Here is a 114,936-nt window from a genome sequence, read left to right on the forward strand (position 1 = left end):
GTCTTTGGTCACGATCTTGCGCATAATCGCGTTTTTGTGGAGGCTGTCAGCCAGGCCTATGAGCGCATTACCCGCCACGGCGCGCGTCAGGCTGTTATCGAAACGTTAAATCTTTAACGATTATTGCGTTTAATGCGAACGGATGAGGCCTCCGTTCGCCCTTCCCCTTCTCACAGAGCACGTTTTTCGCCAGGATAGAGAATAGTGTTATAGCATCACCATTCTCATCCGGAGCGCACGTGACCAAAACCAACCTCATCACCGGTTTTCTCGGCAGCGGTAAAACCACCTCAATTCTCCATCTGCTGGCAAATAAAGATCCGGCCGAGAAATGGGCCGTGCTGGTCAATGAATTTGGCGAGGTGGGCATTGACGGCGCGCTGCTGTCATCCAGCGGCGCAATGATTAAAGAGATCCCCGGCGGGTGCATGTGCTGCGTCAATGGCCTGCCGATGCAGGTCGGGCTCAATACTCTGCTGCGTCAGGGCAAACCTGATCGCCTGCTGATTGAACCCACCGGGCTGGGTCACCCGAAGCAGATCCTCGATCTACTGACCGCCCCGGTTTACGAGCCGTGGATCGATCTGCGCGCCACCCTGTGCCTGCTCGATCCGCGTCAGCTTCTGGATGACAAGTCGCTGGCCAATGAGAACTTCCGCGATCAGCTCGCCTCGGCTGACGTTATTGTCGCGAATAAAGCCGATCGCGCCACGGCTGAAAGCCAGGCCGCGCTGGAGTCGTGGTGGCAGCATTTCGGCGGCAATCGCACGCGGGTGCAGGCCACCCAGGGGAATATTGATAGCGCCCTGCTTGACCTTCCACGTCTGAACCTCACCGCGTTGCCAGCCAGCGCGGAGCATGCGCACAGTCACCCGGTTAAGCAGGGCCTGGCAGCCCTGAGTCTGCCGGAGCACCAGCGCTGGCGCCGTAACCTGAACAGCGGTCAGGGATATCAGGCCTGCGGGTGGATTTTTGATGCTGAAACCGTTTTCGACACCATCGGGATCCTCGAGTGGGCCCGACTTGCGCCCGTCGATCGCGTGAAAGGGATCATGCGCACGCCAGACGGGCTGGTGCGAATCAACCGTCAGGGCGACGATTTCTTTATTGAAACGCAAAATGTGGCGCCGCCTGACAGCCGTATAGAGTTAATTAGTGCGGTTAACGCCGACTGGAATGCCCTCCAGTCCAGCCTGTTGAGGATTCGTTTAAGTTCAGGCGGCTAACGTTGCCCCTGTTTTCACACTATACAGAACGTTATGACAACTCGATTTCCCCTGATATTACTGCTTAATGTCGCCGGTCTGGCGCTTTTCTTCTCCTGGTATATCCCGGCGGATCATGGTTTCTGGTTCCCGCTGGATTCTGCCATTTTCCACTTCTTCAACCAGGAGCTGGTGAAGAGCAACGCGTTCCTGTGGCTGGTAGCAATTACCAACAACCGCGCCTTCGACGGCTTCTCGCTGCTGGCGATGGGCTGCCTGATGCTCTCTTTCTGGCTGAAAGAGGACAAAGCCGGGCGTCGGCGTATTCTGATTATCGGTCTGGTGATGCTGCTGTTTGCCGTCGTCATTAACCAGCTGGCCACCGCGATTATTCCGGTTAAGCGCTCCAGCCCAACGCTCTTTTTCACCGATATTTATCGCGTGAGTGAACTGCTGCATATTCCAACAAAAGATGCGTCGAAGGACAGTTTCCCCGGCGATCACGGCATGATGCTGCTTATTTTTTCCGCAATTATGCTTCGCTATTTCGGCAGAAAAGCGTTTGCCATAGCCCTGATTATTTTTGTGGTTTTTGCCTTCCCGCGCGTAATGATTGGCGCTCACTGGTTCACCGATATTGCCGTCGGTTCGCTCTCCGTTGCGCTGATTGCGCTGCCGTGGTGTTTGATGACCCCACTGAGCGACAGGATAATAGCGCTGTTCGATCGTTATCTTCCCGGTAAAGCGCAACAATAATTGAACAAATAACTAACCTAAATTAACGTGAGCTATCAGGGATCGACATGATCCCTGATAGCCTTCCCGCCACGATCTTTTCCCAGTGTCATATTCTTGTCATCACATTCATGATAAAAATGAAGCAATTGCGCGATAAAGCCTCGGATCTGACCGCATTTTAAGCAATTACGGATTTTTACTTTCTGTATCACATTTTCTTATAAAAAAAAGGCTTTTTTTACTCGCAATACCCCTGGCAATCGGTTAATCTCGAACTCGTTTTGCCCCATAGGGATAATTATTTCGATGGTGAATAATTTTGTGCGCTATGCCACAAATGTGACCAGAAAGAATTGTCTCAATGTGAACAGATAATTAGTCTCGTCACGTTTGGCATTTTTATAACGATATTTGTCGTTAAGGACTTCAAGGGATAATAAACAAAATGGTCAAATCTCAACCGTTTCTGAGATATATCTTACGGGGGATCCCGGCGATAGCAGTCGCGGTACTGTTATCTGCATGTAGTACATCGAACACCGCAAAGAATATGCATCCTGAGACGCGTGTTGTGGGAATGGAAGATTCCTCGTCACTGCAAGCCTCTCAGGATGAATTTGAAAATATGGTACGTAATCTGGACGTGAAGTCCCGCATTATGGACCAGTATGCTGACTGGAAAGGCGTGCGCTATCGTCTTGGCGGCAGCACAAAAACAGGTATTGATTGTTCCGGTTTTGTACAGCGTACGTTCCGTGAGCAATTTGGGTTAGATCTTCCGCGTTCAACCTATGAACAGCAGGAGATGGGCAAGTCGATTTCACGTACCAAACTGCGCACCGGTGATCTAGTCCTGTTCCGTGCCGGTTCTACAGGTCGACATGTTGGCATCTACATTGGTAACGACCAGTTCGTACATGCCTCCACCAGCAGCGGTGTGACCATTTCCAGCATGAATGAACCATACTGGAAGAAGCGCTACAACGAAGCACGCCGCGTACTGACCCGCAGTTAATATGACTATTGTATCGTTGGTTATCCCTTGGCTGACGATATGATGAAAAAAAGCACTGCTTCGGCAGTGTTTTTTTTTGCCCATTACACTGAATACATCCAGCGGCATTTCAGGAATCACGACGTCTATGCTCACCCGCTACTTCTCCAGTAATCGTAAGATACTGATCCTCAGTATTATCACGGGCCTCATCACCGCCCTGCTCCTGGGTTCACTGCAATTTTCCTGGAGTTACCACAAGCGGGAAGTCAAATTCGACACTCTGGTGAATGATGTAAGCGCCTATATGGGGAGCTATTTCGACGATTTAAAAAAAGCGGTCAATGTTCTCCAGCCCCTCACGCTGAACACGTGCCACGACGTCAATCAGGAACTCACCTCACGCGCGGCCTTCAGCATTAACGTTCGCGCCTTCCTGCTGGTCAGGGACAAGATGGCGTTCTGCTCTTCCGCCACAGGCCCGATGAATGTCCCGATGGAAACGCTGATACCTGAGCTGAATATCGATAAACCGATCGATATGGCGCTGCTCCCGGGTACCCCCATGCTGCCTGATGAACCTGCAATTGCGATCTGGTACCGCAACCCATTAGTAAAGGGCGGCGGTGTGTTCACTTCAGTGAATATTAATCTGACGCCTTACCTGCTCTACACGGAGCGCCAGGACGAGTTCGCGGGTATAGCCATCATCATCGGCGATAACGCATTGTCGACCCAGTCCAGTACCCTGGTTCATGCGCACGAATTACATGACATCCCGGTCCGCACGGCGACGCTGAAAGACGTCCCCCTGACCATCAACCTGTATGCGGACGCATGGACCAGCGATGAAATTCTCTACGCCGTGTTCTTCGGGCTGGTATGCGGCATTTGTGCCGGTTCGCTTAACTACTACATCCTCAGCATTCGGCTCAACCCGGGTAAAGAGATTTTAAGCGCCATTAAGCGCGGCCAGTTTTACGTGGTTTATCAACCCGTCGTTGATGCCAAATCGCTCAAAATGACCGGGCTTGAAGTGCTGATGCGCTGGAAGCACCCGACAATGGGGGAAATTCCGCCTGACGCGTTTATCAATTTTGCCGAAGCGCAGAAGCTGATTGTCCCACTGACGCTGCATCTCTTTGACCTTATCATTCACGATGCACCCGTGTTACAAACGCTGTTACCCCCGGGTGCCAAGGTGGGCATTAACATTGCGCCGGGGCATCTGCATGCGGAAAGCTTCAAGGACGATATGCGCACCTTCAAAGCGCTACTGCCGCCGGATTATTTCCAGATCGTGCTGGAAATTACCGAACGCGACATGCTGAATCATCGGGAAGCCAACAGCCTCTTCGAATGGCTGCATAACGAAGGGTTTGAAATCGCCATTGATGATTTTGGAACCGGCCACAGCGCGCTGATTTACCTTGAGCATTTCACCATGGACTACCTCAAAATAGACCGTGGTTTTGTTAATGCGATCGGTACTGAGACCGTGACGTCGCCGGTGCTGGATGCCGTTCTGACGCTGGCAAGACGACTGAATATGTCGACCGTCGCCGAAGGGGTAGAGACGCCGGAACAGGCGGCCTGGCTGCGCGAACATGGCGTTAACTTCCTGCAGGGATACTGGATTAGCCGTCCGATGCCGCTGGCGCAGTTCCGCGAATGGCGTCCTGATATTTCGCCCGAGGGCGATTAATTTCACATTGTCCGCGACGTCACTTATTATTCAGCTTAACCGAGCCGGTCTGTAAAAGAGGGAGCCGCCGCGAGATGCTTATGCGCTTTATGTTGCTGATGTTGGCATTCACCAGCCTGTCCAGCCAGGCGCAAGCCATCAAAGAAAATATCGCCTTCGCGGTGATTGGCGAGCCGAAATACGCGGTCAATTTTACGCACTTCGATTACGTCAACCCTGCCGCGCCGAAGGGCGGTAAGGTGACGCTTTCCGCCACGGGAACCTTCGACAACTTCAACCGCTTCGCCCTGCGCGGCGTGGCGGCGGCGCGGACGGAATCGCTTTACGATACGCTCTTTGTCACGTCTGACGATGAACCCGGCAGCTACTATCCGCTGATTGCCGAGAACGTGCGTTACGCCGATAACTTCACCTGGGCGGAAATCTCGCTTAACCCGCGGGCACGTTTTCACGATGGCACGCCGGTGAAGGCCAGCGACGTCGCGTTCACCTTCCATAAATTTATGACCGAAGGCGTGCCCCAGTTCCGCATCGTATATAAGGGCGCGTCCGTCAGAGCCATTGCGCCGCTCACCGTGCGCATCGAGCTGAGTGACCCCAACAAAGAGAACATGCTGAGCCTGTTCTCGCTGCCGGTAATGCCTGAATCGTTCTGGAAAAATCATAAGCTAAGCGATCCCCTTTCGACTCCCCCACTGGCTGGCGGCCCTTACCACATTACCGACTGGCGCATGGGGCAATATGTCGTCTATTCCCGCGTCAAAGACTACTGGGCGGCCAATCTGCCGGTAAACCGCGGACGCTGGAACTTCGACACCCTTCGCTATGATTACTACCTCGACGATAACGTGGCGTTTGAAGCGTTCAAAGCCGGGGCCTTCGATTTGCGCGTCGAGAGCAGCGCCAAAAACTGGGCGACCCGCTATATCGGCAAAAATTTCGCAAAAGGCTATATCGTCAAAGACGAGCACAAAAATGAGTCTGCCCAGGACACCCGCTGGCTGGCGTTTAATATTCAGCGTCCGGTATTTAATGACCGCCGGGTGCGGGAAGCCATCTCCCTGGCCTTTGATTTTGAGTGGATGAACAAAGCGCTGTTTTACGGGGCCTACAGCCGCGCCAACAGCTATTTTCAGAATACCGAATACGCCGCGCGCGATTACCCGAAAGCCGACGAGCTGGTCCTGCTGGCACCGCTAAAAGCGGAGGTTCCGCCACAGGTGTTCACCACCGTGTTTCAGCCGCCCGCATCGAAGGGTGACGGCTACGACCGTGACAACCTGCTGAAGGCCAGTAAGCTGCTGGATGACGCGGGCTGGCACCTGAAAAATCAAAAGCGTGTGGATGCCAAAACGGGTAAGCCGCTCAGCTTTGAGCTGCTGCTCTCGTCCGGAGGCAACGATCAGTGGGTGCTGCCGTTTAAGCACAATCTTGAGCGGCTGGGCGTGACCATGAACATTCGCCAGGTGGATAACGCGCAGATCACCAGCCGCATGCGCAGCCGTGATTACGACATGATGCAGCGCCTGTGGCCCGCCCAGCCGTGGCCCAGCTCGGACCTGCAAATCTCCTGGGCCTCCAGCTACATCGACTCCTCGTACAACGCGCCGGGGGTAAAAAGCCCGGCGATTGACGCGCTGATTGCGAAAATCGTGGCGGCGCAGGGGGATAAAGAAAAGCTCCTGCCGCTCGGGCGCGCCCTCGACAGGGTCTTAACCTGGAACTACTACATGCTGCCGATGTGGTATATGGGCGAAGATCGCCTTGCGCGCTGGGATAAGTTCTCCGTGCCTGCCGTGCGCCCTGTCTACTCCCTGGGCTTTGATACCTGGTGGTATGACGTTAACAAAGCCGCCAGACTTCCCGCTGAGCGGCGATAAGGAATTATCATGGGTGCCTATCTTCTCCGCCGTCTGCTGCTGGTCATCCCCACCCTGTGGGCCATCATCACGATTAACTTTTTTATCGTGCAAATCGCCCCCGGTGGGCCGGTCGATCAGGCCATTGCCGCCATTGAATTTGGCAACAGCGGCGGCATGCCCGGCGGCGGCGGTGAAGGGATGGGCGCCAGCCATGCGCGAACCGGCGTAGGGAATATCAGTGAAAGCCACTACCGCGGCGGACGCGGGCTGGATCCGGAAGTGATCGCCGAGATCACCCACCGCTACGGCTTTGACAAACCGATTCACGAGCGCTATTTCAAAATGCTCTGGGATTACATCCGCTTCGATTTTGGCGATAGCCTGTTTCGCAGTGCGTCAGTGCTGACGCTGATCAAGCAAAGCCTGCCGGTTTCGATCACGCTGGGGCTGTGGGGAACGCTGATTATCTATCTGGTCTCTATTCCGCTCGGGATCCGCAAAGCGGTGTACAACGGCAGCCGGTTCGATATCTGGAGCAGCACGTTCATCATTATTGGCTATGCCATCCCGGCGTTTCTGTTTGCCGTCCTGCTGATCGTCTTTTTTGCCGGGGGAAGCTATTTCGACCTCTTCCCGCTGCGGGGGCTGGTTTCCGCCGATTTCAGCTCCCTACCGTGGTATCAGAAAATCACCGACTACCTCTGGCATATCACGCTGCCGGTGCTGGCCACGGTCATCGGCGGGTTTGCGGCCCTGACCATGTTGACCAAAAACGCCTTTCTCGATGAAATTCGTAAACAGTACGTCGTCACGGCCCGCGCCAAGGGCGTGAGCGAGAAGCAGATCATGTGGAAACACGTGTTTCGCAACGCCATGCTGCTGGTGATCGCCGGATTTCCGGCCACGTTCATCGGCATGTTTTTTACCGGCTCGCTGCTGATAGAGGTGATGTTTTCGCTCAACGGCCTGGGGCTGCTGGGCTATGAGGCTACCGTGTCGCGCGATTATCCGGTGATGTTTGGCACACTCTATATTTTCACCCTGATTGGCCTGCTGCTGAATATCATCAGTGATATCAGCTATACGCTGGTCGATCCCCGAATCGATTTTGAGGGCCGCTGATGCCGCGTTTAAGCCCCGTCAATCAGGCCCGCTGGGCCCGTTTTCGCCACAACCGCCGCGGCTACTGGTCGCTGTGGATTTTTGCCGTGCTGTTTGCCTTAAGCATGTGTTCGGAGCTGATCGCCAACGACAAACCGCTGCTGGTGCATTTTAACGACCGCTGGTACGTGCCGGTTATCGCCAGCTACACCGAAAGCGACTTTGGCGGCCCGTTTGCGACCCCGGCTGAATATCAGGATCCGTGGCTTCGCGATCAAATCGACAGGCACGGCTGGGCGCTCTGGGCACCGGTGCGCTTTGGCGCAAACAGCATTAACTTCGCCACCACGACCCCCTTCCCTTCCCCGCCCTCCGCGCAAAACTGGCTGGGAACCGATGCGAACGGCGGCGACGTGCTGGCCCGCATCCTGTACGGCACGCGAATCTCGCTTCTCTTTGGGCTGATGCTGACGATCTTCTCAAGCGTCATGGGCGTCGTGGCGGGTGCCGTTCAGGGCTACTACGGCGGGAAAATTGACCTGTGGGGCCAGCGGATTATTGAAGTCTGGTCAGGCATGCCGACGCTGTTTCTGATCATCCTGCTTTCCAGCGTCGTACAGCCCAACTTCTGGTGGCTATTAGGCATCACCGTCCTGTTCGGCTGGATGGCGCTGGTCGGTGTGGTAAGGGCCGAGTTTCTGCGCACCCGCAATTTCGACTATATTCGCGCCGCGCAGGCGCTTGGCGTGAGTGACCGCGGGATCATCTTCCGCCATATGCTGCCCAACGCGGTGGTAGCAACGCTCACCTTCCTGCCGTTTATTCTGTGCAGCTCCATCACCACCCTCACTTCGCTGGATTTTCTTGGTTTCGGGCTACCGTTGGGTTCCCCGTCGCTCGGCGAACTGCTGCTGCAGGGCAAAAACAACCTGCAGGCACCGTGGTTAGGCATCGCCGCCTTTCTTTCCGTGGCCGTGCTGCTGTCGCTGCTGATTTTTATTGGCGAAGCCGTGCGCGATGCCTTTGATCCGAACAAGGCGGTATAAAATGACCCAGCCTCTTCTGAGTATTGATAACCTGTCGATTGCTTTTTCAACGCAGGGCGAGACGCGCACCGTGGTCACCGACCTGTCGCTGCAGATCCAGCCCGGTGAAACGCTGGCCCTGGTGGGCGAGTCGGGTTCAGGCAAGAGCGTTTCGGCACTCTCCATCCTGCGGCTGCTGCCTTCTCCGCCGGTGAGCTACCCGCAGGGGGATATTCTGTTTCACGGCAGTTCGCTGCTGCATGCCGACGAACAGACCCTGCGCGGCATTCGCGGCAACAAAATCGCCATGATCTTCCAGGAGCCCATGGTTTCCCTCAACCCGCTGCACAGCCTGGAGAAACAGCTCTATGAAGTGCTCTCCCTGCACCGGGGGATGCGCAAAGAGGCCGCACGGGGAGAAATTCTGGACTGTCTGGAGCGAACAGGCATACGTAACGCGGCCAAACGGCTGAATGATTTTCCGCACCAGCTCTCCGGCGGCGAACGCCAGCGCGTGATGATCGCCATGGCCCTGCTCACGCGCCCCGAACTGTTGATTGCCGACGAGCCCACAACGGCGCTGGACGTAACGGTACAGGCGCAAATACTGACGCTGCTGCGGGAACTGCGTGACGAGCTGAACATGAGCCTGCTGTTTATTACGCATAACCTGAGCATTGTGAGAAAGCTGGCCGACAGCGTCGCGGTGATGCAAAACGGACGCTGTGTTGAACAGAATACCGCGTCAACGCTGCTGAGCGCGCCGCAGCACCCCTATACGCAGCGCCTGCTTGACAGCGAACCCTCCGGCGACCCGGTTCCTCTCACGGCTGACAGCACACCGCTGCTGCGCGTTGAGGATCTGTCCGTCTCGTTCCCGATCCGCAAAGGTATTCTGCGGCGCATTGTCGATCGGAACACGGTATTGAAAAACATCCGCTTCTCGCTGCGCCCGGGAGAATCCCTGGGGCTGGTGGGCGAATCCGGCTCGGGTAAAAGCACCACCGGTCTGGCGCTGCTGCGCCTGATCGCCTCCCAGGGCGAGATCCTCTTTGACGATATGCCGCTGCACCGCTGGAACCGCCGTCAGATGCTGCCCGTGCGGCCCCGCATGCAGGTGGTGTTTCAGGATCCTAACTCCTCGCTTAACCCGCGGCTCAGCGTGTTACAGATTATCGAAGAGGGTCTGCGCGTGCATCAGCCCGGCCTGAGCGCGCAGCAGCGCGAGCAGGAGGTCATTCGGGTCATGGCTGAAGTGGGTCTAGATCCCGAGACGCGCCACCGCTACCCTGCGGAATTTTCCGGTGGGCAGCGCCAGCGTATCGCCATTGCCCGCGCGCTGATCCTGAAACCAGAGCTGATTATTCTGGATGAACCGACGTCGTCGCTGGACAGAACCGTTCAGGCGCAGATCCTGGCCCTGCTGAAAGGGCTTCAGGAAAAGCACCGGCTGGCCTATATCTTTATCAGCCACGATCTACAGGTGGTGCGGGCGCTATGTCATCAGGTGATAGTGTTGCGACAGGGAGAAGTGGTCGAGCAAGGTGATTGCCAGCGCGTATTTAGCGCGCCAACGCAGCGCTACACGCGCCAGCTGTTGTCGTCAGACTAGCGCTCAGAACGGGTACTGGCCGGAGAAAGGCTCGGCAATGGCAACGCCAAAATTTTTCAGACGGCAGGTGGCAGCAAACTCGTCCTGGCTTTTCACAAACAGGCACGGCTCACCTTCGCACTCCAGTACGGAGCTGTCCACTTCGATATCCGTCAGGGCCTGACTGAGGCGCTCCATCACCCGCCAGGCATTTTCGTCACTCGGGCTTAACAGCTTGAGCGCCACCAGGCAGTTTTCACAGCCCGCGACGTTTTGCGGAATCGGTTCAACTTTCGAACCAGCAAAACCCGCCGACCAGCGATAGCTCTGGGGCAAGCGATGGACAATAGAAAGTTGTAATGTATTCACGTTCGTTCCCCGGAAGCAAAATTTACTTCACAATTTATTTACATTTATAGTAACACATCATCGTCAGCCTGCACTATTCAGCGCTTTTTTATCCGTTTCCAGGCTCGCGTCGGCGCTATATGTACCCGTTTCTGCGATCTAACTCAACCTTTTTGAATACAATGATGTGACTTTTTACACAAATAGATTTTACATAAAATAAACAAACACGGGATAAACGAAGGGGGTTTGGTTGATATGCATCAACAAAAAAGGCCCTGCCGGGCCTTCTCTGTGTTTTAGTGGGCCGCTTTTCGCGGTCGACTGGCGTAAAGATAGAAGAGTATCGAGCTGGTTGCGCAAAAAGCCATCGCCCACAGCATGGGCCATGCCGTCGTAAAGGTGGCCATCGAAAGCAACGCGCCAACGATAGCGCCGATGCCGAAGCGGAACGTCCCTGCCAGAGATGATGCGGTCCCCGCCATGTGCGGGAACTCATCCAGAATCACCGCCATCGCATTGGATGATACCATCGACACGCAGCCGACAAAGGCCGCCACGCCGACCACCAGCGCCCAGAAGCCCACGCCCAGAAACGCGCTCACCACCAGCCAGATCGCCATCACAAACTGGATCCACAGCCCGGCGCGGAACATGTTCAGCGCCCCCACCCGCCGGACAAAGCGGCTGTTGATGATGGTCATGATGAACAGGAAGACGATGTTAAGCGCAAAGTAATAGCCGAAGTGCTGCGGCGAAACGTGGTTCAGTTCGATGTAGACAAACGGCCCGGCGCTCAGGAAGGAGAACATTCCGGCGAAGCTGAACCCGCTTGCCAGCATATAGCTGAGCACGCGCTTGTGGCGAAACAGCGAGGCAAAGTTGCCGATGGTGGTTCGGATGTGGAATTTCTGCCGGCGCTCGACGGGAAGCGTTTCATCAATAAAGAAGAAAATCATCGCGGAGGCCAGCAGCGCGGCCAGGGCCAGGATCCAGAAAATCACATGCCAGCTAAACCACACCAGCACCGCACCACCGGCCATGGGTGCCACCAGCGGCGCAATCGTCGTCACCAGCATCACGAAGGACATCATGCGGGAGAACTCTTCCTTCGGGTAGATATCGCGCATCAGGGCGTTAATCACCACGCTTGCCGCTGCCGCCGCCAGACCGTGGAAGAAGCGCATGACAATCAGATGATCGATGGTCTGCGCCAGCGCACAGGCAACCGCAGCGGCCGCAAAGACCAGCGTCCCGCCCAGAATGACAGGCTTGCGTCCAAGGCTGTCCGCCATCGGGCCATAAAAAAGCTGGCCGAGGGCAAAGCCGAGAATATAGGTGCTGAGCGTCATCTGCGCGCTGCCCGCCGGAACGCCAAACTGCGCGGAAATGACCGGCAGCGCGGGCAGGTACATATCAATAGACAGCGGCATCAGCATGGCCAGCAGGCCAAGAATGAAGACGATTTTGAACGACGAGTGTGGCCTGGTGGTCACAGAGTTCTCCTGAAATTAGTGCGAAGGCAGACCGACGCTGGCGATCTCTTCTTCCGTTAACGGGCGATATTCGCCAGGCGCCAGGTCGGGATCGAGTTCAATCGCACCAATCCGTTCGCGATGCAGGCCAACAACGTGGTTCCCCACCGCGGCAAACATACGTTTCACCTGATGGTAGCGCCCCTCGCTGATGGTCAGGCGGACCTCGGTCGGGGTGATGACTTCGAGCACCGCCGGTTTAGTCAGATCTTTTTCATTATGCAGCTGAACGCCTTTCGCGAAGTGCTCTGCCGTGTCATCCGACACCGGCGACTCCAGCGTCACGAGGTAGGTTTTCTCGCAGTGGTGTCGTGGAGAGGTGATGCGGTGCGACCACTGCCCGTCGTCGGTCATCAGCACCAGACCGGTGGTGTCGATGTCGAGGCGGCCTGCGGCATGCAGCTTGTGCGCCACCGGTTCGTCGAGGAAATAGAGCACCGTCGGGTGATCCGGATCGTCCGTTGAGCAGACGTAGCCTTCCGGCTTATTGAGCATGAAGTAGCGCGGACCGTGCTGCTGGGTCAGCGGATTGCCGTCATACTCCACCTGATGGTCAGGTTGCAGTTTGAACGCGCTGTCTCTCACAATGTCGCCATCCACGGTAACGCGGCTGGCGCGAATTTCGCGCCCGGCAATAGCGCGGCTTACGCCGAGTTGCTGAGCGATAAACTTATCAAGTCGCATGAAATCTTTTTAGCCTTAATGGTGCAGGAAGTCGGACAACAGGTCCGAAAAAAGAAGCAGTCTGGAACGGTTCAGTATAATGGTCTGGTTGCGCCACTCAAGGGAAAAAGTTTCGTGGCATACTATGTGCGGAATAACGAAACCGAGACCCCATGACTTTTACACTTCGTCCCTATCAGCAGGAAGCCGTTGACGCCACCCTCGCCTGGTTCCGTAAACATCGCGAGCCGGCGGCGATTGTGCTCCCGACCGGCGCAGGCAAAAGCCTGGTCATTGCCGAACTGGCGCGTCTGGCCCGCGGCCGCGTGCTGGTGCTGGCGCACGTTAAAGAGCTCGTCGCGCAAAACCATGCCAAGTATTGTGCGCTTGGGCTGGAAGCCGATATTTTCGCCGCCGGGCTAAAGCGTAAAGAGAGCCACGGCAAAGTGGTGTTTGGCAGCGTGCAGTCGGTGGCCCGCAATCTGGATCTGTTTCGCAGCGAATTTTCGCTGCTGATTGTCGACGAATGTCACCGCATCAGCGATGACGACGACAGCCAGTATCAGCAAATCCTGTCACACCTGAAAGAGGTGAACCCTCACCTGCGCCTGCTGGGCCTGACGGCGACCCCGTTTCGCCTGGGGAAAGGCTGGATCTATCGCTACCATTATCACGGCATGGTGCGCGGCGATGACAAGGCCCTGTTTAGCGACTGCATTTACGAGCTTCCGCTGCGCTACATGATTAAACATGGCTACCTGACGCCGCCTGAACGGCTGGATATGCCGGTGGTGCAGTACGACTTCAGCCGCCTGCAGGCGCAAAGCAACGGGTTATTCAGCGAAGCGGATCTTAACCAGGAGCTGAAAAAGCAGAAACGTATTACGCCGCACATCATCAGCCAGATAGAGGAGTTTGCGCAGACGCGCAAAGGGGTGATGATCTTTGCCGCCACCGTTGAGCACGCGCGGGAAATCACCGGGTTACTGCCTTCCGGCGACGCGGCGCTCATCACCGGCGAGACGCCCGGCCCGGAGCGCGACAGCCTGATTGACGCGTTTAAAGCCCAGCGGTTCCGCTATCTGGTTAACGTGTCGGTATTGACCACCGGCTTTGACGCACCGCACGTCGACCTGATCGCCATTTTGCGCCCGACCGAATCGGTGAGTCTGTATCAACAAATTGTTGGCCGCGGCCTGCGCCTGGCCCCCGGGAAAACCGACTGCCTGATTCTGGATTATGCAGGTAACCCGCACGATCTCTATACGCCTGAAGTCGGCGCGCCAAAAGGGAAAAGCGACAACGTGCCCGTGCAGGTCTTTTGCCCTGCCTGTGGGTTTGCCAACACTTTCTGGGGCAAAACCACCGCCGACGGCACGCTGATCGAACATTTTGGCCGCCGCTGTCAGGGCTGGTTTGAAGATGATGACGGGCATCGCGAGCAGTGCGATTTTCGTTTCCGCTTTAAAAACTGCCCGCAGTGCAACGCCGAAAACGACATTGCCGCTCGCCGCTGTCGGGAATGTGACACGGTGCTGGTTGACCCGGACGACATGCTGAAAGCAGCATTAAAGCTGAAAGATGCGCTGGTACTGCGCTGTTCCGGCATGGCGTTGCAGCCCGGCGCCGATGAAAAAGGCGAATGGTTGAAAATCACCTATTACGACGAAGACGGGGCGGACGTCAGCGAGCGCTTCCGGGTCCAGACGCCTGCCCAGCGAACGGCCTTCGAACAGCTGTTTATCCGCCCGCACACCCGCACCCCGGGCGTGCCCCTGCGCTGGATCACCGTGGCCGATATCGTGCGCCAGCAGGTGCTGTTGCGCCATCCGGATTTTGTGGTCGCCCGTAAGAAAGGCCAGTTCTGGCAGGTGCGCGAGAAACTCTTTGACTACGAAGGTCGCTTCCGTCGCGCCAATGAATTGCGCGGTTAGCGGGACTTTTCATTGATGTGAGGGGCATTTGAGTATAAAATGCCGCCCGCTTCACATCCGTGAGGCAGAACACTCACCTGCTGCTGGGTCGCCTGTAGTAGGGTTTTAAATACAGAGAGAAATCAATGTTTACTATCGAAGCAGAAGTACGTAACGTGCAGGGTAAGGGTGCGAGCCGCCGCCTGCGTACCGCTAACAAGTTCCCGGCTATCGTTTACGGTGGCGAAGCTGCTCCAGTTGCAATCGAACTGGATCACGACAAACTGTGGAACCTGCAGACCAAAGCTGAATTCTACAGCGAAGTTCTGACCATCGTTGTTGGCGGTAAAGAAGAAAAAGTGAAAGTTCAGGCTGTTCAGCGTCACGCGTTCAAGCCAAAACTGACTCACATCGACTTCGTTCGCGCGTAATCGCAAACCTGTCGAAAAAAACCCCGCTTCTGCGGGGTTTTTTGTGCCTGCTATTTACCGCCCGAGGTGCGGCGCTGAAGCTGATCGCGCAGATTCGGCGGCGTCCCCTTAATGGTCAGCGTATCGGTGGCCGGATCCCAGAAGATACGTTCCCCCAGCAGCATCGCATCAAAGTTGATTGTTAACCCGCCGCCGCTGCCGGCAAACTTGGTTAACTGGCGCAGCGTGCTGCGATCCGCCGGGAAGCTCTCTTCAAGCTCATAGCCCTTTTCTGCGGTAAATTCCTGGAAGCTGACTTCGCTGACGCCCGCCAGCTCTTTTGACAGCGACTCCAGCTCAATCTCTTCCCCTGCCTGCAGCTGTTCGTTGCAGTAGCTGTAAACCTGCTGGCGCACCGTCTGGCGCTCGGATTTATCGAGCTGCGCTTCTGCTGTGAAATCGTCAACCGCCTGGAGCAGCCCTTTGTTCTGCGCTTTGGCGTTAAGCCCTTCACTGGCACCGAGGAAGTCCATAAAGAAATCCGCCACTTTGCGGCCCACGCGCCCCTTCAGGAATGTCAGGTAGCGGGTCGACTCCGGGTTGGTTTCCCATTCGGTCAAATCAATACGCGCCACGATATCCGCATGGTTGATATCCAGATAATGCGTCGAGCTGATGTCCAGCTGCTCGTTCACGCGCATGCTGCTTAAGTTATTCAGTACAGTAACCAGCAGATACTCGACCGCCAGATAGCGGTAGTGGCAGAACAGCACGATCCCCCCGTCGACGAACGGATATTTCGCCAGCTCGTCGCGCAGACGCCCGGTTGCCGCACGGCTAAACGCCAGAAAATCCTCTTCACCCTGACGCTGCAGGCGCAGGCTATCGGCCAGCTCACTCTCTTCGCTGAACAGCCCATAGGCTTTATTTTTGGCGCTGTAGACGCGATGCAGCTCTGCCATCATCTCCACAACGGTCGCCGTGGGTTCCAGTAACGAATCGCGCAGCACCACTTCAAGGGTTTGCTCATCACGCTTGATAAGCTGGTGCAAGGCAATCTGGTTGATTTCCAGACTCATGATAAACTCTCCTTTTAGACCGGGCGGTATTCAACCACCACCAGGACATGTGTGCAACAACAGATAAAAAAGGGGAAAAAAAGCTGTTGCTACGGTAATATGTTGCCCTTTCATCAACAAACTGATTTTGATTTATGCCACAACATTCCCGCTACAGTGATGAACACGTTGAACAACTGCTCAGTGAGCTGGTCAACGTACTGGAAAAACATAAAACGCCGACCGATCTCTCCCTGATGGTTTTGGGAAATATGGTCACCAACCTGATTAACACCAGCGTTGCTCCGGCTCAGCGTCAGGCGATCGCAAAATCGTTCGCCCAGGCTTTACAGTCGTCCGTCAGCAACGACCCGGCCCATTAAGGGATACGAACAACAGTTTATGGTGACGAATCGTCAGCGCTACCGTGAAAAAGTCTCCCAGATGGTCAGCTGGGGGCACTGGTTTGCCCTGTTCAACATTCTGCTGGCGACGGTCATTGGCTGTCGTTATCTGTTTGTCGCAGACTGGCCAACAACGCTCACCGGGCGTATCTACTCCTGGATAAGCGTTGTCGGTCACTTTAGCTTTTTGGTTTTCGCCACCTATCTGCTGATCCTGTTCCCCCTGACGTTTATCGTCATGTCGCAGCGTCTGATGCGATTCTTGTCCGCCATCCTTGCGACGGTGGGGATGACGCTGCTGCTTATCGACAGTGAAGTGTTCACCCGCTTCCACCTGCATCTCAACCCCATCGTCTGGGAACTGGTGATTAACCCCGACCAGAACGAAACGGCCCGTGACTGGCAGCTGATGTTTATCAGCGTCCCGGTGATCCTGTTGATTGAGATGCTGTTTGCCACCTGGAGCTGGCAAAAACTGCGTAGCCTGACCCGCCGACGCCACTACGCGAAGCCCGTCGCCGCGCTCTTCTTCGTCTCCTTTATCAGTTCGCACATCATGTATATCTGGGCGGATGCGAACTTCTATCGCCCTATTACCATGCAGCGCGCGAACCTGCCGCTCTCATATCCGATGACGGCCCGTCGCTTCCTCGAAAAACACGGCCTGCTTGATGCGCAGGAATATCAGCGCCGTCTTATCGAGCAGGGTAACCCGGAAGCTGTCAGCGTGCAGTATCCTCTGAGCGACCTGAACTACCGCGATATGGGACGAGGCCAAAACGTCCTGCTTATCACCGTCGATGGACTGAACTATTCCCGTTACGAGAAGCAGATGCCTGCGCTGGCCAATTTCGCGAGTCAAAACGTCTCGTTTACTCAACATATGAGCTCCGGTAACACAACCGACGCGGGCATCTTTGGCCTCTTCTATGGCATTTCAGCCGGCTATATGGACGGCGTACTGTCTACCCGCACACCTGCGGCGCTGATCACCGGGCTGAATCAGCAGGGCTATCAGTTAGGGTTGTTCTCATCCGATGGCTTTAACAGCCCGCTCTACCGCCAGGCGCTGCTGTCTGATTTCTCACTGCCGACGGCACAAAATCAGTCTGATGCGCAGACCGCCAGCCAATGGATAAACTGGCTGCAGCGCTACGCCCAGGAAGATAACCGCTGGTTCTCATGGGTTGCCTTTAACGGCACAACGCTTGCAAACAGCAATAAGAGTGATTTTGCGCGCCGCTACGGCCGCGCGGCGGGTGATGTTGATGCGCAGATTGGTCGCGTGCTTGACGCGCTACGTGAGTCCGGCAAGCTTGATAACACCGTGGTGATCGTGACCGCAGGCCATGGCGTCCCGTTAGGTGACGAGACGAAGAGTATGAGCTGGTCACGCCCGAACCTGCAGGTTCCGCTGGTGATCCACTGGCCGGGCACCCCGGCGCAGCGCATCAATATGCTTACCGAGCATAAAGATGTGATGACCACCCTGATGCAACGCCTGCTGCACGTCAGCACGCCAGCAAACGAGTATTCGCAGGGCCAGGATCTCTTCAGCGCCGCGCGCCGCCATAACTGGGTCACGGCTGCGGGTAATAATACGCTGGTGGTGACTACGCCGAAGCTGACGCTGGTGCTGAACAACAACGGGAATTATCAGACGTATAACCTGCAGGGTGAACGACTGAAAGACCAGAAGCCGCAGCTGAGCCTGCTGCTGCAGGTTCTGACGGATGAGAAGCGCTTCATCGCTAACTGATTAATAATAAACCAGTTAGCGACGGATTCCCTTGCATTCAAAACGGAATCGAGTAGTATTCTTTTCATGCGTCGGCACGTAGCGCAGCCTGGTAGCGCACCGTCATGGGGTGTCGGGGGTCGGAGGTTCAAATCCTCTCGTGCCGACCAAAATCACATTGAAAACCAGCCTCTTATGGCTGGTTTTTTGTTACCGTAAAATTTTGATGGCGAAACGATGGTGAAATGATGGTTGAACCCTGCTTTAAATTGTCGGGCAATCATCGTTACCAACCCGGTTGAGACTGTGCGTTAGAACGCCATATACAGTTACATCATCCAGCGCGTCGCCTTCTATCGCTTCACCATCTTCAGTTATCAATGCTGCCCCGTATAGCTTTGCAAACTCGTTCCTGTTATCCATTCTTACCAGTAGCGTATCTCCCTGCTCAGGCCTCAGAGCAATGTTAATCACTGCCCAACCACAGGATGTTTCTATTACCCTGCAGTTCCCATCAATTCCGCATAGCAGATCGATAGTCAGTCTCTGTTCCTGATAATCCATTGCCGGTGAAGGAAATCCCATTAGAAAATCCTCCCCATGTTACGCAATATCCAATAGCGATTATCGCTTCCGTTTATCGTCTTATCGGCAAAATCTGGCTGGTATCGCTCAATCCATGAATTTGCATCTGCCTGGCTGAAATGCCAGTGCCTCTTCTGTAGTTCAGCGATGAATTTATCTGTATGCAGGTAGAGATAGCCCTTAGAGTTTTGCTGTATGGCTGCCCTGAAAGCGGTTTGTATATCTGCTATACGTGGCATAGTAACCTCAAATATTACTGTATGAATATACAGTAATATAGATAGGTGGCGTCGATCAATATGCAGGCAACAAAAAAACCCACCGAAGTGGGCTAATGCATTGCTAAATATGGTGTTTTAATTTCTCAATTCCTTAAGGAAAAGGAGGATTTTCGATGTCGCAAGGTTGACGAACATACCGGCAATACAACCAACTTCCACGCCTATTACTGGATGTACTGATACCATAAAACTATTAAGACAAAATTAAAAATATACTTCACGAATTTTTTAATGATTGCAGATTTTCAAGTGCTGATATTCTTGATTCCAAGCGTTCAGATCTTCTTCTCTGATAAGCTGCTTCCAGCCAAGCGCACTGATCAGGCCGAAGCCCCCATCTATCTCCTGCAGGCGCAACAACCTCAGGCTTACCATTTTTTGTTTCGTACTTTTCATCCCATTTGTCATAACAAAGTAAACCAAATTTTGTAGCGTCAATGCCATGACTCAGGAAAGCATCTCTAACCTGCTGGGCAACTGCACCGAAGTGCCAGCGGGCATCTTCACCCTTGCGATTTACCATTTCGATCCATTTAAAGGCCGAAATAGAAACGGTAGCCCATGCATCAAGAATAGTATCGATCTCATATTCCCCCAATTTATGGTCATCATTAAGAGAGGTTATTTGCGTCTTTTCTCTTTCATCAGATGTATTTATAGCCCCAGTGCCGCCATAAAAAACAGACCATCTATTTTCTGCATCACCATTCGGGGTATGATTATCATCACCAGGTGTGAACGCACTGAGAGTGGTAGCCTGAGGCTTTATTTTTGCTCTTACTGAACCACCTTGAATAAAAAGTATTGCTGTATCTTGGCTTACGCCAAGTGAAGCGCCTGAATTATCGGTATGCAAAAAACCGTAGTATGAAGTTGAAGGTGCAGAGCCACGGAAATGAATTGCAAAATTCGTATCAGCTTGCACTGGATCATACCCGAATCCTGCTGCACCCTTGTGGTACATTCTGGCGGAATTTGGCGCGTAGAACGTGTAACCAGTGGTTTGCCTAGTTTGATACGCTACGTTGATACCAGATGCTGCCTTTAAGTCTTCAAGATAAACGCCTGTTTGCTGTTCTAGTGTTCCTCCACCAAAAATAGAAACATCATTTATGAATATTCCTCTACGGTCTCCAACTGTACCTGATCCAGATATAGTTGGAGCAGAATAGTAACCATATGTATTATCAAGTCGATTAGATCCACGGTAACTAACACGGTCTTGGAAAGAGTGAGCATGATCCTGATGATGGCTACCGTAGATAATGACCGTTGAGTCAAATGCTCCGTAACCATCTATTGCAGTACCCTGACTTAAAACTGTTTTGTCAGAAAAGGCATGGCAGTTGAATGGTGTATTTGAAAGTAAGCGACTAACGTTTATAGAGTCACGTAATGAGTCTGGTAATGGCCAAACCGCGCCAGGTACCCCAACAGGCTGATCGCCAACTATAACATTGCCGAATGTTGATTTTACGGTAAGTGAAGGCATATCAACATGGCCTGTAAATTCATCTCCTGACTTTTTCACAGCCCCGTAAACAAGTGCAACACCCTTTCCTGATGCAGATGAGGCAAGTTCGGTTCTTAATGATGCATCACCTACACTGACCCATTTACCTGTACCAATACCCCCAGTGCTATCTGGTGTAGAACCAGGGGGGACTACTTTGGGTAGCGCCCCGTCCCATCGGTAATACTCGCCGTTGCTCTTCCACCGTAAGCACTCGTTAGCAAGGCTAATGGTGCTACCATCTTCAAAAGAATCCTTCGTGATATAGCCATAGTTCTGAATTGCCCTATTTACATCTTTTTCAAAACCATACCACGTTTTCCTTTGTCTCCCAAGGCGATCTGGATATGTCTCGTTTACCATGTCCAGAGATAAATTATCCAAATTTTCAGCGTTATCATATAGATCACGAGGGTCAATAGAACCAATCGGATTGCCTGTATTATAGGTTGTCATAGCTTCCTCAGAAATAAAAAAACCCGCCGAAGCAGGTTTGTTATTAACTATTATCTAAGCGACGTCGCCGGGGTAACTTGCATCGTCATACTGATATTTTGCTGGGTTGTACTGGATTGCCGTCACATCATTAGTTCCGTCACTTCCCGGTGATATCTCACCTATAAGAGCGTCATAACCAACGCGAGTTGAAGAACAGAACATCAGACGTGGTGGCTCAATTGAAGGATCCCCCATTATCCACGTTTCAGGCGATAGCGCGCTGCTGTATGGAACAGTCAGAGTAAAGTCATCTATCCGGGTTGGAACAAGCAGCGCTGATGCCATTCCCTCCTGATCACGAATTACAACCCGTGGATTTGGGAATGTCCAGTCAGGTGCTTCACTGAGTGTCAGCGTAATGATGCTGCTGTTATAACTCATCTCCTCAATCAGACAACTTAGCGTCTGGTTACCCGGTATATCATCTGTGAAAATTACCCTGTCCATAAACTCATAGCAGAGCGCGTCCATTTCAGTCGATGTGTCATGGGAAAGGCGCTGTAGCTGACCGCATCTGCAGAAAGCAAGCTGTCTGCCAGTCCCTTCGCCACAGCATCACTGCCACCGATATAGCTTTCCGCGTCCATCAGCTTCTGCACAGCGGCCATATCAAGGCCGGAGCGCGCGGCGTAGATGTCAGCCATAGCGGTATCGAAGGGTTCCAGTGACTGTGCCAGTTCTGCAAAATCATGGCGGTTTCCCATCGCGTAGACCCAGCAGTTGTGGATCATCAGGAAGGCACCGCGGCCAATCTGAATATCATCCCCGGCCATCGCAATTATCGAGGCGGCGCTGGCGGCAATGCCCAGCACCTTCACCGTTACACGGCCTTCGTATTCGCGGAGCAGGTTATAAATAGCCAGACCTTCGAACATGTCGCCGCCCGGTGAGTTGATATTCACCGTAACGTCGGCGCCGTTCATCGCCCGAAGCGCACCGGCAATACGTTTAGCGGTTACCCCTTCGCCCCAGTAGTCCTGCCCGATAACATCAAAAACAGAAATACTGTTATCGTCGGTGGCCGCCGCTTTGATCCCGCCGTCCCAGCGGTCCAGTGCGGACGGTAATGTTTCACAGGTAACGCGCGCGCAGGGGCGACCCGCCGGTGCTACCGGAAGTTGTTTTTTGCTCATCAGGAAAGTGCTCCTAAGCGGCCTGTTTCAGCGGAGATTGTTCAAAGGAAATATCGGGGAATACGTGGTTATGCAGCTCTCGCAGGGCCAGTGCCTGAACAGCAGGGTTGCTGCTTTCGAGATTTTTCAGTTGCGTCAGGTTGAGCTGAACAGTGTAAATATCGCCCCCTTCAATTGGCGGCATGTTCTCAAGACGACGAACGTCATTACGGGACATCCAGCCATTTTGAAGCGCGCTGGTATAGTATGCCGCGCGACCGGCACTATCGGCCCGCAGTAGACCTTCAACAGAGAACTCTGCAAACACTTCATCATCGCTGTCGAGTAAGCACCGGCCAATTTCCTGCTCAATATTCACCAGCAGCGGTCGAAGTGTATGAGTCAGAAACTGCAGGTTCATCCCTTCCAGGCTGGATGCCCAGCTGCTTTGTTTCGTGGTGTGACCAACCATGAAAGGCGGCACGCGAAACCAGCGGCAGATCTCCTCAATGCTAAATGCGCGGCTTTCGAGCATCTGAGCATCTTCCGGGTTCATGGTCACGCCCTGGTACGTCAAACCACCCTCAAGAACCATGATTTTCCCGGCGTTTTTCGAACCGGTAAACGCCGCCATGTAACCGCGAAGTTTTTCACGTTGAGTATCATCCAGAGCTTTATCAGAAGAGAGGAATCCTGAACTCTGCAGACCCTGTTCGAAGATTTTCGCCGCAGACTCTTCAACCGCCATTGCTGAACCGATCACATCCCGGCCAGTCTTCATCGGCATCATGCCGCAAACACCATCCAGACCGAACCCGCGAATGTGCATGATGCTTTTGACCGGAATGACGCGCTCGTTTCCGTTTTCAGTGTATTTGTATTCCAGCGCCCCGGTAGTGAGACGTTTAACCACCATGTTCTGCGGCAGTAAAGGCACCAGCGAAACCAGGCGGTTTGCGATGAATTTCTTCTCAATGAAGGCGTTCCCGCGCAGGCAAATACTGGCGACCACCATCAACATAAAGCGTGATGGTGTCATTTCTGAATTGGGTCGGCGGCACAGTATCGAATAGGCCGGATGATCGGTTGCCGCTTTACGCGAACCGTCAGGCTGTCGAACGTATATTTTCAGCGGAAGGGTTGAAATAGACTCGCTTAACAGTCTTACGCATGCCCACACAGCCGATAGCTGGATGGCTTTATCGGCCGTGACCACCTTTCCGCTGCTGCTGGTGCCAAACCATTCCTCCCAGAACGTGCCGGTAGTCAGGCTGATAGGCACACCAAGCCAGTTAAGCAGAGCGCTTTTCACCCTGCCTGGCTGTTTGTTTTTTTTCATCAGAAACCTACCATGATGGGATTATTGAAGAATCCGGAGAGATCCTGCTGGTCGTTGCCACCGTTAACCAGAACGCGGCTCATTGCAGTGAACAATGCCGCCGGGCCATCAATCTTGGCCTCTGGTGTGGACTTGTTAGGGAAAATGTTCTCGTTCCGGTCAGGTTTGACGGTTACGTTGGACATCATCCAGTTCATTACCGGGTGATCGCTGTGATGGAAGCGGCCACCGTATACCAGTGCTTCGACCTCTTTCATCGCCTCCGAGAAATTGCGAACCGTCTGCGGTACCTCCACCAGCGGCAGCCCTTCTTCTGCCAGCGCAAGGCTGAACTGCGTCGCACTCCACGGATCGAAGCCTATTTCTTTCAGACTTTCGCCAGCAACCCACACCTGCAGCTCTTCCTTAATCTGAGAATGGTCGATTACATCCCCGTCGGTAAGGATCAGCTTGTCCATCTCGGCCCACTTACGATAGAGCTCTGCCATCTGGCGTGAACACTTCTCAAGGCGTCCCTCTGGCAGCCAGAATTTAAAATCCGCATGAACGTGACCACCTGGCGCGCGCCAGACTTTAGCGGCTGCACAGATATCAATTTTGTTTGAAAGGTCAACGCCCACCCATGAGGGATAGGTTTTAAGTTCGTGCTGCGGGGCGATAAACTCGCATTTTTCCCATTTCATCATGTCCATCCAGGCAGATTCAGCGGTAACCCAGATATTCATGTGTTTGGTGAAAAAGTTAATCCTGGCCGAAACCTGCTCTTTCGCCTTTTTAGCAAGGCGGCGCAGGTCATCCCAGCGCTTACAGATACCCAGCCCCGGATTCGCCTTTTGCCAGACTTTTTCATCAAAGGGATCGTCACCTTCATCTAAGGTGTAGATGATGGCAAAAAACGTATCGTCTTTAACCAGGCCGCGCAGGACCTTGATTGCGTAATCGCGTAGTTCGTAACAGATACCTTCTTTGTTGAAGCCAGCGGTGGTGATACCGAAAAGCAGCGATTGCAGGCGCGCGCCGGTGGCCGTCTCCAGAACGTCCCAGACGTCACGGGTTTTATGAGCATGCAGCTCGTCGACGATGGCGCAGTGGATGTTCAGGCCGTCGAGGTTGTTCGCATCTGATGATAAAGGCTCGAATTTGGAGGCGGTTTGCTCCTGGTAGATAGCGAGCTTGTTGAATTCGAAGATCCGCCCAAGAGTGGCTTTCGCCTTCTTGACCATATTTTTCGCGTCTTCAAAAACAATTCGCGCCTGGTCACGGGTGGTAGCAGCGGAATAAACCTCCGCCCCGCCCTCACCGTCAGCGCCAGCCATATAAAGCCCCACACCGGAGCAAAGCGTTGATTTGGCATTTTTACGGGCCACTTCAACATCTGCTGTACGGAAACGCCGAACCATCACCGGCCGACCGCTGCCATCGTTACGCAGAACGGTTTCCCCCGTCTCTTCGTTAACCAGCGGGATAACAAAACCAAAAATATTAATCAGGATGAAAACATGCCAGTCCATCAGCTCGATAGGCTGGCCTGCCAGAGCGCCTTTTACGTGAGGCACAAAATTATAGAAATTCAGAATGTGCTGCGCGCGCGGCTCACTGAAGAAAATACCGCGCTCTTCGCCGTGTGCCAGATCGTCAAGAAAACGCTGACAGGAAAGGCGCACATACTCACAGGCAATAATTTCCCCCGCCACCACCCTCTCGGCGTAGCGGATGCCTTCTGCAACCTTAGCCATTAATCCCTCGCTTTCATAAACTCAGTAAGCGGATCAACCGCATCAGGACCTTTGGCATTCACCTTAGAGCGGCTGGCTGGCGTCATGCCAAACTCACCGAGCATGGCGCGCAGACGTTTCCAGGCATCAGCTTTCATAATGGCCGCCGGGTGAGCCTTGATCAGCACATCCCCGCTCTGCGTTTCGGTCCGGTAGGTGTAGCCCTCAACTTCAAGCGTGTCGCAGTGATGCCGGTATTCGGTATAAGCCTCAACCAGCAACTCAAGGGCTCTTGCGTCCAGCTGAGACATCACACCGATAGCATCAAGCTCGTCGGCCATCCGTTTAAACCAGTATTTCCCCTGCTTGTCGAAATGCTTCGGCGTTGGGGGTACCCCTGAAGGGGGTTTTGGTTCGTTCTCATTGATCGGGCGTTTTGATGGGTTACCCCTCACCAAACGTAGATGGGTCGGGGTTTTCGGTGGTCCAGACATAATCGAAAACTCCTATTAATCATCGAATGGGGGACCCCATAAAAAAGTTTTCTAACCTGCGGCGATGTGAAAAGAGGTTAGGCGGCGGTCCTTTGGCGCGTCGTTCCTGAACTTTCAACCCTCCCTCCCCCTCTTTCGATTCAAATGAGAATTGATGTCATTTGAGTCTTTCGACCGCTGTCTTCGCCCTGTGGCAAGGCTTGCAGAGGCTTTCGAGGTTGGACAGGTCATCGGTCCCCCCATTTGCTTTGGCGGTGATGTGGTCCACCGTCTCAGCGGGTGTATACCTTCCATTTCGCAGGCATTCCTGACAAAGGTGCTTATCTCTGTCGAGAACGAGTGGGCGCAGCCTGTCCCACTTGCTGCCATAACCTCGCTGATGCCTGCTCTGTCCTCGCTGATGCTGCTGCCAGCCTTCATTAAGGTGTTTGGGACAATAGCCTGAGCGGTCGGTGGTTGTGCCAGGGCAGCCACGCTTGCGGCATGCTCTCGGTATTAACGCAGGCATCAGGCTAACCTCCACGCCCGGCGGCGTTCTGTTCGTGGCGCTGAGTCAGGGTGACGCTCAACCGGTTCGCCGTCAGCATGATCCACCAGCGAGTAACACGGATAAACCACAGCGCCGCCATAGGCATCACCAACGGCATAATCCGCTGGCTTGCTGCTGTCCCATCGAGAAAGGACTCGTTCAATATTCTGAGGGGGTACGCTATAACAAACGCCGTGTATAAGCCGCTGCAGCGTGATGTAATCAGCCTGAGTCTTATCAGCAACAATCAGCCGCTCAGCTATCTGCATTTGATACTGAGGTGGTCGCCCCGTACCCAGGTAGAAACTCACCAGCGATTCCGGGAAGCGGTTAAGCCATTCGCTAACCTGCTCAATAAAATCTGGAACAGGCAATGCGTCATCTTCGATTATCACTACCCGGCAATCCTGCCATGAAGCCCATTCAAGCGCGCGGCGATGATTCCAGTTTGCGCCATGGTCTCCGCTATCAATCAGCAGTACATCTCCGAGAAGTCCAGCAAGGCGCGATGCCTGCTTATATCGGGAATGGTGTCCGATAACCGCAAACTTCACTTGTGTTTCCACCATGTAGCCTCCCCACCGATTCCATCAGTTTTGAAAACGGTATGAACCAGAGGTCCGGTGACCAGCCTGTCAGCGAATGACTGCGCGACAATACCGAACGCCAGCATATCGCCCACAGCAGCGCCAGCCTGTTCTTTCTTCCAGAAACGATAACTCTCGATCCGGTAGTAAAGACGGATGATGCCGTGAGCGAACGCCATTACATCAGCGCGGCTGCCACCCAGCAGACCAGCGTTAAGCATCACATCACCGCGGTGCGCTTCAATGAATTCCTGATAGATACGCTCAGGATGATTCTGTTTCGCCCAGGTGTCGGCGTAGGTCTTCGGTTCTGAACCTGCATAAACCTTACCTGGCTGCATCTCTTCCCACGGTGCGCGGAGCATTTCGACATCGGTACCATCAGTACACCAGACGAACCGGTATTCAGGGTGATCGCGCAGGTGCTGCCAGATATGCAGCCAGCGCCGGAAGTAGACATTCATCTTCACGTCAGGAACACGATACAGCTCAACGCCTGCCGGTGCCGTCTGCAGTTCATCCACCAGCGCGATACGGCCACAATTCCGAAGTGATGAGGCCCATTTAGCCAGCATGTCAGGTTCGGCCGCCATTTTCGTACCGCGCTGCGGGTCTGGCTGGCTGGTAAGCAACGTTGTTATTACCACATCGCGCTGAGATCTATATTCGGCATAGCCTGTATATCCTGAATCCCGGCGCTGCCCGTAAATCACAGCGTTCTTTTTATCGAGCGCTTCACGTTCAGGCCTCGGTATGCTGCGCGCGCCCTCTTCGTATTCATCCATCGAATGAATCAGCTTTTCAGAGCCAACCACATCAGCAAACGCCCAGGACGTTAAGCCAGCGTTATAAATCCGAAGCGCCAGATCAGGATGCTCATACATGCCCCGGCCATACACCGGATCGAACCCGCCCACCTTCTCGATGGCGCTGCGGTGGTAGTACAACATCACTCCGCGCTGCCCAGTGTAAGCAATATGCTTATCATCCCGGTACAGAACGGTCATATCGTTAATCTTTCGCGGACCAGCCAGATCGAGAAACTGATAAGCCAGGTGCGGCTCTGTAGATTCGATATATGGCAGGTGCCAGTTATCGGCGATCGGCCAGGCATCATCATCCCATAAAAAAAGATGCTCGCACCCGGCATCTATCAGGGCTGACAGGCTGGCGTTCTTCGAAGCAACAATGCCGAGTGATGTTTCATGGCGAAGCAGTTGCACGCCGTGTGGCACTACCGCTGCAGGCCTTGAACCGTCATCGATAACCACCATCAGCGCACCGGCTGGCAGGTGCTTCATGTGCTGTTCTAGCGTTCGTTTCAGAACGTCGGCGCGCTGGTGTGTCGTTATTGCAATCCCGATCTTCGATGAAATTGCGCAGACGGGTGCATATGGGACACCATCAATAGTGACCTGCATATTTACTCCAATTAAAAAGCCACTATCGGAAGTCAGTAGCTTCTGTCAGCGTGATTAACACCTAATTATTCATTAAGTGTTATATGTTAGGATTAATCTGATTAAACAAAACATATGTCAGTTCGGAGGGTTAAATGATCAAAATGACAGGTTGCAGCGCCGTAGACTGTGGGGTTGGATTTGTGTTCGGTAAAGGAGTTGATGCCGAACTCATCAATACAAATGCTCAATCATGCCGAATCGGCTTTTTGCAGCACGGTAGCGAGGAAGAGTGGCAGCTACTTTTAGATAAATTGCTCACAAAGCCAGAAGAACTGACTCAACTAGTAAAAGATTACAGTGAAGCTAAGTCTGAACAGAAAAAACAAGCCATTTCAAAGTCTGGTTTATTTGAATATTTATCAGCTTTTGCAAATGCATCGACTGTTTATCAATTCCTTGAAGGTCTTGTTACGTCATTCCTGAAAAATCCACAATAAAACTGACCAACTTGGCAACGCTTCATAGCATGGCTGACAGTGTTGGTATAGTGAAAACATTAATAGGCGGGCGATTTGACTTGAACATTTCGCCGCTGATTGATAACTCGACGAACTAGTTAAATCCAGTTCTATGCTTCTCTTTGGTGTTCTGGCAGTTCGCCTGCCACGCTTTGTTATGCGCCAGGATGTCTTTCTTCGTCTGGCGGTCCATGACGTCAATATCATGATCGGTCAGGTAGATTGGCTTTACCCAGTCACAGGCGGTATCAACCACCACCGGGACGCTCCCACGTGTCACGCAGCTCGCGATCAACATCGTCATCAGGCATGCGGTTAACAGTCTGCTGTACATTGCTGGCCTCTTTCGTTGCTTCTACCCGGCGTTCGGCTACTGCTTCAGTGGCTGCAGCCTTTTCTTCGGTGCGCTGCTTTTCTGCTTTGGCTTCCGCTTTGCTGGTTCCGCGTGAATGACCAATGCCAAAGGCACCCGCGATAGCAGCCATGACCAGCGCAGCAAGACCAATGATTGTTTCTAATTCCATATTAACCTCACACCAGTACCGTTTTGGCCTGACCGAAGCGAGCGCGACGATCTTCCAGTCCGTTCGTTCCGCCGTTGATAATCTTCGTCACCTGCAGCAGGTCGCCGGAATACTTCAGGCATCCCTTAGTGGCGAAGAACCACGCCGCGCTTCTGGCTGCGTAAACATCTTCGGCCAATAGCTCAGGCTGCTTAACCAGATCAACCTTCAGTCCGTTCCCGCAATCACGGTAGTTGTTGAGGCCGGTAAACCGAATATGACTACGACGAAATGCTCGACGTTGAGAGGGACTAACCCATGATCAACTTCACCAAAGAGCAGCTTATCGCTTCTGCGCACGCGCGTATTGAGTTTGCAGAAATGATGCTGGCAGGAGAGTTAGAGCCTCTCAAAGAACGCACATGGTCAATTGAATTGGAGCTGGCGCGTATCGCGCTGACATCGCTCGAAGCGGAGGCTGTGGCGTACATCTTCAAGCATCCCGCAGGCAGGCTGTTCTGGTCTCTTACTGACGAGAGCAATAGAGGGCAAAGCGACGTTATGCCTGTTTACTCTGCTCCAGTTCCGGCTTTTGTGCCTCCAGCCATTGAACCGGATTACGAGGTCATCAAAGGCATTCTTCCAACTGCTAACCCAGATGAATATGCGTGCTGTATTGCTGCTGATATGTGGAATGCCTGCCGCGCCGCCATGCTGGACCAGGAGAAAAGCAATGGATAATCGCTACGAAATAGCAGAGCAGAACGGGATGAGCCGAGAGTTTGTTGACTGGTTCTTTGATAACAAAAAGGCTGGCTGTGGAAACGTCTGGTTCATGATGATGGCGGCAATGTGGGAAGGATGGCAAGGACGAGCCGCCATGCTTCAGGGTGCCGAACCTGTAACGACGGATTACAAGTTGCCAGCCAATACGCCATGCAAGGATGCGCCAGAGCATATTTGGCTTCAGACTGCTGGAGTATGGCCGGAGAACGGCGAGTTCAGCGAATTAACGTGGTGCAGCGACAATCAGCACCCTGACGACACGCTATATGTTCGCGCCGACGTCGTGTCTGGCAACTCTCCGGTGATGCCGGATGGTTGGATTCCGGTAAGCGGGCGGATGCCGGAAGCTGAAGGTCGTTATTGGTGCTATGTCGAAGAACAGAATTGCCTTGGTAAAAGCCACTATCAATGGAACTGTTCATGGAATGGTGATCGGTGGTGGGTTGAAAGCGATAATGGCGGGCGCGTAACTCACTGGATGGAACTGCCAGCAGCACCGCAGCAGGAGGTGAAGTGATGGCTAACCTGCAGCTTGCTGTTAACGGTGAATACTTCGACCAGATGAAGTCCGGCGAGAAAACAGAAGAGTATCGCCTGGTAACATCATTCTGGAGCAAGCGGATTCTGGCAAGGAATTATGACCGCCTGATTATCACCCGTGGCTATCCAAAGCGCGATGACCTGAGTAAGCGCATCGATGTCCCTTACGGCGGCTACGAAGTGAAGGTGATAACACACCCGCACTTCGGGCCTGACCCGGTGGAGGTCTTCGCTATCAAGGTGAACATTGATGGCCAGTAAACTCAAACAGCGGCGCATGCGCCGCCTTAAAGCAGACGTAGCCTGGTGGCGCGAAGAGGCAGAGTATTGTCACTCCCGCATGCTGGATCTGGCCGGAGAAGTCGACAGGATCAAAAAGCTGGTTATCCGCGTGCCGATGCCGGTTCTCATGCCGAAAGAGATGGTCCACCAGCTCTATTACACCGAAACAAAAAGATGTCGTACCTGCAATGATGGTCTCCGTGGTGGTTGCTCATCTTGCATTTTCTATAAGAGATAGCCGGGTGCAGCCGGTTAAGTGGAGAATAGCCATGGCCAAGTTGATGAAGGCGAGTCTGTGGGGTAAGCGAGAGTTTGAACCAGGCTCTGTTCCAGATAACAGAACTATCCGACGCTGGATTGAAAACGGTAAGCTTCAGGGCCGTATCGTAGATGGTACGATCCTGGTTAGTTCCTCAGAAAAATGGGGCGTTGACTCAATTGTCAGTGAAAGAGTTCGTCAGTTAATTCAAGAGGATTAACATGGCCGCAAGACCACGCAAAAGGGAGAACCGCAATCTCCCTGACTTCCTGCTTTTTGATAAAGCAACAGGCCAATATCGCTTTACGCTTATAACCGGAAAACGTAAAAGCATTGGAACTGATCGCATAATGGCAATCGCCATTGCAAAAGAATACAACCTCAGAATGCGACCTGAAAATGTGCCATCAGTTGAAAGCTTGATTAGAGACTCGGGCGGAATTAATGGAGAAGCTCAACCATTCAGTGACCATGTTGACCGAATTATGTCCCGCGCCGTTGCCGATGAAAAACCATCACCAAGCACCCTGGATGATTGGAATAATGACGTGTTCAGGGTAAAGGAATTTTTTTCCAATATCCCGGCTTGTGACATTGAGCTTGAACACGTGAACCAATTTATTAATCGGTACCATGCTGATGCATCCGCTAACGTTCAAAACCGAAAGGTAAGCTTTCTCAAAAAACTTTTCTCTTATGCAGTTGATGAATCATTAATGATGGATAACCCGGCAGCGCGTAAAAAAATGCGACGTGTTGAAGAGAAGAAACGTAAGCGCCTTCCTTTTGATATCTTCATTGCAATGAGAAACGCTGCTGAGCCATGGTTAAAAACAGCTATGGATTTGGCGCTGCAGACGACACATGCCCGCCTAGAAGTTTCACGAATAAAATATTCGATAAGAGAACCGAAAAACGGCGTTTGTGGATGTGTATGGTTAGACGAACCTGAAAACGGGATATACGGTACGTTGTACATCCATCGTCAGAAGGTTCAAAAGAAAGAGGCATCACACGTAGCGATCCCAATTGGAGGGGAGCTGAAGAGGATTATTGACGATAGCCGGGATAGTGTTGCCAGCCCATATGTCGTACATCGAATACCTGAACGAAATAACAAACGTAGTAAAGAGGTTTCACACCCTACTCAGGTAGCACCTGATTATCTTAGCCGTTCGTTCTCTGCACTACGTGACAAGCTTGGATTATGTGACCATCTTCCAATGGATGAGCGCCCAACATTTCACGAGATAAGGGCGCTGGCCGCGCATTTGTTTGATAGTCAGGGTATCGATCCTCAAGGAAGGATGGCTCATAGTGACGCCAAGTCAACGAAGATTTATACCAGCAATCATATCGACTGGGTTATGGTCCCACACGGTGAGATCAAGGCAGGCTAGCTAATGGCGAAACTACCCCCTAACTCATTGATGTATATAGTGCAGATAATGCATAAAAATCACTGTTTGTTTACACAGTCAAAAAGGCTAGAAGCCAGTGGTGGCGCGGCTTAGAAGAATTTTACGCGGGTGTCATGGGGTGTCGGGGGTCGGAGGTTCAAATCCTCTCGTGCCGACCAAAATCACATTGAAAACCAGCCTCTTATGGCTGGTTTTTTTATTTCGCCTCGTCCGGGGTTTTGCGCAGGTACACCAGCGTAACCAGACAAATCACCGCTCCGGCATAGAACGTATATTCTGCGCCAAACGTCTCCCAGATGGCTCCTGCCCCCAGGCTGGCGACTAACAATCCCACGCCGCTGACCAGACTAAAAATGCCGTAGGCGGTACCGCGCAGATCCGCAGGCGCAGTTTTCGCAATCATTGCCGCCAGCAGCCCCTGCGTCATCCCCATATGCACTCCCCAAAGCGCAACGCCCAGAAGCATTCCAGCCCAGTGGGTGCTCAGCGCCAACACAACATCTGCTCCAATCAGCATCACCAGCCCCCACTGCAGTAATCGGGTGTGGCTCATCCCGTCAGATAACTTGCCAAACGGATAGGCAGAGAGGAAATAGAGCAGATTCATGGCCACCATCACCAGCGGGATCAGCGCCAGCGGCACACCCGACTGCTGAGCGCGAAGCACAAGAAATGCTTCACTGAAACGTGCGAGCGTGAAGATGGCCCCCAGACCAATAACCCACCAGCAGCCTTTCCCGAGGCGCCTGAGGTTCTCTTTTTTGATAGGGTTCGTTCGTTTATGCTCGACAGGGGTTTTAGGCTCATGCAGGCCGAAGAAAAGCAGCGCCACGGCGAGCGCGCCGGGGATCACCGCGATCCAGAAAATGGTACGAAAATCATCGTTCCACAGCAGCATTAAGCCTACGGCCAGCAACGGCCCGAGAAATGCGCCAATGGTGTCCATCGACTGACGCAAACCAAAGGCCGCGCCGCGGAGTTCCGGCGGCGTAACGTCAGCGACCAGCGCATCGCGCGGCGCTCCCCGGATCCCCTTCCCCACCCGGTCAATTAAGCGAGCCCCAAGGATCATGCCGGAGGAAGAGGCAATAGCGAACAGCGGTTTACTCAACGCGCCAAGACCGTAGCCCAGAACCGCCAGCCCTTTACGCTTGCCCAGATAGTCACTGATGGCGCCGGAAAACACCTTGATAAACAGCGCCGTGGCCTCAGCCAGGCCTTCAATCAAACCAATGAAAATCACGCTGGCGCCCAGCGTCGTAACCATAAACAACGGCAGCAGGCTATGAATGATCTCCGAAGAGATATCCATCAGCATACTGACGCCACCCACAACCCAGACTCCTTTCGGGATCCGGCTGAGCGTTGCAAACCGGGATAACATTGCGCATCTCCTGCTTTATGTCGAACAGTCTTGTTCGAAACAGAATATCCTGGAAATGCGAATAAAAATCATCTGATATAAAAAAAGCCAGCCCGCAGGCTGGCTTCATTATCTGAGGTGAAGGCTTAGTGCTTCTCACGTCCGCCCAGGAAGAAAATGCCCAGCGGGATGGCCAGCAGAACGGTGAACACCAGACTGTAGACGAAGATCATCGCCGATTGCAGGACATACATGCTGGTTGTCCAGGCAGAGAGAGGAATGTTGTACTGTTCGATGACGCCAACAATGGTGGCACGCCCCACGCATGCGGCAGCTATCATAAACACAACCAGCAGCGCCAGGAGGAATTTGCGGCCTTCAGGCGTTTTCAGTTTTGCTCGAACCATCTCTCTTCCCTTTTACAGATGAATAACATTATAGAGGATCTAAAATAACACAAACGCCTGCCGGACTCCACGCCAGTACAAACATCTACATAAATGGCAAATATGTGGTTTATTACGCTATTGATATTGAAAATGTAAGTAAATAACACCAATCATTCATAATTGATATGTTAACCTGTGCAGGATCGTTTTGACATAAAGGAATGACAATGAAAAACGCACCTAAATTTGCCATCGCACTCATCGCCGCCGCGTGTGTCAGCACCAGTGCTTTCGCCAGCGAAACACCTAAAGAGCAGCCGCTGGAAAAAGTCGCCCCGTATCCGAAAGCGGATAAAGGAATGAAGCGTCAGGTGATTCAGCTGCCGGCACAGCAGGATGAAGCGAATTTCAAAGTGGAGCTGTTAATTGGCAAGACGCTGGAAGTGGACTGCAACCAGCATCGCCTGGGTGGTCAGCTGGAAAGCAAAACGCTGGAAGGCTGGGGTTACGACTACTACGTCTTTGATAAAGTCACCTCGCCGGTCTCCACCATGATGGCCTGCCCGGATGGCAAGAAAGAGAAGAAATTTGTGACGGCGTATCTGGGCGACAATAGCCTGCTGCGCTACAACAGCAAGTTGCCGATCGTGGTCTATACGCCTGAAAACGTGGAAGTGAAGTATCGCGTGTGGAAGGCAGAAGAGACTGTCGGACAAGCGGTAGTACGTTAAAAGTCGGGTGGCGGCTTCGCCTAACCCGACCTACAAAACAACACCGAACATAGGCCGGGTAGGCGTCAGCGCCACCCGGCTTTTTTACCTTACAGCGCGATATCCGCAACCGGTTTGTTTTCCGGCTGAGGCTTCAGCTCCGCTTTTGGCGCAGCATCCGCAGCCTGCGGTTTGATGTACTGCAGCTGCAGTACGCGGCTGGTGTATTCCAGCTCCTGCTCCGTCGCGCTCACGTTACCATTCAGCTTCGTGCCATAGGATGGAATAATGGTCTTCAGCTTCGCCTGCCATTCCGGACTGGCGACTTTATCTTTAAACACTTTTTCCATCAGGTGCAGCATGATTGGCGCAGCGGTAGACGCACCCGGTGACGCACCCAGCAGCGCGGCGATGGTGCCGTCCTTATCGCTCACCACTTCGGTGCCCAGACGCAGCACGCCACCCTCTTTCGGATCGCGCTTGATGATCTGTACGCGCTGACCCGCCTGCCACAGACGCCAGTCTTCTTTCTTCGCCTGCGGATAGTACTCTTTCAGCGCCTCGAAACGATCGTCGTCAGAGAGCATCACCTGGCTAATCAGGTATTTCACCAGGTCGAAGTTATCCAGACCCACGTCCATCATCGGCTTGACGTTAGAGGTGGTGGTTGCGCTGAGCAGGTCCCACAGGGAACCATTTTTCAGGAACTTCGTGGAGAAGGTCGCGAACGGCCCAAACAGCACCACGCGTTTGCCGTCAAGCATACGGGTGTCGATGTGCGGAACAGACATCGGCGGTGCGCCAACAGAGGCCTGACCGTACACTTTTGCCAGATGACGGTTCACCACTTCCGGGTTATCGGACACCAGGAACTGACCGCCCACCGGGAAGCCCGCGTAGTCGTCAGCTTCCGGAATACCGGACTCCTGCAGCAGCTTCAGCGCCGCGCCGCCCGCACCGATAAAGACAAACTTCGCCTTGATGACGTGCTCGGCTTCGTTGTTTTTCAGATCGGCAACGGTCACGCTCCAGCTGTTATCCGCGTTGCGCTTGAAACCACGCACTTCAGTGCTGAGCTGCAGGTTGAAGTTCTCTTTTTTCTTCAGAGACGTCACCAGCTGACGGGTAATTTCACCGTAGTTAACGTCGGTACCAATTTCGGTACGGGTCGCCGCCACTTTCTGATTCGGGTCACGACCTTCCATGACCAGCGGAGCCCACTCTTTAATCTGCGCGTGGTCTTCAGAGTATTTCATCCCGCGGAACAGCGTGCTCTGCTGCAGAGCGGCGTAGCGCGCGCGCAGGAAGTTGACGTTCTGCTCACCCCACACAAAGCTCATGTGCGGTACGGTGTTGATGAAGGAGTGCGGGTCGTGCATCACGCCGCTGTTGACCTGATGAGACCAGAACTGGCGAGAAACCTGGAATGCTTCGTTGATCTCTACCGCCTTCTCGATACTAATGGAACCGTCCTTTTTCTGCGGCGTATAGTTCAGTTCCATGAGTGCCGAATGGCCGGTACCGGCGTTGTTCCAGCCGTTCGAACTCTCCTGCGCCACGCCATCAAGGCGCTCGACCATGGTCATTGACCAGTCCGGCTGCAGTTCTTGCAGATAGGTTCCCAGCGTGGCGCTCATGATACCGCCACCAATTAAAAGGACGTCCGTTTCCTGCTCTTTTGGTGCGTCAGCTTTCGCCGCCATGGAGACGGTGTTAAGCCCCACGGCCAGAGAAAAGAGCATGGCAGTCATTTTTTTCATAATTTATGCCTTAGTGTAAAAGTGCTTGATGCGTGGAAATTGCAGGTGAAAAAAGCTGCGGGGGCACGGTAACAACTTTTAAATATTGTTTAAAGGTTACGAAATTATTGTAATTGTGAAATTTAATGATGGATTGTTTGTGAGGAATTATCGATGCGTCTGGTAAAGCGCGGTTTTACTGGCTAGTATGTTGCGTTTTGTGATCGCGCGCACGGAAGCCTGCCCTAACCAGCGAACTGTTATGTCCTTACCCCATTCTGCTGTATCCCCCGAAGACCGCGTAGCCAACGTACTGCGTTCCCCTAAGCAGCTGACGCGTGAAACGCTGGCGGGCGTGATTACCGCCCTGGCGCTGATCCCCGAGGTCATCTCATTTTCGGTGGTGGCGGGCGTTGACCCGAAGGTCAGCCTGATCGCCTCCGTGGTGCTGTGTCTTGCCCTGTCCGTGCTGGGCGGTCGTCCGGCGATGGTCACGGCCGCGGCCGGTTCCGTGGCGCTGGTTATTGGGCCGATGGTGCATCAGCACGGCGTACAGTACATTCTTCCCGCCGTGCTGATGGCAGGCGTGATTCAGATTCTGTTTGGCGTGCTGGGCATGGCAAGGCTGATGCGCTTTATTCCCCAGTCGGTCATGACCGGGTTTGTTAACGCCCTCGGGATATTGATTTTCTTTGCGCAGGTTCCCCATTTCTGGAGCCGAAGCCCGCTGATTGTGGGCCTGTTCGTGCTGACGCTGCTGATCGTGCTGTGGGTGCCGCGCTATCTCAAAAGCATCCCTTCCCCGCTGATTGCGATTGTTGTGCTTACCGTGTTCACCGTTTCAACCGGTCAAATCCTGCCGACCGTGGGCGATGAAGGCTCCATGAGCGGCGGTTTACCGGGTCTTACCGAACTTCTGGTCCCCCTCAATGCACAGACGCTGAGCATTATCTGGCCGTGCGCGTTGAGCATCGCGTTTGTCGGCCTGCTGGAATCCCTGCTGACGGCAAAGCTGGTGGATGAGCTGACCGCGAAACCGTCAGGTAAACGCCGCGAAAGCATTGGATTAGGCGTCGGCAATATTCTGGCCGGATTTTATGGCGGTATTGCGGGCTGCGCGATGATTGGGCAAACCATCGTTAACGTGGAGATGGGAAAAGGCCGAAGCCGCATTTCAACCCTTGCAGCGGGCATTGTGCTGCTGATCCTGGTCACGGCACTCAGCGACGTGATGGCCAACATCCCGATGGTGGTGCTGGCGGGCATTATGGCGATCGTCGCCGTCAAAACCTTCAGCTGGCACAGCCTTCAGCCCGCCACGTTGAAAACGGCCCCGATTGCAGAAACGGTCGTCATGCTGGTCACCGTTGCCGCCACGGTATCAACCGGCAATCTGGCGATTGGCGTGCTGGGCGGGATTATCGTTATGGCGCTACTCCCCGCCCGCATTAAGCGTCGGCTTAAAGAAGAAAAATCGTCGCCAGCCCAAGAAAAATAAAGAAACCGCCGGTATCGGTGATGGCGGTGATCATCACGCTCGACCCCACCGCGGGGTCGCGCCCCAGTTTGGTCATCGTCAGCGGGATAATGACCCCCATCATTGATGCCACCAGCAAATTTAGCACCATCGCCAGCATCATCACCCCACCCAGCGCCATATCGTCATACAGCCACCAGGTAATGCCGCCCATAATACCGCCCCACACCAGGCCGTTGATCAGCGCCACGCCCATCTCTCTGAAGATCAGAAAGGCGAAGTTACCGGGCTGAATATTTTCCAGCGCCAGCGCGCGGACGATCATGGTGATGGTCTGGTTTCCGGTGTTGCCGCCTATTCCGGCCACAATCGGCATCAGCGAGGCCAGCGCCACCAGCTGCGAAATGGTGTGTTCAAAACCGTCAATCACCCGGGAGGCGATAAAGGCGGTACACAGGTTAATGGCCAGCCACGCCCAGCGGGTTTTCACCGCCTTGCCGACGGAGGCATGGACGTCATCTTCGGCGCTGATCCCCCCGAGCGCACGCAGATCGTTGTCGGTTTCTTCGTAGACCACATCAACGATCTCATCGATGGTCAGACGCCCCATCAGTTTGCCGACGGAGTCCACAACGGCGGCACTCACCAGGTCATCACGTTCGAAGGTACGCGCCGCTTTCTCCGCATCGTCTTCCGGGGAGAAGACCATCGGCTCGTTTTCCATCACCTCGCTCACCTTCCGCTGGGTGCTGTTGAGCAGGATGGTTTTCAGCTCCAGTTCGCCGAGCAGGGTTTTATCCCGGGAGGTGACAAACAGTTTATCGGTGTTGTCCGGCATTTTGCCCAGGCGACGCAGATAGCGCTGCACGGTGCCGAGCGTCACGTCCGGGCGCACCGTGATAACGCCGAACTCCATGATCGCGCCGACGCTGTTTTTCTCGTAGTGCATCACCTGACGCACGCGCGCGCGTTCATCGGCAGGCAGTGACGCCAGCAGGCGGCCGGTCAGGTTGCGCGGCAGGTGCTGAACGAGGTAAATCTGCTCGTCGATATCCAGGGTTTGCAGAGCGTCAAGAATATCCCGGTCGCTCATCTCGTCGATCAGGTCGTCCCAGACGTTTTCAGAGGCCTCGAGCAGCACCTGCCCGCGCTCGTGATCCTGCACCAGACGCCACAGGGCGTGACGTTCTTCCGAGGGAAGCGCTTCCAGGGTATCCGCCAGATCCGGCGGGGGTAAGTGAGCAACCAGCGCACCTACCTCAGCAATATCGTCGGCCAGGGTGCCGACATCATATTGCTCAGCCAGGGTCAGTTTGCCTAATAGCGTAGAGGTGACCGCTTTATCGGTCGTGAGAAGCCAGATCAGTCGCGCGCGCTCCTGGTCACGCTGTCTGGCGCTGTTTTTCTTTAATACCGACATCAATCATAAATCCATTAAATGAGTTGGGGTTAAGCATAGCGCGGGGATATGTAAATAAGAATAAACAACGGGGCGGGATGGAGAAAAAAGCGGCATTACGGCCACGATCTATCCCCTCTCCCTGTGGGAGAGGGTTAGGGTAAGGGCATCAGGCCGTGCGCGCCACCGCGTCACGCGAGGCTGCATCGCGCTCTTCACCGGTCAGCTCGCTCAGCCTGCCGTCGCGCATCTCCAGCAGACGGTCGGCATGAATAAAGTAATGATCGTCGTGGCTGATGGCGAAAATGGTTTTACCCATCTGCTGCATCAGCGGCAGCAGCACCTGATAAAACTCGCGGCGGAAGTGCGGGTCCTGATCCGCCGCCCACTCATCCAGCAGAATGATGTCACGCTCTTCCGCCAGCGCCAGCAGCAGCGCCACGCGCTTTTTCTGCCCTTTGGAAAGCTTCAGATTGAGGATCTTCCCGTCCTGTAACTCCAGCTTGTGCGACATCTGCAGCTGCGCCAGCCATTTTTCCACCAGCGCAGGATTGGCCTGCTGCCCTTCCGGACCCAGCAGCCGATCGAACAGCCAGACGTCGGTGAACACCGCCGAGAAAAGCTTGCGGTAATCCTCGGGTTTCTCCGCGCTCAGCGCTCTGCCATCCAGCAAAATCTCGCCCGACTGCGGCTGATAAAGCCCGGTAAGCAGCATCGCCAGCGTCGATTTACCGCTGCCGTTGCCGCCAATCAGAAACAGCAGCTCGCCGCGGCGGATCGTCAGGTTAACCGGCCCCACGGAGAAGGCGCTGTCCTGATAGCGGAACGTGACGTTACGCAGCTCCAGCGTCTGCCAGTTCGGGAAGGCCTGCGGGCGCGGAAATTCGGCCTTAAACGGCGCGAGATCGAATTTTTTGAGCTTATTAAAGGCCACCTGCGCACTCAGCAAGGTGGGCAACGCGCCGACCGCCGAGAGCAGCGGCGTGCGCAAAAACAGCAGCGTCAGCGAGTAGGTTGCCGCGACGTTGGTGTCCGCCCAGCCCAGGCTGTTCGCCATCCAGAATACCAGGCCAATGGCACCCAGCATCATGATATTTGACCAGTTCACCGCACTCAGGTGGAAGGTATCGGCGCGAATAATGTGATGACGATATTCTCGCGCGTCCGGGATATAGAGATGGTTAAAGATATACTCGGCGCGCTCGCGGTTCAGTGTGAGCTCTTTGCGCCCTTCCAGTACCGTCTGGTAATCGTTATAGAGCTTATCTTCGGTTTCACGCAGCACCGCCATGTGTTTGTAGACGCGCGACACCAGCACAAAGCCGCCCCAGATGGTAATGGCAATCCACAGCGCGGTCACCGCCAGCATTTTGCTGGAGAGCCAGGCGAGATAGGCCGCCGAGCCAAAGGTCAGAATGATCCCCTGCACCAGCTCCGGCAGACGAACGAACGCGATGGTAATGGCGCGCACGTCGCTGGTCAGCCCCGCCAGCAGGGAAGCGCTGCCGAGCTGCTCAACGCGCTCTATCTGAGTGTCCAGGATCCGCTTGATAAACTCACTGCGCAAACGGAAAACGAAATGGTGCCCGAGCGCGGTCAGCGCAAGCTGGGAACCGAGCGTAACCGCCATCAACAGGAGCAGCAGACCGAGAAACTCCGGCAATACGGAGAGCGAGGTGTCGACCATTTCAATCAACCGCACGTTAATAAACGCGATCAGGCCAATACCCAGCGCGGCGCTGGCAAGGCTTAACGCCATTACGGCAATGAAGGGCCAGCGATACTGACGCCAGACAAGGAGAAGTAGTTGCATGCAGGCAATCCGGACAATAAAAGTCAGCCAGCAGTGTAAACTGCCAGGCGCGTACATCAAGAATAATTCTTATTTTTGTTTACGCATCCCCGCCTGACGGAAGGTCAGGTTATAACGGTACTCGCCCGTGAGGGGATGGATCCCGGGTTTCAGCGGCTGAATGCCGTGATAATAAAGCCGAGATTCCCTGCCCCACACCACCACATCGCCATGTTCCAGCATGATGCGTTTGAGCGGATCGTTGCGGCGTAATCCCCCGAACTGGAAGACGGCGGGCAGACCTAACGATACCGAGACGATAGGCGCGCGCAGATCGGGTTCATCCTTGTCCTGATGCAGCGAGAGCTTCGCGCCAACGGCGTAGCGGTTGATCAGGCAGGCATCAGGGCGAAAGTCAGGATAATCTGCAGCCACGGCAGCCTCGTGACAAAGTGTCTGAAAAACCGCAGGCATGGGAGGCCACGGCCGGTCGGTCGTGGGATCGCTTGGAGCATACACATACCCACGTTCGTTTGTCGCCCAGCCCAGTTCGCCGCAGTTGGCCATGGCCACCGACATGGTGTAGCCGCCCGGCGTCACCATATGGCGAAACGGTGAAACCGCCGTGACCTCTTCAATACCGGCAAGCAGCGCCGCCGCACGGGAGAGTGCAAAGCGGCGCAGGATCGCTGCCCCCGGCGCAAGCGGCTCCTGCCAGGGTTCAGCATCCGCAAAAAGATCGAGCATTATCCCTCCCGGCGTTTCGCCTCATGTTTCAGTAATAGCGCTTTTCGCGCCGTCCCCCAGCGGTAGCCCGACAGCGCACCGTCATTACGAACCACCCGATGACAGGGGATCACAATCGCCAGCGTGTTTGCCGCACAGGCGCCTGCTACGGCGCGTACCGCACTGGGCTGGCCAATCGCCTGCGCCACCTGCTGGTAACTTGCCGTTTCGCCGCTGGGAATGTTGCGAAGGGCCTGCCAGACGCGCTGCTGGAACGTGGTTCCGCGAATATCCAGCGGCAGTGCAAGCGGTATATCGCGGTTATCAATACTGGCAATCACCTGGTGGATCCGCTGCACAAAGGCGTCGTCCAGCGGCGCGTGCGTAGCTTTTGGAAATTGCGTGGCAAGCTCTGCGGTGACTTCCGCATCGGTGTCACCCAGCAGAATCGCGCAGATCCCCCGCTCGCTTTCGGCGACCAGACAGCGTCCTAACGAACAGTCATCGATGGCATACCGCACGGCCACCTCTCCTTTACGGTACTGCTTCGCCGTCATGCCCAGCGCATCGTTGGCTTTACGATAATAGCTGCTGCTGTCGGGAAACCCCGCCGCCAGCACGGCGTCGGTAATTTTGTCTCCCTGCGCAAGCGCGGCGCGCAGGCGTTGGCCCCGCGCCGCCTGCTGCCAGGCTTTTGGCGTCATGCCGGTCACGGCCTTAAACAGACGGTGGAAATGGAAAGGACTCATGGCAACCTTCTGCGCCAACCCCTCCAGGGTTAGCGCAGGATCCTGCTCCAGAAGACGGCAGGCCTGTTCCACTTTCGCCAGCTTCTGCGCCTGTGGATCGCGTTTGTCCGGCATGCAGCGCTTGCACGGACGAAAGCCGGCCTGTACGGCATGATGGGCATCAGGATAAAAGCGGACATTTTTACGCAGCGCGTGGCGGGCACGGCATGACGGGCGGCAGAAAATACCCGTGGTCTGCACGGCGAAGACAAACTGATCGTCAGCGATCGGATCGCGGGCCAGCACGGCCTGCCAGCGATCCTCATCGGTAATAAAGGTTGAGTTTCTCATTATCGGCTCCTCTTACAAGCATACATAGAGCGTGCCTGAGCGCCACTGATAAAAAACCCGCAACCTTGCTTTTTAATTTTTGTCGCTGACCAGGAAACTGTTGAACTGCGGCGAGCTCCAGGTTTTGAACCCGTCGCCCTCTTTGGTGATCATATAAACCGCCAGCCCTTCCTGACAAACCACCTCTTTGGCTTTTTCCGGGCCGAGAACCATTAATCCGGTATCCCAGGCATCCGCTTCCAGCGCGGTGGGGGCAATGACCGTCACCGAGACCAGGTTATGCGTGATGGGACGTCCGGTCTGCGGATCGATAACGTGCGAAATACGCTTCCCCTCAAGCTCGTAATAGTTACGGTAGCTGCCGGAGGTACTGATCCCATGTCCGTTGATATCCACTATCGCCTGCACGGCATTTTGCCGATCGGTCGGCTTTTGAATCGCTACGCGCCATGGCTTATCGCTGGCGTTCATCCCCCGGCTGACCAGCGCGCCGCCCACCGAGACCAGATAACGGGAAATTCCTTCCTGGGCCATCAGCGCAGCAAGATGATCCGCCGCATAGCCTTCCCCGACCGTCGACAGATCGACAAACAGATCGGGGATATCTTTTTGCAGGTACTGCTGACCGTACTGGTTGATCACGGTCAGATGCTGTAGCCCTGTCCGGGCGCGGGCGTCATCAATGGCCGCCTGTTCGGGCGTCTTCACCGGCTGTTTATTCGGGCCAAATCCCCAGAGGTTTACCAGCGGTCCGACGGTCACATCCATCGCCCCGTTGGTTTTGTAACCCACGCGCATTGCCTCGGTCACGATATCGGCCATCGCCTCGCTCACTGGCCACAGGGAGGTGCTGGTTGAGAGGTTAAAGCGCATCAGCGCCGAGTCATTTTTATAGGTCGACAGCAGCTGATCGTCGGCGTCCAGCTGCGACTGGATTTTGCCGCGAAGTTCGTCTGTGCGTGTTTTATCGAGGTTCATCACGCTGACGCGCCAGAAGGTCCCCATCGTTTTGCCTTCGAGCACCGTCGCGGCGGGTGCGTCGGTTTTCGCCACGGGTGTGGGATCGTTACACGCGGTCAGGAAAAAAAGCATAGCCAGAAAGCTGGCGCGTAAAAAAGTCATGTCCATTCATTATTATCCTCATGCCAGGGCGGCAAGAGTACACCAAAACGGGTGAGTTGTGAGAATCAGAGAGGCACAAAAAAGGGGCCATCAGGCCCCTTACGTCACACGATGACGCGATTAGAACTGGTAAACCAGGCCCAGCGCGACGATATCGTCAGTACCGATACCCGCCTGACGGGTAAATTCATTTTCATCAACCAGGTTGATTTTGTAATCAACATAGGTGGACATGTTTTTGTTGAAGTAGTAAGTCGCACCCACATCAACATATTTCAGCAGATCCTGATCGCCGTAACCTTCGATGTCTTTGCCTTTAGACTGCAGGTAAGCCACGGATGGACGCAGACCGAAGTCGAACTGGTACTGAGCAACCACTTCGAAGTTCTGCGCTTTGTTAGCGAAGCCGTAAGCGGTAGTCGGGTTGCTGCCGTTAGAAGTACCGAAACGGGTTGCGTTGTAGGTCTGAGAGTACTGCGCTGCCAGATAGATGTTGTTGGCATCGTATTTCAGGCCACCAGAATAGACTTCTGCGTGATCGCCATTACCGTATACGCCAGCTGCATTCTGGTCGGCGGTACGTTTGGAGGAGGACATCGCACCACCCACGCTGAAGCCTTCGCCCAGGTTATAGGTCACGGATGCACCGTAGCCGTCGCCGTTCTGGTTCAGCAGGCTGCGACCGTTAGTGTTTTCACCCTCTACGCTGCCGTTTTTGCCCTGATACTGCAGAGCAAAGTTCAGGCCGTCCACCAGACCAAAGAAGTCCTGGTTACGGTAGGTCGCGACGCCGTTAGCACGTTGCTGCAGGAAGTTGTCAGCGCCGTAGGTATCGCCGCCAAATTCTGGCAGAACGTCAGTCCAGGAAGTTACGTCGTAGATTACGCCGTAGTTACGACCGTAATCGAAAGAACCCGCCTCAGCGAATTTCAGACCCGCGAACGCCACACGCGTCCAGGACTGATTGTCACCTTCAGTGGTGTTGCCCTGAATCTGGTATTCCCACTGGCCGTAACCGGTCAGTTGATCGTTAACCTGAGTTTCGCCTTTGAAGCCAAGACGCATGTAGGTCTTGTCGCCGTCGTTACCCTTGTCGTCAGAGAAATAGTGCAGACCATCAACTTTACCGTACAGATCTAATTTGTTGCCATCTTTGTTATAAATTTCGGCCGCATTTGCTGCGCCTGCCACCAGGAGTGCTGGTACCAGGAGGGACAGTACTTTAACTTTCATTTTATTAACCCTCTGTTATATGCCTTATAATTGCCACTGCTTACTGGTTAACCCTCATTAACCAGTCGGCAATTTCATTCTCCGCAAAATCACAGAATAATCCAATGCGAATATGATACGAAAACTTTGAAGATGTTTCATTTATCTATGAACATGTTTCAAAATGTAAATATCAAGGAACTTTTACAAAGCACAAATAGCTTATAAATTTAGCACTTATAATCAAAAGAAAAATAACACACATAAAAATCAACTATTTATAATAAAAATCGTTACAGCACTGAATGACAAAACAAGATCGCGCCTAATCTCTAAAATATCTCTCGCTATCATCATTAACTTTATTTATTACCGTCATTCAGTTTTGAATGTCTGTTTATCCCTAATTGAGCCGAATGCTTCGCATTCGGTTTTTTTTTACCTTTCTTTACGTAACTTCTCATTTTTTGTGCTACCGCACCGAAACTGTAACGACTATTAACTAAATCTTCACCGCTATCCTTCGCTGGCGAAATATTGATGTAAAACTTAATTTCTTGTTAATTCGTGCTATTTGCTGGCTAAGCGCACTTATTATTTGTACGCGCACGGCGTGTTTGTACATGTTTAGTGCGCCACCTGCCGCCGATATTGTCCGTTGAAAAAGTCGACTCTTCCCGGGCAGTGGCGCTGGAAATTCAGTTATTACCCTTTATACTGCCCTATCGCCACAGAGCATGACCATGACGGGTTAAAGATATCAATGAGTCAGACTGAAACTACCGCCCCGAGCAAATTTTCCCTCCTTCCCGGGAGCATCACCCGTTTCTTTCTTCTTTTGATCGTTGTGCTGTTAGTGACCATGGGGGTGATGGTACAAAGCGCGGTTAACGCCTGGCTGAAGGATAAGAGCTATCAGGTCGTCGATATCACCCACGCCGTGCATAAGCGCATCGATACCTGGCGCTACGCCACCTGGCAGATTTACGACAATATCGCGGCCGCCCCGGCCTCCTCGTCCGGAGATGGACTTCAGGAGACACGGCTTAAGCAGGATGTCTACTATCTCGAAAAACCGCAGCGTAAGACCGAGGCGCTTATTTTTGGCTCTCACGACAGCGCGACGCTTGAGATGACGCAGCGTATTTCGACCTATCTGGATACCCTCTGGGGTGCCGAAACGGTGCCATGGTCGATGTACTATCTGAACGGTCAGGACAACAGCATGATCCTGATCTCCACGCTGCCGTTAAAAGATCTCTCTTCCGGGTTTAAAGAGACCACCGTGGGCAGCATCGTCGATTCCCGCCGGGCAGAGATGCTGCAGCAGGCGAATGCCCTCGATGAACGTGAGAGCTTCTCTTCCCTCCGTCGTCTGGCCTGGCAAAACGGTCATTATTTTACCCTGCGCACTACGTTCAACCAGCCAGGACACCTGGCGACGGTGGTGGCCTTCGATTTACCGATTAATGATTTAATCCCGCCGGACATGCCGCTCGACAGCTTCCGTCTGGAGCCCGACAGCAGCACCCAGAACATGCGGGCGGCGTCTGACAAAGAGGCCGCAGAGAGCGTATCGATCTCCTTTAACGGCTCGAAAATCGAAATTGCCTCATCGCTGAATTCGACCGGTATGCGTCTGGTGTGGCAGGTGCCGTTTGGCACGCTGTTGCTCGATACCCTGCAAAATATCCTGCTGCCTCTGCTGTTAAATATCGGTCTGCTGGCGCTGGCGCTGTTTGGCTACAGCACCTTCCGTTTCCAGACGGGGCGTCAGAGCGACGCCTCTGCGGTTCCGGCCGGCACCAGCAATGAGCTGCGCGTATTGCGTGCATTGAATGAAGAGATTGTTTCCGTGCTGCCGCTTGGGGTCTTAGTTCACGACCAGGAGGCGAATCGTACGGTGATGAGCAACAAAATTGCCGACCATCTGCTGCCGCATCTTAACCTGCAGAACATCACCACCATGGCGGATCAGCATCAGGGGGTGATTCAGGCCACCATCAACAATGAACTGTACGAAATCCGTCAGTTCCGCAGCCAGGTGGCTCCCCGCACGCAAATCTTCATTATTCGCGACCAGGATCGCGAAGTGCTGGTCAATAAAAAGCTCAAGCAGGCACAAAGACTGTATGAGAAAAACCAGCAGGGGCGCGCCGCATTCATGCAGAACATTGGCGATGCCTTCAAGCAGCCGTTAAAAACGCTGGCAACCCAGGCGGCGGCGTTAAACACCGCTGAAAGCCACCAGCTTGCCTGCCAGGCCGATTCGCTGGTCAGAATGGTTGATGAGATCCAGCTGGCGAACATGCTGGAGAATGATTTCTGGAAGGGAACCCCAACCCTCTTCTCCATTCAGGAACTGATCGATGAAGTGGTGCCGGAAGTACTGCCCGTCATTAAGCGCAAAGGGTTGCAGCTGCTGATCAATAACAATCTCCCTGCGAATGACGAACGCCACGGCGATCGTGAAGCGCTGCGGCGTATTCTGCTAATGATTATTCAGTACGCCGTGACCACCACGCAGATTGGCAAGATCACCCTCGAAGTTGGCACTGAGGAGTCAGCAGAAGACCGCCTGACGTTCCGCATCCTGGACACCGGGGAAGGCGTCACCACGAGTGAAATAGATAATCTGCACTTCCCGTTCCTGAATGACACGCAAAGCGATCGCTACGGCAAGGCCAATGCCCTGACCTTCTGGCTGTGCGATCAGCTGGCGCGTAAGCTCGGCGGCCATCTGAATATCAAAGCCCGTGAATCCCTCGGCACCCGTTATTCTCTGCACGTGAAAATGGCGGCCAATCCGCAGGAAGAAGATGAAGAACGTCTGCTGGATGATGTCGTGGTGATGGTCGATGTGACCTCGAACGAGATCCGCAATATTGTCGTTCGCCAGTTAGAAAACTGGGGTGCGGCCTGCATCACGCCGGATGAAAGACTTGCAAGTCAAGAATTTGATCTGTTTTTAACTGATAATCCGTCTAATCTTACTGCCTCCGGCTTGCTTTTAAGCGATGATGAGTCAGGCGTGCGGAAAATCGGCCCTGGCCAGCTGCGCGTCAACTTTAATATAAGCAATGCGATGCAGGAAGCTGTACTACAACTAATAGAAGAGCAGCTGGCGCAGGAAGAGATAGCGGAATCCCCGTTAGGCGGCAATGAAAATGCCGAGCTTCACGCCAGCGGATACTATTCACTCTTTGTTGATACAGTACCAGATGATGTTAAGCGGTTGTATACTGAGTCCGCTGCGAATGATTTTGCAGCGCTGGCACAGACAGCACACCGGCTTAAAGGGGTGTTTGCCATGCTTAATCTGGTTCCCGGCAAGCAGTTATGTGAAACGCTGGAACATCTAATTCGTGAGAAAGATGCCTCTGGCATTGAAAAATACATCAGCGACATTGACGCCTACGTCAAAAGCTTGCTGTAGCAAGGTAGCCTTATACATGAACAATATGAACGTAATTATTGCCGATGACCATCCGATTGTACTGTTCGGTATTCGCAAATCACTTGAACAGATCGAGTGGGTGAATGTAGTCGGTGAATTTGAAGACTCTACAGCACTGATCAATAACCTCCCAAAGCTTGATGCACACGTGCTCATTACCGATCTCTCCATGCCTGGAGACAAGTACGGTGATGGAATCACGCTCATCAAATATATTAAACGCCACTTCCCGGATATCTCGATCATTGTTCTGACCATGAACAACAACCCGGCGATCCTGAGCGCGGTACTGGATCTGGACATCGAAGGGATTGTGCTGAAACAGGGCGCACCGACCGATCTGCCAAAAGCGCTTGCTGCGCTGCAGAAAGGCAAGAAGTTCACGCCTGAGAGCGTCTCTCGTCTGCTGGAAAAAATCAGCGCGGGTGGCTACGGTGACAAACGCCTGTCGCCGAAAGAGAGTGAAGTTCTGCGCCTGTTCGCCGAAGGTTTCCTGGTGACCGAGATCGCCAAGAAGCTGAACCGCAGCATTAAAACCATCAGCAGCCAGAAGAAATCAGCGATGATGAAACTGGGCGTGGACAACGATATTGCACTGCTGAACTATCTCTCCTCCGTCACGCTGAGCGCAACGGACAAGGATTGATCTCAACGGGTGTGCGGCCTGATGCCCTCACCCCGCCCCTCTCCCACCGGGAGAGGGTGAAAAGCTTAAAAGGCCCTTGCGGGCCTTTTTTATATTCTTGTTTTTCTCACGCGCTCCGCGTAAATCGACAATGTCTGCTTCAGCACGTCCAGCGTCACCGGTTTCGACAGACAGCTGTCCATGCCTGACTCCAGACAGCGCTGCTTCTCTTCCGCCAGCGCGTTCGCCGTTACGCCCACCACCGGCAGCGTCAGGCCCAACTGTCGGATGCGCTGCGTCAGACGGTAGCCGTCCATGTTTGGCATGTTGACGTCGCTAAGTACGATATCAATATGATTTTTACTCAGCACGTTCAGCGCATCCACACCGTCATTGGCCGTTTTGCACTGGTAGCCCAGCGATCCAAGCTGGTCAGCCAACAGGCGGCGGTTAATCGGATGGTCATCCACCACCAGAATCATCATATCGTCATTCACTGACGCCAGAGACTCGGGTGACGGCAATCCGCCCGCGCCGTCGCGCTCTTCCAGCTCCACTTTGTAGATGCGCGCCAGCAGGCTCAACAGCTCGTGCGGGGTTGCGACACTGTGTACCCATTCCCCAGGCGCACGCTCGACAGGAATGCCGATGTGGCGACGACAGAAGAGCACCGACCCTCTTCCCTGCCACGGCTGATCCGGCATCTCGTCGGCGATCAGCACATCGTCCACATCCGGCGTTTGACCTTCATAGCGACACACCCTCACGCCGCTGTGGGCAAGCAGCGCCGTCAGGTAGTCATTCAGCGAGGCGTTATGCACCGCCAGCCAGCAGCGCTTATCGCTCAGCCCGTCTACCGTGGATTTTGCCGGATACTGCGCCGAATAGAGCGGAATGCGGATGGTGAACTGGCTGCCCATGCCGGGCTCGGTATCCACCGAGATATCACCGTCCATCATGCTGACGAGCTTCTCACAAATCGCCAGCCCCAGTCCGGTTCCCTGGAAGTTACGCTGCACGCCGGTACCGACCTGGAAGAACGGATCGAACAGACGAACCACTTCTTTCGCCGGGATGCCGACGCCCGTGTCGCGCACGCGAATGCTCAGGTAATCCCCCGCCCGACAGACGTGCAGCACAATACAGCCGGTATCGGTGAATTTAATGGCGTTGCTGAGCAGGTTAGAGATGACCTGCTGCAGGCGCATCGGATCGCCGTGCAGCGTCAGCGGCACATCCGGCTCAATAAAGCAGTAGAGCCCCAGCTGTTTACGCACGACCAGTGGCAGATAGTTGGCGCTGATATGGTTCATGACCTCGCGCGGCGAGAACTCCCGCGGCTCGATTTTCAGCTGCTCAGACTCAATTTTAGAGAAGTCGAGAATATCGCTGATGATTTTCAGCAGCAGGCTGGAGGAGTTGTTCATCGCCGTCACCAGCCTGTCGACCCCTTTCGGCAGCTCTTTCGTCTGCAGCAGGTCGAGGTTACCGATGATCCCGTACAGCGGCGTTCGCAGCTCGTGGCTGACGGTCGCAAGGAACATGGATTTCGACTGGCTGGCCTGCTCTGCCGCCTGCGCCATCTCCTGCAACGACTCTTCCATTTTCACGCGCGCGGAGACATCCACCAGCACGCAAATCGCCACGTTTTCATTGCGATAGCGGGAATGGACAAAGCTAATCTGCAGGTTGGTGTGCGTGCTGGTAAGCACGTCGACAAAGTTAACCTGCTGACCGCAGATAATCTGCGTCAGCCTTTGCCGGTCCTCATGCGTCAGCATATTCAGGTAGTTATGCGCCAGTTCGTTACTCAGGATGTTGGTCCCGTCCTGGGTACGCAGAATACAGATCCCCACCGGCGCCGAAGCGACAATCTTCCGGTTAAACTGCTCGTGTTCCTCCAGCCGCTGGGCGTCGCTCTCGGCGGGAATAAAGATTTTCCGCTCATACATGCGCGCCAGGGTGAACAGCGCCCCACCCGCGATCAGGTTCAGCAGAATGGCATTCATGATGAGAATGCGTATCCGCTCAAGCACCATATCCACCGGCAGCGAATAGACGATACTCAGCGAGGAAGGCGGCAGGCTCTTCTTCAGCACCAGCTCGCGGAAACCCGAGGTATAGCCAAACCACGACCGCTCCTGCATCCAGTGGGGTTCGACGTTAAGCCGGTTATCCGGCCCGGCAAGCGAGATCAGCTGATGACCGTTTTCATCCAGAATGGTCACCCCCATGGGCAGGCTGCCCGGGGTGAAGAAGTTTTCCATGCGAATGGTCTGCTCAATCCCCAGCAGCGCCTGCAGGCGATTACCGAGATACACCGGCGTCAGGGCGTAGAAATAGCCTACGCCCGGGCGCGGGCCCTGGCTCACCCAGAAGATGTTATTCCCGCGCTCGTCCTGCGGCGCATTGCGATATTTCACAATACGTTCATGCAGGCTCTTCAGCGCATCGTCGCGCTCAACGGGCACGTCGCGCAGGCCAAAGTCAGCCATGCAGAGATTCTCGCTGCCAATCAGGAAGACGCGGTTCAGGTCATAGGCGGCGGAGAAATTGTCGCGCCAGTAGCGCATAAACCAGGCGAGGGATTCCAGCGACCCGCGCCAGGAATTGCTCATGGTGGAGCAATCGGAGTCCGGGAACAGCGGCTGGAAATCCGGGACTTCGGTTTTGTCATCACGCCCGCGAAGCGCAAGGATGCCATTTTCCGCCGTCAGACGATTTTCGGCAATATACTTCAGCTCCTTCATCACGTCAGACGTTCGCTGAATGTAGCGCTGGGCCTGGTCGGAGCTTAAGTTAAACTCCTGGCGGATCTCCGCTTCTTTCTGGTGCAGCGCGTTAACGATGTAAAACACCGAGAACAAGGCCACCAGCAGCCAAAGCAAGAGCGCCAGCGCCCGAAACAGATAGCGAGAGACTTTCAGCGTAGTACGAAAGGAGACGAGGTATTTCAAGGGGGCGAGGCTCCGCCGTCGGGGTCAAAAGAATGTGGTTAAGGTAGCGGTAAACGCGCCAGGTCGCAACGTTGACTTATCTGCTTATGCAAAAGAAAAGGGCCGGAATCCGGCCCTTTTTTGCATCAGAAGACATTACTCGTCAGCATCATCCGCTGCGTCATCGTCAGTGTCGACTTCCGGCGCGATATCATCATCGCCTTCCGCAACGCTACCGTCGATGGAGTCGAGCTCTTCGTCATCCACCGGCTCAGCAACGCGCTGCAGACCCACCACGTTCTCATCTTCCGCTGTACGGATGAGGATTACGCCCTGGGTATTACGCCCTACCACGCTGATCTCAGACACGCGGGTACGCACCAGCGTACCGGCATCGGTGATCATCATGATCTGGTCCGCATCGTCCACCTGCACCGCGCCCACAACGGAACCGTTGCGCTCGGTAACTTTGATAGAGATAACGCCCTGCGTGCCGCGAGACTTGGTTGGGTATTCCCCTTCCGCCGTACGTTTACCGTAACCATTCTGCGTTACGGTCAGGATAGCCCCTTCACCGCGCGGAATAATCAGAGAAACCACGCTGTCTTCGCCAGCCAGCTTGATACCACGCACGCCCGTCGCGGTACGACCCATCGCACGGACGGCGTTCTCTTTAAAGCGCACCACTTTACCGGCCGCAGAGAACAGCATCACTTCATCAGAACCGGAGGTCAGATCCACACCGATCAGCTCGTCGCCTTCGTTCAGGTTCACGGCGATAATACCGGCAGAACGCGGACGGCTGAACTCGGTCAGCGCGGTTTTCTTCACGGTACCGCTGGCGGTCGCCATAAAGACGTTCACGCCCTCTTCGTACTCGCGTACCGGCAGGATGGCGGTGATACGTTCGTCCGCTTCCAGCGGCAGCAGGTTAACGATTGGACGACCACGTGCGCCACGGCTCGCTTCCGGCAGCTGATAGACTTTCATCCAGTACAGACGACCGCGGCTGGAGAAGCAAAGGATCGTGTCATGGGTGTTAGCCACCAGCAGGCGGTCAATAAAGTCTTCTTCTTTAATACGTGCCGCAGACTTGCCTTTACCGCCACGACGCTGTGCTTCGTAGTCGGTCAGCGGCTGATACTTCACATAGCCCTGGTGAGACAGGGTGACCACCACGTCTTCGCGGTTGATCAGATCTTCAATGTTGATATCAGAGCTGTTCGCGGTGATTTCGGTGCGGCGCTCGTCGCCGAACTGATCGCGGACCAGCTCCAGCTCTTCACGGATCACTTCCATCAGGCGCTCTGCGCTGCCCAGAATGTGCAGCAGCTCAGCAATCTGTTCCAGCAGCTCTTTGTATTCGTCGAGCAGTTTTTCATGCTCAAGGCCGGTCAGTTTCTGCAGACGCAGATCCAGAATCGCCTGGGCCTGCTGTTCAGTCAGGTAGTACTGACCGTCACGCACGCCGAATTCAGGTTCCAGCCACTCAGGACGCGCTGCGTCATCGCCCGCACGTTCCAGCATCGCGGCGACGTTACCCAGATCCCACGGACGGGAAATCAGGGCAGCTTTCGCTTCCGCCGGGGTTGGCGCACGACGGATCAGTTCGATGATCGGATCGATGTTGGCCAGCGCAACCGCCAGCGCTTCAAGGATGTGCGCACGGTCGCGCGCTTTGCGCAGTTCGAAGATGGTACGGCGGGTCACCACTTCACGGCGGTGACGCACGAACGCGCTCAGGATCTCTTTCAGGTTCATGATCTTCGGCTGACCATGGTGCAGTGCAACCATGTTGATACCGAAGGAGACCTGAAGTTGAGTCTGGGAGTACAGGTTGTTCAGCACAACCTCACCCACCGCGTCGCGTTTGATCTCAATCACGATGCGCATACCGTCTTTGTCAGACTCGTCACGCAGCGCGCTGATGCCTTCAACGCGTTTTTCTTTTACCAGCTCGGCGATTTTTTCAATCAGACGCGCTTTGTTCACCTGATACGGGATCTCGTGAACAATGATGGTTTCACGGCCGGTTTTAGCGTCCGCTTCCACTTCAGCGCGGGCACGGATGTAAATCTTGCCGCGACCGGTGCGGTACGCTTCTTCAATACCACGACGACCGTTGATGATCGCCGCCGTCGGGAAGTCCGGGCCCGGGATGTGTTCCATCAGCCCTTCAATGCTGATGTCTTCATCGTCGATATAGGCCAGGCAGCCGTTGATCACCTCGGTGATATTGTGCGGCGGAATGTTGGTTGCCATACCGACCGCGATACCGGACGAACCGTTAACCAACAGGTTCGGGATCTTGGTGGGCATCACATCTGGGATGCGCTCGGTGCCGTCGTAGTTATCGACGAAATCAACGGTCTCTTTTTCCAGGTCGGCCATCAGCTCATGAGCGATTTTCGACATACGGATTTCCGTATAACGCATCGCCGCAGCGGAGTCGCCGTCGACTGAACCAAAGTTACCCTGGCCATCTACCAGCATGTAGCGCAAGGAGAATGGCTGCGCCATACGAACGATGGTGTCATAAACGGCAGTATCACCATGCGGGTGATATTTACCGATGACGTCACCGACGACGCGGGCAGATTTTTTATAGGCTTTATTCCAGTCATTGCCCAATACGTTCATGGCGTATAGTACGCGACGGTGTACCGGCTTAAGGCCATCGCGGACGTCCGGCAGCGCACGGCCAACAATGACCGACATCGCATAGTCCAGATAGGAGCTCTTCAGCTCTTCCTCGATGTTAACCGGTGTAATTTCTCTCGCAAGGTCGCTCATCTAACCGCTATCCCTCTACTGTATCCCGGATTCAAAGGTCGCAAATTATAACACAGCCGAGGTGATTGAGGTAAACCTATACGCTTTATTCACGGGGATTGCCTGATATACTCATTCGTCTTGCTAAATAAGGAGTAAAAGCGCCCATGAATGCCGAAAAATCCCCGGTGGTTCACAACGTTGACCACGAAGAGATTGCCAAATTTGAAGCGGTGGCGTCCCGCTGGTGGGATCTCGAAGGTGAGTTCAAACCGCTGCACCGTATTAACCCGCTGCGTCTGGGCTATATCGCGGAGCGTTCCGGCGGTCTGTTCGGTAAGAAAGTGCTCGACGTCGGCTGCGGCGGCGGCATCCTGGCTGAGAGCATGGCGCGCGAAGGGGCGAATGTTACGGGCCTGGATATGGGCTTTGAACCGCTGCAGGTGGCCCGTCTTCATGCGCTGGAGTCCGGTATACAGGTGGAATACGTGCAGGAAACCGTAGAAGAGCACGCGGCAAAACACGCCCATCAGTACGATGTGGTGACCTGCATGGAGATGCTGGAGCACGTTCCCGATCCGCAGTCGGTGGTGCACGCCTGCGCAAAACTGGTAAAACCGGGCGGCCAGGTCTTCTTCTCAACCCTCAACCGCAATGCTAAAGCCTGGCTGATGGCCGTTGTCGGCGCGGAGTATGTGCTGCGCATGGTGCCGAAAGGGACCCACGACGTGAAGAAATTCATTAAGCCTGCAGAGCTGTTAAGCTGGGTTGACCAGACGTGGCTCAAAGAGCAGCACATCATCGGCCTGCACTACAATCCGCTGACCAATAAATTCAAACTCGCACCGGGCGTTGATGTTAACTATATGTTGCACACAACCGCCAAAAACGACTAACGTCATTCGTTATTCTTATAAAGATTGCGCGACATCATGTTGCGCAATTCTGACCTCTCGTTGAAGAAATCAGCACTCGATCAAATTTTGAATTTTTTTTCTTAATTATTGACATGTCTTCCAGGCCTTACGGTACGAGGACTTAGCCTTTTTTACCCTTTCACAACCTCAATTTAACGTCAAAATCAACCCTTGTGCTGAAAAGATTCGATACTAGAATACTCACCATATAGCGTTTTTCTTATCGCAAACCCCCTATATGTAGTATTTATCCACAGAGTTAGTCACAAGACGGATCTGTGGATAAGCGGGGGATATTTTTTATTTCACGGACAGGTAAAACCCACATGAATCAGAGTCTGCTGGTGACAAAGCGCGACGGTACTACCGAGCGTATCAATCTGGACAAAATCCATCGAGTTCTCGACTGGGCAGCAGAAGGACTGAACAACGTATCTATCTCCCAGGTTGAACTGCGTTCTCATATTCAGTTCTACGACGGCATCAAAACGTCTGATATCCACGAAACCATCATCAAAGCGGCGGCAGACCTCATCTCCCGCGAAGCACCGGATTATCAGTACCTCGCTGCACGTCTGGCGATTTTCCACCTGCGTAAAAAAGCCTACGGCCAGTTTGAGCCGCCGAAGCTTTACGATCACGTGGTGAAAATGGTTGAGCTGGGCAAATACGACACGCATCTGCTGGAAGACTATACGGAAGAAGAGTTCGAGCAGATGAACGGGTTTATCGATCACTGGCGCGACATGAACTTCTCCTACGCGGCGGTGAAGCAGCTCGAAGGCAAATACCTGGTCCAGAACCGCGTAACCGGTGAGATCTACGAAAGCGCCCAGTTCCTCTACATTCTGGTGGCCGCCTGCCTGTTCTCTAACTACCCGCGTGATACCCGTCTGGATTACGTGAAGCGTTTCTACGATGCGGTATCGACGTTCAAAATCTCTCTGCCGACGCCAATCATGTCTGGCGTGCGCACCCCTACCCGTCAGTTCAGCTCCTGCGTCCTGATCGAGTGTGGTGACAGCCTGGATTCCATCAACGCTACCTCCAGCGCCATTGTGAAATACGTTTCCCAGCGTGCCGGTATCGGCATCAACGCCGGCCGCATCCGTGCGCTGGGCAGCCCGATTCGCGGCGGTGAAGCGTTCCACACCGGCTGTATCCCGTTCTATAAGCACTTCCAGACGGCAGTAAAATCCTGCTCTCAGGGCGGCGTGCGCGGCGGTGCTGCGACCCTGTTCTACCCGATGTGGCACCTGGAAGTGGAGAGCCTGCTGGTTCTGAAAAACAACCGTGGTGTCGAAGGCAACCGCGTGCGTCACATGGACTACGGCGTGCAGATCAACAAGCTGATGTACACCCGTCTGCTGAAAGGTGAAGACATCACCCTGTTCAGCCCGTCCGACGTTCCAGGCCTGTATGACGCGTTCTTCGCCGATCAGGACGAGTTCGAGCGTCTGTACACCAAATATGAAAAAGACGACAGCATCCGCAAGCAGCGCGTGAAGGCGGTAGACCTGTTCTCCCTGATGATGCAGGAACGTGCCTCTACCGGCCGTATCTACATCCAGAACGTTGACCACTGCAACACCCACAGCCCGTTTGACCCGGTTGTTGCACCAGTGCGCCAGTCTAACCTGTGCCTGGAGATCGCCCTGCCGACCAAACCGCTGGAAGACGTGAACGACGAAAACGGCGAAATCGCGCTGTGTACGCTGTCCGCGTTCAACCTGGGCGCGATTAAGAGCCTGGACGAGCTGGAAGAGCTGGCCGTGCTGGCGGTTCGTGCCCTCGACGCCCTGCTGGACTACCAGGATTACCCAATCCCGGCCGCTAAACGCGGTGCGATGGGCCGCCGTACCCTGGGTATCGGCGTGATCAACTTCGCCTACTGGCTGGCGAAAAACGGCAAGCGTTACTCCGACGGCAGCGCTAACAACCTGACGCACCAGACGTTCGAAGCCATTCAGTACTACCTGATGAAAGCCTCTAACGAGCTGGCGAAAGAGCAAGGCGCGTGCCCGTGGTTCAACGAAACCACCTACGCGAAAGGCATTCTGCCGATCGACACCTACAAAAAAGACCTGGATGCGATCGTCAGCGAGCCGCTGCATCTCGACTGGGAAGGCCTGCGCGAGTCCATTAAAACGCACGGCCTGCGTAACTCCACGCTCTCTGCTCTGATGCCGTCCGAGACCTCTTCGCAGATCTCTAACGCTACCAACGGTATCGAACCGCCGCGCGGCCACGTCAGCATCAAAGCGTCGAAAGACGGCGTGCTGCGTCAGGTCGTACCGGACTACGAAACGCTGGGCAACAACTACGAGCTGCTGTGGGAAATGCCAAACAACGACGGCTACCTGCAGCTGGTGGGTATCATGCAGAAGTTTATCGACCAGTCGATCTCTGCCAATACCAACTATGACCCGACGCGCTTCCCGTCAGGCAAGGTTCCGATGCAGCAATTGCTGAAAGACCTGCTCACCGCCTATAAGTTTGGCGTGAAAACGCTGTACTATCACAACACCCGTGACGGTGCGGAAGACGCGCAGGACGACCTGGTTCCGTCAATTCAGGACGATGGCTGCGAAAGCGGCGCATGTAAGATCTAATGTAAATGCCGGGTGGCGCTACGCTTACCCGGCCTACGTTTTTAGGACACACTCATGGCATATACCACCTTTTCACAGACGAAAAACGACCAGCTCAAAGAGCCGATGTTCTTCGGCCAGCCGGTCAACGTGGCACGCTACGATCAGCAAAAATATGACATCTTCGAAAAGCTGATTGAAAAGCAACTCTCCTTCTTCTGGCGCCCGGAAGAAGTGGATGTCTCCCGCGACCGTATTGACTACCAGTCGCTGCCGGATCACGAAAAGCATATCTTCATCAGCAACCTGAAGTACCAGACGCTGCTGGACTCTATTCAGGGCCGTAGCCCGAACGTGGCGCTGCTGCCGCTGATCTCCATTCCAGAGCTGGAAACCTGGGTGGAAACCTGGGCGTTCTCCGAGACGATCCACTCCCGCTCTTACACCCACATCATCCGCAACATCGTGAACGATCCGGCGGTGGTGTTTGACGATATCGTTACCAACGAGCAGATCCAGAAGCGCGCGGAAGGCATTGCCCATTACTACGACGAACTGATCGAGATGACCAGCTACTGGCATCTGCTGGGCGAAGGCACCCACAACGTGAACGGTAAAACCATTACCGTGAACCTGCGTGCGCTGAAAAAGCAGCTGTATCTGTGCCTGATGAGCGTTAACGCGCTGGAAGCGATCCGCTTCTACGTGAGCTTCGCCTGCTCCTTCGCCTTTGCCGAGCGCAAGCTGATGGAAGGCAACGCCAAGATTATCCGTCTGATTGCCCGCGATGAAGCCCTGCACCTGACCGGTACCCAGCACATGCTGAACCTGCTGCGCAGCGGTACGGACGATCCGGAGATGGCGGAAATCGCCGAAGAGTGCAAGCAGGAGTGCTACGACCTGTTCGTACTGGCGGCTCAGCAGGAGAAAGAGTGGGCAGATTACCTGTTCCGCGACGGCTCCATGATTGGCCTGAACAAAGACATCCTGTGCCAGTACGTTGAGTACATCACCAACATCCGCATGCAGGCTGTCGGTCTCGACCTGCCGTTCCAGACGCGCTCTAACCCAATCCCGTGGATCAACACCTGGCTGGTGTCCGATAACGTGCAGGTTGCGCCGCAGGAAGTGGAAGTGAGCTCTTATCTGGTCGGTCAGATTGATTCTGAAGTCAACACTGACGACCTGAGCAACTTCCAGCTCTGATGCCACGCGTCACGTTAAGTCTTTCCGGCACTGAGGTACTGTGTCGGGAGGAGCACCCTTCTCTGCTGGTGGCGCTTGAGGCGCATCAGGTAGAAGTAGAGTACCAGTGTCGTTCCGGCTACTGCGGCTCCTGCCGCTGCCGTCTGGTCGCAGGCCAGGTAGACTGGCTGACCGAGCCGCTGGCCTTTATCAACGAAGGGGAAATTTTGCCCTGCTGCTGCCGGGCAAAAGGCGATATCGAAATCGAGATGTGATTGCCCTTATTCCCTCTCCCTGTGGGAGAGGGAATAAGGGCATCAGGCCGCAGAGCCTGATTGTCGGGTGTCGGCCTCGCCTTACCCGACCTACAAAACCTACTTCCGGTGAATGAATTCAACCGCTTTATCCGGGAAATCCGTAAACAGTCCGTCCACGCCCGCCTGGTTATACAACACCTCATAAAGCTGATTCACATTCGTGGCATACGGCGGCAGCTGGTCTGCACGCACGGTATACGGATGCACCTGCATCTTGCTGTCGTGCGCCTCTTTCACCATCGCCGTCAGCTTCACGTGGCCCGGCGCTGAGCCCTCCGCCACCAGCATGTGATAATCCGGCCCGATGCCGTCGGCGTACTGCGCAATCTGCTTCATCGCGCCCGGCTTAAACATCCAGTCGTAGTTGTAGTTAACCCACTTCCCGTCCGGCTGTTTCTCCTGAGTTTCATTCCAGTCAGTGTAGGCAATCAGCTGCACCAGGTTGAGGTTCATGCCCATCTTCGGCTCCAGCTCGGTTTTGATGCGCTTCAGCTCGGCGGCATCAAAACACTGCAGGTAGACTTTGTCCTTCTTGCTGGTGTAGCCGTACTGCTTCAGCACCTCCAGCGTCTTTGCGGCAATGTCTTTTCCTTCCTGATGGTGGAACCACGGCGCTTTGATCTCCGGGTAGATACCGATATTTTTACCGGTTGAGTGGTTCAGCCCCTGAACAAACTCAATCTCTTCCTGGAAGGTATGAATGCGGAAGTCAGATTTGCCCATCGGGAAACGTCCCGGATAGACCTGCACTTTCTTGCCGTTTTCAATCTCGAAGCCTTCGGTAAACTTCAGGGAACGGATCTCCGCCAGGGTGAAATCAATGGCGTAGTAGCGGCCATCTTTTCGCGCGCGGTCCGGGAAACGCTCCGCCACGTCCGTCACGCGGTCCAGATAGTGGTCATGCAGGACAACCAGCTGGTCGTCCTTCGTCATCACCAGATCCTGCTCGAGGTAATCCGCGCCCTGCGCATAGGCCATCGCTTTCGCCGGCAGCGTATGCTCCGGCAGATAGCCACTCGCGCCACGGTGGGCAATAACGATTTTATCCGCCGCCAGCGCGGAGCCTGTCATCAGGCCCGCCAGCAGCAGGCCTGTCGCTAACTGAGTTAATTTCATCGTAAAGCTCCTTATTGACGACGTGCCAGCACTTCCGCGTGGTGACGTTTCTCACCGATCATCACAACAATCAGCAGCAGTACCGCCAGCACGCTACCGCCGATCATCACCATAAAGCCGCCGTCCCAGCCGAAGAAGTCAACGGTGTAGCCCACAATGGCGCTCGCCGCGACCGAACCGCCGAGGTAACCGAACAGGCCGGTAAAGCCTGCCGCCGTGCCCGCCGCTTTTTTCGGCGCCAGCTCCAGCGCATGCAGGCCGATCAGCATTACCGGACCGTAAATCAGGAAGCCGATGACGATCATGCAGGCCATGTCTACTGATGGATTGCCCGGCGGGTTAAGCCAGTAAACAACCGTCGCGATGGTCACCAGGGTCATAAAGAAGACGCCCGTCGCACCGCGGTTACCCTTAAACACCTTGTCCGACATCCAGCCGCAAAGCAGCGTGCCTGGGATCCCGGCGTATTCATACAGGAAGTACGCCCAGGAGGATTTATCCAGCGCGAAGTGCTTCACCTCTTTCAGGTAGGTTGGCGACCAGTCGAGGATGCCGTAGCGCAGCAGGTAAACGAACACGTTCGCCACCGCGATGTACCACAGCAGCTTGTTCGGCAGGACGTACTTCATGAAGATCTGTTTTGCGGTCAGCTCCTCTTCGTGCTCCTTGCTGTAATCATCCGGATAGTCGTTTTTGTACTCTTCAATCGGCGGCAGGCCGCAGGACTGAGGCGTATCACGCATCAGCGCGAAAGCGAAAATCGCCACCACGATGGCGCCAAAGGCAGGCATATACAGCGCAGCGTGCCAGTCGTTGAACCAGGCCATCCCCAGCAGGAACAGCAGCGGCGGAATACCGCCACCCACGTTATGGGCACAGTTCCACACCGACACGATGCCGCCGCGCTCCTTCTGCGACCACCAGTGCACCATGGTGCGTCCGCACGGCGGCCACCCCATCCCCTGGAACCAGCCGCAGAGGAACAGCAGCACGAACATGATGGCAATGCTGGAGGTTGCCCACGGCACAAAGCCCATGAACAGCATCACCGCCGCCGCCAGGATCAGACCGGCGGGCAGGAACACGCGCGGATTCGAGCGATCCGACACGGAGCCCATGATGAATTTGGAAAAACCGTAGGCGATGGAGATCCCCGACAGCGCGAACCCCAGATCGCCGCGGGAAAAGCCCTGCTCCACCAGATACGGCATGGCGAGCGCGAAGTTTTTACGTACAAGGTAGTACGCCGCGTACCCGAAGAAGATCCCCAGGAAGATTTGCCAACGCAGACGGCGATAGAGCGGATCTATTTCTGCCTCTGGCAGACGCGCCCTGTGGGGCGCAGGTTTGAAGATACTGAGCATAACAGCCTCCGTGGCCTTGAAATGAATGAGCAGGTGGCTCGCACCTGAATTCCAGAGGCGGGGATGTTAAGAAATCACGGTGATTGTTACTGTGAATCAACGCACAGATTGTTACAGAAATATGACAGAATGCGCAAAAAAGCGCATGAAATCACGTTTCACTTTCGAATTCCGCGCGTTTATGTTCGAAATCAAACAAACCACAAAATTAATATGGCTAAATGATAAAAAACGAACATAGAGGGTAAACAATGACCATTCACGATCCTCGCTACAGCGATGTGATAATCATTGGCGGTGGCGCAACCGGCGCCGGGATCGCACGCGATTGCGCCCTTCGCGGCCTGAGCGTCACGCTTCTGGAACGCCATGATATCGCTACGGGCGCAACCGGGCGTAACCACGGCCTGCTGCACAGCGGCGCGCGGTATGCGGTCACCGACGCTGAATCCGCGCGCGAATGTATTGCTGAAAACCAGATCCTCAAGCGTATCGCCCGCCACTGCATTGAGCCGACCGACGGCCTCTTTATTACCCTTCCCGAAGATGATCTCGCTTTTCAGAACACCTTTATTACCGCCTGCAGCGCCGCGGGCATTCAGGCTGAGGCCATGGATCCGGCGCTGGCGCGGCGGCTGGAACCGTCGGTTAACCCGGCGCTTATCGGCGCGGTGAAGGTCCCTGACGGCACCGTCGATCCGTTCCGCCTGACCGCCGCCAATATGCTGGACGCCCGCGAGCATGGCGCGCATATCCTGACCGGGCATGAAGTGACCGGGCTTATCCGCGAAGGCCATCGTATCTGCGGCGTGCGGATCCTTGATACGCAATATAACGAACACAGCGAGCTGTATGCCGCCGTTGTGGTCAACGCGGCGGGGATCTGGGGGCAGCGGATTGCGGAATACGCGGACCTTTCGGTGCGCATGTTCCCGGCGAAAGGCTCGCTGCTGATCCTCGACCACCGCATCAATAACCACGTGATCAACCGCTGCCGCAAACCGTCTGACGCCGATATCCTCGTGCCGGGAGATACCATTTCGTTAATCGGGACGACCTCAACCCACGTGGACTACAGCGAGATTGACTACAACCGCGTCACCGCTGAAGAGGTGGACATCCTGCTGCGCGAAGGGGAAAAACTGGCGCCGGTGATGGCCCAGACGCGTATTCTTCGCGCCTACGCCGGCGTGCGTCCGCTGGTCGCCAGCGACAACGACCCGAGCGGACGTAACGTCAGCCGGGGCATCGTGCTGCTCGATCACGCCGAACGCGACGGCATGGACGGGTTTATCACCATCACCGGCGGCAAGCTGATGACCTACCGCCTGATGGCCGAGTGGGCGACCGATGCCGTCTGCCGCAAGCTGGGCAATACCGAACGGTGCGTGACGGCAGAACAAGCCCTGCCCGGCTCGCGTCAGTCCACCGAGAAGACGCTGCAAAAAATTATCTCCCTGCCCGCGCCGCTGCGCGGGTCCGCTATTTACCGCCACGGCGACAGAACGCCACAGTGGCTCGGTGAAGGACGACTGAGCCGCAGCCTGGTGTGCGAGTGCGAAGCCGTCACCGCCGGTGAGGTGCAGTACGCGGTGGAGAATCTGACGGTCAACAGCCTGCTCGATCTTCGCCGCCGCACCCGCGTCGGAATGGGCACCTGTCAGGGCGAGCTGTGCGCCTGTCGTGCCGCCGGTCTGCTGCAGCGTTTTCACACCACCACCGCCACCCAGTCGCTCGATCAGCTCAGCGCGTTTTTAAACGAGCGCTGGAAAGGCATTCAGCCTGTCGCCTGGGGCGATGCCCTGCGCGAAAGCGAATTTACCCGCTGGGTCTACCAGGGGCTTTGCGGTCTTGAGAAGGAGCAACGCGATGAAATTTGATACCGTAATCGTCGGCGGCGGGCTGGCAGGCCTGCTCTGCGGCATCAAACTCACGAAGCAGGGGCTGCGCTGCGCCATTATCACCCGGGGCCAGAGCGCCCTGCACTTCTCGTCGGGCTCGCTGGATCTGGTGGACGAAGCGTACCGCGATAAGCTGCCGCCGGAACACCCGTATCACCTGATTGGCGCGCAGCATATTGACCGCTTTGCGCTGGAAACCGAAGCGCTGCTGGCGGACTGCGGCGCACGTCTGCAGGGCAGCGCCCGGCTCAATCACCAGCGCGTTACGCCGCTCGGCACCCTGCGTTCCGCGTGGCTCAGCCCGGAGGAGGTGCCCATTACCCCCATTCGCGCGGGACGTGTGCGGGTGGTAGGGATTAGCGGCTTTCTGGATTTCCAGCCCCATCTCGCAGCGGCGTCGCTCTGTCGCCAGGGCGTTAACGCGGAAACGGCAGAGATAGAACTGCCCGAGCTTGATGTCCTGCGCGATAACCCGAGCGAGTTTCGCGCGGTGAATATCGCCCGTTTTCTTGATAACGAGGACAAATGGCCGCTGCTGTATGACGCGCTCAGGCCGCTCGGCGAAACCTGCGATGCCCTGCTGATGCCCGCCTGCTTCGGTTTACGCGACAACCGACTCTGGCGCTGGCTCTCGGATCGTCTGCCCTGCTCGCTCGGCCTGCTGCCAACGCTGCCCCCTTCCGTACCCGGCATTCGCCTGCATACCCAGCTCCAGCGTCAGTTTGTCGCGCAGGGCGGCGTGTGGATGGCGGGTGATGAGGTGAAAAAAATCACCCTGACCGACGGCGCGGTGAGCGAAATCTGGACGCGCAACCACGACGATATTCCGCTTCGCGCCCGCTATACGGTGCTGGCAAGCGGCAGCTTCTTCAGCAACGGACTGCTGAGCAGCCGGGAGGGCATCCGGGAAGCCATTATGGGGCTGGATGTTCGCCAGCGTGCCTCACGCGCGGACTGGTATCAGAGTGATTTCTTCTCGCCGCAGCCCTGGCAACAGTTCGGCGTGATTGTCGATAACCAGCTGCATCCGCAGCTTTCCGGTAAACCCGTCAGGAATCTCTTTGCCATCGGCTCGCTGCTGGGCGGGTACGATCCCATTGCCCAGGGATGCGGTGGCGGGGTCTGCGCCGTCACGGCGCTGTATGTGGCAGAGCAGATTAGCCAGCGCACGGAGGCTGAACAATGAACGACACCCGTTTTGAAAGCTGCATCAAATGCACGGTGTGTACCACCGTCTGCCCGGTCAGCGGCGTTAACCCACGCTATCCCGGACCAAAGCAGGCCGGGCCGGACGGCGAGCGCCTGCGCCTGAAGGACGGCAAGCTGTACGATGAAGCGCTGAAATACTGCATTAACTGCAAACGCTGCGAAGTCGCCTGCCCGTCGGATGTGAAAATCGGCGATATCATTCAGCGCGCCCGGGCGCGCTACAGCACGCAAAAACCGACACTGCGCGATGCGATCCTGAGCCACACCGATCTGATGGGCAGCGTCTCGACGCCCTTTGCCCCCATCGTGAATGCCGCGACCGCTCTCAAACCGGTGCGTCAGCTGCTGGATGCCACGCTGAAGATAGACCATCACCGCAGCCTGCCGAAATATTCTCACGGCACCTTCCGCCGCTGGTACAAATCCGTCGCGGCGCAACAGGCGCAGTACGCCGACCAGGTGGCCTTTTTCCACGGCTGCTATGTGAACTACAACCACCCGCAGCTGGGTAAAGACCTGCTGAAGGTGCTGAACGCCATGGGCACGGGCGTTCAGCTACTGAACAAAGAGAAGTGCTGCGGCGTACCGCTAATTGCCAACGGGTTTACCGATAAAGCGCGCAGGCAGGCTCAAAGCAATGTCACCTCCCTGCGCGAAGCCATTGTCGATAAAGGTATTCCGGTGCTGGCGACCTCGTCCACCTGTACCTTCACACTGCGCGATGAGTACCCGCATCTGCTGGACGTGGATAACACCGGCCTGCGCGAGCACATCGAGCTGGCGACGCGCTTCCTGTGGCGCAAACTGGATAGCGGGCAGACGTTGCCGCTGGGGACATTACCGCTGAAAGTGGTCTATCACACGCCGTGTCACATGGAGAAAATGGGCTGGTCGCTCTATACGCTTGAGCTGCTGCGGCTTATTCCAGGCCTGGAGCTGACGGTGCTGGATTCGCGCTGCTGCGGGATTGCGGGGACCTACGGCTTTAAGCGTGAAAACTACGAAACGTCACAGGCGATTGGCGCCCCGCTGTTCCGTCAGATTGAAGAGAGCGGCGCGGATATCGTGGTGACCGACTGCGAAACCTGCAAGTGGCAGATTGAGATGTCCACCAGCAAGCGCTGTGAACATCCGATTACCCTGCTGGCGAAGGCGCTGGGCTAAACATGGCCGGGGCGAAAGGCCCCGGCACAGGTTTTACTCGATAAACAGCGACTCGACCACATGGATCCAGCCGTGCTCGCTGGGCACCTCTTTGCCATTCAGCCAGCGGCGCAGCATGTTCAACGCCATCATGGCGCAAACCTCCTGACGCACCGCCAGGCTGTGGCGGGTGATGCTCATTTTAACCCGCAGCGCCCAGGTGCCTTCCGGCGTCGCCAGCGCGAAGTTAAGGTATTCCTCGTCCAGCCCCCCGACAAACAGCGCCAGACCGGCAAAATGCTTCACCCTTCTCTCGGACGCCCAGCGGGCGGTTTGCGCGAGAGTCTCCTGCTGGAACGGCACCACTTCGCTGGCCAGCAGCGGCGCGTTGACGCGCGACAGCTGAAGTGCCAGCAGGCCACCGGTGAACTGCTCGCTTAAGGTCACGCTCAGCTGACGCGCCTGCAGATGCGTCGCAATCTGCGCGGGCAACCCTTCCGTCCCTTCAAAGATCAGGCTTTCGCCCGCCACGCGCTGCACCTCGGGCCACAGGGCCAGCATCGCCTCTTTCTGTTCGGCCGGGCCTGTCAGCTTAAGTTCAATGATCGGCATGGAGGAGCGATAGCCCATGGACACGCCTGGCGGCAGCGGAAGATGATCGAGGCTCTGGGCCAGATCGCTTTCCGAGCGGCCAAAGGTGGTCAGACGCAGGCACAGCGGCGGTTCAGGCAGGGTAAAACGATCGCGAAGGCGCGGCAGGATCTGCTGCTCAACCATCACTTTAAATTCTGAGGGCACACCCGGCGTAAAGAACATCAGGCAGCGGTTCAGCTGCATAGCAAACCCGCACGCGGTACCCACCGGGTTATCGACCAGTTCAGCACTGGCGGGAATTTCAGCCTGTTTGCGGTTGCTTGGGGCCATGACGCGGCCACGTTCGGAGAAAAAGCGCTCCATCTGCGAAAGCCACGCCTCGTGCAGCACCAGCCCTTCGCCTTTTGCGGTCGCGGCGGCCAGGGCGCTGAGATCGTCACCGGTGGGGCCGAGCCCGCCGTTCACAATCAGCACGTCGCAGTGCTCGCTGCGCTCACGCAGAATAGCGACCAGCGACTCAAGATTGTCGCCTACGGTATTGCGGCGCGTTAACGGTAATCCTTGCTCAAAGAAAAGATCGGCGAGCCAGGCAGCATTGGTATCAATAATTTGTCCATGCAGCACTTCGTCGCCGGTGGATAACATCTCCACGTTAATCATTATGTTCTCCCGCTTATATGGTCAAAACACTATAGCGCAAACGCGGGGTGGAGAAGAGAGAAACTGGCGCGACAGAACGCCGCGCCGGAGTGATTAGAAGCCTGCGCTAACGCCCACGTACGGGCCGTCGGCCAGCGCATTGTCACGGTTGCCGTCTTTACCGGCCAGGTTCAGATAGCGATAGCCAGCTTCGATGGTAATCGGACGCATGATGGTCCAGCGCGCACCGGCGTTGGCCTCTTCATAACTTTCGATACCGCTGGAGAGGGAGTCCGGCGAATAGTAGTACTCACCAAACAGGCCGAAGCTGTCGCCAATTTTCCACTGCAGGCCGCCACCCACTGCCGCCGCGTACCCTTCATCACCGTCATTTGGGTTGGTATAGATGCCTTTACCGCCGACGGTCGCCAGGAACGGGCCAAGAGGAACGTTGAGACCCAGGCCGAGGCTGGCCGCGTCGCCGTCGTCATCGTTATGCGTCCAGCCGCCGGTCATCGCCAGACCGGATGTCTCGGTACCCATGCCAAAGCCCAGGTGGGTATAATCCTGACCCGCCGAGCCGTTAATGCTAATGGCGTTCGCCGCCGCCGATACAACCATCAGGCCGAAGCCCAGTAATGCCACTTTTTTCATTGTCGTGATCCCGCACAATTATTATAAAGAAGTCCCAAAACCGCGAGATTTTAACCGGAGTCTCCCGGGGATCAAGCACTCTGCGTGCGGCCGGTCTGTAGATTGTAACTTTTTGAAACGGCTATTATCCCTTCAGCGATGCGTTCACCCACTGCTGCAGCGCGCGGCGTGAGACTTTGATGCCGCCATTTTTGAGTTCAGTCGGTAACACCAGCCAGCGGACGGGTTGCTCAAAACGCGCGACCTTATCCCTGACCCAGTCGGGTAAGCAGGTGATATCCGTTCCCGGCTCGCACTCCACCACCGCCACCGGACGTTGCCCGAACTCAGCGTCGTCCAGCGGGACGATAAACACCTGGTTAACCTGCGGGTGCGTGGCGATAACGCGCTCCAGCGATTCCGGCTGGATCCCTTCTCCGCCGCTAAAAAAGAGGTTGTCCATGCGGCCGAGGATCGTCAGACGGCCGTCATGCCATTCGCCGCGATCGCGTGTGGCGAACCAACCCTGCGCGTTGGTCAGCGGAATCATTTCGCCGTCTCGCCAGTAGCCTGAGGCCATGCTTTGCGCCCGGATCCAGACTTCACCGTTAACCACCTGCACCTCTCTGCCCGGCAGCGCACAGCCCACGTCCGGCTCGCCGTCCGCCTCTTTCGCACAAACGGTAGAGGCAAACTCGGTCAGACCGTAGCCGCAGAAGGTGCGTATATCCTGCTCTCGCGCCTGTTCGGTCAATTCAACAGGGATGGCCGCCCCGCCCAGCAGCACCGCTTTCAGTGCGACAGGCTGGTGCGCATTCAGCAAGCGCCAGAGCTGGGTCGGCACCAGCGAGGCGTGGGTGCAGCCGCGCAACGCCTGCTCAAGAGGCTGTTTCTCGCGTACGGTTAACCGCGCGCCGGCCTGCAGCCAGCGCCATAAAATTCCCTGGCCGGAAACGTGAAACAGCGGTAGCGAGAGCAGCCAGTCGTCGTCTTCACCGTAGGGCATCAGCGACAAAACGCCGCGCGCGCTGGCGAGATGCGCCTCGCACGTATGCACCGCTGCCTTAGGCCGCCCGGTGGAGCCGGAGGTCAGCGTCATGGAGGCCAGCCGCGCCGGTTGCCACGCAGCGCAATACGCATCGGCTGTCTCGTGCATGCGCAGGGCAGGAAGAGCGTCGTAGCTGCCGTCCAGCACCAGCGCAAAGCGCAGCGTCATCTGCGGGAGCAGCACGTCCAGCAGCGGACGCGGCAGCTGCGGATTAGCGGGAAGAATACGCGCCCCGCACTGGAGCAGCGCCAGCCACGCCAGCAGGGTTTGCGGATGATTATGGGCCAGCAGCAGCACGCCGTTGCCCTCCTCCACGCCCTGCCGGTGAAACTCTGCCGCAAGCCGGTCGACGCGGGTGCACAGCTGCTGCCAGCTGAGCACCTCATCGTTCAGCCTGAGGGCCGGTTTATCAGCAGACAGCGCGCACCAGTGCCGCCACGGCCAGTCGGTAAAACTCATCGCAGCGGCTCCAGCGCCTCGACGTCGAGGCACGGCAGCGCGCTGTCCGGCCACGGGCGGATAAGCTGAGCCTGCATCAGGTTCAGCGTGTCGAGGCCAGGAACCGTATCCGGCGTTAGCCAGGCGGCAATGCGCGCCAGCTGGGTCAGCCCAAGGCTGGACTCAATCGACGAGCTGATGACCGCCGTCAGCCCTGAGGCGTGCGCTGCTGCGACCTGCTCGCGCACCTTCGCCAGACTGCCGGTCAGCGTCGGTTTAATCACCACCGCGCTGACGCCGGGCTCGGCGACAAATTCAAAATCGTCCTCGCGCAGGCTTTCATCCCAGGCGATGGCAATCCCGGTTTCGCGGGCAAACGCGCGCGAATCGTCGCGGGTTTTGCACGGTTCTTCGAGGAAGGCAATGCGGCTGCGGTAGGCCGGGTTGACGTACTTTGCAAACTGCTGCGCCTTGAGCGGCGTCCAGGCGCGGTTGGCGTCCAGACGCAGATGCAGATCGGGGATCGCCTCCAGCAGCAGGTTGGCGACCATGCCGTCGCGCACCGCTTCATAGAGACCGACTTTAATTTTCGCCACCTTCTCGCCCGGCATGGCGGAGAGCAGCGCGAACAGCTCGTCAGGATCGCCCGTACAGAGCGGCGCCGCGCGGTAATTCCCCGCTTCCGGCAGGCTGCCGTCCAGCTCCGCCAGTGCGCAGCTGATACCAAAGGCCGCGGAAGGCACCTCCGGCAGCACCGGATCCGCCCCCCCGCGCCACGCGTCCGCCCACGCCAGCAAGGCCGTCTGCGCGTCATCCAGTGACTCCTGGCTAAAGCCCGGCAGAGGCGAAATCTCGCCCCAGCCTTCCCGCTCGCCCTGCTGCAGATGCACGAAGAAGCCGTCACGGGTTTTTAACCGCCTTTCACGCAGCACCACGCCCGCGTCCATCGGTATCTGCCAGCGGTAAACCTGCGCGCGACGCATTACGGATTCCGTTTGTATTTGCTGAAGTCCGGCTGGCGTTTTTCGTTAAACGCGTTGCGCCCTTCCTGACCCTCTTCGGTCATGTAGAACAGCATGGTGGCGTTGCCCGCCAGCTCCTGCAGACCCGCCTGACCGTCGCAGTCGGCATTGAGCGCGGCCTTCAGGCAGCGCAGCGCCATCGGGCTGTTTTGCAGCATTTCACGGCACCAGCGAACGGTTTCTTTTTCGAGATCGGCAATCGGTACCACGGTATTCACCAGGCCCATTTCCAGCGCTTCCTGCGCGTTGTACTGACGGCACAGGAACCAGATTTCGCGGGCTTTTTTCTGCCCGACGATGCGCGCCATGTAGGAGGCACCCCAGCCGCCGTCGAAGGATCCTACTTTCGGGCCGGTCTGGCCGAAGATGGCGTTCTCGGCGGCAATGGTCAGGTCACACATCATGTGCAGGACGTGGCCGCCGCCGATAGAGTAGCCCGCCACCATCGCCACCACCGGTTTTGGACAGGTGCGGATCTGACGCTGGAAATCGAGGACGTTCAGGTGATGCGTACCCGCGTCGTCCTGGTATCCGCCGTAGTCACCGCGCACTTTCTGATCGCCACCGGAGCAGAACGCTTTCTCGCCTTCGCCGGTCAGGACAATCACGCCGATGTTATCGTCGTAGCGCGCATCCGCCAGGGCCTGAATCATCTCTTTCACGGTCAGCGGGCGGAAGGCGTTGCGCACCTGCGGGCGGTTGATGGTAATTTTGGCAATGCCGTCGGTGGATTTGTGGTAACGAATGTCGGTGTAGCCTTCGGAGCAGTCCTGCCATTCAACCGGGGCGTAAAGCATGTTTTCATCAGGGTAGATCATAGAGTGTCCTTTATTCGAAGACGCAGTATCTGAGCCAGACTTGCCGCAACCGCATCGGGATTTTCCCGGTGGGCGTTGTGTCCGGCGTTGGGAATTGCATGGCGAACGGCGTTCACTTCCGCGGCAAGGGCCGCGAACTTCTCATCACCTTCGCCATAGAAATAATCAAAAGAGAAATCGCGCGCGCTCAGGGCAGTACGCAGGTCGGGCTGCACGGCCAGCGAGGTCGACTCGAGCATCATCGCCAGCATCGCGCCGTCGTTCTGGCTGCGCAGGGTAATCAGCGCCTCGCGCTGGGCGTCAGTCAGGGAGGCAAACACAGGCTGTTGGTACCAGTCAGCGAATACGTTATCCAGCGGTTCGCTGCGAAAACGTGCTGCCCAGCGGCGGTCGGATGCCAGCCGCGCCTGTCGCGCATCGGCATCCTGCAGGCCCGGATGTCCCCCTTCTACCGTCAGGCCCAACAGCCCCTTTGGCTGCTGGCAGGCATGGAACATCGCAATGCGGCCGCCGAGGGAGTACCCGATGAGCCAGAAATTCAGTATGTTGTAACTAATAAGAGTTTGGGTGAGTAGCCTGCTCATCTCGTCGAAACCCGCGACGCCCAGATTCCGGGATCCGCCGTGCCCCGGCAGATCCAGATACAGCCGGGGGTAGTCACGGAGTCGCTCCCCAACACCCTGCCACTCGCGGCAATCTCCGGAAAAACCGTGCAAAAAGACCAGCCAGGGATAGCCTGGTTTTCCGGCCTGCTGCACGCCCGAGAGGATCACAGCTGGCTCACCTGCGCCAGCAGGCTTTGCAGGGCCTGCGCACCGTCAGCATCGTTTACCACCAGCTCAATCAGCGTCGCACCCGGCTGCTTCCAGGCGCTGCTTAACGCCGCGTCCAGCTGTTCCCAGCTTTCCGGGCGATGGTATTTCAGGCTAAACATCGCCGCGGCGTGTTCGAACTGCACGTTCTGCGGCATCAGATAGAAGCGCTCGCGCTCGCTCTGCGGCGTGGGCAGCAGGGAGAAAATCTGCCCGCCGTTGTTGTTGACCACAATCAGCACAAACGGGGCTGACGCCTGACGCAGCAGCGCCAGCGCGTTGAGATCGTAGAGCGCGGAGAGATCGCCCACGATCGCCAGCGTTGATTTCGCGCTGGCGCGCTGCACGCCCGCCGCCGTGGAGATCAGCCCGTCGATACCGCTGGCGCCACGGTTGCTGTACACCGGGTAGCCCGCGGGCAGCTTCGAAAAAGCGTCAATCAGCCGCACCACCAGGCTGTTGCCGACAAACAATTGCCCCTGTTCAGGCAGGCACTGGCGAATACGGTGCGCCAGTCCGGCCTCGCTAAACGCTTCACAGTGCGCTTTAGTCAGTTCCCACGCCTGGCGCGAAAGGTCCGGGATGGCCACCGCCCAGGGCTTGCGTTTTTCAGCCGGATGAAGCGTCAGCCAGGCGTCGATATGGCTGACCAGACGACGTCCGCGATGGTGCGCCGGGTCAAGCCGCCCTTCCAGCGCGTCCACCAGCCAGTACTCTTCCGGCGTGCAGGTGGCCTGCCACTGCAGTAACCGTTTGCCGGTTAAACTCGATCCAAGCTGAACCACAATCTGCGCCTGCGCCAGCTCGGTGACCGCTTTGGCATTACCCAGCCAGAGGTCGGCGCACGGCAGCGGCTGACCGGTCTGGGAAAGCACGTCGCCTATCAGCGGCCAGCCCAGGGTTTGCGCCCATTCGGCGACCAGCTTGCCTTCGGCGGCGCTCATGCGCCCGGCAATCACCACGCCGCGCTTCTGCCGCCAGAAGAACCAGTCGCGCTGCTTCGCGCTCTCAAGGTGCGTCTGCTCGCGAAGCCACGGTTTTTCACTCTCCCACCAGTCGCCAAGGGATTGCTGCCAGTCAAGACCCGTATCGTCCAGCTCACCGTACAGCGGCTCGGCAAACGGGCAGTTAATATGCAGCGCCCCGCCGCGCAGCGTCTCCAGAGCGTGATCGACGGTGGAGACCAGCCAGCTTGCCGGAATATCCTGGGTGGGACGGGGCAGCGAAATCGTCTGCGAAGGATGCGAAGCAAAGAGCCCCGGCTGACGGATGGCCTGATTGGCGCCGCAGTCGATAAGCTCAGGGGGGCGGTCGGCCGTCAGTAAGATCAGTTTTTCACCGGTTAACCCGGCTTCAATCAGAGCCGGATAGAGGTTCGCCACGGCGGTACCGGAAGTGACGATCACCGCCACGGGTTCTTTGCTGACCTTCGCCAGACCCAGCGCGAGATGCCCGAGACCACGCTCATCAAAGTGGGTGTGGTGAATCAACGCCCGGTTTTCAGCGGCCGCCAGCGTAAGCGGCGTTGAGCGAGAGCCCGGTGCAATACACACGTGCCTGACGCCATGGCGCGTCAGGGCTTCAAGGATCACCGCCGCCCAGCGTCGGTTAAAAGAACTTACTGACATGAGATTGTCCGGTATCAAGAATGCGACACAGTATAAATAATAGAAAAAATTGGAATTTTGATATGAATCGGGATTGCGCGATTCAGTATTAATCCCTTAGGAGCAGAGAGCGCAATCCGGCGGCTTTGTTTTCGATCTCCTGCCACTCCTGTTCCGGGTCAGACCCGCTGACAATGCCGGCACCGGCATAGAGCCGCAGGGAGTCATCCTGGACGCGCGCGGAGCGCAACGCCACGCAGAACTCACTCTGATCGGGCGATAAATACCCGGCAGAACCGGCGTACCACTCGCGGTTAAAGGGCTCAACCTTCTGAATAAACTCGCGCGCAGGCTGTCGGGGTAATCCGGCTACGGCCGCGGTCGGCTGTAGCATGAGCAGACACTGCTCATCATCGGCCTGTTTGAGCTCGGTCCAGATACAGCGGCGCAAATGCTGCACTTTACGCAGGCGCACCACCTGAGGGGGCAGTACCTCAAGCGTCTGCGTGTAGTGCTGAAGACGCTGACAGATATCTTCCACGACCAGCATATTTTCGCGCTGGTTTTTATCGTCGTTAAGCAACCACTCGCCGAGACGCTGCGCCTGGCTATCATCGGTATGGCTGGCAACGGTGCCCGCCAGCGCTTCCGTGCGCAGCAGCGTGCCGCGCCGCCGCCAGAGACGCTCGGGCGTCGAGCCAAGAAACGCGTTGCTGGCGTTGAATACCATGCAGAAATGGTAGCAGTGTAAATTCAGGGCGCGGCTGGCCGCCATCAGCGCGACAGGGTTAACGCGCTGTGTAACCTGAATATCGGTTGCCCGGGCGAGAACCACTTTTTCAAAATCACCGCGCGCGATGGTCTCTGTCGCCATGCGGATAAGCGTCATCCATTCGGCCTGCTGCGGCTGATGGGTTTCGTGCTCAACCTGAACGGACAGCGGACGGATAGATCTCGCAGGACGGAGCTGCTGTAAAAAATCCAGCGCGGCGCGGGCATCCTCCTCAAGCGAGCGGTCGCTCCACAGCTGCAGGCGCAGCGTGGCGTTGCCGGCGGTGCGTCGCCAGAGCAGCCGCGGTAAAAAGAGGCTGCTCTGCTCCGGATTAAAGGCGTTCAGCCCGCAGATACGGGTATCACCTGCTGCGTTTTGCTCGCGCAAAAACTGCGAGGCTAACGCCAGAGAGGAAAAAGGGATAACCGCTCCCAGCGCAGCCAGCTCTTCATCGCCGTTACGCTGCTGCCAGTAAAACTGCGGATAATACTGCTGCTCGCCCAGCCAGGCGAGGGGATCAAAGGCGTCGTTTAACGGGAAAGAGACGTCGAAATGACGTATGCCGGGTGCTGCGGGTAACGCTTGCGATAGCTGGGTACGCAGTTGCTCCAGCGCGAGGAAAATCGAATTCACGCGAACCTCTCCCTGTTAAAGCCTCGTATTATACGGGGTACCATACGAAATATCAGTACCCACGTATAGGGAGTGGTTAAACGGCTTAACGACGGGCCAACAGCAGCCCCAGCACCAGGCCTACGGCAGCACCTACTCCAATGCCCTGCCACGGTTTTTCATGCACGTAATCATCGGCACGGTACACCGCTTTTTTAGCGCGGTAGTAGTAGGTATCAGACGCATGGCTGACGCGGTTTTTCACTTCATGCAGCGCCTGCTCGGCGCGGGCTTTTAGCTCAATATATTTCTGATCGGCAGGGTCGCCCGAGGAACGTAACACCTCTTCCAGCGTTTCGCTCAGTAAGGCCAGGTCGTCGTCGATACGGGTATCCCAGGATTGAAATGACATATTTTTCTCCATGTTAGTACACCAGTCCGCTAACTATAGCCAACGACTCGCTATTACGCCTGCTTCGCTTCTCGCGCCATGCCGATGTGGGGAATGCCGTCTTCATCGTACACCTCGGTGACGGGCACGAAGCCAAAGTGGCCGTAGAAGGACTGCAGGTGCGCCTGCGCGCCCAGGTATAACGCTTTGTCCGGCCACTGTTTCTGGCACGCCTCCAGCGTTTTCTCCATCAGCTGATAGCCGAGTTTTTCACCACGCGCTTTGCCGCTGATGATGACGCGGCCAATGACAACAGGCTCAAAATCGTCTTCGCTTTTCAGAATCCTCGCATACGCCACCAGCTCGTTATCCCGCCAGCCGAGGATATGGCGGTTCTCGCCGACGAGGTCATCGCCGTCGATGTCCTGATACGGGCAGGTCTGTTCAACCACAAACACTTCGCAGCGCAGCTTCAGCAGGGCGTAAAGTGAATGAACGGTGAGGTCACTATGGTGTAAATCTTGCCACTGGATCATGTCAGTCTCCTTCCTGGGGTTCATCACGTTATACTAAACCCCTCCCCGTTCGGCAAAGGGCTGATTGCGTTATGGAACTGATTTTTCTGGGTACGTCCGCTGGCGTACCAACCCGCTCACGGAACGTGACGGCGATCCTGCTGGATCTTAAACACCCCACCCGCGGCGGGCTGTGGCTGTTTGACTGTGGTGAAGGGACGCAGCATCAGCTATTACACACCGCTTATCACCCCGGCAAGCTGGATAAAATTTTTATCACCCATCTGCATGGCGACCATCTGTTTGGCCTTCCGGGCCTGCTGTGCAGCCGCTCGATGGCCGGTAACGCCAACCCGCTGACGATTTACGGGCCTGCGGGTATTCGTGAATTTATTGAAACCACGCTGCGCCTGAGCGGGTCATGGACCGATTATCCGCTGGAGGTCGTTGAGATTACCAAAGGCCTGGTATTCGATGACGGGGATTATCGGGTTACTGCTCAACCACTTAATCATCCAGTGGAATGCTATGGCTACCGTATTGAAGCGCATGACAAACCCGGCGCGCTGGATGCCGCCGCGCTGATGGCCGACGGCGTAAAACCCGGACCGCTGTTCCAGCGTCTGAAGCATGGAGAGACCGTCGCGCTGGAGGACGGACGCGTCATCAACGGCCAGGATTATCTCGCCGCCCCACAGCCCGGCAAAAAGCTGGCGATTTTTGGCGATACGGCCCCGTGCCCGGCGGCGCTCACGCTGGCCCAGGGCGTGGACGTGATGGTGCATGAAGCGACGCTTGAAACGGCGATGGAAGAGAAAGCCAACAGCCGGGGCCATAGCTCCACGCGTCAGGCGGCGCAGCTTGCCCGTGACGCGGGCGTCGGGAGGCTCATCGTCACCCACGTCAGCTCGCGCTACGACGCGCGGGGATGCGCAAGCCTGCTGACAGAGTGCCGCACGCTGTTTCCGGAATGTGAGCTGGCCGAAGATTTCGCTCAGGTCAGCGTTTAGTCCTTCATTTTTCCCTCAGGATGCCGATAACGATTAAAAGGTCAGCATTTCTCTCGAGGGTAGAATGGATAATTTCCAGAAAGATATTGATGACAGGGCGAATCTGACCCTGTCGAACCGTTTTGAACTGTTGCTGTTCCGTCTTGGCACCTCTCTGAACGAAAATAAATCTGAGCTGTTTGGCATTAACGTCTTTAAGCTGCGTGAAATTGTGCCGATGCCGGAGTTCACGAAACCCGCCGGGATGAAGTCACCGCTGATGGGAATGGTGAATATTCGCGATCAGGTGATCCCGGTGATTGACCTGGCCGCCGTGGCGGGCTGTAAGCCCACCACCGGGCTGAACATTCTGCTGATCACCGAATATGCGCGCAGCGTGCAGGCGTTTGCCGTGGAATCGGTTGAGAACATCATGCGTCTGGACTGGAAGCAGGTGCACGCGGCGGAAACCGCCGTCAGCGGCCGCTACATCACCAGTATCGCGTGTCTTGACGAGAAGACCGATACCAACGATCTGGCGATGGTGCTGGACGTTGAGCAGATCCTGTATGACATCACCCCGGCCAATCACGATCTGCACGCCACGAATCTGAAGACCACCAAATTCCATATCAAGCCAGGCGCTGTCGCCATCGTCGCGGAAGACTCCAAAGTGGCGCGCTCGATGCTGGAGAAAGGTCTGCAGGCCATGGAGATCCCGGCCCAGCTGCATATCACCGGCAAAGAAGCGTGGGAGAAAATTGGCGTGCTGGCGGCACAGGCCCAGGCTGAAGGGGTTCCCATCACCGATAAGATCGCGCTGGTGCTGACCGACCTCGAAATGCCAGAAATGGACGGCTTTACGCTGACGCGCAAAATCAAAACCGACCCGGTACTGAAAGATATTCCGGTGGTGATCCACTCTTCCCTTTCCGGCAACGCCAACGAAGACCATATTCGCAAGGTGAAGGCGGACGGGTATGTGGCGAAGTTTGAGCTGAACGAGCTGTCGTCAGTGATTGAGGAAGTGCTGGACCGCTCGATGAAGAAGATTGACGGGCCGTTGATTAGCCGGAAGCAGCTGGCTTAAGCATGGTGCGGGCTGGTGCCCTCACCCCGGCCCTCTCCCACGGGGAGAGGGAGAAAACCATAAAAAAACCCGCCGAGGCGGGTTTTTTGTCTTTACATTAATGGCATTGCTCGCTGCACGATCTCAATCAGCGGTTGCGGATAGATACCGAAGATCAGCACCAGCAGCGCGGAGATAAGCACTACGATACCACCGGCACTGTACTGCCAGTTGGTTGGGGCATCGCGGTTGAGCTGCTGAGGTGCGCTCAGGTACAGGCTCACGGCCACGCGGAGGTAGTAGTAGAGACCAATCGCGGAGCCGATCACCACGCCCGCAGTCAGCCACCACAGGTGCGCCTGCACACCGACGGCCAGCACGTAGAACTTACCGATAAAGCCGAGCGTCATCGGAATACCTGCCAGAGAGAGCATCATCACCGTCATCACCGCAGACAGGATCGGACGGTGCCAGAACAGACCACGGTAGGAGAACAGTGAATCGGCATCCGGACCACGGTACGGACTGGACATCAGGCTCACCACGCCGAAGGCACCGAGGCTGCTGAACAGGTAGCCGGCCAGATAGACGCCCACGGCTTCCATCGACATCTCACCGCTCTGCAGCGCAATCAGCGCCACCATCAGGTAGCCCAGATGAGAGATAGACGAGTAGCCCAGCAGACGTTTGATGTTGGTCTGGCTCAGCGCCATCAGGTTACCGAAGATGATGGAGACGAACGCGATAATGCCCAGCACCACGCGAACCGCTTCGCTGTCACCTACCGGTGCGTACAGGAACAGACGCATGACCACACCGAAGATAGCGATTTTGCTCGCCGTCGCCAGGAAGGTCGACACCGGAGCCGGAGCGCCCTGGTAGACGTCTGGCGTCCACAGGTGGAACGGCACCAGAGAGAGTTTAAAACCGAGGCCAACGATCATCATGCCCAGACCCGCCAGCAGCAGCGGCTCATGCAGCATGCCGTCACCGAGGCTCTTGCCGAGCGCCATGAAGGAGAGGTTACCGGACTGTGCATACACCAGCGCAATACCAAACAGCAGGAACGAGGACGCCGCCGCAGACAGGATAGTGTACTTGATGCTTGCTTCCAGGGAGCGCTTCTGGCGGAAGGCGTAACCAATCAGACCGAACAGCGGCAGAGAGATCAGCTCAATGCCGAGGAACAGCGCGGCCAGGTGGTTCGCATTCGCCAGCAGAATGCCGCCCAGCGCGGCAATCAGAACCAGCAGGTAAAACTCTTCTTTGTTGTCGTTGTAGCCTTCGAGCCACGGGTACGCAAAGGTACAGGTTGCCAGGCTCGCCAGCAGCACCAGACCGGTATACAGCATGGCGTAACCGTCAACGCGCATCAGCGGGGTGACGTCCATCGCCCCACCCTGGCCAACAAACCAGAGAGAGACTAACGCGGCGTTCAGGCCGATGACCGACAGCGTGGCATTCAGGAAGTGATTGCGTCGCCACGCAATGGAGAGCATCACAACCACCACCGTCAATCCGACGATCAGCAGCGGTAGCAGCGCGATCAGTTGTTGTGGAGTTATTGTCATGGCGAATTACGGCCTTGTAGTAGAAACAGAATTAACAAACCACTGCTGGATATTGCCCATCGCGCTGTGCGAGGTATCCAGAATCGGCTGCGGGAAGAAGCCCAGCAGCACCAGCAGTACGACCAGCAGCAGGATGATGAACAGCTCACGCAGCGACATCCCCGGCAGTTCTTGTGCAGCAATTTCGCTCTTCGCTTTACCGAAGTACGCGCGGTGCAGCATCGCCAGCGAGTAGACGGAAGCGAACACCAGACCAAAGGTGGAGATCACGGTAATCACCGGTACCACTTTGAAGCTGCCGAACAGAATCATAAATTCGCCGACGAAGTTACCGGTACCCGGCATCCCCAGAGTCGCCACCGCGAAGAACATGGAGAGCGCTGGCAGCCACTTAATTTTGCTCCACAGACCGCCCATCATACGCATGTCACGGGTGTGCAGACGTTCATACAGCTGGCCGCACAGGATGAAGAGACCGGCTGCGGACAGACCGTGCGCAATCATCTGGATCACCGCCCCCTGGTACGCCAGCTGGCTGCCTGTGTAGATAGCAATCAGCACGAAGCCCATGTGGGAAACGGAGGTGTAGGCAATCAGACGCTTGATGTCGTACTGCGTGAAGGCCATCCAGGCACCGTAGAAGATACCGATCACACCCAGCCACATGGCAATCGGTGCGAATTCTGCGGAGGCGTTCGGGAAAAGCGGCAGAGCGAAACGCAGCAGACCGTAGGCCGCCGTTTTCAGCAAGATGCCCGCCAGGTCAACGGAACCCGCCGTTGGTGCCTGAGAGTGCGCGTCTGGCAGCCAGCCGTGCAGCGGAACCACCGGCATTTTCACCGCGAACGCGATGAAGAAGCCCAGCATCAGCAGGTATTCAACGCCGTGGGACATTGGCGTCTTCAGCAGTTCTTCGTAGTTGAAGGTCCAGGTTCCGGTCGCGTTATGGTGAACAAACACCAGCGCCAGAATGGCAATCAACATCACCAGACCACTCGCCTGGGTATAGATGAAGAACTTGGTTGCCGCCGTGATACGCGTTTTACCGTCGGACGCCTTGTGGCCCCACAGCGCGATCAGGAAGTACATCGGCACCAGCATCATCTCCCAGAAGAAGAAGAACAGGAACATGTCGATAGCAAGGAACACGCCGATCACGCCGCCCAGGATCCACATCAGGTTCAGGTGGAAGAAGCCCTGGTATTTTTCGATTTCACGCCAGGAGCAGAGTACCGCCAGAACGCCGAGCAGACCGGTCAGCACCACCATCAGCAGCGACAGACCGTCAATCGCCAGGTGGATCGTAATGCCGAAACGCGGGATCCACGGCAGGATGAACTCAGACTGCCACTGCGGAATGCCCGCAGACTGGGTCAGTGAGTAACCGCCCTGCAACCACAGTTGCAGGCCAAGCGCGAGCGTCAATCCCATGGTGATCAGCGCGATCCAGCGCGGCATCTTCACGCCAAAGCGTTCAGTCTGCCAGCACAGGAAGCCGCCGATGAAGGGAATTAATATTAGCCAGGGTAGTAACATGGCGATTTACATTCCTTTTTAAGGCCCCCAGCAGGGGCCTGATTTTCAACGAATTCGAATAAAATTCACTTAACGATCAACGCAACACCATCAGCAGCGCCAGCACGACAACCGCACCGATGCTCATGGACGCCACATACCAGCGCAGGTAACCGTTCTCGCTGTACAGCAGGCCTTTACCTGCAAAGCGGGAGAGGATCGCCGGGATATTCATCAGGCTGTTCAGTGGGTCGCGCTTCACCAGCCACGCAATGCCCAGGAACGGCTTAACGAAGATCATGTCGTACAGCCAGTCGAAGCCCCATGCGTTGTACCACCAGGTGCCCAGCAGGCGGCCTGGCGCACTGTTGGCAACGGCAGTCACCAGCGTACGTTTGCCCAGCCACAGCCATGCAGCGATCAGGATGCCCGCGATAGCGACCACACCGGAGGTGATTTCAAGCGTCAGAACGCGACCGTGCTCAAGCTCGGTGGTGTCTGGCAGTACGCCCTGCAGCGGCGGCACAATCATCGCGCCAACGAAGGTGGACAGTACCAGCAGCACAATCAGCGGCAGGTGATGGGTGATCCCCTTCCCTGCGTGAGCGTGAATTTGTTCTTTACCGTGGAATACGATGAAAATCATACGGAAGGTATACAGGGAGGTCATGAACGCACCGACCAGACCCGCAACCATCAGATTGATATGACCATTCGCCATGGCACCCGCAAGGATTTCGTCCTTACTGAAGAAGCCCGCGGTGATCAGCGGCAGTGCCGCCAGCGCCGCGCCGCCCACCAGGAAGCAGACATAAACCAGCGGGATGGACTTACGCAGTCCGCCCATCTTGAAGATGTTCTGCTCGTGGTGGCAGGCCAGGATCACCGAACCGGATGAGAGGAACAGCAGCGCTTTAAAGAACGCGTGCGTCATCAGGTGGAAAATGGCTGCGTCCCACGCCTGAACGCCCAGCGCCAGGAACATGTAACCAATCTGGCTCATGGTGGAGTACGCGAGAACGCGTTTGATGTCGGTCTGCACCAGCGCGGCAAAGCCTGCCAGCACCAGCGTGACCGCACCGACGATACCTACCAGATGCAGAATTTCCGGGGTCATCAGGAACAGGCCATGGGTACGCGCAATCAGGTAGACACCGGCGGTGACCATGGTCGCAGCGTGGATCAGCGCGGAGACAGGGGTTGGACCCGCCATCGCGTCTGCCAGCCATGTCTGCAGCGGCAGCTGCGCGGATTTACCCACGGCACCACCCAGCAGCATCAGCGTTGCCCACCACAGCATGTTATTGCCTGCGGCGAAGTGCGCTGGCGCCAGTTCCACCATTTCGCGGAAGTTCAGCGTGCCCAGTTCGTTGTAAAGAATGAACAGCGCGAAAGCGAGGAAGACGTCACCCACGCGGGTCACGATGAACGCTTTCATGGCCGCTGCGCCATTCTTCGGATCGGTATAGTAGAAACCGATCAGCAGGTAAGAACACAGACCCACGCCTTCCCAGCCCAGATACATCAGCAGCAGGTTATCGGCCAGGACCAGAACCACCATGCTGGCGATAAACAGGTTGGTGTAGGCGAAGAAGCGGGAGTACCCCTCTTCACCGCGCATATACCAGGAGGCGAACATGTGGATCAGGAAGCCAACGCCGGTAACCACGGAAAGCATGGTCAGCGAGAGGCCGTCCAGCACCAGGTTGAAACCGATGTTGAAATCACCGACCGACATCCAGGTCCACAGCGGCACGCTGAAAGGCTGACGCCCGTTGTTAAAGAAGTCGATACCCGCATACGCTGTCACCAGCGCGGCCAGGCCAACAGAGCCCATGCCGACGGTTGCAGACAGATTCTCAGACCAGCGGCCGCGAGAAAACGCCAGCAGCACGAAGCCAATCAGCGGAAAAATAATGGTTAAGGCAAGCATGTTCATCCACGCAACTCACTTACTGAATCGATGTTCAGATTCTGGCGGCGACGATGGAGCTGCAGCAACAGCGCCAGGCCAATACTCGCTTCGGCAGCCGCGAGGCTGATGGCGAGAATGTACATCACCTGACCATCGGTCTGGCCCCAGTAGCTTCCGGCGACCACGAAGGCCAGCGCGGAGGCGTTAATCATGATTTCCAGCCCGATCAGCATAAACAGCAGATTGCGGCGGATAACCAGACCGGTCAGACCCAGAACGAATAAAATCGCAGCGAGGATCAGTCCATGTGTTAAGGGGATCATGCGCGCTCCTCCGTTTTTCTTTTCGCGCGGTCGTCAGTGCGGTTGCTCAGCACCTCGCCAGCACGCTCTTCGCGGCCAACGTGGAAAGCCACAACCAGACCTGCCAGCAGCAGCATTGAGGCCAGTTCCACTGCCAGAACGTATGGGCCAAAGAGCGTGATACCGACCTCTTTCGCGCCAATCGGCGTGCCGTCGATGCCCTGATCGTTAACACCCAGAATGGCGTAAACGATCACCACCAGCATGATGGCCGACAGAATTGCCGGGCCAATCCACACCTGCGGTTTTAACCACTGACGTTCCTGCTCAATTTCAGAGCCGCCCAGGTTCAGCATCATCACCACGAACACGAACAGCACCATAATGGCCCCGGCGTAGACGATGATTTCCAGCGCACCGGCGAAGTGCGCGCCCAGTGCAAAGAACACCCCGGAAATGGCCAGCAGCGAGATGATTAAGTACAGCAGCGCATGCACCGGATTGGTGTGCGTGATCACTCGCAGCGTAGCCAGGATGGCGATAAGGCCACAGATATAAAAAGCGAATTCCATTGCCCTCTCCTTACGGTAACAGGCTCTTGACGTCGATAGGCTTAGCTTCGTTCTCTGCTTCGCCTTTATCTTTGCCGTCGATTGCCATACCCGCCATCCGGTAGAAGTTATATTCCGGGTATTTGCCCGGACCGGAAATCAGCAGATCCTCTTTCTCGTACACCAAGTCCTGACGCTTGTACTCACCCAGCTCGAAGTCTGGAGTCAGCTGAATCGCCGTGGTTGGGCACGCTTCTTCACACAGACCGCAGAAGATGCAGCGTGAGAAGTTGATGCGGAAGAACTCAGGGTACCAGCGGCCGTCTACCGTCTCTGCTTTCTGCAGAGAGATACAGCCTACCGGACACGCAACCGCACACAGGTTACAGGCAACGCAGCGCTCGGAACCGTCCGGATCGCGCGTCAGCACGATACGGCCACGGTAGCGCGGCGGCAGATATACCGGCTCTTCCGGGTACATCCGGGTTTCGCGTTTGGCAAACGCGTGCAGGCCGATCATCCAGATACTGCGTACCTGGGTACCGAAGCCTACCAGTAATTCTTTTAAGGTCATGGTCTATAGCCCCTTATGGCTGCTGCCAGAGAATGACAGCCGCCGTTACCAACAAGTTGACGAGCGTCAGCGGCAGGCACACTTTCCAGCCGAAGGACATTACCTGGTCATAACGCGGACGCGGTAACGCTGCGCGAATCAAAATGAACATCATCATGAAGAACGCGGTTTTCAGCGCGAACCAGATGAACGGCGGTAAGAACGGGCCATGCCAGCCACCGAAGAACAGCGTTACCATCAACGCGGAAATGGTGACAATACCGATGTACTCGCCCACGAAGAACAGACCGAATTTCATACCGGAATATTCGATGTGGTAACCGTCGGCCAGTTCCTGTTCGGCTTCTGGCTGGTCAAACGGGTGACGGTGACACACGGCCACGCCCGCGATGGCAAAGGTGATAAACCCAAAGAACTGCGGAATAACGTTCCAGATGTCGGCCTGGTTGTTGACGATGTCGGTCATGTTGAATGAACCGGCCTGCGCCACCACGCCCATCAGGGAAAGACCCAGGAACACTTCGTAGCTCAGGGTCTGCGCGGAAGCACGCATCGCACCCAGCAGCGAGTATTTGTTGTTACTGGACCAGCCTGCGAACAGGACCGCGTAAACCGCGAGGCCTGCCATCATCAGGAAGAACAGAATGCCGATGTTCAGGTCAGCGACCACCCAGGTCGGGCTGACCGGCACGATAGCAAACGCCAGCAGCAGCGAGGTGAAAGCGATCATCGGTGCCAGAGTAAAGATCACGCGATCCGAGAAGCGCGGGATCCAGTCCTCTTTAAAGAACATCTTGATCATGTCCGCGACCAGCTGGAGTGAACCACCCCAGCCCACGCGGTTCGGTCCGTAACGGTTCTGGAACAGACCGAGCAGACGACGTTCACCAAAGCTCATGAACGCGCCGCAGGTGACCACCACCAGCAGGATAACAACCGCTTTCAGAATGCTCAGCAGGATGTCGATAAGATCCGGCGTTAACCAACTCATGCTTTTGCCTCCTGCAGGTTATCAAGACGCGCACCCGCCAGAACCGGCGCGATGCCAGGCATACCCATCGGCAGACCGACCTGCCCTGCTGTCAGACTTTCGGAGATAATCAGCGGCAGGCTGATTGTCTGGCCGTCATAGCTAAAGGCAATGTTCGCGCCCGCGTTAACGCCAAGCTTCGCGGCATCCGCCGGGTTGAGCTTGATGTACGGCTGCGGCATACGGGTCTGGAAGACCGGTGAACGCTGGGACAGCTCGTCGCTACCGAACAGGTGGTAGTACGGCGCAATACGCCAGCTACCGTCCTGCGCCTGGAAGCTCGCCGGTACGGTGCTGAAGAAGTCCAGACCGGTTTCGGAAGCTTCAATCAGACGCACGCCCGGATCGCCGTGGCGCAGGGAGCCGCCCACTTCAGCCTGGAACTTGTTCCACGCCTGCGGGGAGTTCCAGCCCGGTGCCCATGCGAACGGGATTTGCGAACGCGGCGCAGACGGCTGGTTGTTCCCTTCCATGGAGAAGGCGAACATGGTGTCTTTATCCTGCGGCTGGCGCGGTTCGTGCACGCTGATATTGGCGCGCATTGCAGTACGGCCGCTGTAACGGTGCGGTTCACGCGCCAGTTTCTGGCCGCGAATGCGGAAGCTTGCTTCAGGCGCGGCATCTTTAATGCCTGCCAGCTGAGGCAGTTTTTCCACCACCGCGTCGATAACGTGGTCGAGCTGCGTCCAGTCCACTTCACGGCTCTGCACGGTGCTGTGCAGGGAGTGCAGCCAGCGCCAGCTCTCCAGCATCACGGTGTTGCTGTCGTAGTAAGCCGGGTCATAAACCTGGAAGAAACGCTGGGCGCGGCCTTCGTTGTTAATAACCGTACCGTCGCTTTCTGCGAAGCTTGCCGCAGAGAGCACCAGGTGCGCTTTGTCCATAATCGCGGTGCGCTGATGGTCAATGACCATCACCAGCGGCGCTTTGGAGAGCGCGGCGTCAACGCGAGCGGCAGAAGCATGACGATGCAGGTCGTTTTCCAGCACCACCACGGCGTCAGCGGCACCGGATTCCAGTTCGCTTAACGCAGCTTCCAGCGAGCCGCCGCCGATCATGCCCAGACCAATGCTGTTCACCGCACGGGCAATCATGGTCACGCCGACGTCAGCACCGCGGCCTTTCAGGGCTTTGGCCACGTTGGCTGCCGCCTGAATGATCTCAGCGCTGCCGGCGTTGGTCCCGGAAATAATCAGCGGTTTCTTCGCACCGGCCAGGGCCTGAACAATCACGTCAACCTTGTTCTGCAGGTCGCGATCCAGTTCTACCGCCGGTGAGTTGTTGTCCAGCGCGTGGGCAATGGCAAAGCCAAGGCGCGCCTGATCTTCAACCGGTGCGCAGTAGGTCCACGCCGCGATGTCGTCCAGACGGGTGTTGTCGACGTTGGTCACAAACAGAGGATGCTTCGCGCGCTGACCGATGTTCAGGATCGCCGCAATCTGCCAGTCAGCCACTTTTTGCGCCGCTGCCATTTCACGTGCTTTACCCTTCACCGCCTGACGAACCGCCAGAGCCGCGCGAGCACCGGTCTGGGTCAGGTCTTCACCCAGCACCAGGACCGCATCATAGGATTCGATTTCGCGCAGCGCAGGGGTATGAATACCGCCTTCACGCAGCACTTTCAGTACCAGCTGCAGACGTTCCTGCTCGCCCTGGGCGATACCGGTATAGAAGTTTTCCGCCCCGACCAGTTCGCGCAGCGCGAAGTTGCTTTCGATGCTGGCGCGCGGGGAGCCGATACCGATCACTTTCTTCGACTGGCGCAGAATATCTGCCGCGCCCTGCATCGCCTGTTCAGCGTTCAGGGTAATGAAGTCGTCGCCACGGCGCTGAACCGGCTGACGCGGACGGTCTTTCAGGTTCACATAGCCATAGCCGAAACGACCGCGGTCGCAGAGGAAGTAGTGGTTAACGGTACCGTTGTAACGGTTTTCGATACGGCGCAGTTCGCCGTAGCGCTCACCCGGGCTGGTGTTACAGCCGAGGGAACACTGCTGGCAGATGCTTGGCGCAAACTGCATGTCCCATTTACGGTTGTAACGCTCGGAGTGGGTTTTATCCGTGAATACGCCGGTCGGGCAGATTTCTACCAGGTTACCGGAGAATTCGCTCTCCAGCACGCCGTCTTCCGGACGACCGAAGTAGACGTTGTCATGCGCGCCATACACGCCCAGATCCTGACCGTCTGCATAGTCTTTGTAGTAACGCACGCAGCGGTAGCAGGCGATGCAGCGGTTCATTTCGTGAGAGATGAACGGCCCCAGGTCCTGGTTACGGTGGGTACGCTTGGTAAAGCGATAGCGACGGAAGCTGTGACCGGTCATCACGGTCATATCCTGAAGGTGGCAGTTACCGCCCTCTTCACAAACCGGACAGTCGTGTGGGTGGTTGGTCATCAACCACTCCACCACGCTTTCGCGGAACTGTTTGGCTTCTTCGTCATCAATCGAAATAAAGGTGCCTTCGGTGGCTGGCGTCATACAGGACATCACCAGGCGACCACGCGTGTCTTCCGCGTTTTGATATTGCTTCACCGCACACTGGCGGCAAGCACCGACGCTGCCCAGCGCCGGATGCCAGCAAAAGTACGGAATATCGAGGCCAAGAGACAGACAAGCTTCCAGCAGGTTGTCCGCCCCGTTGACTTCGTATTCTTTGCCGTCTACATGAATCGTAGCCATTAGCATGCTTCCAGTTGGCTCGGTCGAAACCGAGCGTTAATCAAAATTCTTGTCGTTACCAGCGCGCTTTAAGCAGGTTCGGCTGAATCCCATTGATTGCATGGGTATTGCTGAACGGCTGCTTGATGCCTGCTTCGAACTCGTCGCGGAAATATTTGATCGCGCTCTGCAGAGGTTCGACGGCACCCGGTGCGTGGGCACAGAAGGTTTTACCCGGGCCTAAGAATCGACACAGTTGCTCAAGCGTCTCGATATCCCCAGGCTGGCCTTCGCCACGTTCGATTGCACGCAGGATCTTCACGCTCCACGGCAGACCATCACGGCACGGTGTACACCAGCCGCAGGACTCGCGGGCGAAGAACTCTTCCAGGTTACGCACCAGCGAGACCATGCCGATCTCGTGGTCGACGGCCATCGCCAGCGCCGTACCCAGACGGCTGCCTGCTTTACCAATGCTTTCGAATTCCATCGGCAGGTCAAGGTGGGCTTCGGTCAGGAAGTCAGTCCCTGCCCCACCCGGCTGCCAGGCTTTGAATTTCAGGCCATCGCGCATGCCGCCCGCGTAGTCTTCAAGAATTTCACGTGCGGTAGTACCGAACGGCAGTTCCCAGACGCCAGGATTTTTAACGCGACCGGAGAAGCCCATCAGCTTGGTACCGGCATCTTTGCTTGAGGAGATGCCCTGATACCACTCCACGCCGTTGGCGAGGATAGCCGGAACGTTACACAGGGTTTCGACGTTGTTTACACAGGTCGGTTTACCCCATACGCCGGAGCTTGCCGGGAACGGTGGCTTGGAACGCGGGTTCGCGCGGCGGCCTTCCAGGGAGTTAATCAGCGCGGTTTCTTCACCGCAGATGTAACGCCCAGCGCCGGTGTGCACGAACAGTTCGAAGTCAAACCCGGTGCCCAGGATGTTTTTACCCAACAGGCCCGCTTCGGTGGCTTCGGCAATCGCACGACGCAGGTTTTCCGCCGCTTCGATGTACTCACCGCGCAGGAAGATGTAGCCACGGTACGCTTTCAGCGCAAACGCGGAGATCAGCATGCCTTCCACCAGCAGGTGCGGCAGTTGTTCCATCAGCAGGCGGTCTTTATAGGTGCCCGGCTCCATTTCATCGGCGTTACACAGCAGGTAACGGATGTTCATGGATTCGTCTTTTGGCATCAGGCTCCACTTCAGACCGGTGGAGAAGCCCGCACCGCCGCGCCCTTTCAGGCCAGACTCTTTTACCGCGTTAACGATGTCGTCCGGCGCCATGCCGCCAAGGGCTTTACGCGCGCCGGCATAGCCGTTTTTGCTCTGGTATTCGTCGAGCCATACCGGCTGTTTGTCATCGCGCAGACGCCAGGTCAGCGGATGCGTCTCAGCAGTACGAATTACAGTTTTCATTTGTACTGCTCCAGCAGGTCAGGAATCGCTTCCGGCGTCAGATGGCTGTGAGTGTCCTCATCAATCATCATGGTCGGCCCCTTGTCGCAGTTACCCAGGCAGCAGGTTGGCAGCAGAGTAAAGCGTCCATCGAACGTGGTCTGGCCCGGCTTGATATTGAGCTTCTTCTCAATCGCAGCCTGAATGCCCTGATAACCGGTGATGTGGCAGACTACGCTGTCACAGTAGCGGATCACATGGCGGCCTACCGGCTGACGGAAGATCTGGCTGTAGAACGTGGCTACGCCTTCTACGTCACTTGCCGGAATACCCAGCACTTTCGCGATCTCATAGATCGCCCCATCCGGCACCCAACCACGCTGTTTCTGTACGATTTTCAGCGCTTCAATGGACGCCGCACGCGGGTCTTCGTAGTGGTGCATCTCGTGCTCAATAGCGGCACGTTCTGCTTCACTCAGCTCAAAAGCCTCGGTTTGTGGTTGTTGATTCTCGTGCATAATTAGCGGTCCACATCTGACATAACAAAGTCGATACTACCCAGATACACAATCAGGTCGGAGACCAGACTGCCGCGGATGGCGGACGGGATCTGCTGCAGGTGCGCAAAGCTCGGCGTACGCACGCGGGTACGGTAGCTCATGGTGCTGCCGTCACTGGTCAGGTAGTAACTGTTAATACCCTTGGTCGCTTCAATCATCTGGAAGGATTCTTGCGCCGGCATGACCGGACCCCAGGAAACCTGCAGGAAGTGGGTGATCAGGGTTTCGATATGTTGCAGCGTGCGCTCTTTCGGTGGCGGCGTCGTCAGCGGGTGATCCGCCTTGAACGGGCCTTCCGGCATGTTGTTGAGGCACTGCTCAAGGATGCGCAGACTCTGGCGCAGCTCTTCTACTTTCAGCATCACGCGGGTGTAGCAGTCGGAAACACCGCCGCCCACCGGGACTTCAAAGTCGAAGTTCTCATAGCCAGAGTAAGGACGGGCTTTACGCACGTCGAAATCAATACCGGTCGCACGCAGACCTGCACCTGTCGTCCCCCACTCCAGCGCTTCTTTCGCGCCGTAGGCAGCAACGCCCTGGGAACGGCCTTTCAGGATGGTATTGCGCAGCGCGGCTTTCTCGTAAGAGGCCAGACGTTTTGGCATCCAGTCGAGGAATTCACGAAGCAGACGGTCCCAGCCGCGCGGCAGATCGTGTGCCACACCGCCGATACGGAACCAGGCCGGGTGCATACGGAAACCGGTAATCGCTTCCACCAGATCGTAGATTTTCTGACGGTCGGTAAAGGCGAAGAAGACCGGGGTCATCGCGCCGACGTCCTGAATGAAGGTGGAGATATACAGCAGGTGGCTGTTGATACGGAATAGCTCTGACAGCATGACGCGAATCACGTTAACGCGATCCGGCGTAACGATACCCGCCAGTTTCTCAACGGCCAGCACGTATGGCATCTCGTTGACGCAGCCGCCGAGGTACTCAATACGGTCGGTATACGGAATGTAGCTGTGCCAGGACTGACGCTCGCCCATCTTCTCAGCACCACGGTGGTGGTAACCGATGTCAGGTACGCAGTCGACAATCTCTTCGCCATCAAGCTGAAGAATAATACGGAATGCACCGTGCGCAGACGGGTGGTTCGGACCGAGGTTGAGGAACATGAAGTCCTCGTTGTCGGTACCGCGCTTCATGCCCCAGTCTTCCGGTTTGAAGGTCAGCGCTTCCATCTCCAAATCCTGCTTGGCTTTGGTCAGCTCAAACGGATCGAATTCGGTGGCACGTGCCGGGTAGTCTTTACGCAGCGGGTGGCCTGTCCAGGTCTGCGGCATCATGATGCGCGTCAGGTGCGGGTGGCCGTCAAAGGTCATGCCGAACATTTCCCAGGTTTCACGCTCGTACCAGTTGGCGTTCGGGAAAAGTTTGGTGATCGTCGGCAGATGCATGTCGTTTTCAGACAATGCCACCTTGAGCATGATATCCGTATTACGGTCTATTGAGATCAGGTGGTAGAAAACGGAAAAATCCGCAGCAGGGAGACCCTGGCGGTGGGTACGCAGACGTTCATCCATGCCGTGTAAGTCAAACAGCATGACGTACGGTTTTGGCAATTTCTTGAGGAAATCGACAACTTCCAGCAATTGCTCACGCTTCACCCAAACAACGGGTACCCCGGTGCGGGTAGCCTGAACAGTAAAGGCATCCGGCCCAAAACGGTTGCGCAGTTCGCCAATGACTGGGTCATCCAGATGATCCCGGGTCTGCCAAGCGGCTTCTTGCGCGGTTAAGTCGGTCATATTGTTCACCATTGCAAATGGTCCGTGGTGACTGTTGAGCCTGGCTTCGCGCTATTTGAGTAGTGATATGCGAAGGTGTTCTCCAGGCCTACAGGCGCAAATTAAATTTCGTCAGGCGTACGCAGATTGGTGACGGCAATACGTTCACCACGTTTACGCTCGCGCTCAGACTGCATGTTCGCGCGATACACACCCTGATCGCCAACAACCCACGACAGTGGGCGACGTTCTTTACCGATAGACTCCTGCAGCAGCATCAGCGCCTGCATGTAAGCTTCCGGACGTGGCGGACAACCCGGGATGTACACATCCACTGGGATAAATTTATCTACGCCCTGCACGACGGAATAGATGTCGTACATACCGCCAGAGTTTGCACATGCGCCCATGGAGATAACCCATTTAGGCTCCAGCATCTGGTCATAAAGACGCTGAATAACAGGTGCCATCTTGGTAAAGCAGGTACCGGCTACCACCATCAGGTCAGCCTGACGTGGTGAAGCACGCAGTACCTCGGCCCCAAAACGCGCAACGTCATGCACCGCAGTGAATGACGTCACCATTTCAACGTAGCAGCAAGAAAGGCCAAAGTTGTAAGGCCAGATGGAGTTCTTACGACCCCAGTTGACCATATCGTGCATGGCATGTTCGAGTTTGCCCATGTACACGCTTTTATTGACTTCTTGCTCCAGGGGGTCGGTTACGATCTCCTGTTTTTGCAGGGGGTAACGGTCATTCTCACCGTTAGGATCTATGCGGGTGAGCGTATAATCCATCTTATTGCCTCGCTGTTACTGCTGACGATTAGAGATACTGTTTTCCGGGTTGATGTGTTCACGGCGTGAACGCGCAGGCGTCCAGTCAAGCGCGCCAATACGCACCAGATAAACCAGACCGGCCAGTAGCACTAAAATGAAAATTGCGGCCTCGACAAAGCCCACCCAACCACTTTCGCGAATGGAGGTCGACCATGCGAAAAGGTAAAGCGCTTCCACGTCGAAGATGACGAAGAACATGGCTACCAGATAAAACTTGGCAGACAGGCGTAAGCGAGCGGTACCTACTGAATCAATACCTGATTCGAAAGGTGTGTTTTTGTGCCTTGCACGGGCGCGACCGCCCAGGAACCAGCCGCCGACTAACATCAGGCAGCACAGGCCAATGGCTACAATAAGAAAGATTGCGAATGCCCAGTGATGAGCGATGACTTCTGTGGATGTTGACATACTCATTGCTTACTCATCAAAAGTGATACCAACGACACTGCTCTTGCTGGCAGATGGGCATCACATCGATTCATGGGGAGGAACAAATAACCTTACACTAACTGTCAGAAATGAGACGTAGACAGCAAAATGATGGGGTTTTTTACTCCTTTCTATAACCTATTGTCAACTTTAACAAAGGTTTCTTCACATTAAATTACATCGAGCGATTCTCATTAACATTTGGTGCCCTTTAACCCTGGTGGGTGCATGACTTTCCGTCAAATGTATGTTGTTGAATCGTGTCCGTTTCGGAAGTAAAAAAAATAACCCTCCTATTTTGACAGGATTTGCCAACGATTCCTCCCCCCAAATAGGAGTATTTTCTTGATCTGTGACACGCTTTTGTTAATTCAACCAGGAAAACGGCAACATATTTCCTGTTTTTTTAACATGGGAGGGATGTGGTTGAAGTTAGAACGGAAAACGGACAAGTTTTAAGCAAAAGCATTTAGCATGTTGATAAATATGAAGTATCCTGAAAATCCATACGCCATAAGCGGATATTTTTGCTAAAAAAAAGCCACTGCATGTGAAAATCACACGAGTGGCTTTTTTTTACACTTACATTTTGTTACCAGAATTCTGAGCTATCGATCACTCGAAATCCCCTTCAACGATCAGGGAATCATCCCCCCCTTCGGAGGTAACGCGTTCGAACTGCCACGGGTTATGGTAGTTTTCCATCGCCTCGAACACCACTTTGGCCAACTCGTTATGGCTGGACGAATTGTGGCAGAGCAGATACTCCGTATCCGGCAGCGCAGGAAGACCATCGGATTTTCCCAAGACGCGCAGATCGGGGCTCATCATCTCAACCGGACGGGCCGTCACACCCAGACCGGCCTTCACGGCGGCACGGACCGCTGGCAGCGTGGAGGCCACATACGCCAGACGCCACGGAATGTTGGCCTCATTCAGCGCCGTGAGCACCATATCGCGGAACGGGCTAGGGTCATCCAGTAAGACCAGTGGAACCGGCTCCCCTTTTTGCAGCACATATTCGGCCGCGCAATACCAGTGCGTAGGCGATGTACGCAGCGTCAGGCAGTCAAACTGCCCGGGACGATGCGTGGTGACCACCAGGTCGACTTTATTCTCATTTAACATCTCAACCATAAAGGCATTACGCTTTACGCTAACGTCCAGCGCAAGCTTCGGATAAACCGAACTAATACGATTGAGAAGAAACGGCAATATAGTATCCGCTGACTCATCAGATGCGCCTAACGTTAGCACCCCTTGAAGGTTGCTAAACATTAATGACATACATGCTTCATCATTAAAGCGAAGAATTTTCCTGGCATAACCCAGAAGCTGAATACCGTGTTCCGTTAAGAGCTTATTACGCCCATGACGCGCAAAAAGCTCTTTACCAACCAGTTGCTCCAGCCGCTGCATTTGCTGGCTGACGGCAGACTGAGTTCGGCAAACGGCGGCAGCAGCGGCTGCAAAAGTGTTGAGATCGGCGACCGCAACAAACGTTCTCAGCAGATCGAGGTCGAGATTCATTATCGGACGATTTGCATTTATCATATCTATTCACTTTCAGGTTGCTCGTGCGGAGCTGCCCGGGTTGAAGCTGTGTGTGTACAGTTAAGCAATTCCCTCTGAAGATTTTCCCTCGCATCCCGGCCCGGCAGACTGCCTGACAGATAGTTATTGTGCTGCTTTATATCAACAGTCAGAAAGCACGTTTCATGACGTTATTTTTATTCTCTTAAACGTTCAGGATATTTAGATGTTCGCAGGTTTATGTAAATTACATTAAAGGTATAACACCTTTTCTGCCATCTGTATCGCAGCGCTGTCAACGTAGCAGGAGATGTTCGACACATTCCAGCCAGAGATAACTCCAACAATAACAATCAATTAATGAGGAAAATCAGTCACAGATATACAAAAAACGTGTATCTGCACTCTGCTTTCCTGGAAGACATCTTAACCCAAATCCACTTTATTTATAAGTCTTATTGCAATATTGAGGATTAAAGAAGAATGTTAAGCTTCTAAACTAATTTTATTAGAATTAACTAAAGTTGCATTTTTTAGGTTAATAATAAATAAATTTTAATTTAGATTAAGACCATTCATTAATGGCACTTAACATTAATTTCACATGAGTAACTTTTAGCCACAGCATGCTATTACAGAAACAGGTATCAAGCATTCAGGTTTAACGAAATGTCACTCAGGGTGATTGCCACCTTTGTCCTGCTTTCCACCTATTTTTACCAGCACAATATACACAATTTTGACAAATGAATAGCACATTTAACCCAATATGGCACCGTGCGCACAACTTTAAGCCAGCATAAAAGCATACACCCAGAGAAAAAGATTTATCAAAATTTTGCTCCCGGCACAAAATCTTCTACTGCACACCCTTCAAAACGAAGCGAGGGGGGAGTACATTATTCCGTGCTGACTTCCACGGCAGGGAGTGGCAATCATAGCGAAAAGGTTAAAGGTTCATGTCCCCTATCGAAAAATCCAGCAAGCTAGATAACGTCTGTTATGACATCCGCGGCCCGGTTCTGAAAGAGGCAAAACGCCTTGAAGAAGAAGGCAACAAGGTTCTGAAACTCAACATTGGTAACCCAGCGCCATTTGGTTTTGAAGCGCCGGATGAAATTCTGGTTGATGTGATCCGCAACCTTCCTACTGCACAAGGCTATTGCGATTCAAAAGGACTTTACTCCGCACGTAAAGCCATTATGCAGCACTACCAGGCACGCGGTATGCGTGATGTTACCGTTGAAGATATCTATATCGGCAATGGCGTCTCCGAACTGATCGTGCAGGCGATGCAGGCACTACTGAACAGCGGTGACGAAATGCTGGTACCCGCGCCGGACTATCCGCTGTGGACGGCAGCCGTGTCACTGTCCAGCGGTAAAGCGGTGCACTACCTGTGCGACGAGTCCTCTGACTGGTTCCCGGACCTCGATGATATTCGCGCGAAAATTACGCCCCGCACGCGCGGCATCGTGATCATTAACCCGAACAACCCAACGGGCGCGGTATACTCGAAAGAGCTGCTGATGGAGATCGTCGAGCTGGCCCGTCAGCACAACCTGATCATTTTCGCCGACGAAATCTACGACAAGATCCTGTACGACGCGGCACAGCACCACTCAATCGCTGCGCTGGCCCCGGATCTGCTGACCGTCACCTTTAACGGCCTGTCTAAAACCTACCGCGTGGCCGGTTTCCGTCAGGGCTGGATGGTACTGAACGGTCCGAAAAAGCACGCCAAAGGCTATATTGAAGGGCTGGAGATGCTGGCCTCCATGCGTTTATGTGCCAACGTTCCGGCGCAGCACGCGATCCAGACGGCGCTGGGTGGCTATCAGAGCATTAGCGAGTTCATCGTTCCCGGTGGTCGCCTGTACGAACAGCGCAACCGTGCGTGGGAACTGATCAACGATATTCCTGGCGTCTCCTGCGTGAAGCCGAATGGCGCGCTCTACATGTTCCCGAAAATTGACGCGAAGCGCTTTAATATTCATGACGATCAGAAAATGGTGCTCGATTTCCTGCTGCAGGAAAAAGTGCTGCTGGTTCAGGGTACGGCGTTTAACTGGCCGTGGCCGGATCACGTGCGTATCGTGACGCTGCCGCGCGAAGATGATCTGGAAATGGCCATCAGCCGCTTCGGGCGCTTCCTGTCCGGTTATCATCAGTAACGCTGGCTTTCTGCCGGGTGGCGCTGCGCTTACCCGGCCTACAACACCTTCAGATTTGCATCTTCCCTCCCCTCCCCGCACAATGAACGCCTGTCGCAGTGAAGACAAAAGGTACCCTATGAGTCAGAGTCATTTCTTTGCCCACCTCTCCCGCCTGAAACTCATCAACCGCTGGCCTCTGATGCGCAATGTCCGCACGGAAAATGTGTCAGAGCACAGTCTGCAGGTTGCGATGGTCGCTCACGCGCTGGCCGCCATTAAAAACCGCAAATTCAACGGTCAGGTCAATCCAGAGCGCATTGCCCTGCTGGCGATGTACCACGATGCGTCAGAAGTGCTGACCGGCGATCTGCCTACGCCGGTAAAGTATTTCAACTCGCAGATTGCGCAGGAATATAAGGCCATCGAGAAAATTGCCCAGCAGAAGCTGATTGACATGGTGCCTGAAGAACTGCGCGACATCTTTGAGCCACTCATCGATGAGCATCAGTACACGGAAGATGAAAAGTCGCTGGTCAAACAGGCCGACGCGCTCTGCGCCTACCTCAAGTGTCTGGAAGAGTTGTCCGCGGGGAATAACGAATTTTTACTGGCAAAAACGCGTCTGGAAAAAACGCTGGAATCCCGCCGCAGCGAAGAGATGGATTACTTTATGCAGATGTTTGTACCGAGCTTCCATCTGTCGCTGGATGAGATTAGCCAGGATTCGCCACTCTGATTTTTGCCCAGCGGCGCTGCGCTTGCAGGGCCTACGGGATTGTAGGCCGGGTAAGGCGAAGCCGCCACCCGGCAAAATGCTCAGAACGGGAACAGAACCGGTATCAATACCACGCATACCACCATCACCAGCACGGTGAACGGCACGCCCAGCTTCACGAAATCACTGAATGTGTAGTTCCCCGGCCCCAGCACCAGCGTGTTCACCGGTGAAGAAACTGGCGTCATAAATGCCGCTGAGGCCGCCATTGCGACCATCATCGCAAAAGGATACGGCGACACGCCCATGGATTTGGCCATCGCCAGCGCAATCGGCGCCATCAGTACCGCCGTCGCGGTATTGGAGATAAACAGACCGATAGTGGCACACATGATAAACAGACAGACCATCATCATGTACGGCCCATACCCGCCGCCCACGTCCATTAAGCCTTTAACGATAAGATCCACCCCGCCGGTTTTTTGCAGCGCCAGGGCGAAGGGCATCATCCCGACAATGAGAATAATGCTCGGCCAGTGAATGGCTTTATAGGCGCTTTCGGCGTCAATACAGCGGAATTTACCCATCAACAGACAGGCAATAATTGCGGCGACCGGATTGGGGATCTCATCGGTCAGCATCAGCGCCACCATCAGTACCAGACAAAAAATCGCGTGGGGGGCCTGGCTGTGCGCCGGGGAGGCATCGCTCTCCTCAACAGGCATGTTGAGCACCACAAAATCACGCCCTTTTTGCCCGAGCTGGCTTATCAGCTTCCAGTTACCGACGACGAGAAAAATATCGCCCAGCAGGATCGGTTCATCCACCACCGCCCCTTCCATCGCTACGCCATCGCGCTTCAGCCCCACGACATTCAGGCCATAGCGGGTTCGGAACCCCATTTCCCGCACGGTTTTGCCCAACAGTTCCGATTCAGGGATCAGCGACACCTCGGCCATGCCAACATCCAGCGCCTGATCGGAGAAATACTCCCCACGCAGCACCATTGGTTCCAGCAGCTGTTCGCTGCAAAACTCGCGCAGATCCACGTCCGCAGTGGACATATCAATCAGGAGGACGTCCCGCGCGCGGAATTCCGACACCCCGTTGACGTTGACAATCACCCGGCGAAAACGACGCCAGCGCTCTACGCCGATCACATTCGCGCCATAGCGCTCACGCAGCTTCAGGTCGTCAAGGCGCTGCCCCACCATCGGCGAGCCAGGACGAATAGCCAGACGGCGCGCGCGCCCGGTAAGGCGGTACTCTTTAATCAAATCGCGGAAGGTGCGTCGCTTCCACCCTTCTTTATTTTTTTCCTGTTTTTCACCTTTCAGGGCAAACCGGGTCAGCAGCATGTAGACCACACCCAACACCAGAATGACCAGCCCCAGCGGGGTGACGCTGAAAAAGCTGAAGCCCTCAAATCCTTCGCGGATCAGTTCGCTGTTGACGACCAGGTTCGGCGGCGTTGCCACCAGCGTCATCATCCCGCTGATCAAACCGGCAAAACTCAGAGGCATCATCAGACGTGACGGCGAGCTCTGCATCCGCATGGAGACGCTCAGCACCACCGGGATAAAGATGGCGACCACGCCCGTGGAGCTCATAAACGCCCCCAGCCCGGCGACGGTCACCATCAGGTAGATCAGCATTTTGGTTTCGCTGTTGCCCGCCACCTTCACCAGCCACGACCCCATGATGGTCGCCACACCGGTGCGCACCAGCCCATCCCCGATGATAAACAGGGCGGCAATGAGGATAACGTTGGGATCGCTAAATCCGGAGAAGGCTTCCGGTAGCGTGAGCGTACCGCTCAGCACAAACGCGACGATGACAAACAGGGCGACGGCGTCCATGCGTACCTTGCCCGTTGCAAAAAGAAGGATGGCGATTAAAAGCAGGCTCAGGACCCAAATCAGTTCACCGTTCACAACTTATCCTTGTCAGTGGAAGATGAGGAATTTTGCCATAAAAAAGCCCCAGCAATGTGGGGCCATATCATGGGATTACACTTTTAGCGAGACGGTTACAACTCCGTCAGAGGCTTTTGAAACAGACAGGGCCGTCAGTGAATCCAGCACCAAATCTGCCTCGTCCAGCCGGGGAGATCCGGCCGGAACGTTAACGGCGATGACGTGACTTCCTGCGTTCAGCCCGGCCAGTACGCCAGCGGCCGCGTCTTCCACCACCACACACTCTGCGGGGTCGAGGCCCAGCAGTTCAGCCCCCAGTAAAAATGCATCGGGTTCAGGTTTGCCGCGCTTAACGCGCTCCGCGGTGATAAACACTTCCGGTTTCGGTAAACCAGCTGCCTTATGACGGGCGTGGGCAACCGGAATGGAGCCTGAGGTGACGATAGCCCACGGGATCTGCGCCTCGTTCAGATGCTCAAGCAGCTCGCGCGCGCCCGGTAACGCAGTAATGCCGTCCGTATCCGTGGCTTCAATGTGTTCCAGGTATTTGAACTCCGCCTGAATTTCTTCCTCAGAACGTCCGGCCAGGAAGTGCCGTAACGAGGTAATGGCCTGTTTGCCATGGATAAAATTCAGCACGTCCTGATGGTCGATGCCATGTCTGTCAGCCCAATGGCACCAGGAACGCTCCACAACCGGCAGCGAATCCACCAGCGTACCGTCCAGATCAAACAGAAAACCTCTACACTGCACACGCACCTCCGTCAGGCATTAATGATTTGTTGAATTTCGTTGCTGCTTAAATGGTACTGACGCGGGCAGGCATGCCACGCGCTCAGCATACGCTGATATTTATCCCACATCGGGGTCTGCGCGTTGAAGCCGTGGGTGCCCGCGTCAAAGTGGGTATAGCGCCCTTCCGTATTCACCATAAAGCGAACATAGCTCAGATAACGCGCTTCCGTTGCCGCATCAAAGCCTAAGAAGGTCACGCGGCGCTCGTCAATGGACTGCTGATCTTTGAGATTCGTCCAGGAGACGTGCAGGGCGTGATACATCTCCATAATGTCGATCACGATGCGGCAGGTTTCTTCTTTCAGCTCGCCAAACTCGCGGTCCAGTTCGCGCATTTGCAAACCAAAACCGCGTTCGACGATAGTTTGCAGGCGGCTGTAGCGCGCAGCGTTATCGGGATCAAGCATAGTCATCATCTTGTACTGGTTGGACAAAATCAGACGTTGAGCATGGGTCATTTCCATCTTTCGACTCCTGTAGCGCATTGCACTTAAAAAAAAGACACGGTAACTGATTGTTACTGTGCCTTCTTTTCGTCGTCGTTTCGATGATCAATCACAAGTCATCGAGGAATGTTTTATCGAGTTGCTTAAAAGCACGCTTTAACGTGTCCGCCAGCGCCTGGTAATCCGGCTTGCCTTCAACCGGGGCGAGCGCCTGCCCGGCCTCTTCCAGCTTGCCGCGCACTTCATAAAACCAGTGTAAAATAGAAGGGGGAAGCGGGGTGATGGACCGTTTACCTAACCACCACAGTCCCTGCATCGGCAGGCTTAATGCGAAGAGCGCCGTGGCGACCGCAGGTCCAAGCTGCCCACCCAACGCAATCTGCCAGCACAGCGTAAAGATAGCGACAGGCGGCATAAAGCGAATCGCATAGCGCGTGGCGCGGATGGTGCGATTCTCAATAAACATAGGCGCAAGGCGCTTTTCCATCGGCCACGTCTTTGCGTAATGCTGTCCCAGACGAAACAGACTAAAGAAATTTACGGACGGGTTCTCTGGTGTCGACATGGCTGTACCTCAACTTCACATATAAAAATTAAAATTTTCGTGCAAAACCACAACAAGCTATGACAACGTTCAAAATATTTTGTCATCTCTACCCCGTATCGGGTATCCTGTGCCAGCCTGATAGGGCCATAGACGAGAATCATTAACTCGTCAAATTATTGCATATTATGCCATTGGCTGAAAATTGTGCAAAATGGCATAAAATCATAGTTATTTCTTCCATCATGCCACAATGTTCGTTTGGCATGATGTTAATCATAAATGTCTGAGTCATCATGCGTTACGCTGTTAGACTCACTGACGTTTTTTTAGCCACGTATCAATAATAGGTACTTCCATGTCGAGTAAGTTAGTACTGGTTCTGAACTGCGGTAGCTCCTCACTGAAATTCGCCATCATCGATGCGCTCAACGGTGACGAATACCTCTCTGGTTTGGCCGAATGTTTCCATCTGCCTGAAGCACGTATCAAGTGGAAGATGGACGGCAGCAAACAAGAAGCGGCTTTAGGTGCAGGCGCCGCTCACAGTGAAGCGCTGAACTTTATCGTTAACACTATTCTGGCACAAAAACCAGAACTGTCTGCTCAGCTGACTGCGATTGGTCACCGTATCGTCCACGGCGGCGAAAAATACACCAGCTCTGTCGTTATCGACGAGTCTGTGATTCAGGGTATCAAAGACTCTGCATCCTTCGCACCGCTGCACAACCCGGCTCACCTGATCGGTATCGCTGAAGCGCTGAAATCCTTCCCGAATCTGAAAGACAAAAACGTGGCCGTGTTCGACACCGCGTTCCATCAGACCATGCCGGAAGAATCTTACCTCTATGCCCTGCCGTACAGCCTGTACAAAGAACACGGCGTACGTCGTTATGGCGCACACGGCACCAGCCACTTCTATGTAACTCAGGAAGCGGCAAAAGTGCTGAACAAGCCGGTTGAAGAAGTGAACATCATCACTTGCCACCTGGGCAACGGTGGTTCTGTTTCTGCTATCCGTAACGGTAAATGTGTTGATACCTCCATGGGTCTGACCCCGCTGGAAGGTCTGGTGATGGGTACGCGTTCCGGTGACATCGACCCGGCGATCATCTTCCACCTGCACGACACCCTGGGCATGAGCATTGACCAGATCAACAAAATGCTGACCAAAGAGTCTGGCCTGCTGGGTCTGACCGAAGTCACCAGCGACTGCCGTTATGTTGAAGACAACTACGCAGACAAAGAAGACGCTAAACGTGCAATGGACGTTTACTGCCACCGTCTGGCGAAGTACATCGGTTCTTATACTGCGCTTATGGAAGGCCGTCTGGACGCGGTTATCTTCACCGGTGGTATCGGTGAGAACGCAGCGATGGTTCGTGAACTGTCCCTGGGTAAACTTGGCGTTCTGGGCTTCGAAGTTGATCACGAGCGTAACCTGGCTGCCCGCTTCGGCAAGTCTGGCTTCATCAACAAAGAAGGCACCCGCCCGGCTATCGTTATCCCAACTAACGAAGAGCTGGTCATTGCGCAAGACGCGCACCGCCTGACTGCCTGATTCCACACCGCCAGCAATGCTGGCGGTGCTGTTTTGTAACCCGCTACATTTGGGCGGTAACGAAAGAGGATAAACCGTGTCCCGTACTATTATGCTGATCCCTACCGGAACCAGCGTCGGCCTGACCAGCGTCAGCCTTGGCGTTATCCGTGCTATGGAACGCAAAGGCGTTCGTCTGAGCGTCTTTAAGCCAATCGCCCAGCCACGTGCCGGTGGCGATGCGCCAGACCAGACCACCACCATCGTTCGCAAGAATTCCAATCTGCCAGCGGCTGAACCGCTGAAGATGAGCCACGTTGAGTCTCTGCTGTCCAGCAACCAGAAAGATGTGCTGATGGAAGAGATCATCGCCAACTACCATGCTAACGCGCAAGACGCGGAAGTGGTGCTGGTTGAAGGCCTGGTCCCGACGCGCAAACACCAGTTCGCCCAGTCTCTGAACTTTGAAATCGCGAAAACCCTGAACGCAGAGATCGTTTTCGTGATGTCTCAGGGCACTGATACCCCAGAGCAGCTGAACGAGCGTATCGAACTGACGCGCAGCAGCTTCGGCGGCGCGAAAAACACCAACATCACCGGCGTGATCGTGAACAAACTGAACGCACCGGTGGATGAGCAGGGTCGTACTCGCCCTGACCTGTCCGAGATCTTCGACGACTCGTCCAAAGCGAAAGTCATCAAAGTTGACCCGGCTAAGCTGCAGGAATCCAGCCCGCTGCCAGTACTGGGCGCGGTGCCATGGAGCTTCGATCTGATTGCCACCCGTGCAATCGATATGGCACGTCACCTGAACGCCACCGTGGTTAACGAAGGCGACATCAACACCCGCCGCGTGAAGTCCGTGACCTTCTGTGCGCGCAGCATTCCGCACATGCTGGAACACTTCCGCGCAGGTTCCCTGCTGGTGACTTCCGCAGACCGCCCTGACGTGCTGGTTGCAGCCTGCCTGGCCGCGATGAACGGCGTGGAAATCGGTGCGATCCTGCTGACCGGTGCCTACGAGATGGACCCACGCGTCAGCAAGCTGTGCGAACGCGCGTTCGCCACCGGCCTGCCGGTCTTCATGGTGAACACCAACACCTGGCAGACCTCCCTGAGCCTGCAGAGCTTCAACCTCGAAGTGCCGGTTGATGACCACGAGCGTATTGAGAAAGTTCAGGAATACGTTGCAGGCTACATCAACGCAGATTGGGTCGAATCCCTGACGGCGACCTCCGAGCGCAGCCGCCGTCTGTCTCCTCCAGCATTCCGTTACCAGTTGACCGAGCTGGCGCGTAAAGCGGGCAAACGCGTTGTTCTGCCAGAAGGCGACGAACCACGTACCGTTAAAGCGGCTGCTATCTGTGCAGAGCGCGGCATCGCGACCTGTGTGCTGCTGGGTAACCCTGATGAGATCACCCGCGTAGCGGCGTCTCAGGGCGTTGAGCTGGGCGCTGGCATCGAAATCGTTGACCCGGAAGTGGTTCGCGAAAGCTACGTTGCCCGTCTGGTCGAGCTGCGTAAGAGCAAGGGCATGACCGAAGCCGTTGCGCGCGAACAGCTGGAAGACAACGTGGTGCTGGGCACGCTGATGCTGGAGCAGGACGAAGTTGACGGTCTGGTTTCCGGTGCGGTTCACACCACGGCGAACACCATCCGTCCACCGCTGCAGCTGATCAAAACCGCACCGGGCAGTTCTCTGGTTTCTTCCGTATTCTTCATGCTGCTGCCCGAACAGGTTTACGTTTACGGTGACTGCGCGATCAACCCGGATCCAACCGCAGAACAGCTGGCAGAAATCGCTATCCAGTCCGCGGACTCTGCGATTGCCTTCGGTATCGAACCGCGCGTAGCGATGCTCTCCTACTCCACCGGTACTTCTGGTGCAGGTAGCGACGTAGAGAAAGTGCGTGAAGCGACCCGTATTGCTCAGGAAAAACGTCCTGATCTGATGATCGACGGCCCGCTGCAGTATGACGCCGCGGTTATGGCTGACGTTGCGAAATCCAAAGCGCCGAACTCGCCGGTTGCAGGTCGCGCTACCGTGTTCATCTTCCCGGATCTGAACACCGGTAACACCACCTACAAAGCGGTACAGCGTTCTGCAGACCTGATCTCCATCGGGCCGATGCTGCAAGGGATGCGCAAACCTGTGAACGACCTGTCCCGTGGCGCGCTGGTTGACGATATCGTCTATACCATCGCTCTGACCGCGATTCAGTCTTCGCAGCAGCAGTAATGTTAAAAAGCCCGGTGGCGCTAGCGCTTACCGGGCCTACGGTTTTGTAGGCCGGATAAGCGAAGCGCCATCCGGCAAGAAAGGCGACCACTTAACCGGTCGCCTTTTTTATTTACAGCAGCTCTCTTGCCGCCGACACAATGTCATGTGCCGTCAGGCCATATTCCTTCTGCAGGAAATCCTGCGTCCCTACCTGACCGTAGCGCTCCTTGACGCCCACCCGCCGCATCGGCACCGGGCAGGTTTCCACCAGCACTTCCGCCACCGCCGACCCCAGGCCGTTGTGAATGCTGTGGTTTTCACAGGTGACGATGCGTCCGGTTTTCTCGGCGTAGTTTTTCACCAGCATCCGGTCGATGGGCTTCAGGGTAAACATGTCGATGACCGCCGCGCTGACGCCCTCCTGCTCAAGCTGGCGTGCCGCTTCCAGCGCTTCCGCCACCATGATGCCGTTGGCAATCAGGGTAATATCACTTCCTTCACGCAGCACGTTGCCTTTGCCGATGGTGAAGGTGGAACCCGGGGCATACACGCTCGGCGCCTGCTTGCGGATGGTCCGCACCCAGTAGAAGCCTTCGAGGTCGATAAGCTGGCGCAGCACGTCTTCGAACATCACCGCGTCGGTCACCTCCAGCACCACCGAATGCGCCAGACCGCGTACGATGCCCATATCCTCAAACGACATATGCGTTCCGCCGTTGTGGCAGGCCGTCACGCCCGCATCCGAGGCAATCACCTTCACGTTGTTGCGCTGATAGTCCAGGGACATAAACAGCTGGTCAAAACAGCGACGGCTGGCAAACGCGGTGAAGGTGTGCACGAACGGTTTACGTCCGGTCAGCGACAGCCCGGCTGCCGTGCCGATGACGTTGGCTTCCATAATGCCGCAGTTAATCACGTGCTGCGGATAATCGCGCGCCACGCCGTCCATCGCCATCGAGCTCATCAGGTCTGCTTCGAGCGCAATGATGTCACTTCCGGCCTCAATCTGTTTTGCCACGAAGCCAGCGTAAACTTTACGCATCTCAACGGCGTCTTTCTGTCCTGCCGGTGCAACCTTAATCATGTGAAGCCTCCAGTTGGCGAATCGTCTCGTTGAGGGCCGCTTTGCTCTCTGCGGTCAATCGCAGGTGGTGCGAGTTGCTGAGCTGCTCCAGATACGGCACACCCTGCCCTTTGATACTGTCGAGGATGACGACTAACGGACGCGCATCAGCAGCCGGAACCCGCGACGTCACCTCCAGCAGCACAGGAATGTCGTCCCCCTTCACCGTCACCACGTCAAAGCCAAAGGCGCGGAATTTGCCCTCCAGGTCAAACGCGCTGATGATCTCGTCCAGCTCGCCGTCGAGCTGCTGTTTGTTCCAGTCGACAAATACCGTCAGGTTATTCAGGCGATGGTGGGCAATAAACTGGAACGCCTCCCAGCACTGCCCTTCGTTCAGCTCGCCGTCGCCGACGATGCAGAAGACCCGATTCGGCCGCCCGGCCAGCCTGTGCGACAGCGCCATGCCGCCCGCGATGGAAATCCCCTGCCCCAGCGAACCGGTGGTGGCGTCCACGCCGCGCGTTTTCAGGCGGTCCGGGTGGCTGGGCAGGCGCGTGCCGTTCTGGTTCAGCGTGCTCAGCTCTTCTGTCGGGAAGTAGCCCTTGATCGCCAGGGTACTGTAGAGCGCCGGGCCCGCATGGCCTTTCGACAGGACAAAGTAGTCTCGCTCCGGCCAGTCCGGATCCGCCGGGTCGATTTTCATCACCGCGCCGTACAGCACGGCCAGGGTTTCGACCACCGACATGCTGCCGCCATAGTGGCCAAAGCCGAGCCGCGTCAGGGATTTCAGCGTCTCAAGACGAATCTGACGCGCGAGTTCGGTTATCTCTCTCTCATTCATGATTTGGCTCCGGTGTTTTCCTGCGCGTTACCGCCCGCAGGTTTGTTTTTCGCGAAGACGTTGTACGCCACCAGCAGCGCGAATAGCGCCACGACCAGCCCGGTGATAGCAAGCGGCGACAGGAAGCGCGCAAGGTTGCCGAGCACAATCCCGACCGCGCCGAAGTCGGCGTCAGAGAAGGTGGTGTTGGCAAAGCCAATGGCGCCCAGCACCGGCAGCAGCAGGACCGGCAGGAAGGTGATCAGCAGGCCGTTGGCAAAAGCGCCAATCATCGCCCCGCGCCGTCCGCCGGTGGCGTTACCAAACACGCCCGCCGTTGCGCCGGTGAAGAAGTGCGGTACGACGCCCGGGAGGATTAGCACCCAGCTAAACTGACCGCAGATGAACAACCCCACAATCCCGCCAAGGAAACTGAACAGGAAGCCAATCAGTACCGCGTTTGGCGCATAGGGATAGACCACCGGGCAGTCCAGCGCAGGACGCGCGTTCGGCACCAGTTTTTCCGAGAAGCCGGTAAAGGCCGGAACGATTTCCGCCAGAATCAGGCGTACGCCCTGCAGGATGATGAACACGCCCGCCGCAAAGGTAATCGCCATGATGATGGCGTAGACCAGGTAGTTCTGACCGCCGCTGAAGGTGGCCTCGACGTACTCGCGACCGGCGCTCACCGCCATGATCAGGTAGATAATCATCATGGTCAGGGAGATGGAGATCGAGCTGTCGCGCAGGAAGCTCAGGTTCTTCGGCAGGTTCATCTCTTCCGTTGAGCGGGATCCTTTGCCGACCTTGCTGCCAATCCAGCCGGACAGCACGTAGCCCAGCGTGCCGAAGTGGCCGAAGGCAATCTCATCATTGCCGGTAATGCGCTTCATGTAGCGCTGGGCAATCGCCGGGAAGAAGGCCATGATCAGGCCAAGGATCAGCGACCCGGTAAAGACCAGCCCCACGCCCTCAAAGCCCGCCACCGTCAGGATCACGCCAATCATGCACGCCATGTAAAACGTGTGGTGTCCAGTCAGGAAGATATACTTCAGGCGGGTAAAACGCGCGACGATAATATTCGCCACCATCCCGAAGGCCATAATCAGCGCGGTCGCTGCACCGTATTTTTCCAGCGCAATGGACACTATCGCTTCATTGTTTGGAATAATGCCCTGGATCGTAAATGCGTGTTCAAACATCCCGCCCAAAGGATTTAATGACCCCACCAGTACCGTGGCGCCACCGCCCAGTACAATAAAGCCCAGGATAGTTTTAATTGTTCCTTTCACCACGTCGGAAAACGCTTTTTTCTGCGCAACCAGACCGATTAACGCGATTAAACCGACCAGCACCGAAGGGACTTTTAAAATATCAACAACGAAATTCAGCGTTTCAAGGATAAACATATCCACCTCGCCTTATCAGGGTTATTGTCTTTCGAACCAGCCGCGCAGCTGCGCTTCAAGTTCGTTAATGTCGATGATGTTGTTGATCACCACCAGCTGGTTTTCCGACACGCTGGCGCTGGCGGCAATGTCTTTTGCCATCACGAACAGATCGGCCGCGCCCGGCGTGGCCGAGGAGAGATCGGAGTGTTCAACCTCAGCTTCAATCTCCAGCTTTTTGAGCACCTTTTTAATATTCATTTCGACCATAAAACTACTGCCCAGGCCAGAACCGCAAATAGCCATGATTTTCATTGTTGCCCCCTTATTTTGAGTAGAGTACGCCCCATCACGCTGACGCGTAATGTTGTGAAAAACCGGATTAAAGAATTAAATCAGAAGCGGTTAATAATCGTTTTAATTTCCTCCAGGGTATTCACCTGATGCAGTTCGTCCATATCGGTATCGCTGGAAAATAACTCTGCCAGCGACGAGATCATCTCGATATGGCTATTTTTGTCGGGTGCCGCGAGCATAACAATGACGTTGACAGGGTCAAACTCACCGGCACCAAACGAGACGCCCTGTTTTAGTTTTAATAACGACAACCCCAGTCCTTTGGCGCCTTCCTCCGGCCGCGCATGCGGCATCGCCAGCCCTGGTGCCAGCACATAATAGGGTCCTAACGTGTGGTGCTGCTGGATGATGGCAGTGACGTATTCAGGCTCAATCACCTGCAAATCCAGCAGCGGCTTCGCGCACAGCTCCAGCGCCTGCGGCCAGCCTTCCACGCTCTCCTGCAGCGTGATGGTTGTATCATATATCCATTTTTTGAGCACTTTTCACTCCCACGACACGCTTAAGATGAGCAAACTTTATTCAACGCATCAGTGATTGACTGCGATCGCGATCACAAAGATAGCGCTACCAATCGTTATCGTGCAGAAATGTGATAGCGCTATCAAATTGCAATCACGTTGCTAAATCACAGCAAAAAAAGGGATTTAAGGCGTATACTGCCTGTCACGTGAAACGAAGGAAAAGAAGAACGCGTCTGGTCAGCAGGAAGGTGTATGTCTCTAACCCGAAAACGGCGCAGTACTGGTAAAGTGACACTCGCCGATGTCGCACAGCTTGCCGGTGTGGGCACGATGACCGTGTCCCGTGCACTTCGCACGCCCGAACAGGTTTCCGATAAGCTACGTGAAAAAATTGAAGCCGCCGTGCAGGAGCTGGGTTATATGCCTAATCTTGCCGCCAGCGCGCTGGCCTCGGCGTCGTCATGGACGATAGCCATGGTGGTGCCTAATCTCTCCGAAGCCGGCTGCTCGGAGATGTTCGCCGGGCTACAGCAGGTGCTGCAGCCTGCCGGGTATCAGATCATGCTGGCTGAATCCCAGCATCGTCTTGAGCAGGAGGAGAAGTTGCTGGAGACGCTTCTGGCGTCGAACATCGCCGCCGCTATCCTGCTCAGCGTTGAACATACCGACACCGTTCGCCACTGGCTGAAAAACGCCTCAATTCCGGTGATGGAGATGGGCGCCATGCGCGCCGATCCGATTGATATGAATATCGGGATTGATAACGTGGCGGCCATGTATGAACTCACGGAAATGGTGATTAAGCGCGGCTACCAAAACATAGGCCTGCTGTGCGCCAACCAGGAACAGTGGATTTTCCAGCAGCATCTGCAGGGCTGGTACAAAGCCATGCTTCGCCACCATATGTCGCCGAACCGGGTCATTAACGCTGCGATGCCGCCGAGCTTCTCGACCGGTGCAGCACAGCTGCCCGAGTTCCTGCTGGCCTGGCCGGAGCTGGATGCGCTGGTGTGCGTCTCTGACGAGCTGGCGTGCGGCGCGCTGTATGAGTGCCAGCGCAGGCGAATCAAAGTACCGGACGATCTGGCGGTAGTAGGCTTTGGCGATAGCGACGTGAGCCGCGTCTGTCAGCCGCCGCTGACGACCATGGCGGTGCCGCATCGTAAGATTGGAATTGAAGCCGGGAAAGCGTTACTGGAGCGCCTGAATGGCGGAGACTGGCGCGATCAAAAGCCCATCGCGTCCAGTCTGTGTCTGAGAGAGAGTTGCTGAAGCTTACTCAGCCTCTTCCTCTTTCTCTGATTTTGTCGATTCGTTATTGGCGTTGCGGCTCATCCAGAGCGCCAGCGCTTTTAACGAATCCGGCGTGAACTCGTCGCAGCGAGCGGTGATCTCTTCCGGCGTCATCCAGCTGACCTCACTCACCTCTTCTTCCTGCAGGGCAAACGGGCCGTGAGAAACGCAGCTAAACAGCCCGCCCCAGACGCGGCAGTTTTCGTCTTCAAAATAGAACTGACCGTGCTCGGCAAACGGCACACCGGCAATGCCTAACTCTTCTTCTGCTTCACGACGTGCGGAATCCAGCAGCACTTCATCTGCCTGGACAACACCGCCTGCAGTGGCATCCAGCATACCCGGGAGAAAATCTTTGGTATCCGTACGGCGCTGGACCAGAATTTTGCCCATCCCGTCATGCACAACGATGTACGTTGCGCGGTGGCGCAGACGCTCCGCACGCATTTGTTCGCGGCTGGCCTGCGCGATCACTTCATTCTCTTCGCTGACAATGTCAACCCACTCTGTACTTGCCAAATGACTCTGCTCCACCATCGGGAAACCTTCTCTTCTAAGCGCTCTTTCGGCGCGTTTGCAGTTGAGGTGTAACTTACGGATTAATCGCTACTTGCGCAATAACTTGCTGATCATTAAGTGCGATAACACTCAGAGTATTTCCATCCAGCATGCCATAGCTCGCAGAATACCCACCTTTCGGGATACTGACCGAACCCGGGTTGAAGTGATAAATCTCACCGCGCTTTTCAGCAACCGGAATATGAGTATGACCGTAAACCAGGACATCGCCAGCCGCGAGCGCCGGAAGATTATCCGGGCTAAAAAGATGCCCATGGGTCAGGAACAGTCGGCTTTGTTCCAGCAGCACCTGCTGCCACGGCGCAGTAAGGGGAAAATGCAGCAGCATCTGGTCCACTTCGCTGTCGCAGTTGCCGCGAACGGCGATGATGCGCGAGGCATACGGGTTGAGCTTTTCCGCGACCTGCGCAGGGGCGTAGCCTTCCGGCAGCGCGTTGCGCGGGCCGTGATTGAGCACGTCACCCAGAATAATCAGCCACTGCGCGCCGCTTTGTGCAAACAGGGAGAGGACACGCTCGGTAGCGGGCAGCGATCCATGGATATCCGACGCAAACATCAGTTTCATCAGTCACTCCTCGGGAAAACAGACTGCCCCCATCATACCTGAAGCGTCAGGGCTTATCAGCCCGCACGCTTAGCCGAGAGTGCCACATAGCGCTGCACGGAGGCGCGCTGCCACTGAAACGCGGCATAATCCACCAGCAGCTGCGGCACCTCATCGCCGTTGAGGATCAGGCGGTTTAGCATCAACGCCAGATCGGCATCAGCAATGCACCACTCGCCGAACAGGTTCGGGTTGCCGTGTGCGAGGAGCGAGGTGGCGGTTTCAATGAGTTTTTGCGCGCTTTCTGCACCTTCTGCGCTGAGAGCTGGTTTTTTCACCCCGGCAAACACGACGTCCGTCGAGCGTTCCACGCGAATCGGTACCAGATCGCTTCGCAACCACGCCTGGATCTGCCGCGCCCGGGCGCGCTTTTGCAGATCGTGAGGATAGATGCGCTCCCACTCAGGCGGCGCAAACCGATCTTCCAGATATTCATCAATCGCCGAGGATTCGCTCAGGGCAAAACCGTCAATCTCCAGCACCGGCACGCGTCGGGTCAGGTCGTAACCCTGCCACTGCGGTTTAAGATGTTCACCGCCGTCGAGATCAACGGTCTTCAGCGTAAACGTGAGCCCTTTTTCGGCCAGCGCAACGTATACGCTCATAACATAGGGAGAAAAGAAATTCGCATCGGACCACAACGTGATGACGGGCTGGTTCATAACATCCTCATAGGCTGATCGGTTTTTACTCAACATATAATCTCTTTGCCTCGCTGTCACTTGATGAAAACTCACGATTTACAACAACCACCTATACTCATTTGTCATGGCACCACTCTTCGCATGGACAGGAGTTGAGAATGATCGACCTTTATTACGCCCCTACCCCAAACGGCCATAAGATCACCCTCTTTCTTGAAGAAGCCGAGCTGGATTACAGGATCATTCGCGTGGATATCAGCAAGGGCGAACAGTTCAGCCCTCTCTTTCTGGCTATCTCGCCGAATAATAAAATCCCGGCCATTATTGATAACCAGCCGGCGGACGGGGGCAGACCGTTGAGCCTGTTTGAATCCGGTGAAATTTTGCTCTATCTGGCAGAGAAAACCGGCAAGCTGCTGAGCGGCGAGCTGCGTGAGCGTCACCATACCCTGCAATGGCTCTTCTGGCAGGCGAGCGGGCTGGGGCCCATGCTGGGTCAAAACCATCACTTTACCGCTTACGCCCCGCAGCCCATTCCCTATGCGATAGAACGCTATCAGGTCGAGACGCAGCGGCTCTATGACGTTCTGAACCGTCGGCTGAAGAAAACGCCGTGGCTCGGGGGGGATCATTACAGCATTGCCGATATCGCCTGCTGGCCATGGGTGAATACGCATGAAAAACACCGAATTGACCTGGCTTCTTACCCGGCGGTGAACAACTGGTTTGAGCGCATCCGGACCCGCCCGGCGACCGAGCGGGCGATGCAAAAAATCCAGCAGATTTAACCCTCTATGAGGCTGGGTGCCCGCGAGCCTCTCATGTATGATGAGCGGGAAATACTGACACGGAGAAGACCTGCAATGTCACAGCCAGACGCCATTATTCGTATAAAAAATTTACGCCTGCGTACCTTCATCGGTATCAAAGAGGAAGAGATCGCCAACCGTCAGGATATTGTCATTAACGTGGTGATTCACTACCCCGCAGATAAAGCGCGGGCCAGCGAAGACATCAACGACGCGCTTAACTACCGCACAATAACCAAAAACATCATTCAGTACGTGGAGAATAACCGCTTCTCCCTGCTGGAAAAATTAACTCAGGATGTGCTCGATATCGCACGCGAACATCACTGGGTCACTTATGCTGAAGTTGAGATCGATAAACTTCACGCCCTGCGCTACGCCGATTCCGTCTCCATGACGTTAAGCTGGCGGCGCCAGGCGTAAACCTGGAGGTTGTATGAAGATTTTGCTGACCGGCGGGACAGGCCTGATTGGTCGTCACCTCATTGCGCGTCTGCAGGCCTTGCATCACGACATCACCGTGGTCACGCGCAGCCCGGAGAAAGCGCGTCAGGTGCTGGGGGCGGGTGTCGATATCTGGAAAAATCTGGCCGAGCAGCAAAATCTGGACGGTTTCGACGCCGTCATTAACCTCGCGGGTGAACCCATCGCCGATAAGCGCTGGACGGAAGAGCAAAAACAGCTGTTATGCAGCAGCCGGTGGAACATTACCGAAAAGCTCGTCGAGCTGATCCGTAATAGCCACACCCCACCTTCAGTGCTTATTTCGGGTTCAGCGGTGGGCTATTACGGCGATCTCGGCGAGGTGGTGGTGACCGAGGA

At 55.6% G+C, this 114,936-nt stretch carries 105 protein-coding genes, 1 tRNA gene and 3 pseudogenes (2 of these 109 cut by a window edge); 42 read left to right on the forward strand and 67 right to left on the reverse strand.

What is annotated here, in order from left to right; all coding sequences use genetic code 11:
- The 9 genes from OTG14_RS11430 to yejF all read left to right on the forward strand — a co-directional run.
- A protein-coding gene (locus tag OTG14_RS11430) for a mannitol dehydrogenase family protein (RefSeq protein ID WP_267215082.1) crosses the window boundary here: on the forward strand, nt 1-117 show its 3' portion. Its footprint begins 1,350 nt before the window's first position; the window shows 117 of its 1,467 coding nt (coding positions 1,351-1,467); the start codon falls outside the window, past its left edge; it ends in the stop codon at nt 115-117.
- A 122-nt stretch (nt 118-239) separates the two neighbouring features.
- Nucleotides 240-1,226: a CobW family GTP-binding protein gene (locus tag OTG14_RS11435; protein ID WP_024908179.1), complete on the forward strand. Its 987-nt coding sequence runs from the start codon at nt 240-242 to the stop codon at nt 1,224-1,226.
- Nucleotides 1,227-1,259: 33 nt separating this feature from the next.
- Nucleotides 1,260-1,961, forward strand: a complete 702-nt coding sequence (locus tag OTG14_RS11440) for a phosphatase PAP2 family protein (protein ID WP_032646574.1) — start codon at nt 1,260-1,262, stop codon at nt 1,959-1,961.
- Between the two features lie 427 nt (nt 1,962-2,388).
- Nucleotides 2,389-2,958: a bifunctional murein DD-endopeptidase/murein LD-carboxypeptidase gene (mepS, locus tag OTG14_RS11445; protein ID WP_008500946.1), complete on the forward strand. Its 570-nt coding sequence runs from the start codon at nt 2,389-2,391 to the stop codon at nt 2,956-2,958.
- 127 nt (nt 2,959-3,085) lie between these two features.
- Nucleotides 3,086-4,642 (forward strand): cyclic di-GMP phosphodiesterase, encoded by a 1,557-nt coding sequence (locus OTG14_RS11450; RefSeq protein WP_024908180.1) that lies wholly within the window; start codon nt 3,086-3,088, stop codon nt 4,640-4,642.
- Nucleotides 4,643-4,716: 74 nt separating this feature from the next.
- Nucleotides 4,717-6,522, forward strand: coding sequence for an extracellular solute-binding protein (locus tag OTG14_RS11455; protein WP_267215083.1), 1,806 nt, complete (start codon nt 4,717-4,719; stop codon nt 6,520-6,522).
- A gap of 9 nt (nt 6,523-6,531) precedes the next feature.
- Nucleotides 6,532-7,626, forward strand: coding sequence for a microcin C ABC transporter permease YejB (locus OTG14_RS11460; RefSeq protein WP_024908182.1), 1,095 nt, complete (start codon nt 6,532-6,534; stop codon nt 7,624-7,626).
- Complete coding sequence (locus OTG14_RS11465; protein ID WP_024908183.1) at nt 7,626-8,651, forward strand: ABC transporter permease; 1,026 nt, start codon at nt 7,626-7,628, stop codon at nt 8,649-8,651. The genes OTG14_RS11460 and OTG14_RS11465 overlap by 1 nt, the downstream gene beginning before the upstream one ends.
- Before the next feature lies 1 nt (nt 8,652).
- The gene (gene yejF, locus OTG14_RS11470) at nt 8,653-10,242 is read left to right on the forward strand and encodes a microcin C ABC transporter ATP-binding protein YejF (RefSeq protein ID WP_267215084.1); all 1,590 of its coding nucleotides are present in this window, start codon (nt 8,653-8,655) and stop codon (nt 10,240-10,242) included.
- A 3-nt stretch (nt 10,243-10,245) separates the two neighbouring features.
- Here yejF and OTG14_RS11475 read toward each other — a convergent pair whose 3' ends face one another.
- From OTG14_RS11475 to rsuA, 3 genes are all read right to left on the reverse strand, one after another.
- Entirely contained in the window at nt 10,246-10,590 is a 345-nt protein-coding gene (locus OTG14_RS11475) for a YejG family protein (protein WP_008500952.1), read from the reverse strand.
- Between the two features lie 278 nt (nt 10,591-10,868).
- The gene (locus tag OTG14_RS11480; protein WP_045402783.1) at nt 10,869-12,065 is read right to left on the reverse strand and encodes a Bcr/CflA family multidrug efflux MFS transporter; all 1,197 of its coding nucleotides are present in this window, start codon (nt 12,063-12,065) and stop codon (nt 10,869-10,871) included.
- A 15-nt stretch (nt 12,066-12,080) separates the two neighbouring features.
- On the reverse strand, nt 12,081-12,788 hold the full coding sequence (gene rsuA / locus OTG14_RS11485; protein ID WP_021241522.1) for a 16S rRNA pseudouridine(516) synthase RsuA: 708 nt from the start codon (nt 12,786-12,788) through the stop codon (nt 12,081-12,083).
- 152 nt (nt 12,789-12,940) lie between these two features.
- Here rsuA and radD point away from each other — a divergent pair, with 152 nt between their 5' ends.
- Complete coding sequence (gene radD / locus OTG14_RS11490; RefSeq protein ID WP_148768845.1) at nt 12,941-14,701, forward strand: DNA repair helicase RadD; 1,761 nt, start codon at nt 12,941-12,943, stop codon at nt 14,699-14,701.
- 125 nt (nt 14,702-14,826) lie between these two features.
- Nucleotides 14,827-15,111 carry a 50S ribosomal protein L25 gene (rplY, locus tag OTG14_RS11495; protein ID WP_008500956.1) on the forward strand — a complete coding sequence of 95 codons (285 nt, stop codon included), beginning with the start codon at nt 14,827-14,829 and terminating at the stop codon, nt 15,109-15,111.
- A gap of 50 nt (nt 15,112-15,161) precedes the next feature.
- Here rplY and yejK read toward each other — a convergent pair whose 3' ends face one another.
- Nucleotides 15,162-16,169, reverse strand: a complete 1,008-nt coding sequence (gene yejK, locus OTG14_RS11500) for a nucleoid-associated protein YejK (RefSeq protein ID WP_267215085.1) — start codon at nt 16,167-16,169, stop codon at nt 15,162-15,164.
- 134 nt (nt 16,170-16,303) lie between these two features.
- Between yejK and OTG14_RS11505 the strand changes: the two genes are divergently transcribed.
- The 3 genes from OTG14_RS11505 (at nt 16,304) to OTG14_RS11515 (ending at nt 18,460) form a co-directional block, all read left to right on the forward strand.
- On the forward strand, nt 16,304-16,531 hold the full coding sequence (locus tag OTG14_RS11505) for a YejL family protein (protein ID WP_008500958.1): 228 nt from the start codon (nt 16,304-16,306) through the stop codon (nt 16,529-16,531).
- 19 nt (nt 16,532-16,550) lie between these two features.
- Nucleotides 16,551-18,311 carry an LPS biosynthesis-modulating metalloenzyme YejM gene (yejM, locus tag OTG14_RS11510; protein ID WP_048991690.1) on the forward strand — a complete coding sequence of 587 codons (1,761 nt, stop codon included), beginning with the start codon at nt 16,551-16,553 and terminating at the stop codon, nt 18,309-18,311.
- A gap of 72 nt (nt 18,312-18,383) precedes the next feature.
- Nucleotides 18,384-18,460, forward strand: a tRNA-Pro gene (locus OTG14_RS11515).
- A 94-nt stretch (nt 18,461-18,554) separates the two neighbouring features.
- Here the strand turns inward: OTG14_RS11515 and OTG14_RS11520 are convergent.
- From OTG14_RS11520 to OTG14_RS11570, 11 genes and pseudogenes are all read right to left on the reverse strand, one after another.
- Nucleotides 18,555-18,875, reverse strand: a complete 321-nt coding sequence (locus tag OTG14_RS11520; protein ID WP_267215086.1) for a hypothetical protein — start codon at nt 18,873-18,875, stop codon at nt 18,555-18,557.
- Complete coding sequence (locus OTG14_RS11525; protein WP_267215087.1) at nt 18,875-19,114, reverse strand: hypothetical protein; 240 nt, start codon at nt 19,112-19,114, stop codon at nt 18,875-18,877. The genes OTG14_RS11520 and OTG14_RS11525 overlap by 1 nt, the downstream gene beginning before the upstream one ends.
- Before the next feature lie 259 nt (nt 19,115-19,373).
- On the reverse strand, nt 19,374-21,125 hold the full coding sequence (locus tag OTG14_RS11530) for a tail fiber/spike domain-containing protein (RefSeq protein WP_267215088.1): 1,752 nt from the start codon (nt 21,123-21,125) through the stop codon (nt 19,374-19,376).
- Between the two features lie 54 nt (nt 21,126-21,179).
- Entirely contained in the window at nt 21,180-21,548 is a 369-nt protein-coding gene (locus tag OTG14_RS11535) for a hypothetical protein (protein ID WP_267215089.1), read from the reverse strand.
- Nucleotides 21,549-21,670: 122 nt separating this feature from the next.
- Nucleotides 21,671-22,300 (reverse strand): annotated as a pseudogene (locus OTG14_RS11540) (head maturation protease, ClpP-related); the annotation flags it as partial.
- 13 nt (nt 22,301-22,313) lie between these two features.
- Complete coding sequence (locus tag OTG14_RS11545; protein ID WP_267215090.1) at nt 22,314-23,618, reverse strand: phage portal protein; 1,305 nt, start codon at nt 23,616-23,618, stop codon at nt 22,314-22,316.
- Nucleotides 23,618-25,354, reverse strand: a complete 1,737-nt coding sequence (locus tag OTG14_RS11550; RefSeq protein WP_267215091.1) for a terminase large subunit — start codon at nt 25,352-25,354, stop codon at nt 23,618-23,620. The genes OTG14_RS11545 and OTG14_RS11550 overlap by 1 nt, the downstream gene beginning before the upstream one ends.
- Nucleotides 25,354-25,827, reverse strand: a complete 474-nt coding sequence (locus OTG14_RS11555) for a phage terminase small subunit P27 family (RefSeq protein WP_053528461.1) — start codon at nt 25,825-25,827, stop codon at nt 25,354-25,356. Before OTG14_RS11555 ends, OTG14_RS11550 begins: the two co-directional genes overlap by 1 nt.
- A 157-nt stretch (nt 25,828-25,984) precedes the next feature.
- On the reverse strand, nt 25,985-26,335 hold the full coding sequence (locus tag OTG14_RS11560) for an HNH endonuclease (RefSeq protein ID WP_267215092.1): 351 nt from the start codon (nt 26,333-26,335) through the stop codon (nt 25,985-25,987).
- Entirely contained in the window at nt 26,335-26,925 is a 591-nt protein-coding gene (locus OTG14_RS11565) for a hypothetical protein (protein ID WP_404997304.1), read from the reverse strand. The genes OTG14_RS11560 and OTG14_RS11565 overlap by 1 nt, the downstream gene beginning before the upstream one ends.
- Complete coding sequence (locus OTG14_RS11570) at nt 26,907-28,364, reverse strand: glycosyltransferase family 2 protein (protein WP_267215093.1); 1,458 nt, start codon at nt 28,362-28,364, stop codon at nt 26,907-26,909. The genes OTG14_RS11565 and OTG14_RS11570 overlap by 19 nt, the downstream gene beginning before the upstream one ends.
- Nucleotides 28,365-28,498: 134 nt before the next feature.
- Here OTG14_RS11570 and OTG14_RS11575 point away from each other — a divergent pair, with 134 nt between their 5' ends.
- Nucleotides 28,499-28,843 (forward strand): hypothetical protein, encoded by a 345-nt coding sequence (locus tag OTG14_RS11575; protein WP_259142394.1) that lies wholly within the window; start codon nt 28,499-28,501, stop codon nt 28,841-28,843.
- Nucleotides 28,844-28,958: 115 nt separating this feature from the next.
- Here the strand turns inward: OTG14_RS11575 and OTG14_RS11580 are convergent, their stop codons facing one another.
- From OTG14_RS11580 to OTG14_RS11590, 3 genes and pseudogenes are all read right to left on the reverse strand, one after another.
- On the reverse strand, nt 28,959-29,162 hold the full coding sequence (locus OTG14_RS11580) for a hypothetical protein (protein WP_219998871.1): 204 nt from the start codon (nt 29,160-29,162) through the stop codon (nt 28,959-28,961).
- Nucleotides 29,113-29,388, reverse strand: a complete 276-nt coding sequence (locus tag OTG14_RS11585; protein WP_267215094.1) for a hypothetical protein — start codon at nt 29,386-29,388, stop codon at nt 29,113-29,115. The genes OTG14_RS11580 and OTG14_RS11585 overlap by 50 nt, the downstream gene beginning before the upstream one ends.
- 7 nt (nt 29,389-29,395) lie before the next feature.
- Nucleotides 29,396-29,653, reverse strand: a pseudogene (locus tag OTG14_RS11590) (glycoside hydrolase family 19 protein); the annotation flags it as partial.
- Nucleotides 29,654-29,748: 95 nt separating this feature from the next.
- Between OTG14_RS11590 and OTG14_RS23830 the strand changes: the two are divergent.
- The 6 genes and pseudogenes from OTG14_RS23830 to OTG14_RS11620 form a co-directional block, all read left to right on the forward strand.
- Nucleotides 29,749-29,950, forward strand: a pseudogene (locus tag OTG14_RS23830) (hypothetical protein); the annotation flags it as partial.
- A 150-nt stretch (nt 29,951-30,100) separates the two neighbouring features.
- Nucleotides 30,101-30,670 (forward strand): DUF551 domain-containing protein, encoded by a 570-nt coding sequence (locus tag OTG14_RS11600; protein WP_267215095.1) that lies wholly within the window; start codon nt 30,101-30,103, stop codon nt 30,668-30,670.
- A complete protein-coding gene (locus OTG14_RS11605) occupies nt 30,670-30,954 on the forward strand; it encodes an ASCH domain-containing protein (protein WP_267215096.1) in 285 nt (94 codons plus the stop codon). The genes OTG14_RS11600 and OTG14_RS11605 overlap by 1 nt, the downstream gene beginning before the upstream one ends.
- Nucleotides 30,944-31,213: a hypothetical protein gene (locus OTG14_RS11610; RefSeq protein ID WP_267215097.1), complete on the forward strand. Its 270-nt coding sequence runs from the start codon at nt 30,944-30,946 to the stop codon at nt 31,211-31,213. The genes OTG14_RS11605 and OTG14_RS11610 overlap by 11 nt, the downstream gene beginning before the upstream one ends.
- 31 nt (nt 31,214-31,244) lie before the next feature.
- Nucleotides 31,245-31,454 carry a hypothetical protein gene (locus OTG14_RS11615; RefSeq protein WP_032659100.1) on the forward strand — a complete coding sequence of 70 codons (210 nt, stop codon included), beginning with the start codon at nt 31,245-31,247 and terminating at the stop codon, nt 31,452-31,454.
- Between the two features lies 1 nt (nt 31,455).
- The gene (locus OTG14_RS11620; protein WP_267215098.1) at nt 31,456-32,634 is read left to right on the forward strand and encodes a phage integrase Arm DNA-binding domain-containing protein; all 1,179 of its coding nucleotides are present in this window, start codon (nt 31,456-31,458) and stop codon (nt 32,632-32,634) included.
- Between the two features lie 217 nt (nt 32,635-32,851).
- Here OTG14_RS11620 and OTG14_RS11625 read toward each other — a convergent pair whose 3' ends face one another.
- Together OTG14_RS11625 and OTG14_RS11630 are read right to left on the reverse strand one after the other, a co-directional pair.
- Nucleotides 32,852-34,039 carry an MFS transporter gene (locus OTG14_RS11625; protein WP_267215099.1) on the reverse strand — a complete coding sequence of 396 codons (1,188 nt, stop codon included), beginning with the start codon at nt 34,037-34,039 and terminating at the stop codon, nt 32,852-32,854.
- Nucleotides 34,040-34,164: 125 nt separating this feature from the next.
- Nucleotides 34,165-34,425: a DUF2534 family protein gene (locus OTG14_RS11630; RefSeq protein ID WP_008500962.1), complete on the reverse strand. Its 261-nt coding sequence runs from the start codon at nt 34,423-34,425 to the stop codon at nt 34,165-34,167.
- 209 nt (nt 34,426-34,634) lie between these two features.
- Between OTG14_RS11630 and eco the strand changes: the two genes are divergently transcribed.
- Nucleotides 34,635-35,138 carry a serine protease inhibitor ecotin gene (gene eco / locus OTG14_RS11635; RefSeq protein WP_048991686.1) on the forward strand — a complete coding sequence of 168 codons (504 nt, stop codon included), beginning with the start codon at nt 34,635-34,637 and terminating at the stop codon, nt 35,136-35,138.
- An 89-nt stretch (nt 35,139-35,227) separates the two neighbouring features.
- Here eco and mqo read toward each other — a convergent pair whose 3' ends face one another.
- Nucleotides 35,228-36,877: a malate dehydrogenase (quinone) gene (mqo, locus tag OTG14_RS11640; protein WP_032646585.1), complete on the reverse strand. Its 1,650-nt coding sequence runs from the start codon at nt 36,875-36,877 to the stop codon at nt 35,228-35,230.
- Nucleotides 36,878-37,064: 187 nt separating this feature from the next.
- On the opposite strand from mqo, the gene OTG14_RS11645 reads away from it, so the two are divergent.
- Nucleotides 37,065-38,354 carry a SulP family inorganic anion transporter gene (locus tag OTG14_RS11645; RefSeq protein WP_267215100.1) on the forward strand — a complete coding sequence of 430 codons (1,290 nt, stop codon included), beginning with the start codon at nt 37,065-37,067 and terminating at the stop codon, nt 38,352-38,354.
- Here the strand turns inward: OTG14_RS11645 and mgtE are convergent.
- The 6 genes from mgtE to OTG14_RS11675 form a co-directional block, all read right to left on the reverse strand.
- The gene (mgtE, locus tag OTG14_RS11650) at nt 38,317-39,753 is read right to left on the reverse strand and encodes a magnesium transporter (RefSeq protein WP_021241530.1); all 1,437 of its coding nucleotides are present in this window, start codon (nt 39,751-39,753) and stop codon (nt 38,317-38,319) included. The genes OTG14_RS11645 and mgtE overlap by 38 nt on opposite strands.
- Before the next feature lie 148 nt (nt 39,754-39,901).
- The gene (locus tag OTG14_RS11655) at nt 39,902-41,545 is read right to left on the reverse strand and encodes a multidrug ABC transporter permease/ATP-binding protein (RefSeq protein ID WP_267215101.1); all 1,644 of its coding nucleotides are present in this window, start codon (nt 41,543-41,545) and stop codon (nt 39,902-39,904) included.
- A gap of 69 nt (nt 41,546-41,614) precedes the next feature.
- The gene (gene alkB / locus OTG14_RS11660; protein WP_267215102.1) at nt 41,615-42,271 is read right to left on the reverse strand and encodes a DNA oxidative demethylase AlkB; all 657 of its coding nucleotides are present in this window, start codon (nt 42,269-42,271) and stop codon (nt 41,615-41,617) included.
- Nucleotides 42,271-43,329, reverse strand: coding sequence for a bifunctional DNA-binding transcriptional regulator/O6-methylguanine-DNA methyltransferase Ada (gene ada, locus OTG14_RS11665; protein WP_267215103.1), 1,059 nt, complete (start codon nt 43,327-43,329; stop codon nt 42,271-42,273). Before ada ends, alkB begins: the two co-directional genes overlap by 1 nt.
- A gap of 72 nt (nt 43,330-43,401) precedes the next feature.
- On the reverse strand, nt 43,402-44,457 hold the full coding sequence (gene apbE / locus OTG14_RS11670) for an FAD:protein FMN transferase ApbE (protein ID WP_267215104.1): 1,056 nt from the start codon (nt 44,455-44,457) through the stop codon (nt 43,402-43,404).
- A gap of 114 nt (nt 44,458-44,571) precedes the next feature.
- Nucleotides 44,572-45,684, reverse strand: a complete 1,113-nt coding sequence (locus tag OTG14_RS11675) for a porin OmpC (protein ID WP_024908199.1) — start codon at nt 45,682-45,684, stop codon at nt 44,572-44,574.
- A 742-nt stretch (nt 45,685-46,426) separates the two neighbouring features.
- On the opposite strand from OTG14_RS11675, the gene rcsD reads away from it, so the two are divergent.
- Entirely contained in the window at nt 46,427-49,099 is a 2,673-nt protein-coding gene (gene rcsD, locus OTG14_RS11680; protein ID WP_024908200.1) for a phosphotransferase RcsD, read from the forward strand.
- Between the two features lie 16 nt (nt 49,100-49,115).
- Nucleotides 49,116-49,766, forward strand: a complete 651-nt coding sequence (rcsB, locus tag OTG14_RS11685; RefSeq protein WP_003859405.1) for a response regulator transcription factor RcsB — start codon at nt 49,116-49,118, stop codon at nt 49,764-49,766.
- A gap of 89 nt (nt 49,767-49,855) precedes the next feature.
- On the opposite strand, the gene rcsC is transcribed toward rcsB, so the two are convergent.
- Together rcsC and gyrA are read right to left on the reverse strand one after the other, a co-directional pair.
- Nucleotides 49,856-52,702 carry a two-component system sensor histidine kinase RcsC gene (gene rcsC, locus OTG14_RS11690; RefSeq protein ID WP_061714731.1) on the reverse strand — a complete coding sequence of 949 codons (2,847 nt, stop codon included), beginning with the start codon at nt 52,700-52,702 and terminating at the stop codon, nt 49,856-49,858.
- Between the two features lie 135 nt (nt 52,703-52,837).
- Nucleotides 52,838-55,474, reverse strand: coding sequence for a DNA topoisomerase (ATP-hydrolyzing) subunit A (gene gyrA, locus OTG14_RS11695; protein WP_024908202.1), 2,637 nt, complete (start codon nt 55,472-55,474; stop codon nt 52,838-52,840).
- A gap of 146 nt (nt 55,475-55,620) precedes the next feature.
- Here gyrA and ubiG point away from each other — a divergent pair, with 146 nt between their 5' ends.
- From ubiG to yfaE, 4 genes are all read left to right on the forward strand, one after another.
- Entirely contained in the window at nt 55,621-56,349 is a 729-nt protein-coding gene (gene ubiG, locus OTG14_RS11700; protein WP_024908203.1) for a bifunctional 2-polyprenyl-6-hydroxyphenol methylase/3-demethylubiquinol 3-O-methyltransferase UbiG, read from the forward strand.
- A 347-nt stretch (nt 56,350-56,696) separates the two neighbouring features.
- Nucleotides 56,697-58,982, forward strand: coding sequence for a class 1a ribonucleoside-diphosphate reductase subunit alpha (gene nrdA / locus OTG14_RS11705; protein WP_032646595.1), 2,286 nt, complete (start codon nt 56,697-56,699; stop codon nt 58,980-58,982).
- 54 nt (nt 58,983-59,036) lie between these two features.
- Complete coding sequence (gene nrdB, locus OTG14_RS11710; protein WP_023312514.1) at nt 59,037-60,167, forward strand: class Ia ribonucleoside-diphosphate reductase subunit beta; 1,131 nt, start codon at nt 59,037-59,039, stop codon at nt 60,165-60,167.
- Nucleotides 60,167-60,421, forward strand: a complete 255-nt coding sequence (yfaE, locus tag OTG14_RS11715; RefSeq protein WP_023325749.1) for a class I ribonucleotide reductase maintenance protein YfaE — start codon at nt 60,167-60,169, stop codon at nt 60,419-60,421. Before nrdB ends, yfaE begins: the two co-directional genes overlap by 1 nt.
- A 99-nt stretch (nt 60,422-60,520) precedes the next feature.
- On the opposite strand, the gene glpQ is transcribed toward yfaE, so the two are convergent.
- Nucleotides 60,521-61,579: a glycerophosphodiester phosphodiesterase gene (glpQ, locus tag OTG14_RS11720; protein ID WP_061714729.1), complete on the reverse strand. Its 1,059-nt coding sequence runs from the start codon at nt 61,577-61,579 to the stop codon at nt 60,521-60,523.
- An 11-nt stretch (nt 61,580-61,590) separates the two neighbouring features.
- Complete coding sequence (glpT, locus tag OTG14_RS11725) at nt 61,591-62,943, reverse strand: glycerol-3-phosphate transporter (RefSeq protein ID WP_024908206.1); 1,353 nt, start codon at nt 62,941-62,943, stop codon at nt 61,591-61,593.
- A 251-nt stretch (nt 62,944-63,194) separates the two neighbouring features.
- On the opposite strand from glpT, the gene glpA reads away from it, so the two are divergent.
- Genes glpA through glpC form a run of 3 tightly spaced genes read left to right on the forward strand, consistent with a single transcriptional unit; the run spans nt 63,195 to nt 67,217 of the window.
- Nucleotides 63,195-64,823, forward strand: coding sequence for an anaerobic glycerol-3-phosphate dehydrogenase subunit A (gene glpA, locus OTG14_RS11730; protein ID WP_032646598.1), 1,629 nt, complete (start codon nt 63,195-63,197; stop codon nt 64,821-64,823).
- Complete coding sequence (gene glpB, locus OTG14_RS11735; RefSeq protein ID WP_267215105.1) at nt 64,813-66,030, forward strand: glycerol-3-phosphate dehydrogenase subunit GlpB; 1,218 nt, start codon at nt 64,813-64,815, stop codon at nt 66,028-66,030. Before glpA ends, glpB begins: the two co-directional genes overlap by 11 nt.
- Nucleotides 66,027-67,217, forward strand: coding sequence for an anaerobic glycerol-3-phosphate dehydrogenase subunit GlpC (glpC, locus tag OTG14_RS11740; protein ID WP_024908209.1), 1,191 nt, complete (start codon nt 66,027-66,029; stop codon nt 67,215-67,217). Before glpB ends, glpC begins: the two co-directional genes overlap by 4 nt.
- Before the next feature lie 33 nt (nt 67,218-67,250).
- Here the strand turns inward: glpC and OTG14_RS11745 are convergent, their stop codons facing one another.
- The 10 genes from OTG14_RS11745 to OTG14_RS11790 all read right to left on the reverse strand — a co-directional run bounded on the left by OTG14_RS11745 (nt 67,251) and on the right by OTG14_RS11790 (nt 77,118).
- Complete coding sequence (locus OTG14_RS11745; protein WP_157189494.1) at nt 67,251-68,450, reverse strand: nicotinamide mononucleotide deamidase-related protein YfaY; 1,200 nt, start codon at nt 68,448-68,450, stop codon at nt 67,251-67,253.
- A 93-nt stretch (nt 68,451-68,543) separates the two neighbouring features.
- A complete protein-coding gene (locus OTG14_RS11750) occupies nt 68,544-69,083 on the reverse strand; it encodes a YfaZ family outer membrane protein (RefSeq protein WP_024908211.1) in 540 nt (179 codons plus the stop codon).
- 124 nt (nt 69,084-69,207) lie between these two features.
- Nucleotides 69,208-70,569 (reverse strand): o-succinylbenzoate--CoA ligase, encoded by a 1,362-nt coding sequence (gene menE, locus OTG14_RS11755; protein ID WP_267215106.1) that lies wholly within the window; start codon nt 70,567-70,569, stop codon nt 69,208-69,210.
- The gene (gene menC / locus OTG14_RS11760) at nt 70,566-71,531 is read right to left on the reverse strand and encodes an o-succinylbenzoate synthase (RefSeq protein ID WP_267215107.1); all 966 of its coding nucleotides are present in this window, start codon (nt 71,529-71,531) and stop codon (nt 70,566-70,568) included. Before menC ends, menE begins: the two co-directional genes overlap by 4 nt.
- Nucleotides 71,531-72,388, reverse strand: coding sequence for a 1,4-dihydroxy-2-naphthoyl-CoA synthase (gene menB / locus OTG14_RS11765; RefSeq protein WP_267215108.1), 858 nt, complete (start codon nt 72,386-72,388; stop codon nt 71,531-71,533). Before menB ends, menC begins: the two co-directional genes overlap by 1 nt.
- The gene (gene menH, locus OTG14_RS11770) at nt 72,385-73,161 is read right to left on the reverse strand and encodes a 2-succinyl-6-hydroxy-2,4-cyclohexadiene-1-carboxylate synthase (protein ID WP_267215109.1); all 777 of its coding nucleotides are present in this window, start codon (nt 73,159-73,161) and stop codon (nt 72,385-72,387) included. Before menH ends, menB begins: the two co-directional genes overlap by 4 nt.
- On the reverse strand, nt 73,158-74,828 hold the full coding sequence (gene menD, locus OTG14_RS11775; protein ID WP_267215110.1) for a 2-succinyl-5-enolpyruvyl-6-hydroxy-3-cyclohexene-1-carboxylic-acid synthase: 1,671 nt from the start codon (nt 74,826-74,828) through the stop codon (nt 73,158-73,160). The genes menH and menD overlap by 4 nt, the downstream gene beginning before the upstream one ends.
- An 88-nt stretch (nt 74,829-74,916) precedes the next feature.
- Entirely contained in the window at nt 74,917-76,212 is a 1,296-nt protein-coding gene (menF, locus tag OTG14_RS11780) for an isochorismate synthase MenF (protein ID WP_267215111.1), read from the reverse strand.
- Nucleotides 76,213-76,297: 85 nt separating this feature from the next.
- On the reverse strand, nt 76,298-76,603 hold the full coding sequence (gene elaB, locus OTG14_RS11785; protein ID WP_008500219.1) for a stress response protein ElaB: 306 nt from the start codon (nt 76,601-76,603) through the stop codon (nt 76,298-76,300).
- Between the two features lie 53 nt (nt 76,604-76,656).
- Nucleotides 76,657-77,118, reverse strand: a complete 462-nt coding sequence (locus tag OTG14_RS11790; protein ID WP_048992437.1) for a GNAT family N-acetyltransferase — start codon at nt 77,116-77,118, stop codon at nt 76,657-76,659.
- Nucleotides 77,119-77,189: 71 nt separating this feature from the next.
- Here OTG14_RS11790 and rbn point away from each other — a divergent pair, with 71 nt between their 5' ends.
- Nucleotides 77,190-78,107, forward strand: a complete 918-nt coding sequence (gene rbn / locus OTG14_RS11795) for a ribonuclease BN (RefSeq protein WP_267215112.1) — start codon at nt 77,190-77,192, stop codon at nt 78,105-78,107.
- A 64-nt stretch (nt 78,108-78,171) separates the two neighbouring features.
- On the forward strand, nt 78,172-79,176 hold the full coding sequence (locus OTG14_RS11800) for a chemotaxis protein (RefSeq protein WP_024908219.1): 1,005 nt from the start codon (nt 78,172-78,174) through the stop codon (nt 79,174-79,176).
- A 92-nt stretch (nt 79,177-79,268) separates the two neighbouring features.
- On the opposite strand, the gene nuoN is transcribed toward OTG14_RS11800, so the two are convergent.
- From nuoN to lrhA, 14 genes are all read right to left on the reverse strand, one after another.
- Nucleotides 79,269-80,726, reverse strand: coding sequence for an NADH-quinone oxidoreductase subunit NuoN (gene nuoN / locus OTG14_RS11805; RefSeq protein WP_061714719.1), 1,458 nt, complete (start codon nt 80,724-80,726; stop codon nt 79,269-79,271).
- Between the two features lie 6 nt (nt 80,727-80,732).
- On the reverse strand, nt 80,733-82,262 hold the full coding sequence (gene nuoM, locus OTG14_RS11810; RefSeq protein ID WP_024908970.1) for an NADH-quinone oxidoreductase subunit M: 1,530 nt from the start codon (nt 82,260-82,262) through the stop codon (nt 80,733-80,735).
- A 76-nt stretch (nt 82,263-82,338) separates the two neighbouring features.
- Complete coding sequence (gene nuoL, locus OTG14_RS11815) at nt 82,339-84,180, reverse strand: NADH-quinone oxidoreductase subunit L (protein ID WP_024908969.1); 1,842 nt, start codon at nt 84,178-84,180, stop codon at nt 82,339-82,341.
- Complete coding sequence (gene nuoK, locus OTG14_RS11820; protein WP_003861496.1) at nt 84,177-84,479, reverse strand: NADH-quinone oxidoreductase subunit NuoK; 303 nt, start codon at nt 84,477-84,479, stop codon at nt 84,177-84,179. The genes nuoL and nuoK overlap by 4 nt, the downstream gene beginning before the upstream one ends.
- Complete coding sequence (gene nuoJ / locus OTG14_RS11825) at nt 84,476-85,030, reverse strand: NADH-quinone oxidoreductase subunit J (RefSeq protein WP_008500212.1); 555 nt, start codon at nt 85,028-85,030, stop codon at nt 84,476-84,478. The genes nuoK and nuoJ overlap by 4 nt, the downstream gene beginning before the upstream one ends.
- A gap of 10 nt (nt 85,031-85,040) precedes the next feature.
- Nucleotides 85,041-85,583 carry an NADH-quinone oxidoreductase subunit NuoI gene (gene nuoI, locus OTG14_RS11830; RefSeq protein WP_003861491.1) on the reverse strand — a complete coding sequence of 181 codons (543 nt, stop codon included), beginning with the start codon at nt 85,581-85,583 and terminating at the stop codon, nt 85,041-85,043.
- Nucleotides 85,584-85,596: 13 nt separating this feature from the next.
- Nucleotides 85,597-86,574, reverse strand: coding sequence for an NADH-quinone oxidoreductase subunit NuoH (nuoH, locus tag OTG14_RS11835; RefSeq protein WP_047346615.1), 978 nt, complete (start codon nt 86,572-86,574; stop codon nt 85,597-85,599).
- Nucleotides 86,571-89,294, reverse strand: a complete 2,724-nt coding sequence (gene nuoG / locus OTG14_RS11840) for an NADH-quinone oxidoreductase subunit NuoG (protein ID WP_267215113.1) — start codon at nt 89,292-89,294, stop codon at nt 86,571-86,573. Before nuoG ends, nuoH begins: the two co-directional genes overlap by 4 nt.
- A gap of 55 nt (nt 89,295-89,349) precedes the next feature.
- Entirely contained in the window at nt 89,350-90,687 is a 1,338-nt protein-coding gene (nuoF, locus tag OTG14_RS11845; protein WP_008500209.1) for an NADH-quinone oxidoreductase subunit NuoF, read from the reverse strand.
- Nucleotides 90,684-91,184, reverse strand: coding sequence for an NADH-quinone oxidoreductase subunit NuoE (gene nuoE / locus OTG14_RS11850; protein ID WP_006176513.1), 501 nt, complete (start codon nt 91,182-91,184; stop codon nt 90,684-90,686). The genes nuoF and nuoE overlap by 4 nt, the downstream gene beginning before the upstream one ends.
- A gap of 2 nt (nt 91,185-91,186) precedes the next feature.
- Complete coding sequence (nuoC, locus tag OTG14_RS11855; protein WP_023312537.1) at nt 91,187-92,989, reverse strand: NADH-quinone oxidoreductase subunit C/D; 1,803 nt, start codon at nt 92,987-92,989, stop codon at nt 91,187-91,189.
- An 89-nt stretch (nt 92,990-93,078) separates the two neighbouring features.
- A complete protein-coding gene (nuoB, locus tag OTG14_RS11860) occupies nt 93,079-93,753 on the reverse strand; it encodes an NADH-quinone oxidoreductase subunit NuoB (RefSeq protein ID WP_003861482.1) in 675 nt (224 codons plus the stop codon).
- Nucleotides 93,754-93,768: 15 nt separating this feature from the next.
- Entirely contained in the window at nt 93,769-94,209 is a 441-nt protein-coding gene (nuoA, locus tag OTG14_RS11865; protein ID WP_006176516.1) for an NADH-quinone oxidoreductase subunit NuoA, read from the reverse strand.
- A 630-nt stretch (nt 94,210-94,839) separates the two neighbouring features.
- Nucleotides 94,840-95,778: a transcriptional regulator LrhA gene (lrhA, locus tag OTG14_RS11870; protein ID WP_021241557.1), complete on the reverse strand. Its 939-nt coding sequence runs from the start codon at nt 95,776-95,778 to the stop codon at nt 94,840-94,842.
- A gap of 938 nt (nt 95,779-96,716) precedes the next feature.
- Between lrhA and alaA the strand changes: the two genes are divergently transcribed.
- Both alaA and yfbR read left to right on the forward strand, forming a co-directional pair.
- The gene (gene alaA / locus OTG14_RS11875) at nt 96,717-97,931 is read left to right on the forward strand and encodes an alanine transaminase AlaA (RefSeq protein WP_008500204.1); all 1,215 of its coding nucleotides are present in this window, start codon (nt 96,717-96,719) and stop codon (nt 97,929-97,931) included.
- A 118-nt stretch (nt 97,932-98,049) separates the two neighbouring features.
- A complete protein-coding gene (gene yfbR, locus OTG14_RS11880) occupies nt 98,050-98,649 on the forward strand; it encodes a 5'-deoxynucleotidase (RefSeq protein WP_267215114.1) in 600 nt (199 codons plus the stop codon).
- 80 nt (nt 98,650-98,729) lie between these two features.
- Here yfbR and OTG14_RS11885 read toward each other — a convergent pair whose 3' ends face one another.
- The 4 genes from OTG14_RS11885 to yfbV all read right to left on the reverse strand — a co-directional run bounded on the left by OTG14_RS11885 (nt 98,730) and on the right by yfbV (nt 102,350).
- Nucleotides 98,730-100,562: an SLC13 family permease gene (locus OTG14_RS11885; protein ID WP_024908966.1), complete on the reverse strand. Its 1,833-nt coding sequence runs from the start codon at nt 100,560-100,562 to the stop codon at nt 98,730-98,732.
- Nucleotides 100,563-100,637: 75 nt separating this feature from the next.
- A complete protein-coding gene (locus tag OTG14_RS11890) occupies nt 100,638-101,297 on the reverse strand; it encodes a sugar phosphatase (protein WP_024908965.1) in 660 nt (219 codons plus the stop codon).
- An 11-nt stretch (nt 101,298-101,308) separates the two neighbouring features.
- Complete coding sequence (locus OTG14_RS11895) at nt 101,309-101,803, reverse strand: YfbU family protein (RefSeq protein ID WP_008502874.1); 495 nt, start codon at nt 101,801-101,803, stop codon at nt 101,309-101,311.
- A 91-nt stretch (nt 101,804-101,894) separates the two neighbouring features.
- Nucleotides 101,895-102,350 (reverse strand): terminus macrodomain insulation protein YfbV, encoded by a 456-nt coding sequence (gene yfbV, locus OTG14_RS11900; protein WP_267215115.1) that lies wholly within the window; start codon nt 102,348-102,350, stop codon nt 101,895-101,897.
- Nucleotides 102,351-102,687: 337 nt separating this feature from the next.
- On the opposite strand from yfbV, the gene ackA reads away from it, so the two are divergent.
- A complete protein-coding gene (gene ackA / locus OTG14_RS11905) occupies nt 102,688-103,890 on the forward strand; it encodes an acetate kinase (RefSeq protein WP_024908964.1) in 1,203 nt (400 codons plus the stop codon).
- Nucleotides 103,891-103,966: 76 nt separating this feature from the next.
- Nucleotides 103,967-106,108 carry a phosphate acetyltransferase gene (pta, locus tag OTG14_RS11910; protein ID WP_032646614.1) on the forward strand — a complete coding sequence of 714 codons (2,142 nt, stop codon included), beginning with the start codon at nt 103,967-103,969 and terminating at the stop codon, nt 106,106-106,108.
- A gap of 112 nt (nt 106,109-106,220) precedes the next feature.
- Here the strand turns inward: pta and OTG14_RS11915 are convergent, their stop codons facing one another.
- From OTG14_RS11915 to OTG14_RS11935, 5 genes are all read right to left on the reverse strand, one after another.
- The gene (locus OTG14_RS11915) at nt 106,221-107,174 is read right to left on the reverse strand and encodes a transketolase family protein (protein WP_058654840.1); all 954 of its coding nucleotides are present in this window, start codon (nt 107,172-107,174) and stop codon (nt 106,221-106,223) included.
- Entirely contained in the window at nt 107,167-107,997 is an 831-nt protein-coding gene (locus tag OTG14_RS11920; protein ID WP_267215116.1) for a transketolase, read from the reverse strand. The genes OTG14_RS11915 and OTG14_RS11920 overlap by 8 nt, the downstream gene beginning before the upstream one ends.
- Nucleotides 107,994-109,385: a PTS ascorbate transporter subunit IIC gene (locus OTG14_RS11925; RefSeq protein ID WP_023312548.1), complete on the reverse strand. Its 1,392-nt coding sequence runs from the start codon at nt 109,383-109,385 to the stop codon at nt 107,994-107,996. Before OTG14_RS11925 ends, OTG14_RS11920 begins: the two co-directional genes overlap by 4 nt.
- Nucleotides 109,386-109,406: 21 nt before the next feature.
- On the reverse strand, nt 109,407-109,679 hold the full coding sequence (locus OTG14_RS11930) for a PTS sugar transporter subunit IIB (protein WP_267215117.1): 273 nt from the start codon (nt 109,677-109,679) through the stop codon (nt 109,407-109,409).
- Between the two features lie 80 nt (nt 109,680-109,759).
- Nucleotides 109,760-110,203: a PTS sugar transporter subunit IIA gene (locus OTG14_RS11935; RefSeq protein WP_267215118.1), complete on the reverse strand. Its 444-nt coding sequence runs from the start codon at nt 110,201-110,203 to the stop codon at nt 109,760-109,762.
- Nucleotides 110,204-110,437: 234 nt separating this feature from the next.
- On the opposite strand from OTG14_RS11935, the gene OTG14_RS11940 reads away from it, so the two are divergent.
- Nucleotides 110,438-111,457, forward strand: coding sequence for a LacI family DNA-binding transcriptional regulator (locus OTG14_RS11940; RefSeq protein ID WP_024908958.1), 1,020 nt, complete (start codon nt 110,438-110,440; stop codon nt 111,455-111,457).
- A gap of 3 nt (nt 111,458-111,460) precedes the next feature.
- On the opposite strand, the gene yfcD is transcribed toward OTG14_RS11940, so the two are convergent.
- Genes yfcD through yfcF form a run of 3 tightly spaced genes read right to left on the reverse strand, consistent with a single transcriptional unit; the run spans nt 111,461 to nt 113,323 of the window.
- Nucleotides 111,461-112,015 (reverse strand): NUDIX hydrolase YfcD, encoded by a 555-nt coding sequence (gene yfcD, locus OTG14_RS11945; protein WP_032646619.1) that lies wholly within the window; start codon nt 112,013-112,015, stop codon nt 111,461-111,463.
- A 55-nt stretch (nt 112,016-112,070) separates the two neighbouring features.
- Nucleotides 112,071-112,622 carry a phosphodiesterase gene (yfcE, locus tag OTG14_RS11950; protein WP_024908956.1) on the reverse strand — a complete coding sequence of 184 codons (552 nt, stop codon included), beginning with the start codon at nt 112,620-112,622 and terminating at the stop codon, nt 112,071-112,073.
- 56 nt (nt 112,623-112,678) lie between these two features.
- Nucleotides 112,679-113,323, reverse strand: coding sequence for a glutathione transferase (yfcF, locus tag OTG14_RS11955; protein WP_032646620.1), 645 nt, complete (start codon nt 113,321-113,323; stop codon nt 112,679-112,681).
- A 140-nt stretch (nt 113,324-113,463) separates the two neighbouring features.
- On the opposite strand from yfcF, the gene yfcG reads away from it, so the two are divergent.
- The 3 genes from yfcG to OTG14_RS11970 all read left to right on the forward strand — a co-directional run.
- Nucleotides 113,464-114,093, forward strand: a complete 630-nt coding sequence (gene yfcG, locus OTG14_RS11960; protein ID WP_032646621.1) for a GSH-dependent disulfide bond oxidoreductase — start codon at nt 113,464-113,466, stop codon at nt 114,091-114,093.
- 75 nt (nt 114,094-114,168) lie between these two features.
- Nucleotides 114,169-114,537: a dihydroneopterin triphosphate 2'-epimerase gene (gene folX, locus OTG14_RS11965; protein WP_023312555.1), complete on the forward strand. Its 369-nt coding sequence runs from the start codon at nt 114,169-114,171 to the stop codon at nt 114,535-114,537.
- A gap of 13 nt (nt 114,538-114,550) precedes the next feature.
- A protein-coding gene (locus OTG14_RS11970) for a TIGR01777 family oxidoreductase (RefSeq protein WP_032646624.1) crosses the window boundary here: on the forward strand, nt 114,551-114,936 show its beginning. It continues 508 nt past the right edge of the window; only the first 386 of its 894 coding nucleotides appear in the window; its start codon is at nt 114,551-114,553; its stop codon lies off the right edge, out of view.

The organism is Enterobacter pseudoroggenkampii, assembly GCF_026420145.1.
Classification (GTDB): domain Bacteria; phylum Pseudomonadota; class Gammaproteobacteria; order Enterobacterales; family Enterobacteriaceae; genus Enterobacter; species Enterobacter pseudoroggenkampii.

What these genes read in the sequence shown, in the direction of transcription:
- OTG14_RS11440 (WP_032646574.1), top strand. Translation starts at nt 1,260, where the DNA reads ATGACAACTCGATTTCCCCTGATATTACTGCTTAATGTCGCCGGTCTG.
- mepS (WP_008500946.1), top strand. Translation starts at nt 2,389, where the DNA reads ATGGTCAAATCTCAACCGTTTCTGAGATATATCTTACGGGGGATCCCG.
- OTG14_RS11450 (WP_024908180.1), top strand. Translation starts at nt 3,086, where the DNA reads ATGCTCACCCGCTACTTCTCCAGTAATCGTAAGATACTGATCCTCAGT.
- OTG14_RS11455 (WP_267215083.1), top strand. Translation starts at nt 4,717, where the DNA reads ATGCTTATGCGCTTTATGTTGCTGATGTTGGCATTCACCAGCCTGTCC.
- OTG14_RS11460 (WP_024908182.1), top strand. Translation starts at nt 6,532, where the DNA reads ATGGGTGCCTATCTTCTCCGCCGTCTGCTGCTGGTCATCCCCACCCTG.
- OTG14_RS11465 (WP_024908183.1), top strand. Translation starts at nt 7,626, where the DNA reads ATGCCGCGTTTAAGCCCCGTCAATCAGGCCCGCTGGGCCCGTTTTCGC.
- yejF (WP_267215084.1), top strand. Translation starts at nt 8,653, where the DNA reads ATGACCCAGCCTCTTCTGAGTATTGATAACCTGTCGATTGCTTTTTCA.
- rsuA (WP_021241522.1), bottom strand. Translation starts at nt 12,788, where the DNA reads ATGCGACTTGATAAGTTTATCGCTCAGCAACTCGGCGTAAGCCGCGCT.
- radD (WP_148768845.1), top strand. Translation starts at nt 12,941, where the DNA reads ATGACTTTTACACTTCGTCCCTATCAGCAGGAAGCCGTTGACGCCACC.
- rplY (WP_008500956.1), top strand. Translation starts at nt 14,827, where the DNA reads ATGTTTACTATCGAAGCAGAAGTACGTAACGTGCAGGGTAAGGGTGCG.
- yejK (WP_267215085.1), bottom strand. Translation starts at nt 16,169, where the DNA reads ATGAGTCTGGAAATCAACCAGATTGCCTTGCACCAGCTTATCAAGCGT.
- OTG14_RS11505 (WP_008500958.1), top strand. Translation starts at nt 16,304, where the DNA reads ATGCCACAACATTCCCGCTACAGTGATGAACACGTTGAACAACTGCTC.
- yejM (WP_048991690.1), top strand. Translation starts at nt 16,551, where the DNA reads ATGGTGACGAATCGTCAGCGCTACCGTGAAAAAGTCTCCCAGATGGTC.
- OTG14_RS11520 (WP_267215086.1), bottom strand. Translation starts at nt 18,875, where the DNA reads ATGGGATTTCCTTCACCGGCAATGGATTATCAGGAACAGAGACTGACT.
- OTG14_RS11525 (WP_267215087.1), bottom strand. Translation starts at nt 19,114, where the DNA reads ATGCCACGTATAGCAGATATACAAACCGCTTTCAGGGCAGCCATACAG.
- OTG14_RS11530 (WP_267215088.1), bottom strand. Translation starts at nt 21,125, where the DNA reads ATGACAACCTATAATACAGGCAATCCGATTGGTTCTATTGACCCTCGT.
- OTG14_RS11535 (WP_267215089.1), bottom strand. Translation starts at nt 21,548, where the DNA reads ATGAGTTATAACAGCAGCATCATTACGCTGACACTCAGTGAAGCACCT.
- OTG14_RS11545 (WP_267215090.1), bottom strand. Translation starts at nt 23,618, where the DNA reads ATGAAAAAAAACAAACAGCCAGGCAGGGTGAAAAGCGCTCTGCTTAAC.
- OTG14_RS11550 (WP_267215091.1), bottom strand. Translation starts at nt 25,354, where the DNA reads ATGGCTAAGGTTGCAGAAGGCATCCGCTACGCCGAGAGGGTGGTGGCG.
- OTG14_RS11555 (WP_053528461.1), bottom strand. Translation starts at nt 25,827, where the DNA reads ATGTCTGGACCACCGAAAACCCCGACCCATCTACGTTTGGTGAGGGGT.
- OTG14_RS11560 (WP_267215092.1), bottom strand. Translation starts at nt 26,335, where the DNA reads ATGCCTGCGTTAATACCGAGAGCATGCCGCAAGCGTGGCTGCCCTGGC.
- OTG14_RS11565 (WP_404997304.1), bottom strand. Translation starts at nt 26,925, where the DNA reads ATGGTGGAAACACAAGTGAAGTTTGCGGTTATCGGACACCATTCCCGA.
- OTG14_RS11570 (WP_267215093.1), bottom strand. Translation starts at nt 28,364, where the DNA reads ATGCAGGTCACTATTGATGGTGTCCCATATGCACCCGTCTGCGCAATT.
- OTG14_RS11575 (WP_259142394.1), top strand. Translation starts at nt 28,499, where the DNA reads ATGATCAAAATGACAGGTTGCAGCGCCGTAGACTGTGGGGTTGGATTT.
- OTG14_RS11580 (WP_219998871.1), bottom strand. Translation starts at nt 29,162, where the DNA reads ATGTTGATCGCGAGCTGCGTGACACGTGGGAGCGTCCCGGTGGTGGTT.
- OTG14_RS11585 (WP_267215094.1), bottom strand. Translation starts at nt 29,388, where the DNA reads ATGGAATTAGAAACAATCATTGGTCTTGCTGCGCTGGTCATGGCTGCT.
- OTG14_RS11600 (WP_267215095.1), top strand. Translation starts at nt 30,101, where the DNA reads ATGGATAATCGCTACGAAATAGCAGAGCAGAACGGGATGAGCCGAGAG.
- OTG14_RS11605 (WP_267215096.1), top strand. Translation starts at nt 30,670, where the DNA reads ATGGCTAACCTGCAGCTTGCTGTTAACGGTGAATACTTCGACCAGATG.
- OTG14_RS11610 (WP_267215097.1), top strand. Translation starts at nt 30,944, where the DNA reads ATGGCCAGTAAACTCAAACAGCGGCGCATGCGCCGCCTTAAAGCAGAC.
- OTG14_RS11615 (WP_032659100.1), top strand. Translation starts at nt 31,245, where the DNA reads ATGGCCAAGTTGATGAAGGCGAGTCTGTGGGGTAAGCGAGAGTTTGAA.
- OTG14_RS11620 (WP_267215098.1), top strand. Translation starts at nt 31,456, where the DNA reads ATGGCCGCAAGACCACGCAAAAGGGAGAACCGCAATCTCCCTGACTTC.
- OTG14_RS11625 (WP_267215099.1), bottom strand. Translation starts at nt 34,039, where the DNA reads ATGTTATCCCGGTTTGCAACGCTCAGCCGGATCCCGAAAGGAGTCTGG.
- OTG14_RS11630 (WP_008500962.1), bottom strand. Translation starts at nt 34,425, where the DNA reads ATGGTTCGAGCAAAACTGAAAACGCCTGAAGGCCGCAAATTCCTCCTG.
- eco (WP_048991686.1), top strand. Translation starts at nt 34,635, where the DNA reads ATGAAAAACGCACCTAAATTTGCCATCGCACTCATCGCCGCCGCGTGT.
- mqo (WP_032646585.1), bottom strand. Translation starts at nt 36,877, where the DNA reads ATGAAAAAAATGACTGCCATGCTCTTTTCTCTGGCCGTGGGGCTTAAC.
- OTG14_RS11645 (WP_267215100.1), top strand. Translation starts at nt 37,065, where the DNA reads ATGTTGCGTTTTGTGATCGCGCGCACGGAAGCCTGCCCTAACCAGCGA.
- mgtE (WP_021241530.1), bottom strand. Translation starts at nt 39,753, where the DNA reads ATGTCGGTATTAAAGAAAAACAGCGCCAGACAGCGTGACCAGGAGCGC.
- OTG14_RS11655 (WP_267215101.1), bottom strand. Translation starts at nt 41,545, where the DNA reads ATGCAACTACTTCTCCTTGTCTGGCGTCAGTATCGCTGGCCCTTCATT.
- alkB (WP_267215102.1), bottom strand. Translation starts at nt 42,271, where the DNA reads ATGCTCGATCTTTTTGCGGATGCTGAACCCTGGCAGGAGCCGCTTGCG.
- ada (WP_267215103.1), bottom strand. Translation starts at nt 43,329, where the DNA reads ATGAGAAACTCAACCTTTATTACCGATGAGGATCGCTGGCAGGCCGTG.
- apbE (WP_267215104.1), bottom strand. Translation starts at nt 44,457, where the DNA reads ATGGACATGACTTTTTTACGCGCCAGCTTTCTGGCTATGCTTTTTTTC.
- OTG14_RS11675 (WP_024908199.1), bottom strand. Translation starts at nt 45,684, where the DNA reads ATGAAAGTTAAAGTACTGTCCCTCCTGGTACCAGCACTCCTGGTGGCA.
- rcsD (WP_024908200.1), top strand. Translation starts at nt 46,427, where the DNA reads ATGAGTCAGACTGAAACTACCGCCCCGAGCAAATTTTCCCTCCTTCCC.
- rcsB (WP_003859405.1), top strand. Translation starts at nt 49,116, where the DNA reads ATGAACAATATGAACGTAATTATTGCCGATGACCATCCGATTGTACTG.
- gyrA (WP_024908202.1), bottom strand. Translation starts at nt 55,474, where the DNA reads ATGAGCGACCTTGCGAGAGAAATTACACCGGTTAACATCGAGGAAGAG.
- ubiG (WP_024908203.1), top strand. Translation starts at nt 55,621, where the DNA reads ATGAATGCCGAAAAATCCCCGGTGGTTCACAACGTTGACCACGAAGAG.
- nrdA (WP_032646595.1), top strand. Translation starts at nt 56,697, where the DNA reads ATGAATCAGAGTCTGCTGGTGACAAAGCGCGACGGTACTACCGAGCGT.
- nrdB (WP_023312514.1), top strand. Translation starts at nt 59,037, where the DNA reads ATGGCATATACCACCTTTTCACAGACGAAAAACGACCAGCTCAAAGAG.
- yfaE (WP_023325749.1), top strand. Translation starts at nt 60,167, where the DNA reads ATGCCACGCGTCACGTTAAGTCTTTCCGGCACTGAGGTACTGTGTCGG.
- glpQ (WP_061714729.1), bottom strand. Translation starts at nt 61,579, where the DNA reads ATGAAATTAACTCAGTTAGCGACAGGCCTGCTGCTGGCGGGCCTGATG.
- glpT (WP_024908206.1), bottom strand. Translation starts at nt 62,943, where the DNA reads ATGCTCAGTATCTTCAAACCTGCGCCCCACAGGGCGCGTCTGCCAGAG.
- glpA (WP_032646598.1), top strand. Translation starts at nt 63,195, where the DNA reads ATGACCATTCACGATCCTCGCTACAGCGATGTGATAATCATTGGCGGT.
- glpB (WP_267215105.1), top strand. Translation starts at nt 64,813, where the DNA reads ATGAAATTTGATACCGTAATCGTCGGCGGCGGGCTGGCAGGCCTGCTC.
- glpC (WP_024908209.1), top strand. Translation starts at nt 66,027, where the DNA reads ATGAACGACACCCGTTTTGAAAGCTGCATCAAATGCACGGTGTGTACC.
- OTG14_RS11745 (WP_157189494.1), bottom strand. Translation starts at nt 68,450, where the DNA reads ATGATTAACGTGGAGATGTTATCCACCGGCGACGAAGTGCTGCATGGA.
- OTG14_RS11750 (WP_024908211.1), bottom strand. Translation starts at nt 69,083, where the DNA reads ATGAAAAAAGTGGCATTACTGGGCTTCGGCCTGATGGTTGTATCGGCG.
- menE (WP_267215106.1), bottom strand. Translation starts at nt 70,569, where the DNA reads ATGAGTTTTACCGACTGGCCGTGGCGGCACTGGTGCGCGCTGTCTGCT.
- menC (WP_267215107.1), bottom strand. Translation starts at nt 71,531, where the DNA reads ATGCGTCGCGCGCAGGTTTACCGCTGGCAGATACCGATGGACGCGGGC.
- menB (WP_267215108.1), bottom strand. Translation starts at nt 72,388, where the DNA reads ATGATCTACCCTGATGAAAACATGCTTTACGCCCCGGTTGAATGGCAG.
- menD (WP_267215110.1), bottom strand. Translation starts at nt 74,828, where the DNA reads ATGTCAGTAAGTTCTTTTAACCGACGCTGGGCGGCGGTGATCCTTGAA.
- elaB (WP_008500219.1), bottom strand. Translation starts at nt 76,603, where the DNA reads ATGTCATTTCAATCCTGGGATACCCGTATCGACGACGACCTGGCCTTA.
- OTG14_RS11790 (WP_048992437.1), bottom strand. Translation starts at nt 77,118, where the DNA reads ATGATCCAGTGGCAAGATTTACACCATAGTGACCTCACCGTTCATTCA.
- rbn (WP_267215112.1), top strand. Translation starts at nt 77,190, where the DNA reads ATGGAACTGATTTTTCTGGGTACGTCCGCTGGCGTACCAACCCGCTCA.
- OTG14_RS11800 (WP_024908219.1), top strand. Translation starts at nt 78,172, where the DNA reads ATGGATAATTTCCAGAAAGATATTGATGACAGGGCGAATCTGACCCTG.
- nuoN (WP_061714719.1), bottom strand. Translation starts at nt 80,726, where the DNA reads ATGACAATAACTCCACAACAACTGATCGCGCTGCTACCGCTGCTGATC.
- nuoM (WP_024908970.1), bottom strand. Translation starts at nt 82,262, where the DNA reads ATGTTACTACCCTGGCTAATATTAATTCCCTTCATCGGCGGCTTCCTG.
- nuoL (WP_024908969.1), bottom strand. Translation starts at nt 84,180, where the DNA reads ATGAACATGCTTGCCTTAACCATTATTTTTCCGCTGATTGGCTTCGTG.
- nuoK (WP_003861496.1), bottom strand. Translation starts at nt 84,479, where the DNA reads ATGATCCCCTTAACACATGGACTGATCCTCGCTGCGATTTTATTCGTT.
- nuoJ (WP_008500212.1), bottom strand. Translation starts at nt 85,030, where the DNA reads ATGGAATTCGCTTTTTATATCTGTGGCCTTATCGCCATCCTGGCTACG.
- nuoI (WP_003861491.1), bottom strand. Translation starts at nt 85,583, where the DNA reads ATGACCTTAAAAGAATTACTGGTAGGCTTCGGTACCCAGGTACGCAGT.
- nuoH (WP_047346615.1), bottom strand. Translation starts at nt 86,574, where the DNA reads ATGAGTTGGTTAACGCCGGATCTTATCGACATCCTGCTGAGCATTCTG.
- nuoG (WP_267215113.1), bottom strand. Translation starts at nt 89,294, where the DNA reads ATGGCTACGATTCATGTAGACGGCAAAGAATACGAAGTCAACGGGGCG.
- nuoF (WP_008500209.1), bottom strand. Translation starts at nt 90,687, where the DNA reads ATGAAAACTGTAATTCGTACTGCTGAGACGCATCCGCTGACCTGGCGT.
- nuoE (WP_006176513.1), bottom strand. Translation starts at nt 91,184, where the DNA reads ATGCACGAGAATCAACAACCACAAACCGAGGCTTTTGAGCTGAGTGAA.
- nuoC (WP_023312537.1), bottom strand. Translation starts at nt 92,989, where the DNA reads ATGGTGAACAATATGACCGACTTAACCGCGCAAGAAGCCGCTTGGCAG.
- nuoB (WP_003861482.1), bottom strand. Translation starts at nt 93,753, where the DNA reads ATGGATTATACGCTCACCCGCATAGATCCTAACGGTGAGAATGACCGT.
- nuoA (WP_006176516.1), bottom strand. Translation starts at nt 94,209, where the DNA reads ATGAGTATGTCAACATCCACAGAAGTCATCGCTCATCACTGGGCATTC.
- lrhA (WP_021241557.1), bottom strand. Translation starts at nt 95,778, where the DNA reads ATGATAAATGCAAATCGTCCGATAATGAATCTCGACCTCGATCTGCTG.
- alaA (WP_008500204.1), top strand. Translation starts at nt 96,717, where the DNA reads ATGTCCCCTATCGAAAAATCCAGCAAGCTAGATAACGTCTGTTATGAC.
- yfbR (WP_267215114.1), top strand. Translation starts at nt 98,050, where the DNA reads ATGAGTCAGAGTCATTTCTTTGCCCACCTCTCCCGCCTGAAACTCATC.
- OTG14_RS11895 (WP_008502874.1), bottom strand. Translation starts at nt 101,803, where the DNA reads ATGGAAATGACCCATGCTCAACGTCTGATTTTGTCCAACCAGTACAAG.
- yfbV (WP_267215115.1), bottom strand. Translation starts at nt 102,350, where the DNA reads ATGTCGACACCAGAGAACCCGTCCGTAAATTTCTTTAGTCTGTTTCGT.
- ackA (WP_024908964.1), top strand. Translation starts at nt 102,688, where the DNA reads ATGTCGAGTAAGTTAGTACTGGTTCTGAACTGCGGTAGCTCCTCACTG.
- OTG14_RS11915 (WP_058654840.1), bottom strand. Translation starts at nt 107,174, where the DNA reads ATGATTAAGGTTGCACCGGCAGGACAGAAAGACGCCGTTGAGATGCGT.
- OTG14_RS11920 (WP_267215116.1), bottom strand. Translation starts at nt 107,997, where the DNA reads ATGAATGAGAGAGAGATAACCGAACTCGCGCGTCAGATTCGTCTTGAG.
- OTG14_RS11925 (WP_023312548.1), bottom strand. Translation starts at nt 109,385, where the DNA reads ATGTTTATCCTTGAAACGCTGAATTTCGTTGTTGATATTTTAAAAGTC.
- OTG14_RS11930 (WP_267215117.1), bottom strand. Translation starts at nt 109,679, where the DNA reads ATGAAAATCATGGCTATTTGCGGTTCTGGCCTGGGCAGTAGTTTTATG.
- OTG14_RS11940 (WP_024908958.1), top strand. Translation starts at nt 110,438, where the DNA reads ATGTCTCTAACCCGAAAACGGCGCAGTACTGGTAAAGTGACACTCGCC.
- yfcD (WP_032646619.1), bottom strand. Translation starts at nt 112,015, where the DNA reads ATGGTGGAGCAGAGTCATTTGGCAAGTACAGAGTGGGTTGACATTGTC.
- yfcE (WP_024908956.1), bottom strand. Translation starts at nt 112,622, where the DNA reads ATGAAACTGATGTTTGCGTCGGATATCCATGGATCGCTGCCCGCTACC.
- yfcF (WP_032646620.1), bottom strand. Translation starts at nt 113,323, where the DNA reads ATGAACCAGCCCGTCATCACGTTGTGGTCCGATGCGAATTTCTTTTCT.
- yfcG (WP_032646621.1), top strand. Translation starts at nt 113,464, where the DNA reads ATGATCGACCTTTATTACGCCCCTACCCCAAACGGCCATAAGATCACC.
- folX (WP_023312555.1), top strand. Translation starts at nt 114,169, where the DNA reads ATGTCACAGCCAGACGCCATTATTCGTATAAAAAATTTACGCCTGCGT.